This window comes from Bradyrhizobium sp. CCGB01, from assembly GCF_024199795.1.
GTDB lineage: Bacteria > Pseudomonadota > Alphaproteobacteria > Rhizobiales > Xanthobacteraceae > Bradyrhizobium.
This window is the reverse complement of the sequence record NZ_JANADK010000001.1, coordinates 3,706,448-3,820,728: the sequence shown is the minus strand read 5'-3', so window position 1 is coordinate 3,820,728 and position 114,281 is coordinate 3,706,448. Positions and strand designations below refer to the sequence as shown.

The following is a 114,281-nucleotide window of genomic DNA, read 5'->3' as shown; positions in this document are numbered from 1 at the left end:
GATGTTCTGCTCGAAGCGATAGGCATCGCGCGGCGGCATCAGCTCGACCATGTTCGCCGCGTTCTTGGCGTACTCCATCGCGATCGGACTCTTGGAGGCGATCTCGCGCGCGATCTTCATCGCTTCGGGGATCAGGTTTTCCTTGGTAGTGCAAGCCTCGATGATGCCGAGACGGTAGAGCTCGGCGGCCGGCACGCGATAACCGGTGAAGAACATCCGGCGCATCAGCGAGCGACCGAACAGCGTGTTCAGCATGGCAGCGCCGCCGGCGAGGCCGACATTGATCTCGGGCATGCCGAATACCGCGTCCTCGCAGGCGTAGAAAATGTCGCAGGAAGCCATCAGGCCGACACCCGCGCCGAGCGCGACGCCGTTGATTGCCGCAATCACCGGCTTCGAACATTCGCGGATGCAGTTGCCGGTCTCGCGCGTGATCCGGTTATGGCTGTGGAACGCGCCGATCTTGGTCGGGTCCGGCCGGTCCTTCAGATCCGCACCGCTGCAAAACACCTTTCCCGCTCCGGTCAGGATCGCGACCCTGACGTCGGAGCGCTCGGAAATCTCGTCGAACACGCTGACGATGCGGTCGCGCATGGCGCGATCGAGCGCATTTACCGGAGGACGGTTCAGCGTCACCAGCGCGATGTTGTCGGACACTTCGAGGGTGACGATATCTCCTGACATGGGCTTCCTCCTGGGCTTCTGTTGGTCTTGCTTGTGGTCGCATTGTTGCGCCTGACCGATCGGTCAGCTTTTCGTGCTGATAACACCAACCACGATGACTTGCAATATCCTGTCGATGTCCTATTGACCGACCGATCGGTCAGTCGATAGATTCAAGACAAGCAAGAACGACCTTGAGGAGGACTCCCATGCCCAGGATCAGCCGACGCCAGGCGACCACCCTGATCGCCGGCGCTCTCGCTGCGCCGCTCAGTGCGCCCGCCATCGTGAGGGCGGCGCGCTCGTCGCAGATCTTCATCATCGTGCCCTATGCGCCCGGCGGCTCGATCGACAGCCTGATGCGCTCGATTGCGAAGGCGATGGCGGAAACGCTGGACCAGCCCGTCCTGGTCGACAACAAGCCGGGCGCCAACGGCATCGTCGGATCGCAATATGTGGCGCGCGCGCCGAAGGACGGATCGGTCCTGCTGGCGGGCGGCACCGGGCCGATTTCGCTGAACGTGCTGCTGCGCAAGAACCTGCCCTACAAGCTCGAGGACTTCGCCTCCGTCGCGATGCTCTGCAACGGGCCGCTGTCGCTGACCGTGAACGCGCGAACGCCGGCCGCCGACGTGAAGAGCTTCGTCGCTTACGCCAAGGGCCGCGACAAGCCGCTGTTCTACGCCACGCTCGGTCCGGGCAGCGTGACGCACCTGTTCGGGATCATGATGGGCAAGTCGATGGGATTTGCGGTCACCGAGGTCGCCTATCGCAACAATCCGGCCTCCATCATGGAGACGCTATCGGGCGAATGCGATCTCAATTTCGCGACGCCCGCCGCCGTCATCGAGCACGCACGCGGCGGTCAGCTTCGCGTTCTCGCAGTCTCCTCGGAGAAGCGCATGGCGAGCTTTCCCGAGATTCCGACACTGGCCGAATCCGGCTATCCCAACCTCACGGCCTCGTTCTGGACCGCCCTGCACGCGCCCGCCGGCACGCCGCGCGACATGATTGCGCGGCTGAACGCAGCAGCCAACGCGGCGATGCAGAAACCCGAGATCGCAAAGCAGCTCGACACCGACGGCCTGATGGTCGATACCGGCGCACCGGATCGACTCGACGCGCAACTCGCCAAGGACGCGGCGCTCTGGGGACCGGTGATCAAGGCGCAGAACATCGTCCTGGAGTGATGCTCGACGACCGCCCGCCGGTCAGCGCGACTTGCGCCGGCCGGCCCGGGGCGGCTCTGCCCCCGGAAGCTCGACCAGTTCGCCACTTCGCAGGCCGTTGAAAATCATATCGAAGAAGACGTCGGCGATCTGCTCGGGGGTCGCGGATTTGTTGGGATTGTACCAGCGATGCATCCAGTTGAGCGAGGAGAGGATCAACCGTCCGGTCATGGGAACGTCGACCTTGCGGATCTCGCCGGCATCGATCGCTTCCTGGATCAGGCCGCGCAAAAAATTCTCGAAACGGTCGCGGCGCGTCAGCCGCTCCTTGTGCCTGGTACGATCGGGGTCGTTCCAGAAGGCCGTCGTGGAGGCGATCCAGGCCCAGCGATAGCGCCGGAAATATTCCGCGGTGGCGACCATGAACGCGCGGATCTTCTGCGACGGCGGCCCGTCGGGAATGCGGTCGCGCACGAACAGATAGAGCTCGAGCGTAGAGCCGACCGCCACACGCGCGTAGATCTCGTCCTTGTTGGAGAAATGATGATAGAGCAGCGACTTGGAGATACCGCAGGCGAGCGCGATATCGCGCATGGAGGTTCCCTCGAAACCCTTGCTCGCGAACAGCCGGCCGGCCTCGGCGAGGATCTGAAGCACGCGGTCCGAGGCCTCGGCCTGGTTCGCAACGCCATCTCTCATCGTTGACAGTTCAGTCATGAACTCCGCAATCCATCCGTCAGCCCAGCGGCAATCCGAGGGTCTTTAGAATGAAACTAGGTTTTCACCGACCGATCGGTCAAGCCCGGCGATCCCGGTGCGAACACCGATGAGTGCGGTCCGGATCAGGCGCGTGGGCGCGACCCGGGACCAGCTTGGCGAGAGCCCGGTGTGGGACGAGCGCCGGCAGCGCCTCTACTGGATCGACGCGCTGGCCGGGTTGATCCACGCGCTCGATCCCCTCACCGGCTCTGTCGAACAGTTCAGCGTGCCCGCGCCGATCGGCTCGCTGGCCTTGCGGGGCGACGGCGGTGCGGTGCTCGCCCTGCGCAACGGATTTGCAGCTTACGATTTCGACACGCGTACGCTGACGGAGGGCCCATCGATCGGGCTCGACCACCCGAAAGTGCGGCTGAACGACGGCAAGGCCGATTCCCGCGGACGTTTCCTGGCCGGCACGATGCACGGCGACCGCGCCGCAGACGAGGCGCCGCTCGGCGGGCTCTATCGGCTGGACGCAGCCGGCGCGCTGGAACTGCTGGAGACCGACCTCGCCGTCAGCAACGGACCGTGCTTCAGCCCGGACGGGCGAACATTCTATATCGCCGACAGCGCGAGACGAATCATCTGGGCCTATGACTACAGCCCGGAGGGCCCGCTCGCGAACAAGCGCGTCTTCGTCAACACGGAACCGCAAGGCTCCGGTTGCGACGGTGCGACGATCGATTCGGACGGCTACCTCTGGTCCGTTCTCGTGCGCATCGGCAAGATCGCCCGGTTCGCCCCTGACGGGACGATCGTGCGGACGATCGACATGCCGGTCCGTCATCCGACCAGCGTGAGCTTCGGCGGGCCCGGTCTCGATGTCCTTTACATCACGTCGATCTCGCGCAGTCACGCGCTCGGCGATGATCACCCCGATGCCGGCGGCCTGTTCGGCGTCGAAGGCCTCGGCGTTCGCGGACTGCCGGCGTGCAGGTTTGGCCCGGGCTGACCAGCCTCCTCGCTTAGTTCGCCGATTTCTTGATCTGCTTGGGCACGTTCTCTGCCATGTAGTCCACGAAGACCCTGATCTTCTCCGGCAGATAACTGCTCTGAAGAAAGGCCGCGTAGATCCCTTCGTCGAAGGTGGAATTCGTCACGCGGAATCCGGGCAGCAGGCGGACGAGGCGCCTGCTCTTCAATTCCTCCGCCACCGTGTAGTCATCGAGCAGCGCGATGCCGTGCCCGGCGACGGCAAGGTCGCACAGCACAACACCGTTGTTGCTGCTGAGGGACGCCGGCACCACGATCTCGCGCAGCCTGTTCCTGCGCATGAACTTCCAGACCACGTCGTCCGGTCCCATCCAATAGGTCAGGCAGTTGTGGCGGGTGATATCCTCGGGCTCGCGCAGCTTCGGCATCCGGCCGACATAGTCCGGCGACGCAACGAGGATTCGTTCGCTCCGCAGCAGCCTTCGCTGCATCAGGCCGGGATCCTTCGGCGCCTGGATCTGGAAATCGACGTCGAACTCGTCCTCGCGGAGCTGGGCGTGCCGCTCGGACAGGCGCAGCTCCACCTTCAGCTCCGGATAGAGCTTCTGAAAGCCCGGCATCAGGGGCGAGAGCACCTTGATGCCGAACAGCGTGCGGGAATGCACGCGCAGCGTTCCGCGCGGCGCGGTCTGGAGCGCCAGCGCGGCGGCTTCGGCATCCTCGATGCCGTGCAGCACCTGCTCGGTCCGCTGGAAGAAGATCTTGCCGGCGTCGGTCAAGCCGAGATGGCGCGTGCTGCGGTTCAAAAGCTGCACGCCGAGCTGCGCTTCGAGCTCGCCGACATAGCGCGACACCGACGCCGGCGAGAGCCCGACGCGGCGCCCGGCCGCCGAAAAACTGCCCTCGCGGACGGCGCTGACGAACAATTCCATGGCCTGGAGGCGATTCATCGATCTTTTCAGATTTTGCAAAGGACATGCTCAGATTACGCCAATTGTTCGAAAAAGCTCAAGGCCCTAGCTTGCTGATAACGCGTCGCAAGAGCGACCGGCGGATCGCAAGAGCGACCGCGATGCAGTGGAGGACGCAACCGATGGAATTCGGCGTATTCATTCTGGCGCAGCAGCGCGGCTATCATCAAACCTCGCAGCAGGTCATCAACAACGCCGTCGAGCAGACGGTCGCTGCCGAGCACGCCGGCTTCGATACGGCCTGGTACGCCGAGCACCATTTCAACAATTACAGCCTGTGCCCTTCGCCGCTGATGATGGTGGCGCATTGCGCCGGCCTGACCAGGCGGATCCGCCTCGGCACCGCCGTCTGCGTGCTGCCGCTGTACAATCCGGCGCGACTGCTCGGCGAGATCGGCTTCGCCGACACGGTCTCGAACGGCCGCCTCGATCTCGGCATCGGCTCGGGTTACCAGAAGTTCGAATTCGACCGTTTCGGCGTCGACCTCGACCATTCGCATGCATTGTTCGCCGAATTCTACGACGTGCTCCAGGCCGGCATGCGCGAGCGCATCTTCTCCTATTCCGGCGAGCACCTGAAAATGCCGCCGACCGCCATCGCCGTGCGCACCGTGCAGACGCCGACACCACCGATCTGGGTCACGTCGGGCCACGGCGAGACGCTTGGCCGCGCCATTCGCGACAACCACAATTTGTTCGTTACTGCGTTGCTGAACGGGCTCGACGCCATCAAGGCCCTCCGTGAACGCCTCGAGGGAATCGCAGCCAAGGAAGGCCGCTCCATCGATGACACCCGTTTCGGCTTCCTGCGCTGCGCCTATGCCAGCGACAACGACAGCGAGATCCAGTCGTATCTTGACAGTGCCCGCTTCCAGCGCCGGCTCTCCGAAAGCCTGAAGTTCCGGCGCGCGCAGAGCGACGACGGCTATCTGATCAAGGAAGAAGCCGGCCCGAACGACATGAGCCTGGAGACGATGCGAAACAACCTGCCCGTCGGCAGCGTCAACCAGGTGATCGACCGCATGCTGGAAGAGATCAGCATTCTCAAGCCGACCCACATCGCGCTTCAGACCCAGCTCGGCGATTTCGATCAACGCACGATGCTGCGGCAAATCGAGCTGTGGGGCAGCAAGATCATTCCTGCGATCCGGAAGGAGCTGAAATCCGGACGCGGCAAGGTCGCGGGCGAAGCGGTTTCGGCGTAAGCGCAACCGGCGGGGAGCGAGGTCAGGAGGTACGTCATGGGATGCCAGATGTCTCAAATGACCTGTATCCGGTCGGTCGAAGCCGAGGAGTTTCGGCTGGCCATGCGCAACCTCGCGAGCGGTGTCGCGATCGTGACGACGGGATCGGAGACCACACGGCGCGGGCTGACGGTCAGCTCCGTCACCTCGCTGTGCATGGAGCCGCCCTGTCTGCTCGTCGGTGTCAATTCAAGCTCCGAAACGCATGCCGCGATCCTCGCCAATGGCCGCTTCGGGGTCAGCCTGCTCGGCCGGGGTCAGGAGGATCTAGCCCTGCGTTTCGCCGGCGGTGCGAAGGGCATCGACCGGTTCGCGACGGCCCCATGGGAGCAAGGCGTGCTCGACGTGCCCTTGCTCGAACCGGCGATCGGCGGATTGGAGTGCGTGCTGCACCATCACCAGATGGTCGGCACGCACGGTCTCTTCATCGGCAGGATCGTGGCCACCCGCGGCGGCAACGGCGATCCCTTGGTCAATTTCCAGGGGGCGCTGCGCGCGCTGCCGCAAGCATAGTCGCCCCTTGGTGCCAATCCTGGCATCAACACCAGGCCGGCCGAAAGTGCAGGAAGGAGCGCCATTGTGATCATCGAATGCCTGGACGGCGGTGTCGTCCGACTGACCGAACCGAACGACTTCCGCAGGTTCAAGCTGGTGCTGCACGCCGGTGTCCACACGGGTACCCAGAGCTGGAACGGCATCACGCTTCTCGATGATCGTGATGGGCTCGTCTCGATCGATCTGGTCCCGACCCTGGCGGGCCGCCCCGATGATGCAAGCTGGGATCGGCAATATGCGGAGATGGTGGCCAAGGCCCGCAAGCATGGCTGGATCGATTCCGAGCGGCAGGCGATCCGCGCTCACGTTGAACGAATACCTTAGCCGTCACCGTCGGCACTCGTGCAGGTTCTCGAACTGACCAGCGATCGCCTCGGTTCGCATCCCCTGGTCCGCCTCTCTTCAAACGCCGGCATCACACCAGGGAACGTCCGCCCGCGCTTGCCGACAACGGATTTCTCTTGATCTCCCGGCTCACGCGTCGCGCACACGCCGCTATCTAATCAATTGAAAAACCTGAACGATTACAGCCCCGCCCTGTTCACGGTCGTCTCGCCCAATTGATTGCGGTTTCGTTGTGGGCGTTGCTCAGCGAGGAACCTGCGCCTTGTCGCATGTCCGTGAACCACCGGCAGCGGCGCCGAGCGATTGCGGCCCCCGCGCCAGCAGCAATCGCTCTGTAATCGCAGCAATCGCTCTGGGGTAACGAGGTGCCAGGTCCGCTAGATCGTTGCGGTGTCGATCCAGGAGCCCCCAACGTCCCGATTTCCGTCCGCAACCCTCGCGGCGATCGTCGACGCCCTGAGAGCGGTGGCCGGTGATCCGCCAAAGACCCGCGCCAGCTTTGCCAGGGGCAGTTGCGTCCGCGGCACCTATGTCCCGTCGGATCGGGCGGAGGAAATTACGAGATCCCGGAGCTTCACGAGACCATCGCGCGTGCTGGCGCGCTTCTCGGTCGGTGGCAGCAATCCCAATGTCGCGGATGGCGACAAGCTCGTGCTGCGCGGCTTGAGCTTCAGGCTCGGGGACAGCCGCCACCGCTCGGACGTTCTCGCGCAAAGTGCTCCCGTGCATTTTGCGAAGACGCTCGACCAGATGCTGGCTTTCCTCAAGGCGCGCATTCCGAGACCAGACGGCGGTCAGGACATGGAGAGGGTCAAGGCATTCTCCGCCGCCAACCCCGAAACGCTGCATCAGGCCAGTTACATCGCCGCGCACCCCCTGCCCCGGAGTTTTGCCGGCACGACCTACTGGGCCGTGCATTCATTTCCCGCCACGAATTCGACGGGCGAAACACGGTTCATCAAGTTCAAGATCGCCCCCGTCGGCGCAGAGGTCACGCCGACGGAAAGCGAAGCCGCGGCGAAGTCCGCCGGCTTCCTGCACGACGATCTCGAACATCGGGTCACCAGCGGCGACGTCCGCTTCAGCGTGATGGCGCTGCTTGATCGTCCCGGCGATCCCACCATGGACGTGACCATCCGATGGCCCGACGAGGATAATCGCGAACAAGTTCGGCTGGGAACGATCGTGATCACCGGCCTCGAGCCAGACGAAACATGCGACGCCGGTATCTTCGATCCGGCAAATCTCGCCGAAGGCATGGCCCATCCGCCCGACGAGATCTTCGCCGCGCGCAGCGCCGCCTATGCCATCTCGCTGGCGAAGCGTCGTTGACCAGAATATGCGGCCGGCATTGCCGGAATCACGTCTCGTTCTCACCGAGGCCCAACAATTCACGTCGCCATGCCGCCGGGCTCACGCCGACTGCCGCCGAGAACACCCGCGTAAAGTGGCTTTGATTGGCAAACCCGGCCGACAGTGCGATCTCGGCCAGTGACAGATCGGGCACGGTCATCAATTGCTGGGCCGCCTTGACGCGCTGCCGCAGCAGCCATTGGTGCGGCGGCAGGCCGGTGGAGGTGCGAAATGCACGCGAAAAATAACTGACCGACAGACCGAACTCGGCCGCGACCTGCTGCAGCGAAAGCGTCCCGCCGAGGTCGGAGTCGAGCCTTTCGCAGGCGCGCTTCACCTGCCATGGGGCGAGACCGCCCCTGGGCACTCTGACGCCCCACCTCAGCCCGCCATAGGTCTGCGCGATGTGCGTGGTAAATGCGAGCATCATGTGATCGATGAAGAGATGGTTGGTCTCAGCCGGCCGACGCAGCGCTGGCAGGAGCGCCCCACCGATATGACGGACGACTGCGTCGTCATGGCCGCCGCCGAGCTGGGACGGGAGCTCACCCACGCGCGGTGCGCCGGCCTGCTCAGCGATGCCGTCGAGCGCCGAGCGCGGAAGATAGAAATTAAGGAAATGTAACGGCTGGTTGATGATGAATCGCGGATTTTTCTTCATGTCGTACAGGTGTGTTGCGCCCGCACGAATATCGGTCTTGGCGGCAGGCTTGCCGCGCTCCCAGCGCTCGGCGTTGGGGTAATCGTAAAGTTTCAGGCCGACAACATAGGCATCCTGAAGATCCATCTCGCCCGAAGTATCATCCAGGACCTCAGTAACCGCGATCTCGGCATTGCGAAGCGAACGCGTGATCAACGAGGACGGTTGATGCTCCAGATGCAAGTATTGGGTCACAGCCTGACCGTAGAACCCCGTCGACTTCATGTGCACCGTCCCCTTGAGTGGAGTTGGCCGGAAGAGTGTTATCATCAACGAAGGCCGCGACCATCGTAAGATTCACGAAGCACCCTCCCGCGAGCAGCGCGTATCGTCAAATGTCCTCTTCGGAGAAGCCTAGCGATTCACGGCGCCATGCCGCCGGGCTCATGCCGACCAAGGCCGAAAACACCCTCGTCAAATGGCTTTGATTGGCGAACCCGGCCGAGATCGCGATTTCAGACAGCGGCAAGTCGCGCACTGCCATCAACTGCTTGGCCGTCTTCACGCGCTGCCGCAGCAGCCATTGGTGCGGCGGCAGGCCGGTCGAGATGCGAAATGCGCGTGAAAAATAGCTGACCGAGAGATCAAACTCAGCCGCGATCTGTTGCAATGAAAGCGTCCTGCCGAGATTCGCGTCGAGCCTTTCACAGGCTCGCTTCACCTGCCACGGGGCGAGACCGCCGCGCGCCGGTCCGGCACTGCTCTGTAGCCCACCATAGGCCCCTGCGATATGCGCGGTGAACGCGAGCATCATGTGATCGATGAAAAGCTGGTTGGCTTCGGACGGACAGCTCAGTGCTTCCAACAGAGATGCTCCAACATGACGCATGATCTTGTCGTCATGGCCGTAACCGAACTGACAGGCGAGGTCGCCAACACGTTGGGTACGTGATTCCCTGGCGATACCGGCAAGCGCCGAACGCGGAAGATAAAACTGGAGGGAATGGAACGGCTTGTCGATGATAAAGCCCGGATCGCTCCTGAGGTCGTATAGATACGTCGTGCCGGCTCTGACATCCGCCTTCATGACGCACTTGCCGTGATCCCAGAGTTCGCAGTCCGGGTAGTTGTGAAGCTTCAGGCTGACGATATAAGCCTCATCGGCCACCGAGCCGGAACGGCCTGGCACGGGGTTGTCATCCTGGGTCTCGGTGACCGACAGTTCGATGCCGCGCAGTGAACGCGTGACCAGCGAGGGCGGTGCATCTCTCAGGTGCAACTGCCGCCCTATCCGCTGTCCGAAGGTGCCGGCATGCGCCATATCGATCGGCTCTATTCGTGGAGCTGAAGAGGGGCAAACTATCGGCCCATTAGGTCGGCCTCATTATTGGAGATCGGCAAGCGACGGTCCAGACCAGCTCACGGAATTGGCATCTGCGCCAATCGAACGCGATCGATCGTCGACCAAGCGATTTTCGAAGCCGTTTCAATGTGATCCGGCCCTTTCTGGCCTCGCCACCACCGGGCTCGGGCCCGCTTCCATCGTGCGTTTGCGAAATCCCAACAGGCGTTTTGTCCGACGCGTGTTCAGGCGGACGCGGCATCAAAACCCGCGTGCATGAGGATTCTCGCAAGTGCTTGCGCGCCTGGGCCCGCGAGCCCCTGCCCCAAGTCAGATGCCGCCTTCCGATTCGCCGTGCGGCGCGCCTCATCACATGCGGGTGCGGGCCTTGGAGCAGAATCGGACAAAGCACACCTGTTTTGGGAAAGACGGCGGTACGACGCAACCTTAAGAACCGTAAAACCCCGGGTCACAGACCGGGGGCAGAACTCGCGACGTCGATTGCGCATGAAATCAACAGCCGCTTGCGGCCATCGTGACCAACGGCGAGACCACATCCGCCGCACGATACCGAGCTCTGTTTGCCATCATCGTCACGAACACGGTGGAGGTCACCGCTCCGTCCACTGGCCAACGAATCGCCGGCGGGAATTGAACGCAAGACCTCCCCAACACGAGCACAATTCATGAGCACGCCGACGGCCGACACCCTGGACGCTCTGCCGGTCGAACCCGGGACGCGCGAGAACGACGTGCCGCCCGCCGACCGGCGCGCTGCCGACGAGGAGATGACGCGCGTCCTCCACACCGCGCCACTTCACATGGCATTGGACGCCTCCGGCGCCGGGATCGCCCACTGGCAACATGAGCCGCTGCACGACGTCGTCGAGCCAATGAGCCACCATGTCATCATGGCCTACAACGGTACGGTGCAGCGCATGGAGCGGCGGTCGGGAAGCTCGGTCGTCAAGGGAACGTTCCGTCCCGGGGTCGTGATCATTATTCCGGAGGGCTCGAGCTCACGGTGGGACATTCCGAAGCCTGTTGACGTCGTCCAGCTCTATCTTCCTCACGCCACGTTGCGGCGCGTTGCCGACGAGGCCGGGACCCGCAACCCGGCCGATCTCCTGGAGCGAACTGCGCATCCCGATCCCATCACGTCCCGATTGCTCCTGAGCGCGGCCGGCGTGCTGGAGGGCAATCGGGCCCTCGACGCGCTGTTCAGGCATCAGCTGACGGATCTCCTGGCCACGCGCCTCCTGGCCGCGCATACCAGCTCGCCAACGGCGTTCCAACTGACAACGGGCGGGCTTTCACCGAAAGTCCTGCTTCGCGCCATCGAACGCTTGCGTTCAGACAGCGATGCGGACGTCTCCCTCGATGCCCTCGCCTCGGATGCGGGCCTGTCGCGCTTCCACTTCTGCCGCGCCTTCAAGGAGAGCACCGGGCTTTCGCCCCTCGCCTGGTTGCGGCAACACCGGCTCGAGCAGGCGATGAACATGCTGCGCGACACCGACGCGTCGGTCGTGTCGGTGGCGATGGAGCTTGGCTATGCCTCCCAGACGGCCTTCGCTGCGGCGTTCAAGCGATCGACCGGGGACACGCCGAGCGATTGGCGGCGGCGCGTGCGCTAGCGGGGATCTCCCCAGAATCAACGAAATGCCTTTTCGACCACGAGAACAGCCCGATGGACGATCCAATCCAGCACGAGCCTTTGGCGGCCTTGCTCGTCGATCCCAACGCGCGACATCGCGATACGGGGGTCACCGAGCGGCGCCGTGCCGACGTGGAGATGGCGCGCGTCCTCAAGACCGCACCGCTCCAAATGGCTTCGGACCCTTCCAGCGGCGTCATCGCGCACTGGAAGCACGGCGCGCTGCATGACGTTGTCGAACCCATGACAGACCACGTCATCATGACCTACCCCACAGGCGTTCAGCGCCTGGAGCGCCGCTCCGGGAAATCGGTCGCGATCGGAACGGCCCGCGCCGGGGTCGTGACGATCATTCCGGCCGGCTCAAGCGCAAGATGGGATATCCCCGGCTTCGTGGACGTCATCCAACTCTACCTTCCGCATACGGCGCTCGAACGTGTCGTGCGCGAAGCCAACGCGCCCGCCCTCGGCGATCTCCTGGAACGAACGGGTCATCCCGACCCTGTCGTGTCCGGGCTGCTGATGAGTGCAGCGGATGTGCTGGAAGGCAATGCCGCGCTGGATCTCCTGTTCAGGCAGCAACTGACGGATGTCCTGGCCACACGTATCCTGGCCGAGCACACCGGCGTGCCATCGACGTTCGAGCCGATCATGGGTGGCCTGTCCGCCCATGTTCTGCGACGCGCGATCGAACGCCTGCGCTCGGACAGCGATGCTGACGTGTCGCTCACGGCGCTCGCATCGGATGCCGGGCTCTCGCGCTTCCACTTCTGCCGCGCCTTTAAGGAGAGTACCGGGCTTTCGCCCCATGCCTGGCTGCGCCAGCAGCGGCTCGATCAGGCCATGAATATGCTGCGCGATACCGATGCGCCGATCGTGTCGGTGGCCGCACAGCTTGGCTACGCCTCACAAAATGCGTTCGCCGCGGCGTTCAAGAAACTGACCGGCGAAACGCCGAGCGATTGGCGACGGCGCATGCGGTAGCAGCAATCGCTCTGCAGGTACCGCAATCGCGCTGGCGCAGTTGCAGTTCTGATCCGGTAGATCATCAAGGTCCCCAGCGCTCCCAACAGACGGAGACGAACGATGACCTCGAAGACCTTCGCCAGCCGCTTTGTAATTCCACCGCGACGGAGACTCGTCGCAACGACGATCGTGTATGGGCTTTCGCTGGCAGTTCGCTTCACCTCTGCAACCGGCGAGCAGGTGGAAATTCCACCGCAGTCCCTGCAAAGGACGAACCTGGCGATGTCGATCATGGCCCATGATGGCACCCAGCTTCCCTACGCCGACTGGGGCCGCCCGACCGTCGCCGAGCCGATTTTCTTTCGCAACGGCTGGCCGCTGCGGGCGTCATCGATGTCGAGCTGCCCCACCCCTTAAGCTCTGACGTTTCGGTTGTTGGCGATCCCGGTCTTCATGAGGCCGCAAGCAGGGCATCTCGGATATGACGTAATGTCGTCCTGAATGGGTGCCCGTGATTACACGAGGCGCCCTCAATGGCGTTGGCTCACTTAGTCGTACTGAGCCGTGTGTGAGCTGCCTCGCTTCACCGCACTTTCCGCAACCGCCGTTCCTGCCGCGGACGTGACTCCGCCTGCTTTCGGGAATGTCAGCGTCTCGGTCCGCTCATCACGCACCATCGTCACCTCGCGGTGATTTACAGAGCCGAGTCTCCAGCCTTGATAATCTTCGTCGAGCTTCAGGCGCACCGTAGCCTTGCTTGTCTCGTCGACAAAAATTCCAACACTCTGATCGCTGCCGACAACGGTCCCGACCAACACGAGCCGCAGCTCTACCGGCGGCGGGCTCGGCGGCATTGACGAGGCTTTCAACGCTGGCACCGAAAGCACTGGTGGCGGCGACGGCCGCCGCGAGGCCGAGAAGATCGGCCTTTCGTTCGTGTCCGACAGTGCCGCAAGCGGGACTGCCCAGAGCGGATTGCCGCGCATCGCCTCGCGCTTGACGGGAGAGCGCGATGGCGCCCGATCCGCCGGAGCCAACGTCGCGGGAGACTCCGAAAATGGACGGCTGGACCCCGATTCGGTGAAGCCTGGGACATCAATGTCCGAGAAATCCGCGGGAAGCGCCGAGGCGGAAACGCCGAGCAGAAGCGCTATCACGAGCGTAGACCGCGCCAATATCTGCCGCGTCCCCTTGTGCTGCCCTCTCATGTCCCTCGTCATCGGTTGGTTCACAGCAACGCAGGACTCGCGGTCGGGAAAAGCCGGCAGCCTGCATTCGCGGCAGGCGGGGCTCGGCGAGCACAGCGCCAAGGGGAGCAAGGCTTATCGGCCCGCCGTGTGACATCTGTGCGAAGCGACGGCCACCCCTTTGATGTTTCCACGGCCTATTGCGATCCGGCACTCAGCAGCCCCTCGACGGCCCGTCGGGCGCGAGTATGATATTGTTGCTGGATCGTCATACTCGCCCGTTATAGGGTGGTTTTGCTGAAACTGGTTGTCGAGTGGAGACGTGGTGGTGCGTGGGGTCGTGTTGCGGGTAATTTCCGCCGTCGCATCATCCACCCTGTGCGCACTTCCAGCAGCGGCTCACGAGCGCGGCACGGGCGCGCCCGGCGAGCTTCCGCCGATCGCCGTTGCGGCGCCGGACGATCAGCATCCCAAACGGCACGCCCGCAAACGACCGCCGAAAAGCGGGAATTCGCGCAACCAGACCGCCGCTCGCACGGACAGTCCGACCGGGGGCAGTGGTGCGACCGGTGCCGCGGCCACCGCGTCGCCCGCGTTGCAGCCGACCGCCGCCAGCGCAGTCCGCATCAGCGGCGCGGAAGTGAACGCGGTCCCGTTCTCGCGGCCCGGTGAGGCGCTGGAAGTGGTGCCGGGCCTGATCGTGACGCAGCACTCCGGCGAGGGCAAAGCCAATCAGTATTTCCTGCGCGGCTTCAATCTCGATCACGGCACTGATCTTGCGATCAAGGTCGACGGGATGCCCGTCAACATGCCGACCCATGGGCATGGGCAAGGCTACGCCGACATCAATTTCCTGATCCCCGAGCTGATCCAGTTTGTCGACGTCCGCAAGGGGCCGTATTTCGCCGACCAAGGCGACTTCGCGTCCGCTGGCGCCCTGGCGATCAGCTACGTCAACAAGCTGCCGAACAACATCGCGGAGATGACCTTTGGCAGCTTCGGCTATCGCCGCGCGTTGGCCGCGGGATCGAACCCGGTTGGCGGTGGCACGCTGCTGGCGGCGGTCGAGGCGGTCAAATATGATGGGCCATGGGACGTGCCGGACGATGTCCGCAAGCTCAACGGCGTCCTGCGCTACAGCCAGGGAACCGCGACCGACGGCCTGACGCTGACGGCGATGGCTTATTCCAACGGCTGGAACTCGACTGACCAGGTCCCGCAGCGTGCGATCGACCAGGGCTTGATCACCCGCCTCGGCTCGCTCGATCCGAGCGATGGCGGCACCTCCAGCCGTTTCAGCCTGTCGGGCAACTGGGCGCAATCGAGCGACTACGGACAGACCAATGTCAGCGCCTATGTGGTGCGTTCCGACCTCCGACTGTTCAACAATTTCACCTACTTTCTCGACAACCCTGTCAATGGCGACCAATTCAGCCAGCTCGACGGTCGTACTCTCGGCGGCGTCGACGCGCGGCATACGTTCGACTGGCGCTTTGCCGCTTTCGAAATGCAGACACGCGTCGGCATGCAGGGCCGCTATGACGACATCCATGTCGGCCTGTTCAAGACCGAGCAGCGGACATGGCTCTCGACCGTCCGCGATGACCGCGTGCAGGAGGGCAATATCGGCCTCTGGACCGATACGACCACGCACTGGAACGACTGGCTGCATACCACTGTCGGGATACGCGAGGATTTTTTCGCCGGACACGTCTTCAGCGATACGCCGGAGAATTCGGGCAACGCGCAGGCATCGATGGCGAGCCCGAAGGCCGGTATCGTGCTCGGCCCCTGGTTCAAGACCGAGTTCTACGGCAATGCCGGCTACGGCCTGCACAGTAACGATATACGCGGCGCGACGATCACGGTCGATCCCAATGACAAGGTAACCCCGCTTGACCGCGTGCCGCTGCTTGTGCGCTCTCGCGGCGCCGAGCTCGGCATCCGCACCAGGCCGATCGAGGGGCTCACCAGCTCGCTGGCAATATTCGTGCTCGACTTCGACTCGGAGCTGTTGTTCGTCGGGGACGCGGGCACGACGGAGCCGAGCCGGCCCAGCCGCCGTGTCGGCGTGGAGTGGACGAACCAGTACAAGCCGCTGCCGTGGATGACGGTCGATCTCGACGTCGCCCAGACCCACGCGCGCTTCACCGATTTCGACCCTGCCGGGGCCCGCATTCCCGGCGCGCCGGCGTGGGTTGCCAGCAGCGCGATCACGCTGGGCGGCGACACCGGCTGGTTCGGCGCGCTGAAGGCGCGCTATTTCGGTCCGCGTCCTCTCATTGAAGACGACAGCGTCCGCTCGCGGTCGTCGCTGATCTTCAACGCGCGCGCCGGGTACAAGTTCGACAATGGCCTGCGGGTGCAGCTCGACGTGCTCAACCTCTTCAACGCCCAGACCAACCAGATCGAATATTATTATCTGTCGCGACTGCCGGGAGAGCCCATCGAGGGCGTTGCCGATCGCCACGTCCATCCGGCCGAGCCCCTCGCGGTGCGGCTGACCGTGGCGGCGAGATTCTGATCGCAGCGGGCTTGCGGCCTCAATGGGCCACGCCGACCAGCCTGGACGCGAAGGCCGCCCGCGACCGTCACAAATACTGAAAAAATCTGACATAGAGCGGATGTTCTGATCGGCCGAGAACGCCGGCTCGACCTATGCAACATGCGATCGCCAGGATCTCGGCTTGCCCCGCACAGCCGGTCGCGTTCGAAACAGGAGTGAGGGGAATGCAATCTGAGCCGGACAGCATCGCGATCGCTTCGGCAGACCGGTTCGCGGGCGCAGCTCAGAACGAGGCCGCGCCGGCGCGCGCCCGTCAGGCTGCAAGCCGCGCCTGGGCCCTCCTCCCGATCGTGACCGCGTCGGGCTTTGCGGGGCTGGGCTACGAGATCGTGTGGACGCGCCAGTTGAGCCTTGCCCTGGGCACCGAGATGATGGCGGTGCTCGGAGTCATTGCCGGATTCTTCGGCGGTCTGGCACTGGGCGCGTTCGTGCTCGATCGGCCGATCCGCCGCTCGAGATCGCCATGGCGCGTCTATGCGATGCTTGAAGCGGTGATTGCGGTTTGGGGCCTGATCAGTGTCTGGCTGCTGCCTTCAGCCGGTCGCGCCCTGTCCCCCCTGCTCGGCACCGAACCGTCTGCTGCCCTGCTCTGGGCCGGCAGCCTGGCGCTGCCGACCCTCGTGCTGCTGCCCGCAACGATGGCCATGGGCGGGACCCTGGCCGCCCTGGAACGGATGATGCGGGACGCGCGCGGCGAGGCACGCGTCACGGCAGGCGTGTACGGAGCGAATACGGCTGGAGCTCTGGCCGGCACGCTCGCTTCCACATTTCTCCTGATCCCGGCGCTCGGATTTTCGGGAACGCTGCTCTGCCTCGTTGGCGTCAACGCGTTCTGCGCCCTCGGCGCACTCGTGCTCGGATCGGCGGCGGGCAAGGCCGCTGCCGAGGAACGGCGGCCGGAACGAATTCGTGACCTGCGGCTCACGATCACCTTGTTTGCCACGGGACTGCTGGGAATCTCCTTCGAGGTCCTTGTGGTCCGGCTCGCCGCACAGGTGATGGAGGACACCGTCTACACGTTCGCTGGACTGTTGGCCGCCTACCTGCTCGGCACCGCGGCGGGGAGCCTGCTGTGGCAGCGGACCGGGCGAGATGCGAATGATGGAAATCTCCGCGGCCTGCTCGCCGCGACGGCCCTCGCCTGCATCGCAACCGCGGTGCTCGCTCCCTATGCGGGCCGCCTGGTCGAGACCGCAGCCAATGCGGATTTATTCGGCGAGCTGGCGGTGGCGATTGTACTGTTCCTGTTGCCCGCGACCGCAATGGGCGCATTGTTCGGCCTGCTGGCGCAACGGGTGAGCGATCAGCGCGGCTCCGTCGGATCTGCGGTCGGCATCAACAGTCTTGGCGCCTGCATCGCGCCGTTGGTGGCGGCGCAATTCCTGATCCCCGCCCTTGGCGCATGGACGGCACTGCTTGCCGTTGCGCTGGGTTATCTGCTGCTGCTGCCGCCCGGCCGATCGGCGCTGCTGTGGTCTGCTGCCCCGGCAATCTCTGCGCTCGTGCTGTGGCTCAATCCTGCGCCATCGTTGACGCGCGTGCCGTCGGGCGGAGCGCTGCTTGCGGTCCGTGAAGGGCCGATGGCGACGGCGAGCGTCGTCGATGACGCCTCAGGTACGCGCTACCTCGAGGTCAACGGCCACTTCCGCATGGGTGGAACGAGCTCGACGCGATCCGATTACCGCCAGGCGATGTTGCCACTGCTGCTCCACGAGGCCCCGCGCCACGCCCTGTTCCTGGGCATCGGCACCGGCGCCACCATGGTCGGCGGGGCGCAGATGCCAGGCGTCAGCGTGCTCGGTGTCGAACTCTCCCGCGAAGTGGTGGAGCTGCTGCCCTGGTTCGTCAATCCGACGCCGACGTCAGTGCCGCGGGTGACCGTGGCGGATGCCCGCCGCTACGTCGCTGCGGATACGAGCCAGCATGACGTGATCATCGCCGACCTGTTTCATCCCGCACTCGACGGCAGCGGTGCGCTTTACACCGTGGAGCATTTCGGGGCCGTGAAGCGCAGGTTGGCGCCCGGCGGCATCTTTTGCCAATGGCTGCCGCTGTACCAGCTCGATCTGCCGTCCCTGCGCGCGATCGTCCGCGGCTTCCTCGACGTCTATCCCGACGGCTCGGCCTGGCTCAATCACTACAGTGTCCGTACACCGATGCTGGCGCTCGTTGGCACCAGGGATCGCGGCCATCTCGATGTCAATGCGCTCGCTGCGCGGCTTCGTGATCCCGCGACCGCATCCGTCGTTCGCCCGCTGGGGTTTGAGGCCCCGATCGATCTCCTCGGCCAATATCTGGCAGGCCCGCAAGCTCTCTCCACGTTCGCAGGCGATGGCCCGCGCAATACGGACGACTATCCGTTCGTGACCTTCGACGCCCGGCGAAATATCCGCGCGCTCACGGCGGCGCCCTGGTCATTGCTGCTTGCCGTCACGAAAGACATTCGACCGGATCCGAATGAGCTCCTCGCTCGCGCAGCCGAGCGCGAGGCGCTGGGCGCGCGCCTCAACGCCTATTGGGCCGCACGCAACCGCTTTCTCGAAGCTGGCGCGTCCTTGCCGGGCGAACCGCGCGGAGCCGCGTTGATCGAAGCAGCATCGCCGGGCCTGATCGACGCGCTTCGCCTCAGCGCCGAGTTCGATCCGGCCTATGGGCCGCTGATGGGGATGGCAGGATCCCTGCTCGGCTCGGACCGCGCGGCCGCCGCACGCCTGCTGCGCAAGATCAACGAGGCGGCGCCGTCGCGCCGCGAGGCAAGGGACCTGCTGCTTCGTGAATTCGGCCTGAGAAACGAGTGATCGACCGCCTTAGGGCGCGAAGTTGACGCGATAGCCCCAGCAGTCGAGATGATCGGGAATGGCGTTGAAGGCGATCGTAATTCTCTGCTCGCCCTGGTTCCTCGGCACCTCGTGGTAGAGGTAGCTGGGAAAAAGCACGAGATCGCCGGGTTCGGCCTCCGGCAGGACGTACTTGCCGGCATTGAAGGGTCCGATGGCGGCGCTTCGCGTGTGATGCCGGAAGGAGAAGTCGGATCCGCCGGGCGGCCGCACGAAGACCGTCTTGCAGGCCGGATGCGAGGGCGTCAGATAAATGATGCCCGAGACGAAACTATTGGCGTGCGAATGAAGTGTCTGGTTGCCGCCGGTCTCGAGCATGTTGGTCCACATCTCCTTCACGGTCCAGCGCAGCTCCTCGCCGAACAGAAGGACGCCGAAATCAACCAGCTTCGGAACCGTAAGCTCGGCGATCTGGCGAAACAGCTCGTTATCGCGAGGGTCGGCAACCTCGGTGTGGAACAGCTGACCCGAGCGCAGATTGCCTTCGACGCGGGTGTCCCGGATCGCGGCCACGGCAGCTTCGTTCAGCGAAGGCGGAAGCAGCCCCGGCGAGCGCAGCAGGGGAATCGGGAAAAGCGGCTCGATCTGATCCATGTCGCAACGTTGACCTGTTCTTGAAACGCGGGCCGACAATGCCCGGGCAAGGATGACGCTGCGATGACAGCGTGGAGGATCTCCAAAATTCTCAGGCTCTGCTACTCGTCTGCCCCGAGAACTTTCAACCTCTCCCCCGGCCGCAGCTCGTGCCGCCGTTCGCGGACCTCGTCAGACGCTCGCGCGGCCATGTCGACGCATTCGTCGAACTCGCCGTTGCCGGCTTCGACCAGGGCCTGAAGCAAATGCCGTTCGGCAAAGTAACGCGAGAGATGGTCGGCCGGCAACGTGGTCGCCAATGCGCGCGCCTCCGCAACCGCAGCGTTGCAGTCTTCCCGGGTCGGCTCGTCCGAGACCGGGACAGCGGCCGCGGGGGCGGCCACACCGCAGCCGATACCAGCGAGCAGGCTTAGTGCGCAGAAGGTGATACGGAACAGATGCATGTCAGTCGTGTGCCGGGCATGAGCCCGCTTCAAAACGAGTACGGCGGGACGCACTGATCGGTGCGTCCCGCCGGATGGCCTCACATCACGTCAGTGGTGGTCGTGATGATGATCGTCGTGATCGTGGTCGTTGTCGGCCCGCTGTCCGAGCTTGCGCGCCAGCTCGGCATTGGTCTCGACCAGAAGTTTCGGCGAACCTTCCGGCCGGATGAAGATCGGGTTGGCGTAGAACCAGACGTTCGAATAGGCCTGAACGTCGTGGGTCACCTTCTTGGCGCCATTCACCGTCTCCAGATGCGCCGGGCACGCCGGATCGACGCAGCTGACCTGCGCGTTGTTGGCGTCGAGCAGCGGATTGCCGGCGGTGTCGGAGACGTTCGGGGTGCCGTTCGGGATGTTGGTTCCGCGCGCACGGATGTAGAACGGCTTGGTGCCGGCGACAAACGTCGTCGTGAACTTCAGCCGCACGCCGTCGCGGTCTCCGCGATGTTCGCGCTTCATCTGCTCCGCGGAGATCTGCCGGGCGATGGTCGCCGACGAATTGTACACGATCGCCGCGCCGGCCGTGCCCGCGGCGTTCGCCACCGCATAGTTGGGCGCATCAGGCGCAACGACGCCCGTGATCTGACCGGTGATCAGATCGACGTGGTCGAGCGTCGGCTTGTTGAGCGGCTGCTTGATTCCCACCGGCACCAGCAGCGGGTTATCGAAGCTGTAGGGGCTGTTGTTCTCCTTCGGGACGGTCATTTCCATCTCGACCGTGATCTTCTCGCCGGGCCGCACAACCAGCGTCTCGCCCATGGTCTTCCAGTCGTCGCCGCGCGTCTTGGCGCGGAACACCATGTCCGGACCGATGAGGTCCGCGTTGACCGAGTACGAATTGCCCGAACGCATGCCGTCGATGACGTGCTGCGACGAGAACCGTCCCGCATTCGGAACGTACAGCTTGGTGTACTCGCCGGGAATGAAATCGGCCGTGGTGAAGGAGTCGCGCGCGCCGCCCGCACCGCGGCTGTGCCAGTCGGAGCTCACATACATGAAGAAGTTACGGCCTTCGCCGAGCAGGCCGTCCCAGAGGCCGCCGACCTTCGCGGTGTAGATGCCGCTCATGCCGTAGGTGCCGCCGCCGACCGCGGTCGGGGTGTACGAGCCGGAGCCGCCGCTGGCGCCGCCTTCAGCGAAGTGACCGGGCGATTCGATGCCGAAGGCAACCGTCGGGCCCGCATTGTTGAAGTCGCGGAAGTGCTCGATGTTGTAACCCTTGTTCGCGGTCGCGCTGAACGGCCCCTGGCGCTCGGTGTGAGTCGGGATGATGTAGGATTGCAGCGGATAGTTCGCCTGCAACCACTTGACGCCGGTGAGCGCCTTCTGGTGGCCCGCAGTGCCCGTATTGTTGACGTTGTCCTTGCCCGGCCAGAGCTGATTGCCGCTGGCGTCGATCACCGGACCGATCGCATCGGTGTCGGCGCGATCGAAACGGTATTCGAATTCAGCCATCTTGTCCGCGTTGCCCGGCCCCTTCCGCGGGTGCGTCGGGTGCTGGCCGGTGATGACGGCGACGTCGACGTGCTCATGGCCGGGCGCGATCCACTCGAGACCTTCGATCAGCACCTTGTCGTACTTCGCCGTACGATCGACGATGGTCGGATACTCGATCTCGCGGATCGACTGCCAGCGCCACATCTGCGCACCGGTACCGGTGCCGTTCGGGGTGCCCTTCAGGCTGCTGATGGTGATTCCGTCGATGGTCTGGCCGAGCGTCTGGCTCCAGGTCGTCGTGCTCTGCCCCGGAAGGTTGGCGCTGGTGTCGCTGAAGCGGCAGTCGCGATTGCCGGAACCGCCGTGGTTGCCGAGCGTGAACCAGTCCAGATCGAAATTGTTGCCGCCCGCGGACGCGGTGCCGCGCCCGACCGCACGGTCGATGGTGTAGCCGGCGGCCACAGAACCATCCGTGCAGGTGTTGTGATTGTGCATGTCACCGGCGACATAAGGATTGCCGCGGCGCTCGCCGCGCCCCCACTCCTCGGCCGTCGCGCTCTGAGTCAGCGCCAACGATGCCGACGCTGCGGTCAACAAGATGGTCTTGGTGGTCGGAAACATCTATCGCCCCTGTCTTGCTTCTAGGTCTTAGCTTCGCAAATTCATGAACCGTGACGGGCAACGAGCTGCCGCCCCATCGCGCCGAACACATTCTCTACGGTGCGATAGAGACCAGAGTTCCGATACAACTTCATGAAGGTTTTATGTGATGATCGGCGTGGCCCGATCGGTCGGCGTCTCGCCCGCCTGATTTTTGCGCGGCACGAATGTTTGCAGATGACAGAAGAACGGCGCTGTCGCATAAGGCGCGTACCCACGCGTGCCGCGAGAGTTTGTGACACTTAGATGTCGATGCAAGCCACACCAACCGAAGTGCAGTCCTTTCCAACATCGCGCACGGCATCCTCGGATCACGGCTCCGACGCCGCGATGCAGCCGTCGCGATCGATCAGCTTTGCAGCCATGCGCATGGCACGCGAACCGTTGCTGCATTTCGCGCTGCTTGGAGCGATCATCTTCGGCATCGACGCCGTCATGCATCCGCCCGCCAAGGACGAAAAGGTCATCACCGTCACCAAGGCGATGCGTCAGTCTTTCATCGACAATTTCGACGAGGACAAGGAGCGCGCCCCTTCCAGCGACCAGCTCCAGAAGATGATCGACAGCTGGGTCGCGAGCGAAATCCTCTACCGCGAAGGCAAGACACTCGCCGTGGACCGCGGCGACGAGACGATCCGCGATCGGATCGCCTACAAGATGCAATTGCTGATCTTCGACCAGATACGCGTCCCGCGTCCTACGGACGAGCAGCTACAGGCATGGTTCGCGGAAAATCACGCCCGCTTCGACGAGCCGGAGCGCGTGTCGTTCTACATCACTCCGCCGACGGATCAGACCACGGCACAGCGCCAGCTCGAGGACATCGTCCAGCAGCGCGAAGCCGAGGAGTTGCAGAATCTCACGCGCGCCATCCTCGCCCGGCCGGTCGCGAGTCTCGCCGCCTCCTTCGGCGATGATTTCCGTGATGGCCTGCTGAGCATGCCGGAGGGGGAATGGAAGCTGCTGCAATCCAAGGACGGCTGGCATGTCGCCCGGCTGGATTCCCGGCGCCCGGGGACTCTCGCCAGTCTTGGCAAGGTCCGTGATGAGGCGGCCCGTATCTGGCATACGGAAGAAACCCGCAAGCTCGCCTGGGAAGCGGTCAAGCGGCTCAAGGCGTCCTATCAAGTGCGGTACGAGCCGTGAGCACGATCCGATATCTGCGATTGGCACTGCTGACACTGACTCTGGCTTTAGCCGCGCTCATCCGTCCCTCGGCGCTCAGTGCGCATGAAGCGGCGATGGGCGTGCTGGAATTCCGCGAGGTCCGGCCCGGCGCATTCGTCGGCCGCTGGAGCATAGAACCCTCGATCGGCGCATCCCGGGTCGATCTGCGGGTGCCGCCCCACTGCTTTCTTCGCCTGCCCGAGATGAATTGCGGCCAGAAGGGTCTGGTTGGTTCGATCACCATCTCCAATCTCGGCTCCAACATGTCGGTCGTCCTGATCAAGGTCATCCCGATCGAGGGCGAGCCGCGCAGCTATACGATCTCGACGGCCAATCCAGTCGTCTCCGTCCTCGGCACCGGCGCCCCGACGCTCGAGGCGTGGATCGAGTTGGCCACGACCTACGTGAACTACGGTATCGATCACATTCTGCTCGGCGCCGATCACCTGCTGTTCGTGCTGGGCCTGATCTGGATCGTCGGCGGCGGCTGGCGTTTGGTGAAGACGATCACGGCCTTCACGATCGGACACAGCGCCTCGCTTGCCGCGGCAGCCTTCGGCCTGATCGGCGTGCCGGAACGCCCGCTCAACGCCTGCATCGCATTGAGCATCGCATTCGTCGGCGTCGAAATCGTCAAGCAGCAGCGCGGCGAGACCGGGCTCACCGCCCGCTATCCCTGGATCGTCGCATTCACCTTCGGCCTGGTTCACGGCATCGGCTTCGCAGGCGCGCTGGCCGGACTTGGGCTCGAACGCCGCCTCCTTCCCGCAGCGTTGCTGTTCTTCAACATCGGCGTGGAGATCGGACAGCTGGCCTTCGTGCTGCTCGTGCTCGCGTTGATCTGGGCGCACCGACGGCTCGACGCCGTCATGCCGCGCTGGGGCGAGGCCCTTCCAGCCTACCTCATCGGGTCGGTGTCGATGTTCTGGTTCTTCGGCCGACTTGCACGCGTGTTCGCGGCGATCTGAGCGAGAGTCCCAAGCAATGTCTTTACATGTCCCCCGAGCCCTCACGGCCGCGATCGTCTCGTTCGCACTGACGCAGCCGGCTCTCGCGCACGAGCAGGCTGGCGTGGCGGGCGGCCTCGTCAGCGGCCTGCTGCATCCGGTCACGGGCATCGACCATCTGATCGCAATGGTGGCCGTCGGGATCTGGGGCGCGCAGCTCGGCGCGCCGGCAATCTGGATCCTGCCGATCACGTTCCCGCTCGTCATGGCGATCGGCGGGGTGCTGGGCGTGCTGCATGTCCCGCTTCCGATGCCGGAGGCGATGATTGCCGTTTCGGCCGTGATCCTGGGGGTGGCCGTCGCCGCCCGACTGCGACTGCCGTTTGCCGCTGCCGCGCTCGTCGTCGCGGTCTTCGCGATCTTTCACGGTCACGCGCACGGAGCCGAGCTTCCACGCGCGGCGAATGCGCTGGCCTACGGCATCGGCTTTGTCACCGCCACCGGCCTCTTGCATCTGTGCGGCATCATCATCGGCACGTTGACGCGCTGGCCCGCCGGCGAGCGTGTCATTCAGGGACTCGGGGCCGGCATCGCGGGAATTGGCTGCTACTTCCTCGCGCAGGGACTCGGAGCCCTCGCATGAAACTGAATTCCGCACGGGTATTGATGACCGCAGCGATGCTGCTCACCGGCGCGAGTGCGGCCGAGGCGCATATCGTCGCGGCCCGCCTCGGCGACTTCTACATGGGTGCATCACACCCCCTCACCGATGTTCCGGATGTCGTTCTCTGGACTGCGACCGGCATTTTGGCCGGTGCGCTTGGAGCTCCCAAGGGGCGCTGGCTCATCCCCGTGTTTCCGCTTGGACTGCTGGTCGGATTGCCCCTTGGACACGTATTCGGTGCGGCCTCCACACAGCTGGCAGACGCGACAATGATGCTCGTGATAGGCATGCTGCTTGCGGCAGCTGTGCAAGTTCCCACATTCCTGCTGTGCGCAATTGCCTTCGCAGTCGCCGTAGTACGGGGCGCCGCGAACGGCGCGGACCTCGGGCCTGAAACGGACCGGCTGCTGTTTGCGGCAGGTTTGGCTTGTGCGGGATACGGAGTCATCACTCTGACCATGGCGCTCACAGCCTTGTTCGAGCGAGCGCGTTCGGACGGCGCAGCATCTTGGCGAGCCATCGCGCTTCGTGCACTCGGAGGCTGGATCGCGGCTATCGGCCTGATGATGGCGAGCCTTGTTCTCGCTTCGTGAGAGGGCCACGCAGAATCCTGCCATTGACGCCGCGGACATGTTGCGCATCGTGGTCGCGGATAAGCAGAGACCCAGAGTGTGCCTGCTGAAACCCATCTCGGCGGCATCTTGCAACACGATCAGGGCACGGTTCTCGACGCCTGCCTGCTCCACCCCCCCATTGATCTCGCTCTTGTCGGTATGCCGACGACGAGCAGTTATCCTGGGTGGCAACCACGCTAGCGGCCGCCGGCTGCCGATCACATTGTCAACGCAGCCTCTCCCCGCTAATCATGGCGGAATTGACACAGGCGTGTGAAGCGGACGGCAGTGCGCCGCAATGGGAGAACGGCTACCCCAACAGGCGAAATCGATCAGAACAACATGGAGCGGTCATCAAGATGCAACGATCAGACTTCTGGTTCTTCCACCCTTTTCGCGTGCGTTACTCCGAGGTCGATGGTCAGAAGGTGGTGTTCAACGCTCACTACCTGACGTATTTCGACACGGCGATCACCGAGTACTTTCGTGCCCTCGGCCACGACCTGTTTGCCGACACACAGGCGACCGGCATCGATTTCCACGCTGTGCGCGCGGTTGTCGAATTCAAGGCCCCCGTACTGTTCGACCAGGAGATCGACGTTGGCGTGCGGGTGGCAAAACTCGGCCGCTCCAGCGTAACCTTCGAGCTGGGCATTTTCGGCAAGGCAACGGATGAGCTCTACACGAGCGGCGAGATCGTTTGGGTCAACACCGATCAGAGAACCCACCAGTCGGTGCCGGTGAGTGCCTCCTTCAGGGATATGCTTGTCCGCCGGGAGGCACATCTCGCCTAGGCGTGACGAAACTGTCGATTCGTCGATCGTTGGAACATGCGCTCCTGCCGAGTAAAACGGCAAGGCTCACGCCCTTGTGCGGTGCTCGCGGAACGCCGCTGCCAATTCTCCCAGCGCAGCGCGTGATCGCCGATCGGTCAAGGATGAATGAAGCACGACCTCGGACGATGGCAGCCTGGGAAGTCCGAGCTTTTCTCCGATGTCGATCGTGCCAACCGGCGCGATCCGATATGACAGCGGCGCGATGGCAAGCCCCGCCACGACGGCGGCATGGACGGCCGAGGAGCCGCCGCCCAAGAACACCTCGGTCCATTTGATGCCTGCCGCATCCAGCGCCTGCGTGGCGATGTTGCGGACGCCGCAGGTCGGAGCCAGCGCGGCGAGACGCAAGGGCTCTCCCTGCCTGTGCTCGAACCCTTGCGCCGCAAACCAGCCGAACCGCTCATGCGCCAGTGTCTCGCCATCGCGGCGATCGTCCTCGCGTTGGACGATGGCCGCGTCGAGCCGCCCCTGATCGAACAGATCGATGAGGTTGCGCGAATTGTCGAGCTGAACCTCGATGGTCAAATTCGGATCGTGAGCATGAAGCCGTGACAGCAGGGCTGGGACTTCCGGCCCTGCAACATGCGCGGCAATCCCGAGGCCGAAATGGCGCGGAGGTGCGTTCAGTCCCGCAATCGCGCGTTCGTGAGCCGCGATGAGCTCCCGCGCACCTTGCAGAAAGGCGGCCCCCTGCGCCGACAGCCGCACCGAACGCGGCGTGCGTTCGAGCAATCGATGGCCGACGCGATCCTCGAGCCGCTTCAGCTTGACGCTGATCGCACCTTGGGTGGTGCCGAGAGCCTCGGCGGCGCGCGTAAAACTGTGGAGGTCAGCCACCATCACAAAAGCCCTGACGGCATCGACATCGAGCGAGAGCATTCCATCATCCAGCTTTGTTGTCTCTGAAATCTATATTGATCGGATTTTGTTGTGGTCAAGGGCCCCCTATGTTCGCCCTGCCTGACGCGGACCTGGCGCACGGGAAACCAATCCCGGAGCGAACGATGTCGCGCGCGCCGGCAATCGGCATCACGTTTGGAGGTCACGACCTTGACGGCTTCACCATCACGACGAAACACGATCGCCCTGGCCGCAGCGTGCCTCGCGTCCCTCATGTTCGGCCTGGAGATCTCCAGCGTGCCGACAATCCTGCCGACCCTGGAGACGGTGCTGCACGCAGATTTCCAGCAGCTGCAATGGATCATGAATGCCTACACCATCGCGGTCACGACGGTGCTGATGGCCACGGGCACGCTGGCCGATCGCTATGGCCGAAAGCGGGTGTTCGTGGTCAGCATCGCCGTGTTCGGCCTTGCCTCCCTGATCTGCGGTCTGGCGCAGGACGCCCTCGTCCTCATCGCGAGCCGCTTCCTTCAGGGGATGAGCGGTGGCGCCATGCTGATCTGCCAGGTCGCCGTTCTCTCCCATCAGTTCCAGGAGGGACCGGAGCGCGCACGGGCGTTCGCGGCCTGGGGGATCATCTTCGGGATTGGGCTTGGCTTCGGTCCGATCATCGGCGCGGCCATCGTCGCGGTCTCCGGCTGGCAATGGGTCTTCCTGATCCACGCATTCATCGCGATCGTCACGATCGCGCTTACCGTGACAGGCGTACAGGAATCGCGCGATCCGGAGGCAAAGCATCTCGACATCGGCGGCATCTTGACCCTCTCGACGTCGGTCTTCTGCGTTGCCTTCTATATCACGGAAGGCCCCAGCTTCGGCTTCACCGGCACGACCGGCCTTGCGATCATCGGGACAGCCGTCCTGAGCTTCATGGCCTTCGTGGTGGTGGAGCTGCGCAGTGCCCGCCCGATGTTCGACTTCTCCGTGTTTCGGATACGCGCCTTTTCGGGCGCGCTGCTCGGATCGGCCGGCATGAACTTCAGTTTCTGGTCCTTCATGATCTACCTGCCTATCTTCTTCCGCAACGCGCTTGGTTACGACAATGTCGCAGCAGGTCTCGCACTTCTCACTTACACGCTTCCGACGCTTGTGATTCCGCCACTCGGCGAACGGATATTGCTGAGGTTCGGGGGCGGCATCGCCATTCCGCTTGGCCTGTTCGTCATTGGCTTCGGCTTCATGCTGATGTGGACCGGCAGTGGCGTCGAACGTGTCACCTGGCTGACGCTGGCGCCCGGATGCTTGCTGGCGGGCGTCGGCCTTGCCCTGACCAACACGCCGGTCACCAACGTCACGACGAGTGCCGTGTCGAGCACGCGAGCCGGCATGGCATCGGGCATCGACATGAGCGCGCGCATGATCTCTCTGGCGATCAACATCGCACTGATGGGTTTCATCCTGATCGCCGGCATTTCCTCCCGGTTGAGCAGCGCATTTCCCGGTGCGCTCGACGCCAGCCGCCTGCAATATCTCGCGGACCGGATCGCCGGCGGTACCGGCCACGTAGCTGATATCCCGGAGCTAAGCATCCTGCCGGGGGCAGACGCCGCCGTGCAGGATGCGCTGATCCACGGCTTCAGGCTGGTGATGCTCTATGGGGGGCTTTCCGTCTGGATCATGGCGCTGGCGAGCTTTGTGATCGCAAGAGGAAGCCATGCGCGGCAGCGCCAATCTCGAAGCGGGAATGAGCCCTGCTGTGTTCCGCGCTCCTCCACATGATCGCAACGCAACCCGGAAGACAATGCGAGGTGCAGGGCCTCGTAATGATGATCGAAACGTGCAATATGGCCACCATTCTCGAAGCAACATCGGTTTCATCATGATCAAGCGCGTCCTGCCCTACGAAGGTCTGCTCCACGAAGTGGTCGAGCATAATGGCGTGCTTTACATCGGTGGAATCGTCCCTGAGGACACGAGCCTCGATATGGCGGGCCAGGCAAACGACGTCCTCGGGCAGTTGGCGCAATTGCTGAAGACCCTCGGCTCCGATCTGGCCAACGTCTTGCAGGTGACCATCTACATGACCGACCTGAAGGAGAAGGCAGAATTCAATGCGGCCTGGAAGGCGCACTTTCCAGAAGCTCATCTTCCGGCGCGCGCCGCAATCGGCGCGGCCGATCTCGGTCCGGGCGTCAAGCTCGAGATGACCGTCATTGCGGCTCGCCCCTAACGACACGAGCCTGGCTGAAAGCAGCCGTCACGAACACGCATGCAAATGCCGGCATCAGCAGCAACGTACTGATCTGCCAGAGCCTATCGCGCGACAACCGTCACGATGGTTCGGCAGAAATTGAAGATGAATCGGCCATAGAGAGCGCCCGATCCCGGATCTGAAGACGCCTGGCGATAGGAATTGCCGAGAACACGGGCGACCTCCAGCAAGCCCGTGAATTCATGGTACGTCATCACCAGGTGAATGCCAGCCAGCGGCAGCACCAGGACCTGAATGCCAACGCTGCTCATGACGGTCTCACTTCGGCGCGAGGCAACGGCAGGAATTGCGCGAGATAAGCGCTCCTCCATTGATATGGGGTATCGCCGACGAAACGCTTGAAGACCGTCGTGAAGTGCGCCTGTGTCTGGAATCCGACGGTCAAGGCGACGTCGACGAGGGAGACGTCAGCGCGCCTCAGCAGTTCCTGAGCGCGTTCGATCCGCCGGTTCAGCAGATATTCGTGAGGCCGCATGCCGACGGCCACCCGGAACTGCGCGGCGAAGTGCATGCGGCTGAGGCCGGCGACCGCAGCCAGATGCTGCAGGGTGACCTTGCCAGCCAGATTCTCATCGACATATTGCAGTACGCGCTTGAGGCGCCATTTTTGCAACGATCGCACAGACCGGCATCGCTCGCCGTCGGCCTCGTTGCGCCCGGCGGCCGTCTGGCGGCTGGCCCTGCGGGTCAGGATGGCAAGGCGCAAGGCGTCCGCTAGGATGGCGGAGTGAGGATGGTGGGCAACTTCGGTTGCCGCGAGTGCATCGGAGAGGCGTCGCATCACCGGGTCCGAGAACTCGCCTGCACCGGCCTCTCGATCGGTCTCGACGGAGACGCGCGCCAGGCGTTTCGCCGAAACCCTGAAGCTGGACCCGTCGCCGGCGGATCTCCGCACGTTCGGCGCAGGCGTCTCGATGGCCAGAGCAACATCGAGGTGAACGAGGGAAAGCGTCATCGCCTTTTCGCCGGCGCGTTCCGGACGTTCCGCAGGCCCGGCCTGCCGGCCATCGATGGCCGAGACGCCGATCGAGCCGACGACATGATTCTTTGCGCTGAGCGGGTGTGAGATCTGTAGCGACATCGTCGAACTCCTTGTCCCGTTTTCGACCCGGCGAAACCCGTTGGCTCGTCCGAATGTCGTGGGAGCAGAGTAGTTCAGCGATCCCCGCGCTCCATTCTACGCGCGGGTGCATCGATAAGTTCTCGGGGTGAGCGCGTCATACCTAGGTATGACCGCGGCGTCGCAGGCCCGCGCGGGCTTCCCTTTCGCCGCGATGGAGCAGCGGGCCTCGCCCTGCGGTAAGTTGACGCGCTCGCCGGCGATCGGAAGGGCGCGTCCCCGTTTTGGCGGGGAATGCGCATGGTCGGCACCCGCGCAGGATTGAACCGCGGGAACGTCTTTCTAGAGAGCACGAATATCATGTTGCCGCATGTTGTGGGCACGATGAAATCGCGGCATCAACGTGACCAGAGATGACCAGAGCGACAACCAGCGACGATGACCAGTCTTGATCGGGCCACGGGTTCATCCATGAGCCGCGCCGGGCTGCGGTTCTGGTCTGCCGTCCTCGCCGTCGCGGTTTTCCTGGTGGATGTGCTGACGCCGCTCGAGGGCGCGGTCGCGGTTCTCTACGTCGTTGCGATCCTGCTTGCGGCGAGGACGAACCGGCGTGACGACGTCGTCGTCGCCGCTGCCGGCTGCAGCGTCCTGACCATAACCGCCTACCTGCTGTCGCACGATCTGGAGGCGGTCGCCTCGCCTGCTTTTCGTGCGCTGGTCAGCCTAGCCGCCATCGGGATCACGACCTTGCTGGCGCTCCAGAATCACGCGGCGACGAAACGCCTCGCGGCGCAGGCGCGCCTGCTCAATCTCTCGCATGACATGATCTTCGTCAGGGATCGCAGCGGCGTGATCACGTTCTGGAACAGGGCCGCTGAACAAGCCTACGGCTGGTCGGCTGACGAGGCGGTCGGGCAGCTCGCCGACGCGCTTCTGAGAACCAAATATTGCGACCGGCGAGAGGTCATCGAGGCCGGCCTGCTCGACATCGGCCGATGGGAAGGCAGAGTGGAGCAGCGGACCAAGGCCGGCGGCGCACTCACCGTCGACGCCCGATGGGCGCTCCAGCACGACCATCTCGGCAAACCCGTTGGAGTCCTCGAAACGCATACCGACGTCACGGATCGTGTAGCGGCGCACAATGCGCTGGTACAGAGCGAGCAGCGGTACCGCCGGATGTTCGACGCAAGTCGAATTGGCGTCGTCGAAGAGGATTGGAGCGCAGTTCGGACCGCGCTGAATTCGCTGGAGACCGGAGGCGTCGCCTTGCGGGACTATCTTGCTCGAAATCCCGAATTCGTGCGGCATGCCCGCCGGCTCGCCAGAATCACCGACGTCAATCCGGCCCTCCAGAAAATGGCGGGAACAAGCGGTTCTGCGGCATTCATCGCGAACGTGGACAGGCTTCTGGGCGAGAACGACCGCAGTTTCCTCGGCGCGCTGGCCGCATTCGCGGAAGGAGAGCGGTTCCACGAGGGGGAAACCGACCTCGTAAGCTTCGACGGACGCAAGGTTCCCGTCCTGTTTACGATCACCTTTCCGGCCGAGCCCCATGGGGATCGCAACGTGCTCGCCTTCGTGATCGACATCACCGAGCGCAAGCAGGCGCAGGATGCACTGCTCGCGGCGCAGGCGGAGCTGGCGCATGCCGCTCGCGTCGCAACGCTCGGCGAGCTCAGCGCCTCCATTGCCCACGAGGTGAATCAGCCTCTGGCAGCGATCGTCACCAGCGGCGAGGCTGGCTTGCGGTGGCTGCGCCGCGACGTACCCGATCTCAAGGAGGTTGCGACGACGATCGGTCACGTCGTTGCTCAGGGCCGCCGCGCCAGCGAGATCGTGACCCGCATCCGGACCTTCCTGAAGAAGGCCTCGCCCCAGCAGGATATGCTGCAAATCGGCGAGATCATCGACGAGGCGACCTTCCTGATCGCGCGCGAGCTCGCCAAGGACGACGTCGCGCTCATCGTCGAGACGGAGCATGGCCTGCCGCCGGTTCGCGGCGATCGGATCCAACTTCAGCAGGTGCTGGTCAATCTTCTGATCAATGCCGGCCAGGCCATGTCAGGCCGGCCCGGCTCCCACACCGTCACGCTGCGCGCCGGAACCGCCGACGGTGAAAATCTTGCCATCACGGTCCAGGACACCGGACCGGGCATTCGGCCCGATGACCTACCGCACCTGTTTGATCCGTTCTTCACCACCAAGGGTAGCGGCATGGGCATGGGACTTGCGATCTGCCGGACCACGGTGGAAGCTCACGGCGGCCGATTGTCGGTAGAGAGCCCTCCGGGCTCGGGCGCGACATTCCACCTCACACTCCCATTCAGCCAAGAACACGCCTTGCCATGACACGCCCAAACCAAGTGCAACCGCCGGCCCAATCCTCCAGTCCAGTCGTCATCATCGTTGACGACGACGCGAGCATCCGTGCCTCGCTCGACAGCCTGTTCCGATCCGTCGGCCTCGAGACGTGCCTGTTCGGCTCGCCGGCCGAGCTGCTTGGCGGCACGATGCCCGACGGCCCAGCCTGCATCGTGCTGGACGTCCGGCTCCCGGGCGTGAGTGGCCTCGATCTCCAGGGGCAACTGGCCCGCCAGGGCATCGGTTATCCAATCATCTTCATGACCGGTCATGGGGACATTCCCATGTCGGTGCGCGCCATGAAGGCCGGTGCCGTGGATTTCCTGTCCAAGCCGTTTCGCGATCAGGACATGCTGGACGCCGTGACGGCAGCGCTCGAGCGCGATGCGCAGCGCCGCGCGGAAGCCGCGACGAAGGAAGATATCCGCATCCAGTACGAGAGCCTGACGGCCCGCGAGCGCGAGGTGATGGGCCATGTTACCGCCGGCTTGATGAACAAGCAGGTGGCAGGCCTGATCGGCCTCAGCGAGATCACCGTGAAGATTCACCGCGGCAACGTCATGCGCAAGATGGAGGCAAGGTCGCTGGCCGACCTCGTTCGCAAGGCCGAAGCGCTCGGGATATTCCAGACCCGAAAGACTACTGACCAAACCTGAGTATAATTTCGGCGGGACTGCCGCACGGTGCATAAGGCGCCATCGGCCGCCCAATGGGAGATATCCTCCCGGCGGAACACAGCGGTCAGGAAATGCGCCAATGGCCAAAACCCCGGTGATTGCGATCGTGGACGACGACGAAGGCGTTCGCACGTCGCTGGCCAGCTTGGTGCGTTCGCTCGGCTATGAAGCCCACGCCTACGCGTCCGGTGTCGACTTTCTGCGGGAACCGGCGGGAGAAGATCCGGCCTGCATGATCGCCGACGTTCAGATGCCGGTCGTTACCGGCGATGAATTGCAGGCGCGCCTGGTTGCCTCCGGGCGCCGTTTCCCGATCATTTTCATGACCGCGTTCCCCAGCGAACCCGTACGCCAGCGCGTCATGGCGGCTGGCGCGCATTGCTATCTCGGCAAGCCATCCAGCGGCGACGAGATCATCCGCTGCCTCGAAGAGGCTCTGGCGGGCCACGCGCCGCAATAGTCGGGCCCCCTGCTCGGGCTTGGCGCGCCTTTCCGGCGTGCGTTCCCGAAAGCGCGTTGGTGGACAGAAAATACCGGCGGGCACGACAAAGCTCATGCTCCGCTTCGATTTCGCGATGCTGGCAGACCGTACGTTTTGCGCAACACGGATGGAGCACGATGCCAAGGGACGCCACCAGCGCTGCCGGCGACATCCGCCCGCGGGTGTTTGCCGGCTTTCCGGTGAGTTCCTGGGCGTTCGCGCTGCGCGTCCTGTTGGCAATGCTCCTCGCACTCTATGTCAGCTTCTGGCTTGAGCTTGAATCCCCTTCGTCGGCAGCAATCACCGTGGCAATCCTGGCGCTGCCCACGCGCGCGCAGGGCATGGAAAAGGCAGGCTACCGGCTGCTCGCGACCGCCATCGGCGTGATGGCATCTATCGCCATCGCCGGCATCTTTTCCCAAACCGGCGCTCTCCTGCCCGCCGTGTTGGGGATCTGGGTCGGGCTTTGCGTTTTCGTCGTCGGGATGCTGGACGGCAATCGCGCTTATGCGGCGGCCCTCAGCTGCATCACAGTTGCCCTGATTGCCATTCAGCAGATCGACAGCCCGTTGCAAGTGTTTCCGACCGGCGTCGCCCGGGGCGCCGCCATCGCCATCGGTGTCCTCGCGGTAGCTCTGGTCAACGAAGTACTCGCCGCGCCGGACTATCATCCGGTTCTGGCGAGCCGCCTCGAAACACTGCATCGCCGGGTCGCGGAATTTGCGCAGGACGCCGTCCGCGGTGGAGCTTCGTCCGCGACCGCTGCAGCGGACATGCTGCGCGATATCGCGGCCCTGCATCCAGAGATCGCGAGCCTCGCCACGGAGTCGATCAGCGGCCCGGCCAGAACCGCAGCCGCACGTTCCGCGATGGTAGGGCTCGTGAACGAGCTGACGCTCGCCCGTACGCTCGTAGCGCTGCCGATCGCCTCCGTCACCTCTTGGGACGATCGAGACCCCGGCGCTGCCGGCCTGACGACGATCTGCCGGACCTTCCTGCGAGACGAGATCATCCGCGGGAATGCAGACGTGCGCGACAGTCTCGAAGCACTGCGGACCGGAACATACCCACCCCGGCAATGGCGCGCGCCGCTGTACCGCTCGCCTCGCATTGCAGCGGAAAGCGGCGTCAGGGCCGCGATCCACTTCATCCTCATTGCAATCATCTTCGTGATGGCGGGATGGCCGACCACCGAGCTCTGCCTCTCGCTTGTCGCGGTCATCATCGGCCTGAGCGCAACGGCTCCTAATCCGCGCGCCTTCACGACACTGGCAGTCTTTGCCATGCCGATCGCATGCCTGCTCGCCGGCATCCTGAAATACCTCGTCTTCAACGGCGTATCCGAGTTTCAACTGCTGGCGATTGGCCTCGCGCCCGTCGTGATCGGCTTGGCGCTCCTGATCACGCTGCCGAGCGGCGTCCTGCCGCCGCTCAGCCGGCTCTCTCTCGTGTTCATGCTTGTCGTTCTCGCGCCGAGCAATCCGCAGAGCTACGCGCCCGAGACATTCCTCGTGACGTGCCTGTTCGCCCAACTTTCTTCGGTTCTGGTGCTTGCGGCGCAGCTCCTGCTGCCGTCATTGTCTGGAGACCGGAGGATCCGGCTGCTACTGGACGAAGCCCATCGCGAGCTGGGCCGCCTCGAATCCGGGCAAGTCCGGCAACTCGCGCCGGAGGAAGCCGCGTTTCGCGATGCCGCCCGGATCGAACAGATCCTGGCGACGAACGGTGCTACGGCGGCTTCCCCGGTCGTCGCGGAGGCGATGCGCTGCTTCGACGAGGCTGTGGTGCTGCGGCGGTGCCACTTCGAACTGGGCCGCCTGGCGGAGAGCTCACTCCGTGGCGCGGCACACGCCGCGCGAGCCGCCCTCACCCTGCGGGATGGACACGCGATCCTGGTTGCGGCTGAAGCGCTCCGCCAGATAGCGAGTCAAAGCAACCTGTCAGTCGAGCCGGTGCTCGCCGCGCTCGTTCCGGCAGGCATCGCCTTCGAACGGTGGCAGACCTCCGCCGGTTCCAGTCATGGAAAACATCCATGACGAATACCTATCGTGAACTCGTCGTGGGCGGCGTGCTGATCGCCCCGATCGTGTCCTATGCGGCAACGGCGCTTCTCGCATTCCTGCTGCTTCGCCCGGTGCTGCGTCTCGGAGGATTTACAAGATTCTTCAGCAACCCGTCGCTGGCCGAGCTCTGCCTCTACGTGTCGATATTCGGCCTGCTCACGCTCTTCTGCTAAGGAGAAAGTCATGGACGCGGCCCTGCCCCGGGATGCTGCCGTTCCGCTCCGCCCCGAATCCCCGGCCGAAGCACGGGCGGGCACAGCTGACGACGTCGAGCTTTCCAGCCTGACGGAGGCCATGGTGCGCGCTACCAGCGATCGCGCCGCGAACGACGGCGAAGCTTGCCGGCAGGCGTTGCCATCGACGCGGTCACCGAAGGCCACCGAGCGATTCATGGCTGGCGTCGGCAAGCATCTTGCCACTCTTGCCATCGCTTTGGTCGCCATCCTGATATCGGCTGCAACCTGGCAGCACTATGTCACCGCGCCCTGGACGCGAAACGGCAGCGTGCGCGTGCAGGTCGCGAATGTCGCGCCGCAGATTGCGGGCAAGATCGTGGAGCTGAGGGTGACCGACAACCAGTTCGTCCACAAGGGCGACGTGCTCTACGTCGTCGATCCCTTCGACTTCGAGGTAGCCGTCCGCGTCGGCAAGGCCCTCGTCGACCAGCGGGCGGCAGACCTGGAGGTGAAGCAGGCCGAGTTCGACCGGCGCCGGCATCTGTCCGATTTGGCGACGACGCCAGAGGAACAGCAGATCTTCGCCGGCAATGCCATGCAGGCGAAGGCCGCCTACGCAGCGGCCGCTCACCAGCTTGCACAAGCGAAATTGAACCTGGAGCGCACCAATGTGCTCAGCCCTGTCGACGGCTATGTCACCAATCTCCTGCTACGCGTCGGCGACTATGCGCTTACCGGCGTCACCAACGTCTCCATCATCGATTCCAACAGCTTCTGGATCGACGGCTATTTCGAGGAAACCAAGATGGCGCATGTGTGCGTCGGCGATCGCGTCGAGGCACAGCTCATCGGCTACTCCCAGCCAATTCTGGGACATGTGAAAACCGTGACCCGGGGGGTCAGCGTGTCAAACGCCACTGCGGGCACGCAAGGTTTGCCCAACGTGGACCCGATCTACACCTGGGTGCGGCTTGCACAGCGCATACCGGTTCGCGTCGCCATCGACACGGTGCCGCCGGACGTGCCGCTGGTGTCCGGGATGACAGCCACGGTGACGATCCGGCAGCCCGATGCGGTCGATCGCCAGACCTGGTCCCAGCGGCTCCGCAAGACTTTCGTAGATCCCATGTACGATTTGTTTGGCGCAGGACCTCCGCCCCGCCCACACTGCCTCCAATCCCCATCTCAGCAGCCTCCCGAGGTGACGGCGCTTCCCTACGCGCGGGTGCCGGCAATTCCGTCAGCGGACAAGATCGCGCCTGGCCTCACACCCGGTATCGATGCCTCGCCACGCCTTCCCTGAATCCGGTCGGGTCGCCCGACCAGACGAGAGGCGCCGCATCGCGCGGCCCATCAACGCAGTGTCGCGCCGCGACACCGGAACTCACAGCCCAGACCGTTGATTCGTCTCGCTCAATTGAGAGCATCGCGACCTACGGTCGCACCTGCAGATTTCGCAAAATCTAACACGATTTCAGCAACTCTAACGGGCCTTGTGGCGGCATCAGACATATCGTTCGAGGGTGAACCAATGGCATTCAGCAGCCACCGCGGCAGCGGAATCCAAGAGACGGGAACGAACGATGCTCACAGATATGCAAGCGGTCGGCGCCCGGTTGACGCATCAACCCGGCCCCCGCGAACCGGATTTCTCTCAGGGGCCACGTGCATTCCCCCACGAACGAAAATGGCGCCAGCCCGAGCAGCGCGCGGGCGTTGCGCGCGAGGACATCACGATCTCGCGTTTTACCTGTGCGCAGACGGCCGTCAGGCGCGAGGAAGCAACGACGCCTCCCGACCGATACTTCTTCTCTGTCGCCTTGAAGAGCACACGTCTTAAGCTGAGCAGAGGCAGTCAAACCATTTTCGACGGTACGATGCCGGCAGGCACGCTCTATGTCGGCGCGCCGTCGAAGCCGCTCCGCGCACAGTTCCATGCGCCGTGCGATTTCCTGCACTTCCACATCTCGACTAGTTGCCTTCCATCACCGCAACCGGGAACAGATCCGCTCGCGCCCGAATACCTAAACGATCTCGTTCTGTTGCGCGACCCGTTCGCCGGGCAACTCGCAAAGGCGCTGACGGAACAGATCCATTCGGCCGATCGGGAATTTGCGCGCTGCATCGCCCAAGCGTTGGCGTTGCACGTCGCTCGGCGCGAGCCCCCGCGCACGAAAGTCAACGCCTTGCCGAAATGGCGGCTCCGACGCGTCGAAGAGTATGTCAGGGCACGCTTCGACCACGCCATCAGCCTGTCCGATCTTGCCCGCGTTGCGGGATTGTCCCGGATGCACTTCGCAGCACAGTTTCGCGCCGCGACGGGGTACCGGCCGCGCGAGTATCTCCTGCAACAGCGCATCGAGCACGCAAAATCCCTGTTGTCGGATACCGAGACGCCCCTGGCCGAGGCGGCGCTTGCCGTCGGTTTCTGCACGCAGGCGCATTTCTCCACCGTGTTCAAACGTGTTACGGGCGACACGCCGGCACGTTGGCGATGCACCAGCCGGAACGCATTGGCGTCCTCCAGGCTCGCTGACTGCGATCCGGTTCCGGCACCTGAGCCAGTGTCTCAGATCCTGCCGGCGGACTTTCGGTGAATCATGCGAAATGAGAAACTGCGTGGGTCCGTGAAATACTTTGCACGCCGGACCGGCGATGTTGGGAGTGTTAGTGACTGAGACCCCCAAGTCACGGCTCGAGCCTCTTCCTCCCAGGCATGCGAGCATTGGGGCCGTCCTCCCCACAAAGGACGGCCCCTTTTTTACGCCGCTCGCCGATCCGGAGCATCGTCCGTTCGAGTCCGGAAGGAAGCTGTTGCCGTTTCAGTCGCGAAGTTGCCGCGCAAGCCAGGCACGCACGCCCTGAAGAGTCCTGAAATCATCCAACGACCGCACCGGTAGGTCGGGTGCGACGTTCGCAACCATCCCGCTCAGTGCGTGTCCAGGTCCGAACTCGAGAAATACCGTGGCGCCGGCCTCGAGACAGCCTTGCAGGCAATTTCCCCACTGCACGGTTTGCGAGATCTGCGCGGCGAGCTTGTCGTGGCCCGCCTCGGCGGAGACGACCGAACCGCCATCGATGCCGCTCAGGATGCGCGCGCTGCCCGCCGGGGGGAACGCCACCAGCGCCGACCGCAAGATTTCGCGAAACACGACCGATGCTTCGGCGAGCCGTCCGGTGTGGGAGGCAACCTCAACCGGCAGATCGACGATCCCGGTGGCGTGCAACGCCCTCGCATCTTCGGCAACCCTGTTCAGCACCTCCCGGCCACCGCCGATGACAAAGGCGTCGCCCGGATTGACGATGGCGATCGCCGCGCCGTGGCGATCGCAAAGGCGGGTAATATCGTCATGTGAAAGACCGCGAACAAAGATCAGCCCATCGCCTGCACAGCTGGCCGCATCCATCGCTTCCGCGCGACGCACCGCGAGGTCGAGTGTGAGGACCGGTTCGAACAAGCCTCCCACGCCCCAGGCCGCCACCTCACCGACACTGTAGCCTGCAATGACGGCGCCGTGTGGAATGATGCCCCTCAGTGCGGCGGCGGCGGCCAGTGCCTGCAAGGTGCATAGGATCTGGCCGGAACGGTTGTGATGCAGAGCCTCTCCAGATTCGCTGCGCACGAAATCGCGCGGATCCCTGCCGCCCAGCAATGTTGCCGCGTGAGCAAACAGGTGCGTCGCCTCCGGTGCATTGCCCGTCAGGGCGAACATGTTCCGAAGCTGCCCGCCTTGTCCTGAGCACAAGATCGCAAGTGTCATGGTGGCCGCCTAATGCGGAAAGAGCGTGGCGATCGCGACCGCCATGGTCGCGACGCTGAATGCCGTGCTCGAAATGACGATCGATCCGACCGCCGCGGAGTCCAGCCGGTAATTGACCGCAAACAGGATGCCGAAAAAGCCAGAAGGCACCGTGGCTAGCAGAATGGCCGTCCTCGCGGTGTCGGAAGCGATTGGAAAGACGTGAGTGACTGCAACGGCCGCGAGCGGCCGAACCATGTCCGCGGTTACCGTCGCGGCCGCGATCGTCCAATTGAGGCGGAACGATTGTGCCGACAGGATGGCCCCGGTGAGGAACAGTGCGACGCCGGCGGCCGAACTTCCGATCAGCGCGAGGCACGCATGAGCAAGTGCGTCGAGGCTCATGTCCGACAACGAAAACAGGATACCGAGCACGGGCGCGAGCACCACCGGCTTGGCGATCGCGCGCCCGACTGCCGTCAGCATCTGCCGCGCCGCCAGTTCCTCGCCACGAGCCCTGGCGGCATCCATTTCCGCCATGATCAGCGTCACCGGACTGATGAGGACCGAACCGGTTGCCAATGCGACGGCGACGGGAACGGTACCCCCCTGTCCCACGACGGACGTCAGGATTGGAAGACCGACGCCGGCGAGATTCGGAAAGCCGACCGTGAGGGCCTGTATCGACGCATCAGGCCGTGATGCCTTAAACAAGCGGCGCGCGGCAAGATACCAGGCGGCATAGACCAACAACATCGTTGTGCCGAGCACCAGGAAGAGCGGAACCTGCTCGATCATCTCCCTGCGCGACGCCGAGGCTGTCGCCGCGAACAGGGACGCCGGCACGGCAAAATCCATCACGAGCGCGTTGAGCGCATCGACATGGAGATTGTCGACGACATGAAACTTGCCGGCGGCATATCCCAGCAGCAAAACGAAGAACACAGGCACCAGCGCCACCAGAATTGCATCGGGCATCATGGTCCCGGCGCGTCATGGGCGTCGACGAAGAGCGACATCGCAAGCAGGTCAGCGGAGCCACCGGGGCTGAGACGACGGGCGACGAAGCTCTCGTGGATCGATCGCGCGCTGAAGCGCCAGCCGGGCGCACGCACGCCGCCGGCGCCGATGAAACGGCGCGCCGCGCGGCGCGCAAAGCGAAGCCCGTCGAGCCCGCCACGATGCAGCAGATTCGTGTCTTCCACGGACGCTATCAGGGCAAAGCACGCTTCGACCCGAGCCGCTTCCGCATCCCCAGGCGTGCCAGGCGTCGTCCGCCGCAAGGCAGGCAAGCCGATCCGGTAGACGCTGGGAAACCCGTTCGCCGCCTCGAGACGGGCTCCGCCCGCGTGAAAGCGGCGGCGAGCAGCGCTGCCATGGCTGTGCAGCAGCACCGGGCCGTGGAGTATGCTGGCACCCCAGAGGCGTGCTACGACATCGCCGAGCAGAAGTGCCGGATCGACCAGCCCGCCGGCCCTCGCACCGGCCGCCGCACACAACAGGCCGAGACCGAAGATCGCGCCGCGATGCGTATTGACGCCTGAAGTCGCCTCCAGCATCGCACGTTCGGCCTCCAGGCCGATGATCCGCAGCACGCCCATGCCGCAACCGAGCGCGCCCGCATCGGCAAGACTCTGAAGGTAGGGCCTGATAGCCACGGCGCTGCGACGAAACGTGTCGGCGTCCATATCGTCGTGACTACCATTGTCGACATGGCTCACGAGCCCTGGCTTGGGCCAGGTTTCCAGCTCCATGGTGAGGCAATCTGCAGCGAAGCCGCCGACGGTCCGTATCTCGGGCGCCATCTGCCGATGGCGTGGAACGAGCGGTTCGATGCCTCGCGCGGCCGCCGTGATCATGATCCCGTCGCTCCCGAAATGAATCGATCCCTGTCGAGCAGGCCTACGGACCCGATGGTCTTGACCAGGAGCTGGCTCGCGCCGGCATGGAATTCGCGCCAGTTCACCGCTGCACCATCCGCACGCATCAATTCGCCATCGAGCCGCATCGGCGCATCGATCTCGATCGCAGCCACATCGGCAGCGAGACGATCCAGATCTGCGTCGCGGTGGAATGCCAGCAGGACATCGAGGTCGGAACGGGCAGTCACGTATTCGAGCCCGGTCAGCGACTGCCATGCGAGGCTACCGAACACGCGCACGTCCACCGAATGCAGAAGCGCGAGCCCGTTGAGCCGATCGAGCGTGGGCCACCAGTTGCGCGGCGCAGATGCGCGCGCCTGCCGCAGCGAGGGCGGCCTCGCGACCGATGCGATGTGGTCGATGTCAGCGAGAAGAGAGAGCCGCTTCTTGCCGGCAGAAGGTGGCAGCGGCAGGCCCAGCGCGAGGCCAGTTGCCTCGCAAGGCAGAGGGCGTCGCCTGATCGTCGGCCATCCCATCTCGGGCCAGCGCAAAACCAACGGGTCGACGGCGAGATCGCCGCGCATTTCGAGCATCGCGCGCCAGCCATGCGGGCTGACAAAAACGAGATCGTGGCGACCGGCCGGCGGTTCACCGGGCTTGCAGGGCGAGGTCACGAACGCGCTCCGCGATATCGGCGGCCTTCGGCCGGCCCCCACGCTCCTTGCCGAGCGCATCTCTACGATCCCGTGCAGCCGGCATATCGGCGAGCAGCGCCTCCAACTGGTCTGCGAGTGAGGTGGCATCACTCCATGTCATGTGAACGGCACCCATCTGCTCGAGATTGGAGAGCCCCGGAGCGAAAACCGGCGTCGACTTGGATTTCTCCTCAAGCGCCTTCATCGAGAGCTTGGTGACCTTCGCCATCGACGGCAGATCCATCACCTCAGGGGAAGCGCCGGGCAATCCGACCAGCACGCGCGTTGCAAGGCCCGTCGCAAGCAGGGCCCCCGCAGCCGAGTGGCCGTAGAGAAGACCGATGGTCGGGCGGCCATGCATGTCCGCGTGGATCAGCACCTTCGCCAGATGCGCGAGGAATTCGTTGAGCCCGAGCAGCTCGTCACGCTTGCTCATGCGCTGGCTGTCGCTGTCGACGAGCACCAGGATCGGTCCGCTCCTCCGGTCGATCGATTCCAGGACGTGCGCGGAAAGCCTGATCGCCTCGTCGACGCCGAGCGCGGTACGATCCGCAACACCAGTCACAAGCATCCTGCCGCCGGACCGTAGCGTCGCCGCGCCGGCAATGACGCCATCGTCGTTCGTGACCTCATGGCCGTCGGGAAACAGCGAGGCGAGAATGTCATCGAGCGTCACGGCTGCTCCTCCCAATCCTTCGAGCGAGCGCAATGAACTGGTCCGCCGGCAATTCCGGCACCGTTTCCGCATGCGCAACACCTTCGGCCGTCCAGATATCGACGGCGTCTTCGCAAGCGCCGAAGCGGCGTAGCCTGTCGGCCAGACGCCCCTGCTCCGCCCTGAGCTGGTCGAGGCCGAAGGCGCCGATCAACCCGATCAGCTCGAGCGCCGCCTCGCGAAAATCCTGCACCGTGTCGTCTGCGAAGACGTCGGCTGCCCCGAGCAGCCGTCGGTGCTTGCCGCCCATGGTGCGCCAGACCAGGGCACGGTCACGGGAGTCGAATTCCTCGACCCCGCGATTGGTCTCGATCACTTCGGGACCCGAAACCGCAATGCGTCCCGCCTCCGACACCGCGAGCGCGGAGCAACAGCCTGCGATCAGACCGCCGCCGCCATAGCAGCCGGAGCGCCCGCCGATCAGGCCAATGACCTTCACGCCGGCGCTGCGTGCCTCCATCACCGCGCGCATGATCTCGGCGATGGCAAGCTCGCCGGCATTGGCCTCCTGCAGCCGGACGCCTCCAGTGTCGAACAGGATCAGAACGGGGATCGAGCCGATCTCGCGCGCTGCACGAAGCAGCCCCGTCAGCTTGGCGCCGTGCACCTCGCCGAATGCGCCGCCCATAAAACGTCCCTCCTGCGCGGCGACGAATACCGGCGTGCCGTCGAGGCGGCCGGAGCCGACGACGATGCCGTCATCGAACTGCTCGGGAAGGCCGAATATCTCCAGATGCGGACTGACCTCGCGCTGTTCCGGCCCGATGAACTCGACCAGGCTGCCGGCATCGAGCAGCAGATCGAGCCTCGTCCGCGCCGATGCCTCGTTGAAGCTGGTGCCGCGGCCCCGTTCGGCCGGGGCGATGTGCGGGAGCGGCGCGGTCATCGGTCGTCCTCCGCGATCAATCGCACCGCCTGCGCCAGCCGAAGCGAGACCGTGTCGGGGCGCGCGCCCCCGTCATTGATGGAGAATTTCAGTCCGCCGGGCGAATAGCGCTCGACGAAATCGCCGATCACGGCGCCCCAGATTTCGCCGAAGCCAAGTGCCGCGGTTTTGATCTCGACAGCGCATTCCACGTCCGGCAGGACGCGCTCCACCAACACTTCCAGATTGCCCGAGGCGACCACACCGACAATAGCGCTCCGCCTGGTGCCGCCCGCCCGCCCGCGAACCGGGTGCTGAAAGCTGAGATCTTCCATGGCCTGTCCTCACCAGTTCCTGAATTTCGACGGCGGCGCGTAGAGCCCGCCCGACCAGCGCACGAGATCCTTGATCGAGCGCGCCGCCAGCATGCTGCGATCCGCATCCAGCGGATTGATGCTGAGATCTTCCGGCCGGCGGATCACGCCGCGCTCGCGCAGGTGCGCGACCATGTTGCGATCTCGCTTGCGGCCGACATCGGTGTAGCCCGCAACACCGCGGATCGCCTGCTCGCGCTCCTGCAAGGTGCGGCAGAGCAAGAGATTAGCCACGCCTTCCTCGGTGACGATGTGGGTGACGTCGTCGCCATAGATCATGATGGGCGCGAGATCGAGGTTCAGCTTCTCCGCAAGCTCGAGCGCATCGAGCTTCTCGACAAACAGCGGCACGTTCTTGTCGCCGAAGGTCTGGCCAATCTGAACGACCAGCTTGCGGCCACGGCGTAGCGGCGCCGGACCGTCGGGATCGGCCTCCGCTCCGGCCTTCAGCCAGGGTTCGCTCGGGTGACGCCGCCCGCGCGCATCCGCCCCCATGTTCGGCGCACCTCCGAACCCGGCAATGCGCGAGGTGGTGACGGTCGAGGAATGTCCCTGCAGATCGATCTGCAGCGTGGAGCCGATGAACATGTCGCAGGCGTAGAGCCCGGCAGTCTGGCAAAAGGCGCGGTTCGACCGCAGCGAGCCGTCAGGGCCGGTGAAATAGACGTCGGACCGGGCGCGGATGTACTCGTCCATGCCGACCTCCGAGCCGAAAGAGTGAATCTGCCGGACCCACCCGGACTCGATCGCGGGAATGAGCGCGGGATGCGGGTTCAACGCGAAGTGGGTTGCGATCCTGCCCTTCAGTCCCAGCCTTTCGCCGAACGTCGGCAGCAGGAGCTCGATCGCGGCCGTGCTGAAGCCGATACCGTGATTGATACGCTGCACGCCATAAGGTGCGTAGATGCCCTTGATCGCGAGCATCGCGGTCAGGATCTGCCCCTCGGTGATCGCAGCCGGATCGCGCGTGAACAGCGGCTCGACGAAGAACGGCTTGTCGGACTTGACGATGAAATGGACCCGGTCCGCGGGAATATCGACGCGAGGAACCGTCTCGACGATGTCGTTGACCTGGGCGATCACAATGCCGTCCTTGAACGCGGTGGCCTCCACCACGGTCGGCGTGTCCTCGGTGTTCGGGCCGGTGTAGAGGTTGCCGTCGCGGTCGGCGCTGACCGCGGCGATTAGCGCGACGTGCGGGGTGAGATCGATGAAGTAGCGGGCGAACAGTTCTAGATAGGTGTGAACCGCTCCCAGCTCGATCTTGCCGCCGAACAGCATGCGCGCAATGCGCGCCGATTGTGGTCCGGAATAGGCATAGTCCAGCCGCTTTGCGACCCCGCGGTCGAACAGGTCGAGATGTTCGGGAAGGACAACACCCGACTGCACCATGTGCAGATCGTTGACCCTGGCGAGATCCACCGCCAGCAGCGCACGGCTCAACAAATCCGCCTGCTTCTGGTTATCGCCTTCGAGGCAAACCCTGTCGCCCGGCCGGATCACGGCTTCCAGCAGGCGCGTGGCGTCCCGTGTCTCCACGACCTTGCCGTTTGCAAGTCCGGCACCGGCCGCAATGCGCGCCTCTCGCGCAGTGCGGTTGTTCTGCCAGCTGGTCATGACCTTCGCTCCTCGGCGCTCCTCACCGTCACGGTCTGCCCGCGACTGGTGCTGGTCGTCTCGATCAGGTTCATGGCAATCTCCGGGTGAGGCAGTCAGGACGGCGGGAGTGCTGTCTCTCCCGCCGTCCTTCTTTCTGCCGGCCGTGCGTCAGGACCGGCAAAACTCGTCAGCGGGTGGCCGGTTGATCGATGCTGCGTGCGGCACGGGTGATGACCGCCGCCACTTCCTTCGGATGCGACTCAAAGACCGAGTGGCTCGCACCCGGGATCACGGTGGTCTGGCTCTTGGCGCGCTCGTAGTACCAGCGCTCGAGATCCGGATTGATGATCTGGTCGCTGCCGGCGACGATGCCCCAGCTCGGCTTGGTCTTCCAGGCTGCCGCCGTCAGCGGCGTGCTGAATACCTGCGTCGCGGCCAGAACCTGGGAACGCGCGACGAACTCGGCCCGCTCACGCGGCAGATCGGGCGCGAACAGCTTGGGGAATTGCACGGGATCGAGATAGGTGAACTTATCCGGCGTGACCTTGATGACGCCCTCGGTCTTTCCAAGCACGCTTGGCGTCTTCTTGCCCAGCGCCGATTCGTCCTCGCCGACGTCGGGCGCATGCGCGGCAACGTAGACCAGACCGACCACATTGGGATGGACGCCCGCTTCGGTGATGATCGAACCGCCGTAGCTGTGGCCGACGAGAAGCGTCGGGCCATCCTGGAGATCGAGAATCCGTTTCGCCGCCGTCACGTCATCGGCAAACGAGGTCTCGGGCTCCTGCACCATGCTGACGCGGAAGCCCTCCTTGGTCAGGATCTCGTAGACCGGCTTCCAGCCGGACGCATCGACCCAGGCTCCGTGCACCAGGACGATGTTCTTTAGGGGCTCAGCGCTCGCCGGGGCGACGGTCGCTAACAGGGAGAGAGCGGCGAAGGCGAGGCCAGCGTTGACGTGTTTCATGTCGGGATCACTCCGGGTTGGAATGACGCGACGGTAATGTCGACCCTTGCCTGCGTATTTCCGCAAACAACGGCCCTTGCGACTTCGCACGTCGGGACGAGGCGACGGAACGGCGCCTAGCTAAGGCGCAAGTTTCGACGCAGCGCATGTGTCGGGCCTACAGACCTCTCATCACTGTGAACGGCCGGCGTTCGTACGCGAAAGACGAACGCTCCGCTTTGTCATTCAAGAGGTCGTCTCTGATGCTTGAACCTCCATGCAAGGGATCGGACATATGACATCCACGGCAAATTTCCAGATCGCGCTTCTCATCCTGTTGTACGCAGTTTCGCCCGCGCGTGCAGGCACCTGTGCGCATGACATCGCGCAAACTCAGGCCCAGCTGGATCTGGCCATAGAAAGAAACGCGGGCGCCCGCGGCTGGCAGCCGGAGAGCCTCAGCGCGCTGCGCAGTCATCAACCGACGCCCCGCTCGCTTGCAGAAGCCGAAGGCGGCCTCGGCGTCGTTTTCACGGATGCGCTAGATTCGCTTGATCGCGCGCGCGCCGCCGATCACATCGGCGACACAGGCACATGCAGTCGGGAACTCGCCCACGCACGGGCCATTCTGAGATAGCGATGCGTCTCCATAGAGACAGATTTGATCGCAAAGCGTCGAATGCTGTTGTGGCCGTGCTGCCGGGGAGCAGGACGTGCGTTCTGGAAATACCCGCCGTCCTGCACCTTCCTAGTGTTCGACGGCATTCAACCGGAGCGATCTTCCATGCGAGAACAGCACCTGTCGAACAACTTTCGCTGCGGAAGATCCGGATCGCGCCGGGTCACTCTGATGCTTCCAGCCATGCTGCTCGCGACCACCATTCTTTGGCTCGTCCCGGCAGCGGTCATTGCTCAAACGACGGTGCCGGGAATGCCGCCTCCCACCGGCATGCTTGCGACGTCACCGCTTAACCCGCAATCCACGCGGCCTGTGGGCATTCCGCTGGGCTCGACCGAGATCGCAACGCCCGGCATCTCGCCGCTCAATCCGTCGCAGGCCATGCCGGGGTGCGCCGGATCCAGCACCTCCGCATCACCGGGCGCATTGTTCGACGGCGGCGGACTTTCCAGTGGCTCATCCGCCACCTGCAACGGCAGCATCGCTGCGGCATCTCCCCTGCCCTCGGCATCGACAGTCGGACGCGTCGGTATCCCGCTCGGTGCCACCGAGCTCGGCGGCGCCGGAATCAGTCCGTCAGTCCCGGTGCCCGGCCCTGCCGCAACGGACAGCACGACCTCGATCGGCGGCTCAAGCAATCCCTGACATCCAGGATGGTCACATGAAACGAAACCTCGCCATCGCGCTTGTCGCTCTCGCCGCGATCCTCGCCGGTAAAGGCTTCTGGTTCTTCGGCATGGACCGGAAGCCGGCCGTCGCCGCCGTGCCGGTTCTCGCGGCCGTACCCGTGGTCACCGCAGCGGTCACCGGCAAGGACGTTCCGATCTATCTGCGCGGCATCGGCACCGTGATCGCCTACAACACCGATGTCGTGCGCAGCCAGATTCAGGGACAGATCGTCAAGATCGCCTTCACCGAGGGACAGACCGTCAAGGCCGGCGATCTGCTCGCCCAGATCGACCCGCGACCCTACGAGGCCCAGATCGAGCAGTTGACAGCCAATCGCGACCGGGATCAGGCCCAGCTCGCCAATGCCGAGGCCAATCTTTCCCGCTACAATCAACTGGGCGACAAGGGCTATGCGACCCCGCAACTGATCGAGACGCAGACCGCGCAGGTGGCCCAACTCAAGGCCGCCGTGAAAGCGGACCAGGCGCAGATCGATGAGGCCAACGTCCAGCTTAGCTATACACGCCTGACATCGGCCATTCCCGGCATCACCGGCGTCCGCCAGATCGATGTCGGCAACGTGATTCATCCGACCGACCCGAACGGTCTCGTCGTCGTCACCCAGATCGAGCCGATTTCGCTGCTGTTCACCCTTCCGCAGACGGATCTGCCCGTGATCCAGGAACACGCTGCAAAAGGCCCATTGAAAGTCATCGCCTACAGCCAGGACAACAAGATGAAGCTCGGCGAAGGCGCGCTGCTGCTCGTCAACAACGAGATCGCAGGGACGACCGGCACCGTCCAGCTCAAGGCCGAATTCGCCAATCACGAGCACCGGCTGTGGCCGGGACAGCTGGTGAATGCCCGGCTGCTGCTGGAGATTCAGAAGGATGCGCTGACGGTCGCCGGCTCCGCGGTGCAGCAGGGTCCGAACGGCAGCTATGTCTATGTCGTCTCTCCCGACCAGACCGCCTCCTTGCGTCCCGTTCACGTCGCGCAGATCAGCGATGGGCAGGCCCTGATCGACCAGGGACTGAAGTCGGGTGATACCGTCGTCGTCGACGGTCAGTATCGGCTGACGGAAGGCAGCCGTGTTCGGGAGCTGCACGGGAAGGCCGCGCGCGAGGCCGACCTGCAAAGCGCCGTGCAGGACGCGATTCCATGAATCTTTCCGCGCCGTTCATCCTGCGTCCGATTGCAACCGCTCTGCTGATGGCGGGCCTGCTGCTGTGCGGGCTTGCGGCCTATCCGCTGCTGCCGGTCGGCGCGCTGCCGAACGTCAACTACCCGACGATCCAGATCTCGGCGCAACTGCCCGGCGCCGATCCGGCGACCATCGCGTCATCGCTGGCGACGCCGCTCGAACAGCAGCTGAGCCAAATCCCCGGCGTCACACAGCTCACATCGTCGAGTGCGCTCGGCGTAGCCCAGCTCACGGTCCAATTCGAGCTGTCGCGTACGGTGGACAGCGCAGCGGTAGACGTCCTGGCCGCAATCAACGCCGCCAGCCCCTTTCTGCCCCCGAACATTCCTTACCCGCCGACGATCAGGAAGGTGAATCCCGCGGAGACGCCGATCATGCTGATCGCGCTGACGTCGGACTCGCTGCCGCTGACCACGGTCGACGCCTACGCTGAAAACATCCTGCTGCCCAAGATTTCGCAGGTTCCAGGCGTGGGCCTCGTCGGAATCGGCGGCCAGCAGAAGCCTGCGATCCGCGTCCGCGTCAATCCGCAGGCGCTTGCGGCCCGCGGCATCGGCCTCGAGGACGTCCGCAACGTGATCGCCGGAGCCAACGTCGATCTGCCGAAGGGCACGCTCAACAGCCCACGCGTGACCTATACGCTGAATACCAACGATCAATTGTTGAAGCCTGCCGCCTACGAAAACCTCATCATCGCCTACCGCAATGGCTCGCCGGTGCGGCTGCGCGACATCGGCACGGCGATCGAGGCGCCCGAAAACGACCTGCTGGCCGGCTGGTACGGCAAGGACCCCGCCATCATCCTGGCCGTCCAGCGCGTCCCCGGCGCCAACGTCATCGAGACGGTCGACCGCATCAAGAAGCTGCTGCCGCAACTGCAAGCCTCGGTTCCGCCGGTGATCAAGGTGACGATAGCCGCCGACCGCACCGCCACGATTCGCGCCGCGGTCTCCGACGTTCAATTCACGCTGTTGCTGACGGTCGCATTGGTGGTGATGGTGATATTCCTGTTTCTGAGGAATTTCTGGGCCACCATCATCCCGGCGATCACCGTTCCCTTGGCGTTGATCGGCACCTTCGCGGTCCTCTATGTGCTCGGCTACAGCCTCGACAACCTCTCCCTGATGGCACTGTCGATCGCGGTGGGTTTCGTGGTCGACGACGCCGTGGTGGTCATCGAGAACATCGTGCGCCATCTCGAGCAAGGCATGACTCCCATGGAGGCGGCGCTCAAGGGCTCCAGCGAGATCGGGTTCACCATCGTCTCCATCACCCTGTCGCTGATCGCGGTGTTCATTCCACTATTCCTGATGGGCGGTTACGTCGGAAAGCTATTCCAGGAATTCGCCGTCACGATCACCGCATCACTGCTGCTGTCACTGATCATCTCGCTCACTTTGACCCCGATGATGTGCGCACGTCTCCTGAAGGACGATTCGCGGAGGAAGCACGGGCGGCTCTATCTCCTGTTCGAGCGCGGCTTCGATTCGCTGCTTGCGCTGTACGCGCGCGGCCTGCGCGTCGTGCTGCGCCATCGCTTCGCGACCCTGCTCGTGATGCTCTCGACCATCGCGCTGACCGGCTATCTCTACGTGATCATCCCGAAAGGCTTCTTCCCACAACAGGACACCGGACAGATCGTCGGCATCACCGAGGCCGCCCAGGACATCTCCTTCCCCGCCATGTCCGAACGCCAGCAGGCGGTCGTCGACATCCTGTCAAAGGATCCGGCGATCCAATCGGTGGCCAGCTATATCGGTCCAGGCGGACCGACGGCGACCCTCAACCAGGGGCGCATCTTCATCGTCCTCAAGCCGAAGCCCGAGCGCAAGGCAAGCGCGGACCAGGTGATCGCGCGGCTGGGGCCCCGGCTCGCCCACATCCAGGGCATCACACTTTACATGCAGGCGGCCCAGGACATCACGATCGGCGCGCGCCTGTCGAAGACGCAATATCAGTTCACGCTGACGGATGCCGATTCCAACGAGCTCACCCACTGGTCGGCGATCTTCCTGGAGAAGCTCCGCGCGCTCGACCTCATCGCCGACGTCGCGAGCGACCAGGCCAATGCCGGCCCGAGGCTGGAGGTGACCGTCAATCGCGAAGTCGCCTCGAGCTTCGGCATCCTGCCCACGACCATCGATAACACCCTGGACGACGCCTTCGGCCAGCGCATCGTCTCCACCATGTTCACCTCGCTCAACCAGTACCACGTGGTCATGGAGGTCGATCCGGCCTTCCAGTATGGGCCCGACGCGCTCAAGGATATCTACCTGAGCTCGGCGGCCGGCCAGCAGGTCCCCTTGAGCACGCTGGTTCACAGCGTCATCAAGCCCGCGCCCATTCTGATCAATCACCAGAGCCTGTTTCCCTCGGTGACAATCTCGTTCAATCTCCGACCGGGGGTCGCGCTTGGCGACGCGGTGACGGCGATCCAGAAGATCGAGAAGGACACCGGCAAGCCCGCCTCGCTGTCGACCTCGTTCCAGGGCAACGCGCAAGCCTTCCAGTCTTCCCTGTCGGGCACGCCGTTGCTGATCGGGGCGGCGCTGATCGTGATCTACATCATCCTCGGCGTCCTCTATGAGAGCCTGATCCATCCGATCACGATCCTGTCAACGCTGCCTTCCGCCGGCATCGGCGCGCTGCTGCTGCTGCTGGCGGTCCACATGGATCTCAGCGTCATCGCCATCATCGGCATCATCCTGCTGATCGGCATCGTCAAGAAGAATGGCATCATGCTGGTCGACTTCGCACTCGAGGTGGAGCGCCAGCACGGACTGAGCCCGGAGGAAGCGATCTACCAGGCCTGCACGCTCCGCTTCCGTCCGATCCTGATGACGACCATGGCCGCACTGCTCGGCGGTGTGCCGCTGATGGTCGGCTCCGGCACCGGCGCAGAACTGCGCCAGCCGCTCGGCTACACCATCGTCGGCGGGCTGATGCTCTCGCAGATCCTGACGCTCTACACCACGCCCGTGGTCTATCTCTATCTCGATCGGCTCAGCAATTGGCTCACCAGGCACAAGCCGCAGACGAACGAGACGTCCACCCCCTCCACGAGCGAAGCGGGATTGGGCCATGAGTCCGCTTGATCGGGTGACCGCCGGCATGACGGCCGAAAAGCTGGTGGCCGTCACGACGGAGATGACGGTTGGCTACGTGGGGGCGCAGAGATCTCGCCCGCGCAACAACTTCCAGGGTGAAGCGGCATCCATCCGCCCGGGTTCACATTTGTGACAGCGTGCGTTTTGGCAAACGGCGAGTAGAAAGGCAAAAGACCGCTTTTTCGCGGTGCGGTACACACGAACCTCTCGTGTAACCCTCCGAGCATCTTGGCTCGGGAATTGGTCTTTTGCTCAGCGAGTATCCCTTGGGTTTATTCAAACTTTCGGCGTGGAACGGACTCGCTCGCCGTGTCTGGAGATCGGCGACAGTCCGCCGTACTGGGGTAATCTGCCGAGCGTGGCGGCCCGGCCGCCCGCGGTATGCGTCATGACGGTCGAATGTCCACGACCGACCGCAGCGGCCGAACACCTGGATAACTCTCGCGCGGCACGATCCGAACGACGGTGGCCCCGTTTGCCGCATATCGGGATGGAGCACCGCAAGCATCCCTTGCTCACCCAAGCCGCTCTTTCAGTGTTGGGAAGCGTCGGGTTGAGCCTCTTGTCGTTCGGCTGCTTCCTGCTCGGGCTCAACTTCACCACGAGTGCTTTCGCCCTCCTGATCGTCATCGTCCTGTTGTCACGGCTGGGCACCTTCTTGACGTCGGCGATCTGTTCCGTAGTCGCAGTTGGCTGGCTGGTCTTCCTGTTCGTCGATCCCGTCAATTCATTTGCTGCGAGCAACCTTCAGGACATCGTCGCCCTGGCCGCCTTTCTCGTCACGTCGCTTGTGATCGCAAATCTGGTCGGTCAGCTACGCCGCGAAGACGTGTTGCGGCGAAATCAAGCGGCCTACCTCGCCGAGGCTCAGAAGCTCAGTCACACCGGCAGCTTCGGCTGGAACGTCACCAGCGGGGAACTGTTTTGGTCGGATGAAACGTTCAGGATATTCGATCTCGAATCGACATCATCGCCGTCGCTCGACATCGTCCTGAAGCGTACGCATCCCGACGATCTCAATGCCGTACGCGAGGCGCTCGATCGTGCCGCGAACGACAGGAAAGACTTTTCCCAGGAACATCGGCTGGTCCTGAGCGATGGCTCGATCAGGCACATTCGCGTGGTCGCCCGCGGATCGTCAGAAGATCGGGGACAATTTCAGTTCATCGGCGCGGTCATGGATATCACCGCCCAGAAGAAGGCCCACACCGAGCTGGAGCGGAGCGAGCAGCGCTACCGCCACCTGTTCAGCCGCATGCCGATCGCACTCCGTCAGATCGACGCCAGCAGACTGGTGGCACTATTCCGACAACTGCGAGCCGAGGGCATCAGGGATCTCGGCAGCTATTTTGACAGCCATCCCGATTTTCTCCGGACCTGCATGGACGCACTCTCGTTTCAGGAAGCCAACGAACGAGCCATCCAGATGTTCGGAGGAGGCGTCGACGGCTATGTCGGGCGTTCCATGTCTGACACCTGGAAGGAACGCCCGGATACGTTTCGGCGGGCCATGGAGTCCCGCTTTCGCGGTGAAACGAATTTCGAGGAAGAAACCAAGATGGTAACGTGGGACGGCCGCATCGTCGACGTTCTCTTCACAACGGCCCGCGTCGGTCCAATCAATGATCTCGAAATAAGCCTGGTTGCCACGATCGATATCTCGCAACGCGTCCGTACTCAGGAGAGGCTGCGGCAGGTGCAAGCCGAGTTCGCGCATGCGGCGCGCGTCTCGATGCTCGGCGAGCTCACCGCTTCCATCGCGCACGAAGTCAACCAGCCTTTGGCGGCCATCGCGACCAACGCCGCTGCCGGGCTGCGCTGGCTGAACAGGCCCATGCCCGACATGGCCGAGGTCCGCAGCGCAATCGAAAACATGGCCGCGGATACGAGGCGGGCCGCGAACATCGTGGCGCGCGTTCACGGGATGGCTTCGCGCAAGGCGCCGGAGCGTGCTCCTTTATCCCTTGACGATGTCATTCGCGAGGCGCTTCTCTTCCTGCGCCACGAGATGGAATCCCGCGGTGTAACGATCCTGCACCAGCCCGATGCAGAAGCTGGGCTCGTGCTCGGCGACCGCACCCAGCTCCAGCAGGTGATCGTCAATTTGGCCATCAACGCCGTGCAAGCGATGACGCAGGCGGGACGCGGTGATCGCAGGATCGTCATCGGCACCGCCGCGCAGAACGGGGCCTTGTGCTGCTCCGTCGAGGACAACGGTCCCGGCATCGCCGCCGAACATGCCGGCCGGCTGTTCGAAACCTTTTTCACGACCAAGGAGTCCGGCATGGGCATGGGACTGCCGATCTGCCGGTCCATCGTCGAATCGCATGGCGGCCGGATCGACGCCGAAGGCCTTGGCGTCGATCGCGGTGCTCGGTTCTGGTTCACGCTGCCGATCTCGACGCCGGCGTCATCACCGCCGTTCGGTCGGGACGCCGAGGCCTGACCCGACCTCTCTATTGCGGCGGGGCGGTCGAGCGCACCAGGCGGATCGGGATGCCCTTGAATGAGGGCGTGAAGCTGAGGGGATCGCGGGCGTAGAGCGGCACCAGCGGATTGGTCTCCGGATAGTACGCAGCACAGCAGCCTGTCGGAAACGAATAGGCCACGACACGAAAGTCGCGCACGATCCGCTCGGCGCCGTCGGTCGACTCCGTGATCAGGTCGACGCGATCCCCATCCGCGAGCCCGCGCTTCTTCAGTTCGTATTCGTTGAGGAACACCACGTCTCGCTGACCGAACACACCGCGGTAGCGGTCGGACATCGAATAGAGCGTGGTGTTGTACTGGTCGTGGCTTCGTATCGTGCTGAGCCACAGGAAATCCGGATCGCTCTGCGGCGGGTCCTCGCCGCACCCCTCAAACACCAGGAAATTGGCCTTGCCAGACGACGTTGCCCAGATGCGCTCCCGCGCGGTCGAGGTCAGATGGAAGCCACCGGGAATGCGGATACGGGCATTGTAGCTCTGGAAGATGGGAAAGACGGCCTCGATCGCATCCCGGATGCGATCGTAGTCGCCCACAAAGCTGTCCCAATCAACCATCGTGCGCTCGCCGAGCGTTGCCTTGGCGAGGCCTGCGATGATCGCTACTTCGCTGAGAAGATGCTCCGACGCCGGCTTGTTGCGGCCACCAGAGGCGTGCACCATCGACATTGAATCCTCGACCGTAACCGACTGCGGCCCCGATTCCTGAATGTCGATCTCGGTTCGCCCGAGGCAGGGCAGGATCAGGGCGGCGCGGCCATGGATCAGATGGCTGCGGTTGAGCTTGGTGGAGACGTGAACGGTCAGATCGAGCTCGCGCAGCGCGGCCTGCGTCGCCTGCCAGTCGGGTATGGCCGCGGCAAAATTGCCGCCCATCGCGAAAAACACCCTCACCTCGCCGCGGATCATTGCCTCCAATGCCGTTACGACGTTATGTCCCGGCGTGGTCGGTGGCTTGAAGCCGAAGTGGAGTTCGAGGCGTTCAAGGAAATCCGCCTTGGGGATCTCCGTGATGCCCACCGTGCGGTCGCCCTGCACGTTGGAATGACCGCGAACCGGACAAACGCCGGCGCCGTCGCGTCCTACATTGCCGCGCAAAAGCGCAAGGTTGGCGATCTGCTGCACGTTATGCGCGCCGCGCTGGTGCTGGGTAATGCCCATGCCATAGACAAGGATCGCGCGTTCAGCCTTCATATAGGCGCCCGCGGCATATTCCATGTCCTCACGCGTCAGGCCGGACTGGCGTTCGATATCGGGCCATTGCGTGCGCTTGAGATCGTCGATCAGCGCTTCGATGCCGACGGTGTGCCCGCGAATGAAATCCCAGTCCAGAACCTCCGGCTCTTCGGCGGCGCGGGCAGCCTCGTCGGCTTCCACCAGAATCTTCATGATCCCCTTGAGGACGGCGACGTCACCACCGACGCGTACCTGGAACAGTTTCGAGCTGATCGTCGTCGACGACAGCGTGATCATTTCGACGGGGCTCTGCGGCGCCTGGAAGCGTTCCAGCGCCCGCTCGCGGAACGGATTGAACGAGATGATCGAGGCCCCGCGGCGAGCCGCATTGCGCAGGCTGGTCATCATCCGCGGGCTGTTGGTGCCCGGATTCTGGCCGAAAATGAAGATGCAGTCGGCCTTGTCGAAGTCCTCGAGCAGCACGGTGCCCTTGCCGACGCCAAGCGATTGCGGCAGGCCAACGCTGGTCGCCTCATGGCACATGTTCGAACAGTCAGGAAAGTTGTTGGTGCCGTATTCGCGCACGAACAGCTGGTAGAGGAAGGCGGCTTCGTTCGAGGTCCGCCCGGACGTATAGAACTCTGCCATGTTTGGATCCGGCAGGGCCTTCAGCTCGCGGCCGATCATGTCGAACGCCTCGCTCCACCCCACCGGCAGGTAGCGGTCGGATGCGGCATCATAGGCTACCGGACGAGTGAGACGCCCGACCATTTCGAGATCGTAGTCGCTCCAGCCTGCGAGCTCCGTGACGGTGTGCTCGGCGAAGAACTCGGGTGTGCAGCGCTTGGACGTCGCTTCCCAGGCGACGGCCTTGCCGCCGTTCTCGCAGAATTCGAATGAAGATGTGTGCTTCGGATCGGGCCAGGCACAGCCGGGGCAATCAAAGCCTTCCGGCTGATTCATGCGGCTCAGCGTTGCCGCGCCCTTCACCGGAATCCGCTGCACCAGCAGGGCCTCGCTGAGTGCCTTGAGCGCCCCCCATCCGCCGGCGGGTTCACGGTAGGGATGAACCGATTTCCTGGTCATTTCAATATCTCACGATATGGCGATCCTCCGGCCAGTTAAGGACCGCCGCAAGGAGACGTCTTTTCAAAAAAGGGGTCGAATTTCTCATTTGCAGGAGTCCGGGTGCAGAAGTCCGGCCCGGCGCTGCCGCCGGATTCAGGCAGTGCATTCCGGAAAAAGGACGTCCTTCCCGGAAGCTGATGGGCCCGCGAGAAATTAGGGTGGACGGCCGGAGCCTCGTTGCGACGGAGGCTTGCAATGTCTTTTTCAGGAGTGACCAACATGTTTTCACGACGTGATTTGCTGGCTGTGTCGGCGGCAGGCGCCGCTATGGTCGGCTCCAGCGTACAAGCTGCCACCTTCGGCAATCCGGACGAGCCGCCGCAAGGCGCGGTGAATGCCAAGAGCCCCGGAAGCCTGAGCGATCCAGGCCCGCAAAACCCCGCGCTCGCCAAGCAGTTTCCCTCGGCAACAACGCCGCCGGCGACCGATGTCGGCGGCTTGCCGATGAATTGGGCCTCCTTCAACAATGCGCCGAGGCGCATCCAGGACGGCGGCTGGGCCCGCCAGGTCACGGTCGCGGATTTCGCCATCTCGAAGGAGATTTCCGGCGTCAACATGCGGCTGTCCGCCGGCGGTATCCGCGAGCTGCATTGGCATCAAGCGGCCGAATGGGCGATCATGACCTATGGCAGCTGCCGCATCACGGTGCTCGACGTCGAGGGCCGCCCCTATGTGGGCGACCTCAAGGCGGGCGACCTCTGGTATTTTCCGCCGGGCGCGCCGCATTCGCTGCAAGGACTGGGGCCGGATGGCGCCGAATTCGTGCTCTGCTTCGACGATGGCCATGCCAACGAGTTCAACACGCTGCTCGTGACGGACTGGTTTGCACATACGCCGCCGGAGGTGCTGGCCAGGAACTTCGGCGTGCCGGCCGAAACTTTCGCCAAGATTCCCCTGCACAATCTCTGGATCTTCCAGGGCACGGTGCCCGGCGATCTCGCGGCGGATCGAGCGGCAATCGCCAAAAATGCCGAGGCCGCGCCCTACCCGTTCATTTACTCGCTGGGCAACTCGGCCCCCCTCAAGGAGAGCTCTGCGGGAAGCATCCGCATCGCCGACAGCACCAACTTCAAGGTGGCGACCACCGTCGCGGCAGCGCTGGTGACGATGCCTCCGGGCGCAGTGCGGGAGATGCACTGGCATCCGAACGCCGATGAGTGGCAGTACTACATCAAGGGCAAGGCGCGGATGACGGTGTTCGATACGGGTCCGAACGCCCGGACGACGGATTTTTCAGCCGGCGACATCGGCTATGTCCCGCGCAACCTGGGACATTACGTCGAGAATGTCGGCGATACCGAGGTCCAGTTTGTCGGTGTATTCCGTGCCCCGCGATATGAGGAAGTATCGCTCTCCAACTGGCTGGCGCATACGCCGCCCAAACTGGTCGCGCAGCACTTCAACATTGACGAGAAGGTGGTCGCCCAGTGGCCGGACACCGGTCCAGGCATCATGCCGAAGAAGTCCTGAACGAGAAAGGCGCCGCAATCGGCGCCTTTCTTTTTGTCGACCCATGATCCCGCATAAATCAATAGCGAGCGGATTCCGACTCGAACTTGCCCCGGAAGACGCGGAAGCCAATCGCGACATAGAGCAGCATGAGCGGGAAGATGAAGAGACCCTCTCCCCAGAACATGAAGGCCAGACTGGCATGGGGCGCAGCGGCTTCGTCGATGGTGATGGCGAAGGGAACCATGTAGGGCCAGAACGACAATGCCAGCGTGCCGAACGCCGATATGAAGATCAGCGAGACCATGTGGAACGGCCAGTAGTCGTCGTGTCGTAAAATGCTAGAGGCGAGCATACAGGCGGCCGCGGCGCCGATCGCCGGAAACACGAACAAATAGGGCCGCTCGATCCAGCGATGCAGGATCGGCAGGTGCTGGATCAGCGCGTGGCTGAAGACAAGGATCAGGAACAGCAGAACCCCGGTCGCCAGCACCGGGATCTGGCTCCGCGCCAGGTCGCGAACCGCGCCGCCGCGTTTCCTCACCAGCCAGCACGAACCGAGCAGAGCATAGCCGAGGCACAGTCCGGCACCGCACAAGGCCGAGAACGTACTCAACCAGCCGAGCACGCCGCCGGCATATTGACCGTCCACGATGGGCAGCCCCTCGACCAGCGCCCCCACCATCACACCCTGCATGAAGCTCGCAACGAGTGAACCGACACCGAAGCTGATATCCCAGATCCAGCGTGAGCTCTGCGACTTGGTTCGGAATTCGAATGCGACGCCGCGCAGGATCAGACCCAGCAACATGAAGATCACCGGAATGTAGAACGCCGAGAGCACCGTTGCATAGACCACCGGGAATGCCCCCCACAGGATCACGCCCGTCACGACAAGCCAGGTCTCGTTACCATCCCAGAACGGCGCGATCGCGCCCAGCATCGCCTGCCGACGGGGCTCGCTATTCGGCAACAGGAACAGGATTCCGACGCCGAGGTCGAAGCCGTCGAGCAGAAGGTAGATCAGAATACTAATCGCCAGCAGGGCCACCCAGAATGTCACCATGGTCATTCTCCAGCCTGAACATAGTTGCGGGCCGCGAGCGGCTTCCGATCGGCGAGCGACATTGGCCGGTTGGGCATGGCGGGAGCGTGCAGCGGCTTGCCGCCCAGGCCCGCCGGACCTGCTCGCAGCAGTCGATAGATGTAGAATATCCCGAAGGAAAAGATGAAGGCATAGACCGCGACGAACAGAACCAGAGAGATCGTCGCCGCAGACGCGGTCAGGAACGGCGTCACGGCATCGGCGGTCCGCAGCACCCCATAAACTGTCCAGGGCTGACGTCCGACTTCCGCGGTGTACCAGCCGGTGAGGATCGCGATCCAGGGCAGCGGAAAGCTGAGGAAGATTCCCCAAAGCAACAGGCGGTTCCGCTCGAGGCGATGCCTGAGTCCAAGCCAGGTCCCGAGCCAGGCCAGCCCCAGCATCAAAAGACCGCAGCCAACCATGATACGAAAGGCGAAGAACGGGATCGTCACCGGCGGCCGATCCTGCGGTGCAAAACTGGTCAAGCCGACCTCCTTCGAAGTCAGGCTCATGCTACCGATGATGCTCCCGAGCACCGGAATCGAGATGGCGTATCTGTTCGTCTCGGCACTCGAATCCGGGATCGCGATCAGCACCTCAGAGGCCGGTTGTTCGTCGTGCCAGCGCGCCTCGATCGCCGCAAACTTGGCCGGCTGATAATCGTGGACGTAGTCGCCGACCAGATGTCCGATGAAGAGCTGGACCGGCAGCAGCACCGCTGCGAGTGCAAGGCCCATGCGCAGCATCACGTGCGCTTCGGCGCGGTAGGTTTGCCGCAGCAGATACCACGCCCCGGTTGCGGCCACGCAAAACGCGCCGGTCAGATAGGAGGCGAGCAGCATGTGCGGAAACCTCACCCAGACCACGCGGTTGAAGATGATCTGCATCCAATCGTCGGGCACGAACTGGCCGTTCTGCATGACGTAGCCGGTCGGCACCTGCATCCAGCTGTTGTTCACCATGATCCAGAATGCCGAAAGCGTCGTCCCGAGCGCGACCATTGCAGTCGAGAACAGGTAGAACCGAGGCGGTACGCGCGTCCTGCCGAAGACGAGAATGCCGAAGAAACTGGCCTCCAGCATGAAGGCGGTGAATGTCTCGTAGGACAAAAGCGGGCCCTGGATCGGACCCGACATCTTCGAGAGCACGCTCCAGTTCGTTCCGAACTGGAACGCCATCACCACCCCCGATACGACGCCCATGCCGAAGGCGACGCCGAAGATTTTGAGCCAAAATTCGAACAGAGTCCGGTAGACGGGCTTGCCGCTATGCTGGTGCATCGCTTCGAGCACGGTAAGCCAGGCGGCAAGCCCGATCGTGAACGCCGGGAAGATGATGTGAAACGAGATGGTGAAGGCGAACTGCAGCCGCGAGAGAAGGAGCGCCGTCGGGTCCATCGGACAGTCCCCTTCTCAGGCTCGCTTCGCGGCCAACTCCGCGCGCGCCGCAGGACGTGGTATATCGATAACTTTGAGCACCGCGGCTGTCGTCGAGCGAATCTGCCGGCAGAACTCCGCGTCGTCGATCAACGACACCCCATAGGACGGGATGATCTGCTTCAGCTTCGGCAGCCAGGCACTTGCCGTGAGCTCGCCGACGAAGCATTTTTCCAGAACGCTGATGGCGATGAAGGCCGCAGTGGACGCGCCCGGCGAGGCGCCGAGCAAAGCCACCAGCGAATGATCGTCCGCCCCGACGAGCTCGGTTCCGAACTCGAGCAATCCGCCCCGCTTGACATCGGGCTTGATGATCTGGACGCGCTGGCCCGCAACCTGCAACCTCCAGTCCTTCGGATCGGCTTTGGGGAAATATTCATCGAGAGCGGCGAGGCGATGGCTCTCGGACTGCAGCACCTGCCCGACCAGATATTCGGTGAGATCGAAATTGTCACGTGCCACGGAAAGCAACGGCTCGACGTTCGCGGGGCGGATAGACTCGAATAGATCCAGCAGCGAGCCGTGCTTGAGAAACTTGCTCGAAAACCCCGCATAAGGGCCGAACAGCAACGAGCGCTGACCGCCAATCACGCGTGTATCGAGATGCGGCACGGACATGGGCGGCGAGCCGACCGCGGCCTTACCGTAGACCTTGGCATGGTGACGCTCGTTGATCTCCGGATCGTCGCAGCGCAGCCAGATCCCGCTCACGGGAAAACCGCCGTAACCGCGCCCCTCCGGGATACCGGACTTCTCAAGCAACGGCAGCGCGCCACCGCCGGCGCCGATGAAGACGAATTTGGCTCGAACGGACCGCGTTTCGCCGCTCATGGTGTCGCGCACCCGGATCCGCCAATGGCCGCCCTGCTCGCGGACGAGGCCGGTGACGCAGCTCTTGTAGTGGACGGCGCAGCCCGGCTGGCTGACGAGATGACTGACCAGCAGATGGGTCAACGCTCCATAGTCGACGTCGGTGCCAGTGACGATGCGCGTTGCGGCCACCGGTTCGTCGCTACTCCGGCCGTCCATGACCAGCGGCGCCCATTCGGCAATCTGCTTTGGATCCTCGGTATGTTCCATGCCCTCATAACAATGATGGGCCGACATCGCCTTGAACCTCTTCCTGAGGAAGGCGACATTCTGCGCGCCGTGCACGAAGCTCATATGCGGCACCGGATGGATGAAGGCTCGCGGGTCCGCAATCGCCCCCTTCCCAACCAGGTAAGACCAGAACTGCCGGGAGAGGTCGAATTCGACGTTGACTTGAAGTGCCTTGGAGATGTCGATACTGCCGTCGGACCGTTCCGGCGTATAGTTCATCTCGCAGTTTGCCGCGTGTCCGGTGCCCGCATTGTTCCAGGAGTCCGAGCTTTCGAGCGCACAATCGTCAAGAACCTCGAACATCTCAATTGCCAGAGAAGGCTCGAGCTCCTTGAGAAGGACGCCAAGCGTCGAGCTCATGATGCCTGCGCCGATGAGGACGACGTCGATTTCGCGGTCGGAAGTCGTTTGCATGGTGCTTCTCTTCGTTGGATGTTGCTGTTCTGGATTTCCTGATCAGACTCGAGCCGATTGCCTCGCTTTGGCCCGGAACGGCACTCGGGCTTCCGGTCGCAGGACCACGTAGGCACGACGCCAGGACGAGTCGTCCGTCAGCTTCCAGCTATGCCCCGAGCCCGCGGTGTCCTCGGCAAGCAGCACGTTGCCGGGATGAATGAGGAAGTGATGGCCGTCGCGCGTCTGGAAATCCAACGTTCCGCTCAAGGTGAGCACGAGTTGGCGGACCGGCGCGGTGTGCCAGGAGAACGCCCCGCCCGATTCAGTTTCCTGAAACGAGACGCTGGCGACATCGATCTTGTCGGTAAGAAAGTCGCCGCGTTGGCCGGACTCGAGTTCGATGACGCCTTCCTCGAAATGCGAGCTGTTATCGTCCCCAGTCCATAGGCGTACACAACGGATCATCGCGTCTCTCCTTGCGCTGTTGTTGGATTGCCGCCCCGCCCCTCTTCAGCCGGCCTTCGCGCCAATTGCGAGTGGCACCTTGATCTCGGCGACATAGGGCTTGACCATCTTCACGGGATCCACGATGCGGTCGAACTCCGGCTCGGTCACGAAACCGAGCTTGAGCGCCGCCGCCTTCAGCGTGAGATCGTTGTCCATCGCGTAGTGCGCGATCCGTGACGCCTTGTCGTAGCCGATCACGGGCGCCAGCGCTGTGACGAGCATCAGCGACCGCTCGACATACTCCTTGATCTTCTTGTGGTTCGGCTCGGTGCCCTCGACGAGGAAGGTGCGGAAATTGGTGCAACCGTCAGTGAGGATGGTGACGGACTGCGCGATGTTGTGGATGATCAGCGGCTTGTAGACGTTCATTTCCAGGTAGCCTCCGGCGCCGCCAAATCCGACGGCGACGTCGTTCGCCATCACCTGCACGGCAATCATGGTCAGCGCTTCGGCCTGTGTCGGGTTGACCTTGCCCGGCATGATCGACGAACCGGGCTCGTTCTCGGGGATCAGCAATTCGGCGAAGCCCGCGCGCGGACCGCAGGACATCAGACGGATATCGTTCGCGATCTTGTAGAGCGACCCCGCGAGCGTGCGGAGCGTACCTGACAGCTGCACCAGCGCGTCATGTGCACCCTGGACGGCAAACTTGTTCGGTGCGCTGACGAAGGGCAGCCCTGTCAGCCGCGCGATTTCGGCGGCGACAGCCTCGGCGAAGCCCGGCGCTGAATTGATGCCGGTGCCGACGGCCGTGCCGCCCAGAGCAAGACGAAAGACGCCCTTGAGCGCATCATCGATGCGCGCCAGATCGTCGGCGAGCATGCCGGCATAGCCAGACCATTCCTGCCCGAGCGTCAGGGGCGTCGCATCCTGCATGTGGGTTCGGCCGATCTTGACGACGTCACCCCATTGGCTCGATTTCGCCGCGATCGCGTCGTGCAGCGCTTCGACCGCCGGAACGAGGCGCCGGGTCACGTTCATCGCGGCCGCGATGTACATGGCCGAAGGGAAGCTGTCGTTCGACGATTGCGACATATTGACGTGATCGTTCGGGTGAACCGGCTTCTTGCTCCCGAGAGGCGTGCCCGCAAGCTGGCAACATCGGTTCGAGATCACCTCGTTCACGTTCATGTTGAACTGCGTTCCACTGCCCGTCATCCAGACATGAAGCGGAAACATCTCCTGATGCTGGCCGGAGAGAATCTCATCGCAGACATGCACGATCAGCTTGTGGAGCCTGCCGTCGAGACGGCCGCCGGCGCAATTGGCGTTCGCAGCCGCCTTCTTCAGGATCGCGTAAGACTGGATCATTTCACGCGGCATCAGGTCCTTGCCGATGCTGAAATGCTCGAGCGACCGCTGCGTCTGCGCACCCCAGAGTTTGTCCGCAGCAACGTCGACTTCACCCAGGCTATCTGTCTCTTTGCGAAACTCGTTCATCCTTGCCTCTCGTGGCAGTTGAAGTCGGAAGGCCATCTCGGTGCTGTTGAAAAGTGTACGCACCGCATGGCGCGCACGCTTCCCTGAATGAACGTCCTTTTGCCGAATGGCATGCCGCGCGCGCCGGACCATCCATGAGGGAATATATGAGACTCGAATCCAGCTCAGCTTCGCCGCGGCGGCCGACAGAGCCAAAGAACACACGCCGACGATGCAATCGGCAGGATAAGGCTCAAGGCGTGCAGCCATTTGGTCACGCAGGTCCCGATGGCCGCTCCCGACAGGAACATCAGGCAGAGCAAAAACATGACCGCGGTGCCACGCGCCGCATCGCGATCGGACGCAACGGATTGATCGATGGCCCGGAGCATGTTCCCCGTGACGGTGACGGAGAGATATTTCCAGCGCTCGACCTGCCTGAAGCTGGCTGACTGCAGCGCCGCGCCAAAAGAGATCCCGGGGATCGCGACCATGTCCGGGACCCGATGAATCAACAACATCACTGCGAACAAGCAGACGATCTCTCCGGTGAGGCAGAGCAACGGCGCCTTGACGCGGATTGCCACCAATGCGCCGAGGAGAAAGGCGACAAGCGGAAGGAGGTGGCGGGCCGCCTGCTGCCATTGCCCGGATATGGCGTCGATGCCGAGGAAGACGACATTGCCGGTTTGCGAGCTTGCAAACACGCCGCCTAGCGAGAGCCAGGTGAAGGCGTCCAGGAAGCCACCCGACATGCTCAGAAGCGACGCCACGAGAAGTGATCGCTCCGGAACATGGACGCCGACGCGCGTCTCGACGACCGGCTCCGGAGCTGCGGCTTGCTTCGTCATCTTCGTTGACCCGCGGGTTCAGCAGCCCGTACGCGGCGCGGCCCCATCAGGCAGCACAACGCGGCGCGGATGCGTGAATAGGCCGTATCCGTCATCACGGGCGATCGCGAGCAGCGTGATCCCCGCCTCATCCGCGGTCTTGATGGCGAGTGCGGTGGGGGCTGACACGGCCACGATGACCGGCGCACCGAGCATCGCCGCTTTCTGCACCATCTCGACCGACACGCGGCTCGTCAGCAGCACGGCGCCATCGCACGCCGGTCTCCCCTCGCGCACCATCGCTCCGGCGAGCTTGTCGAGCGCATTGTGCCGGCCAACGTCCTCTCTGACCGGACCGATGCCGGTGCGAGGATGCCAGAAAGCCGCCGCGTGGACGGAGCGCGTCTGCTGATTCAGGATTTGGTGCGGAGAAAGAGCCTGCATGGCGCCCAGCAAGTCGCGCGCGTGAAAGGCGATGCCCCGGCCCGTTACCCGCGCCGGCGCACGGCGAGCCTGTTCGAGGCTCTCGATGCCGCAGAGCCCGCATCCAACGGGGCCGCTGATGGTTCGGCGCCGTGCAGCCAGGGACGCCGCGCGGTCGCCATCGAGCCACATCCGAACCTCGGCGCCAAGATCGTTCGGGATCAGCTCGATGCTCTTGATCTCGCTCGCGCGTTCGACGATGGCCTCGGTAAGGCTGAAGCCGATACCGAAATCCTCCAGATCTCCCGGCGTTCCCATCATCACCGCATGGGTCGAGCCGTTATAGGTGAGCGCGATGGCGGTCTCCTCGGCAACCAGCCGCGAAGTGGACTTCGTCTGACCGCCGCGCCAGGCAATCTCCCAGTGCCGCGTGAATGTCGAGCCTTCCATGGCTCATACCGTCGCCGGTTCGGCACGATAGCGGGAGGCACGGTTCCTGAGCGCGATCCCGAATGCGATGAATCCCCATCCCTGGAAAATCAGGTCGACGATCAGCATGACACCGAGCAGCCACAAACCGATGGCGGGCCAAGCCACAACCAGCATGAGACCGACGCAGAACGTCAGGATTCCTGCGGCGACGATCCAACGCCAACCCGCGGCTGGCCGCATGCGAAAGCCGGCCCAGATCCTGATCATCCCGGCTACGACCAGGAAGGCACACACTGCGAGAGACAGCGCGAACGAGGCCAGGATCGGATCGTAGAGTATGATGGCCCCGGCGGCGGCATAAACAATCCCCGCCAGCAACCAAAGCAGGAATCCCCGCAGGCCGTGTACTGAAAACGCTTGCACGATCTGGAAAATGCCGGCGGCCGCCATGGTGGCACCAATGACCAATACAGAAGCGAGGCTCGCCGCCATCAGATTGGCAGATGCAACACCACCGAGGATCAGTTCGCCCACCCCCAGCGCAACGAACCAGGCCCATTTTCCTGTGATCGCGTGAATGGCCGTTCCAAGCGAGGCCTCGGAGTTCGACATGTCCGTCATGGCTTGATCCTGTTCGCACGACCTGTCCGCAGGCCGTGAACGGGAACAGAGTATCGAGATCGACCTCGTTCCATCTTTCGAGGACGCAACAGGATTATTTCATCCGCACGATGCGCATCGTTGCGCGAGACTCACGACTAGCGCGGGATGTTCACGACGGTTCTGAACCCGTCGGGACCGGCACGGACGTCGACCGCCCCGTTCAGACGCGCTGCAAGCACCTCGACGATAGAATCGTCTTCTTCCCGGTACCGGCTGTCGTCAGACGAGCCGTTGTCCATGATGCAGCACGCGATCGACGTCGCCGTGAGCCACACTTCGAGACGAATAGCGCCCGCTCCTCCATGGGACACGCGGCGCACCGCCCTGGTGATCAGTTCGAAGACCATCATGCCCAACAGCCAGCAGCGCTCGGAGTTCATCTTCAGCGGACGCAGCAGCAGCGAGAGCGCAATACCCTTGTCTTCGAGGCTCGAGCGGCTGATCGACCGGCACAATTGCAAGAGATAGGCCGCCAGATCGACGGTCGTGGTGAACTGCGGCATTTGCAGCGCGTGGTGAAGTTGTGCATGACCTTCCAGCCGATCCTGCACGGAAGCGAGGGTCGTCCTCACCTCCGTGCCGTCGCAACGATCGACCGCCTGCGACACCAGGTCGATCGCCAAGGCAAGCTCGTCGTCGATCCGATGCGCTAGCTCGCGCAGCACTAGGCGCTCCGCCTTGACACCGCCGTCCGGCACCAATTCCGAGAGGCTGCTCATCCTTCACTCGCTTCCCGGCCGAACGGCGCGCTTTGCAATTACGAAGTCGGGCCGCTTCGGCCGGTTTCGTAGAGGAACCAGATCCGCCGTTCCGTCTCGTCGATCCAGTTTTCGAGGAGGCTTGCGGTCGCGACATCACCGTATTCGTCACAGAGCTCGTGGACCCGGCGCATTTCTCGCGTCAGCTGCTGGTTGTCGCTGCGCAGTTCAGCGAGCATGTCCTGCGGGTCGACATAGTCCGCATCGTTGTCGAGAATGCGCTGCTCGCGCGCGATGTGGCCGATCGAGCGGAGCGTCGTGCCGCCGATCTTGCGTGCGCGCTCGGCAATGTCGTCGGTCATGGCGAAAATCTGGTCGGCTTGCTCGTCGAGCATAAGGTGGTAGTCGCGAAAGTGGCGACCCGAAACGTGCCAGTGAAAGTTCTTGGTTTTCAGGTAGAGCGCAAAGACGTCGGCGAGCAGCGCTCTCAGCGCGGCTGGAACGTCCCGGTTTGCATTGGCTCCGAGATCCGTCGGACTTTGGAGGTCTGCTTTGGTCATGATCGGCATCCTTGTTGGAGGTTCGAACAATCTAGCCGCGCGGTGCGCGACAATTCTTTCCGACGCGGAAGATCCTTTTGGGATCGCACGCCTGCGAGGGCGCCTGCCGCCGCAGCGGGTTCATTCCGCGCGTGTCGTCCTGTCCCGCAGCGGCAAAAGAGACATCGCCCCGAATACGCCATCGCGACGGATCAATGCGTGGAACAACCCGGCCGCCAGATGCAACAGAACGAGGGCAAAGAACGCGAGGCCCAGATAGACATGGGCATTCCAGAGCAGCGTGTGCACGAAGTCGCTCTGCGGCAGCAGCGCGGGAATTCGGATCCCGCCATACAGGACGACCGGATAGGCCGCAGCCCAGAGCATACCGAGACCGAGCAACGGCATGACGATCATGAGGACATAGAGGAGCTGATGCGACAGTGCTGCCCCCAACTTCATGGTTCTCGAAAGATCGGGAGGCAAAGGCGGCGCACCGTAGTACAGTCGCAACGCCAGCCTGATCAGAACGAGGACCAGCAGCGTGAGGCCGAGCGTCTTGTGGATCAGGATGAGCGGCAGATATTTCGGCGCGACGGTGGAGACCATGCCCACGCCAATGAACAGCATGGCGAGGATGCAAGCCGCCATCAGCCAGTGAAGAAAGCGCTGGATCAGAGCAAAACGATGAGGAGCGCTGGTCATGGCCTGGTCCCGGTTCGCGGATAGTCTCCGGCTTCGGCCGCGCGCAGATCGTAGGATTTGCGGTAGACCGATGAGCGTGCCGCCGGGAACGGATCATCCGACACCCGGATTCCCTGCGGCAGGACGGTCGGATCGAAATTGATGTCGCGGCAGGGTCCATCGCGCTCCGGCTCGATCCGCTGCACGATCAACGTTCCGACCTGCACCTTGCGACGGCTATCCGGCCAGGCCTTGCTCGGATCCGCGGTCGGGTCACCCGGATCGGCCACGGTCGTAACCATGGTCCATCGTAGCGGACCGGCGGTCCGAACCCGTTCAGTGATCTCCTGCTCAAGGTAATCCGGACCGCGTGTTTGGAGGTCAGCCTGCGAGAGTGGAGTGATTTGCGCCGAGGGTAGCAGTGACCATCGCACCGCGTGGTCGCCACCTCCCGCGTCCGTGAAGATGAAGCTGTTGAGGCTGTTGTAGGGCTCCTCCGCATAACTGCCGGTCCAGGGCGCCGTCTTGGCCCAGGCCGCGAAGGGACCGAATTCCGGGTTGGTCTGAATGAACGCCTTCATCGCCTCTGGATCCTTCTTGCCAGATGCGATCAGCAGGTCGTGAAACGCCTGCGGCGTGGAGACCGCAAAGAACGGCGGATTGATCATCGCCGACCGCCACTCTTCGCCGTCTGCCGTCGTGATCAGCAATCCCAGGCCGCGTACGCGCACGGTCGCATCGACCGCATTCGGATCAGCCGTACCGAGATTGAACCGACCCAGGGCCGGATATTGACCCTGCACAAACACCTTGGCCCGCGAGAGCTCCGCGCCGTTTCCATTCGCCTCGAATGTCCCGGTGAAGCAGATTCCCTTGGCATGATTGCGCCGGTGCCCGAGTGGTGCGCCGCTCGGAGGCGTCAGCGCCGCGATCATCCGTTCCGGCGTCAGACGTCCCGGCGAGAGCCACCCCGCAGTGTAAGCGAACGCAGCTGCGCCGCCGCCGAGGACGGCTGCGATCAGGACCAGGGATCCAAGACCCGAATGCGGTGGCTTTTCTTGATTCATTCGGTCTCCTTTGCGATGCGCGGACCGCCCGGCGACCGGATGCGTGCGGGATTCTGACCGAGCGAGGGAGCTTCCTTGTAGCCGGCGTTCATGTCCTGATCTTCTCGAACCTACCGCCAATTTCGGGAAGGCACGCCGCCTGAGCAGACTTGCTCGGCCTTCGCCGGGATCCCAATCCGGATTCGGGCCTTCTCGAAATTTTCGTGCGATTCAACATCGATCGTGATGCTCGAAGATGCCCCCGGAGGCATCCGCTGAGGCATTGCCCGTCAAGTTCACGAAGTCGAGAACTCCGTCATCATCGCTCTCGCGAGCCTGAGATCGGCGGTCTCGAAACCTTCGGTGAATTGGCCGTACACGGAAGCCAGGATTCGGTGTGCATCGGCGGCACGGCTCTGACTCGCCATCAACCTCGCCAGGCTGATGGCCGCCCTTAATTCCCAGAACAGCGCACCTTGGCCGCGCGCCACCTCGAACGCCTTGTCGAAGCACTGTTCGGCGGCGAGAGCCGAGTGATATTCGCCGGGATGCCGGTGTAACTCACCCTTGATGCGCCAGAGCTCGGCAGCGTACCACCGCTCATCCCTCGCCTCGCAGCGCGCAAGCGCCTCGTCCGCGGTCGCAAGCCCTAGCGATACTTCACCGACCTCTCCGAGACATGCCGCCAGTTCGCCGAGAGGAAGCAGGAAGCGCGGCAGGAAACGGGCCTCGCCCGCCAGCTCAAGCGCCTTGCGCAGCAACGTCAGTCCGGCGGCGACATCACCACTTCGCGCGATCACCATCCCCCTGAAGGCGCGCGCCCACACGTTCCACAGGCGGATCGGATGACGTTCGGTGTGCTCGATCAGCATCGTGCAATAGCGTTCCGCCGCGTCGAGATCACCTGCCAGGAAAGCAATCGGACAGGCGCCCTGGCCGAGTATGCTGCAGAAGGTCAGCGCGTGGCCACTCGCACGCCCCTCCTCGACATTGCGCTCGACGACGCTCAATGCCTGATCCGCCAACCCGAGAAGCCACAGGATGCGCGCCTGGAAATAGCGCGCAGAGGCTCGCAGGTCGAACCGGAAACGGATCACCTGCGGCTTCGCCGTCAGATCGGAAAGGCGAGACAAGGTCCGCCCAATGTGATGATGCGCCAACCGCTGATCACCGAGGTAGTGCAGCGTGGTGGCAAGCAGCCGCTCGCCCATCATCCGGTCGACGGAATTGTGAGAAACGGCCACGATCTCCGCAAAGCGGTGCGCGAACTCCAATGCCTTGCGGAACTCGCCATTGTTGAATTGATCGATGCAGAGCCCCCAAAGCGCACGCAGCAGATAGTCGTCGTCGCCGAGCTGCTCGGCAAGCTGCAGGGTCGCAGCCCAGGCCGGACCGGCCTCCCGTGCCCTGCCAACGCCGTACATCAGCGACCAACCAAGCGCGGCCGACAATTGCATGCGGAGCCGCAATGAGCCGGTGGCACTGTCGTCGAGGCTTGCCAATGCGAGTTCGGTCCGCTCGCGGCATTCGGCGAGAAGCGACAATTGTACCCAGAGCGGGACTGCCCCTGCGGTCAGCGCCGTTCCGATCTGCGCATCGCCGCCGGGCGAGAAAGCCCAATCGAGGCTGGACCGCACGTTGTCGATGTGCTGGCCATAGAAGCCAAGCCACTCCGCCTGCGGCTTCACTTCGCTGTCAGCTTCCGCATTCGCAAAGAACCCGCAATAGTATCTGGCCTGGCGGCGCGCTACGCCGGGAAATTCGCCGCTGGCGTGAAGTTTCTCCAGCGCATAGGCGCGCGTGGTATCCAACAAGCGATAATAGGGGCGTTCGCCGCGGATATCCGCAAGGACGAGCGACTTCGCAACCAGATTGGCAAGTTCCGCGGTCACATCGCTCATCCCTTCGCCCGCAACCGCGATCACGGCATCGAGCAGAAACTCTCCGGCAAATATGCCGAGCCGCCGCAGGAGCCGCGCCTCGGCGTCCGGCAGCAGATCGTAGCTCCAGTCGAGCGTCGCACGCAGCGTTTGCTGCCTGGGCAACGCAGTACGCCGGCCGGTCGTCAGAAATTTGAACCTGTCGTCGAGAAGTGCCGCGATCTTCGGCGGACTGAGCATCACAGCACGTGCCGCCGCGAATTCGATCGCGAGAGGAATGCCGTCCAGCCGGCGGCAGATGGCGGCGACGGCATCGAGATTCTGTTCGTCGAACGCGAAGCTGGAGCCCAGCGCTTTCGCCCGGGTCGTGAACAATTCCACCGCCGTGTAGGCCGATGCGGCGTCGGACTCGCGCCGGGCTTCGGGCGGCACACCCAGGGCCGGAACGCGATAGACATGTTCACCTTCAATGCGCAGCGCTTCGCGACTTGTCGCCAGGACGGTCGTTCCGGAACAGCGGCTGACGATCGTCTCGGCCAGTTCGGCCACGGTATCAACGACGTGCTCGCAATTGTCGAGAATGAGCAACAACGGCCTGGCTCCAATCGCGCGCGCGATGGAATCCGGAGCGATCTCCTCCCCTTCGAGCTTGATGCCGAGCATGCCGGCGACGGCCGAGCACACGAGCTTGGGATCGGGCAGCGAGGCCAGTTCGACCAGCAACCGATCGGCCGCAAAGCCGGCTGGCGGCATCCTGGCGGCTTGAAGTGCAAGTGCCGTCTTGCCGATCCCGCCAGGCCCGACGAGGCTCACGACGCGATAGGCCGATAAAAGCTCCCACAAACGCGCGAGCGCGGTGGTGCGGCCGATGAGAACGAATGACGCATTGGGAATGTTGGCCGACGGCAACAGCTCGGGTGCGGCAGATTGTAGCGGGGCGTCCATCTGCCGGGTCCGCCATGAACCCAGCAGGCGATAGCCTCGGCCGACCGTGGTCGCCAGCATGTCGCGATCCGAACCGAGGGCCTTCCGGATCGCCGCGATATGGACCCGAAGTGCACTTTCCTCGACAAAGACGCCGCGCCAGACCCGCTGCGTCAGGTCGTTCCTGGTGACCAGCTCGCCTTCGGCCTGAGCCAATTCCGCAAGAATTTCAAAGGCACGACCGCCCAGAGGAACGCACTCTCCCATCGAGCGCAGTTCACGTCTGGCAAGATCGATCTCCCATTTGTCGCAGGCGTAGACGGGACGCTGGCTTGGCCCGGCCATCATCGGCATAGCCTCGAGCGGTTGCTTGATCTTGCGCCCAGCGTATCATCAACGCTTGCGGAAGACGCAGCTTGTCCGGCGGCCAAGGCCGCCAGACACCCGAAGCAAGTCTCGCAATGCTGGCGTGTCAGCAGCCGCGGCAGATGGATCCTTCCAGCATCTTCTCGAGCCGGGCGTCCTCCTTGTCGATGGCCGCATCCGTGCCGAGTGACGGTCCTTTCATTGCGTGACCGCCACCCTCTGACGACGGAAGCGCGGTGCCGAGCGAGTTCGTTCCCGGCGCAGCAGCACTCGTACCGAGCGCGCCACCACTTTCCATCGACATGTGGGATCCCATTCCCGCGCGGGCAAATGCGGCGCCCGCGAGCGCAAGGCAGGCGACGATGCAGAGAAGCGGGAGAAGTCTCATGGTTCACACTCCACATGTTTCTATGACCTGCACCTAGAACTGGATGCCGCGAGCAATTCGACCATGCACGTTCGCGCGAGCGACTATGACAACCGTGACAGAATTCCGCTTCGAAGACGTCTCGTCGATAACCCGCGCACCCCACCCGATATTCCCTGCACACCCTCTCGCAAGAGTGATGCACAAAGAGCAGGGTTTTCCGGCCGGACTGCCTATATGGCCCGGTATCGAGAACAATTTCGGAAACGCCCCTCAGCCGAGCAGCGATCATCGCCAAGCGACTCTCCGCACATCGCAAGCATGGAGATTCGCTATGACTGCAATCAAAACCCTGATCGCCGCGGCACTGCTGTCAACGGCAACGATATCATCCGCCTCTGCGGCCTGGTCCTTTGCCGATCAGGAGCCCGCCGCATTTGCATCAATGTATCCCGATCGCGACGTGCTAAACGGCGGCGCATTGACGCCGGCAGGACGAATGGGCCTCGAGCAGCCCGGCGGCGCCGCTCCGGTCTTCGGATCAGGCCACATCTACAATCGGCACTGGCATCGGTGACCGGCAACCAAGCGCGCAGGTCAGACGATCAGAAAGCTCGCTGAGCTGGACTGGCACCCCGTCCGCATTTCACCCGACTAGCAAGCAATCGCTCTGGTGATGAAGCGTGGGCTACGACTTCGTGCAAAGGCGAAAACGTTCGTTCGATTGATACTGCTCATCCGGCAAGGACATACACATGTCTAGCGAGCGAGCCGAGGCGTTCCCGGCGTCGCTTTGTCAAGGAGACGTGCAATGACTACACTTAAGCTCTTGTCGGCCGGACTGATGGTCGCGGCCATGATTGCCTCCCCCGCGATGGCTCGCGAAGGCAGCAACAACGCGCGCCGGACCAATGCCGACGCCTATGCATCGGTTCAGCGCGTGCCGGTCACGTCCAAGCGCAGCTGCGTTCGCGCTCCCGACGTCGGCGCGTTCGCGAGCGACCCCTGGCGTCGGCCTCCGTGCGAGCCCACGTCGGGCTATTGAGCACGCCAGCCGGGACGAGCTCCATTGCCGGAAGGCAATCGCTAACGCTGACTTGAAGAGGTTCATCTCAGCGTTTTCGGGGCACCTCACGGACGTGACGGAAGGAAGAATGGCGGCTCCATGAAGCTCCGTTCTTCCGACCGGTCATATCTGAGGAGGATTGGCTGCGCCAGAAGCATGGCCCGGCATCTGCAGCATATCCAATGAGAATGATTCCTTCTCGCTCGAAACGAGGGCATCAAAGATCGTATCCGGCAGCGGCGGCATCTCGCCATCGAGTCGGGGTGTCACCCGTGAACCGTCTGAATGTCGTCGTGAAGTGGGCCTGGCTCTGAAAACCCACAGTGAGCGCGATCTCGACGATCGGCATCCCGGAATCCCGCAGCAGGTCTTTCGAGCGCTGTATTCGGTGCCGCAAAATATACTCGTGCGGCTTGCAACCCGTCGCCGCTCGGAACTGGGCGGCGAAATGCATGCGGCTCAGGCCGGCGGCTGCGGCAAGATCCGCGAGCACGATCTTTCTGCAGAAGTGAGTCTCGATATAGTCGAGCACCCGCTTGAGCCGCCACTTCTGCAGTCCCCGGACCGGCCTTTCAGATGCACGTTGGTCGACACGGGCTCGCTCGCCGAACTTCAGCCGCCGCGTATCGGACCGCAAAGCAAAGGCCCTGGCAATGACCGCAAATCGCAGGGCATCAACACAAACAGCGCTATGAGTGTCCATCAAACATTCCATCGCGACGAGAGCTTCAGACAGACGCTGAAGAACCGGATCCCCGTCGTTGCAAGGAGGCGCAATAGCCATGGATTTCGCTGTCGTCATCGACGCGCGTCGCCACGGGATTTCGACGCGCAGCCAGCCGGCATCGTGCTCCGGATCACACGGCGAGATCCTGGCGCTGCGCCGTGGCTGTCCCTCGAACGCAATGACCAGACCGAGCCGCTCGAAAGCAATCGTCGTTGCGTCAAGGGCGGACAGATCGTCCCTGCGCAAACGGTTGGTATGAGCGATGACCTTCGGAGGCGGCACGACTGACGCCATTGCAATGGCCGGCCGAAAATCTGCTTGGTCCGCGGTGACGAATGCCTGGGTATCGCCATGCTTCAGTTGTCGCGACGATAGTGGCTGAGACATGATCCTACCCTGACTAAGATAATCCAAACCGCGAGGCGCCATTGGAGCGATGCGCCTCGATTGCCGAGTAAGGTAGCAAGGCACGGTCCGACCGCGAGTTAAGAGACGCAAAATCAGGAAATTTCAGACTTCCGCCGCCAGGCCGATAGGTTTTCCAGATCGACCTATCGCAAATTACGAATCCTGCGGCTCCGTCCGCGGATGCGCGGCTCGGCGGACTCCGTTGTGCGGTTGGCGAAGCGCAGGACCATACATTTTACGGATCGCTCCGTCACGCGCGTCGATTGCCGCACCATCAGACGTACAGGCGTGGAGATAAGCGCCGAAGTCCCTCAAACCCTCCTCGGCGATTTCCCACACAGGCTCCGATGGATCAGCCGGGCCCGAGCAGATCAGCGCGGCCGGCCAGCTGCCGAAGCACCCCCGAGGGATCGGAATCGCGATGCTGCAAAGCCCTTCGGCATATTCCGAGAGAGTTCGGACGAAGCGATTAACACGGGTGTCATAAATATCGCGCTTCAGGGAGGCCGCCGTCGTCCGCGTATTGGATGCCAGGCTGACGAGCCGGCCGCGGCATAGCTCCTCCACGTCCGCATCGGCGAGCTGCGACAGGATGGCCTTGCCGCCCGCCGTCGCGTGAAGCGGCACTTTTTCTCCCAGCATCGATCGCGACATCAACGGCATCGATCCCTGCTTGCTTGCAATAATGACCATCGAAGCACATTGCAACGCGCCGACCTCCACAGTCAGCTGCGTCCCGGCGCTCAGTTCCTCCATCTTTTCGATGACGATACTGCGGAGCCGATTGCTCGCCATGTAGACGGCGGCAAGCTGCACCACGAACATCCCGACGGAAAAACGATCTTCGCTGCTCCGTTCGAGCAGACCGATCTCGGTCAGGGAAACAAGGAAGCGATGCGTCGTGCCATCGTCCCAACCCAGATGTCGCGCGATATCCTGCAGCCCCCAATGTGAGCAGGTGTTGCTTCGATCGAGGGCGTCGGGAATGAAGAGCTCGAGCAGACTGCCCAGCTTCTGAACCGTCGCGACGCGAAATCCCTTGCCTTGTGTCGCTGTCGGGACGTGCTGCACGCTCCTTCCCGCCCGCTCTCCCATTTTAGCGCTCCCAGTCGTCCTCACGAATTCGTGTAGCAAGCGACGAGCTTTTCAGACGACTGCATCGAGCCATGGCGAACAACCGGCTACTGAGAAGGTCTTCTTGACACCCCAACGGCCTCCCCTGTAGGACACCAAGGCATATTCACGCTTTCAAAATCTTGCCGGGGGCGGTGATCTTTCGGGGGTCTCGTCACTCTCCCTAGATCGCGGCAGTGAAGCTGATCCACGGACCCCCCTATGTCGCCTTCGCCCGCTGCACGAACCTTCTCCTTCGGTAACTGGCTTATCGACTGCCAGCGGAGAGAGCTGAGGTGCGACAACGTCACGGTGCCGATCGGGAGCCGCGCATTCGAAATTCTCGAGAAACTGGCGAGTTGCGCCGGTCTCCTGGTGACCAAGGATGATTTGATCGGAAGTGTCTGGTCGGGCCTGGCCGTCGAGGACAACACGCTACAGGTCCACATCTCCGCCGTCCGGAAGGCGCTGGGCAAAGATCGCGATCTCCTCAAGACGATCTCGGGCCGTGGATATACCCTCGCCGGGACCTGGCGCAGCGGTCATTTGGATCAGTCCCCAGCGACATCGGTATCCGCCCCGGCTGTCGCATCCTTTTCGAATAACCTGCCGAACACTCGCGCTCCTCTCATCGGGCGCGAGGATTGCCTGAGCGAATTGGCCGAATTGATGTCCGCATATCGGGCCGTGACTGTCGTCGGTCCGGGAGGCATCGGAAAAACAAAGCTGGCCATCGAACTCGCGCGCCGGGTCGCATCCGCATTCGAAGGTTCGGTGGCGCTGGTCGAACTCGCGACCCTCCAGGATCCGGCACTTGCAACATCGACCACCGCCCGTGCGCTCAAGCTGGCCTTGAGTGACAAGGACGTTTCGGCTGCGAGCATCGCCCAAGCTATCGGGTCACGACGCCTGCTTCTCGTCTTGGACAATTGCGAGCACGTCATAGACGTCGCTGCACAAATCGCGAGCTCTGCACTTCGCTATTGTCCAAATGTCACTATTCTTTCGACCAGCCGGGAAGGCCTCCGCATCGATGGCGAATACGTTGCGGCCATCCCGCCGCTGTCTGTTCCAGACTCTGACTTGCGTGATCCCGGCCTGCTGTTGCAGGCAAGTGCCGTGCAGCTCTTCGTCGCTCGCACACGGGCGCTACGCGCGAGCTTTGCTCCAGGCGCGGACGATCTGCTGAAAGTGGCCGCCATCTGTCGCCGGCTCGACGGAATTCCGCTCGCGTTGGAATTTGCCGCGGCTCAGGCCGCGAATCTTGGCCTGGACACCGTCTTGCTTCGCCTGGACAAGCGACTGGAGTTGATGAGCGGCGGCCGCAGGGACCAGCTGCCGCGGCACCAGACCCTGCGAGCGACACTGGACTGGAGCTACGATCTGTTGTCGCCGGAAGAGCAAGGCCTGCTGCGCTGGCTCGCAGTGTTCCCGGCCGGCTTCACACTCGATGCGGCCATTGCAATGATGGACGACGCGTTGTCCCGGTCGGACGTCATCGAAACATTATTCAATCTGGTCGGGAAATCGCTGGTCTCACTCGACCCCTCCGTTGAAGGGCGGTGGCGCCTGCTGGAGACCACCCGCGCTTATGCCCTGGAGAAGCTGGCGGAAGCGGGGCTCGTCGAGCAAGCCGGCAGACGGCATGCGAACTTTCTCAGGCGGCTCATCACGCCGCTCGACGAGGCCTCTCCCGCCTCCGACGATCTCGCTCGCCTTGCCCAGGAGATCGGAAACGTGCATGCGGCGCTCGACTGGGCCTTCGCGCCCGACGGCGATGCCGCGCTCGGCGTAGAGCTTACGGCCGGCTTTGTGCCGGTATGGATGCAATTGCTGTCCTTCATGGAATGCTCGACCCGGATCGAGCACGCTCTCGCCCATCTCGGCGGAGAGCTGACCTGCAACCCGAGGCTCAAGGCGCAGCTTTATGTCGCGCTGGGGTTCGCGCTTCTCAATACGACTGGCTCGGCGGATCGCATGAAAGCGGCGCTGAACATCGGCCTTGTGCTCGCAGAAGAGCTATCGGATCTCGAGCTTCAGCTGAAGGCCGTTTGGACGCTGTGGAGCTATAATCTCAACTCGGGTCAATACGACGCAGCCCAGGATGTCGGAGAGCGATACCTCGAGATCGCCCTGCGTACAGGCAATCCCGCCAACGAGACGGTGGGCCGCCGCCTGATAGGCGCCGCCACCCATTTTTACGGAGCGCAGGGGGAGGCTCAACGCGAACTGACCCTGTCCCTGGACCATTCGGCTCACGGGCTAAAGGACGGCGCGAACCAGATGTGGTTCCTGCTCAACCAGAGCGTTCTGGCGAAAGCCATGCTGGCTCGCGTCCTGCTGCTCCAGGGAAAGATCGCCCAGAGCAGATCCCTGGCCACGGAATGCCTCCAGGAGGCGCAACGCGAGAAAGACAAGCTCGCGGTCGCTTACGCGCTGCGGAACGCCGTATGCCCCATTGCGCTGATGACGCACGATCTCGACGCTGCCGATCAGGCGATATCGTCTCTCCTCGAACTCGTCACGCGCGAGGGAATAGCTTTCTGGACGAGCTGGACATCGTGCCTGAAGGGGCAGTTGCTCGTCCTGCAAGGCAGACATCACGATGGAATAGAGCTGCTGCGCGGTGGATTGAAAGCGCGGGCCGAGAACGGCTGGCTGATGCGCAATCCCGAATTTCTCGGATCGCTCGCCGAAGGGCTGCTCGCGGCCGGCGAGACGGCGCAGGCCCTGGCCGCCGTGGAAGATGCCTTAGCTATCTCCCGGCAGGGCCAGCAGTTGTGGTGCCTTGCTGATCTGCTGCGGATCAAGGGCGAGGTTCTGCTTGCCGATGGCACGCCGGATCGGTCCCGCTCGGAACTGCTGTTCTCCGAGGGCCTATCCGTTGCCAGGGAGCAGCAATGCCGCTTCTACGAGCTGAAGGTCGCGGCAGCCTGGGCAAGGATCATGGCGGGATCGGACCGACAGCAGACCGCGCTCGAGCTCGTCGGTCCGGTCAGCGCCCTGTTCGATCGGGAGGTCGATCTTCCCGCGCTCGCCTTTGCTCGTGGTCTCGCTAAAACTCCGGGCATCTCGATTTCGACATGCGTCGACGACCGGCCCACATCCAGTACCTGCCACTAGGTTGCACTATCTTTCGACCGGGACGACACGTCCTGCAGCGCTGGAACAGCCTCACATTCATTCCTCCGGACCGCACTTGATGAGCATCTCTCGACGACAGGTTCTAGGCGGCGTCGGCGCTTCGGTGTTTTCGCCCGGCATCATCCGTGCTCAGGGCACGAGACCGATCAGGATCGGCGAGATCAACTCCTATAGCAGCGCGCCCGCGTTTACCCTGCCCTACCGACGCGGCTGGCAGTTGGCGGTCGAACAGCTGAATGCAAGTGGAGGCGTCCTCGGGCGAGAGCTACAGGTCATCAGCCGGGACGATGAAGGCAAGCCGAGCGTCGCGCTGCGCGCCGCCGAAGAACTCGTGCGACGGAATGGCGTCGATCTTCTGGCAGGCGCCTATCTGTCGCATGTCGGGCTGGCGATCAGCGACTTCGCCCGGCAAAACCGGATCCTCTTTGTGGCCAGCGAACCGCTCACCGACGCCCTCGTTTGGGAGCAAGGACATCGGTACTGTTACCGGCTCCGTCCCTCGACATACATGCTGGCCGCCATGCTGGTGGAGGAGGCTGCGCAACTGAAGGCGACACGATGGGCGACGATTGCCCCGAACTACGAATATGGGCAGTCGGCCGTAAGATGGTTCAGGCAGCTTCTGAGCGACCGTCGTCCTGACGTCGAGTTCATCAACAGCCAGTGGCCGCCGCTGGGTGCCATTGATGCCGGCGTGGTTGTCAACGCCCTCACCCAACAGAAGCCCGAGGCGATTCTCAACGTCACCTTCGGACCCGATCTCGCCAGGTTTGTCCGGCAAGGCAATGATAGAGGCCTGTTCGAAGGGCGACACGTCGTGTCGTTCACGACCGGCGAGCCCGAATACCTTCTTCCCCTCGGGCAAGACGCACCGGAAGGATGGATCGTGACCGGCTATCCGGCGACCGAAGTCCTGGATCACGCCAACAACGCCTTTGCGTCGGCCTATTCCGCGCGATATGGCGAGGCCCCCACGATGGGCTCCGTGGTCGGTCACGCCTTGATCAGCTCCATCGCGGCTCCGATCGAGAAGCTCGGAAGCTTTGATACCGAGGCGATGGCCGACGGCTTTGGTAATGTCGGCTTCGAAACGCCGTTCGGACCGGCCATTTGGCGTTCCATCGACCATCAGAGCACCATGGGGACCTTTGTCGGCCGCACCACGGTCCGGGGCAACAAGGGCGTGATGGTGGACTGGAAATATCGGGACGGCGGAACGATGCTGCCGCCTGACACCGAGGTTCTGAAGCTGCGCCCGGCAACGTGAAGCGCAGGTACAGGCCCCGGCTGCGCCAACCCGCGCTTCAGGAAACTTCACGAAAGCACCAAGGAAATACGACGTCGTTCGGATCATAATGCAGCTCTGCCATAAGGGGAGCCGCAGATGATCGCTGAGCCCGGTCCGCACAATCAAACGGCGGGAAAGATATCGGGCTCGCCAAGCCCGGTGCAGCCGGTCCATTGCGTCTCCGTGCGAAACGGTCTTGCCGAATGGCAATTGCGGCGCGTCAGAGAGGCGATTGAATCGTCCAGCACGCCCTGGTCGCTCGAGGCCATGGCGTCATTGATTGGCCTCAGCTCAAGCTGCTTCTGCAAGCGCTTTCGCACCACCATGGGCCTTCCGCCCCATCGCTGGCAAATGCTGCAACGGATCGAGCGCGCCAGGCGGCTCCTGCGCGATCCGAACCGCACGCTGACCGAAATTGCCTATGCTTGTGGTTACGCCAGCTCTGCGCATTTCTCGACCAGCTTCGGACGCACCACGGGCAAAACGCCGAGCGAATACCGGCGCCTGTGCAGAGCAGCTGCCGGGGCGCTCGCATCCGATCTGGCAAGCGCGCCGGCCACGCTTGTTCCCGAGGCGCCGGCAGCCGGAATATCGCCCCCGGACCCGCACGCGGTGCGATGAGGCGAATGTCTTGTAGCAGCACCGCCTCAGCATCCCGGCGGCAAGATCGGCGACACTCCCGGCGTTGGGGCAGCGCCTGACGCGTTGGCGGGCAACACCGTCGCAGGCGCGGCGAGATTCATCGAAACCCCTTCCATGCAGCTTGTGCTGTTCGGGCTCGGCATGACGGCGGCATTTGGATCGATGCCAGTGCCGCCCGCGGCGCTGGTGTCCGGCAGGATCGTGCCAGGCGCGAGGCTGGCCGGCACTTGCGGGATCGAGAGCGGCAGGGACGCAGCGCTTGCTGCGAGCCCTCCCGGCGTCGAGCTGCATGCGGCCGTCGTCCCCGTTCCCACCGGTTCCGACGTGGGAATTGTTCCGGTGGAGCTGCCGGTTTGCCCTATGACCGGCGATATCAGAGCGCCAATGCCTGACGTCGACTGGCCCGTGCTCGATACGATCGGAGTCGCCGGCACCGGCGTCTCAGACGTCAATGGCACGGCGCAGACGACGACCGTACCCGGCGTGGTCGGATCCGAGGCAAGTGGAACGGGCGCCAGCGTCGTGTCGGGAGTGCCAGGCTCAGTTGTAGCGGAAAACGGGCCTGGACTATTGAGCGGCGAGGTGACGATCGCACCCGGTACGGTGGGAAGGCCCATGGCCGTGGTGCCCATTGTTGCGACCTGCGCCTCAATCGGAGAGCAGCCCAACGTTACGGCGATCATCGTTGCAACCACGATCCGGACCATCTCTGTGCTCCTAGCTCGCCTCGACCTTGCGTATGGTGACCTTGCTGCCCTCCGCCAGGTTCACCGCTGGATTGAGTATGACCTGATCGCCGGGTTGCACGCCCTCGCGCACCTCCACCGAGGTGCCGAAGTCCCGTGCGATCGAGACGTGCTGCAAATGAACGATGTCGTTTCGCACCACCGCGACGTGAAGACCGTTCTGATCGAAGACGAGCGCATCGGACGGGACCATCATCGACGGCGTCTTGCGCGGGATCGACAGCTCGACCGTGCAGTAGATCCCAGGACTGAGCGCACCGTCCGGATTGGGCACGTCGATCTCGGTCAGCAGAGTTCGGCTTCCTGGCTGCAATGCGCTTGCGATCCGCGTGACTTTCCCCGGAAACGACCGCCCTGGAATCTCGGGGACGTGAATATCCGCGTCGACGCCCGGTCCGACTCCGAAAGCCTCGTCTTGCGGCACGAAGACCTGAGTTCGGATCACATTGGAATGCATCAGCGTGAACATGAAGGTCGACCCGGCCTGCACCAGGCTGCCATTGTCCACATTGCGCTGTGTGATCACGCCGTCGAACGGCGCCACCACGCGCTGGTAGGCCTTCTCCTGCTCGAGGACGCGGATCTGCGCCTGCTGCGCGGTGATGTTCGACTGGGCGACACCCACGGCCCCCTGCTGCGCACGCAAGGTCAGACGATCGTTGTCACCCTGCTGCGCCGTCAGCCAGCCTTGCTTGACCAGATTGCTGTCCCGCGAATTGGTGACGTCGGCAAGCTCCCGGCTCGCTTGCGCCTGCTGCAAGGCCGCCTGGTTTTGTGCAAGCGTCGCCTGGGCCTGAGCGATCTGCTGGTCAAGCTCCGGAGCTGTGATATCCGCCAGAAGATCGCCCTTCTTCACCCGATCGCCGATATCGACGTAGCGCTTCTCGATATAGCCGCTGGTCCGCGCGAAGATATTGGCCGCCTCGAACGCGGTCGTCGTCGCCGGCAAGGTGACCTTCATCAGCGCACCGCTGGGCCGAACCACCGCCACCCGGACGTCCGGAACAGCCGTCCTCGCTTGCTCCGCGACTGCGGCGACGTCACGCGCCGCCTGATAGTGCCGCCAGCCGCCAACGCCGAGACCGCCCGCAAGCAGCAGAAGCATCCCTCCTCCGAGCAGCGCGGCGCCATAACGGCGTCCGGATGGAGCGCCTTTGCCCGGGAGCTCGACGATCCGGCAGCTCTCCGCATCGGGCCGGTCCCCCCCTTCATCGTCACTGGTCCGCACGCGAGCGTCGCTCATTCCGGTTGCTCCTCGAATACGCCGTGGTGAGGCTTGCCATCGTTACCTTTGCGCAGCATCGCAAAGAGGTACGGCACGATCAGCAGTGTCGTCGGGGTCGCGAACAGCAGTCCGCCGATAACCGCGCGCGCGAGCGCGGCGTTCTGCTCCTCGCCCGGCCCCCCAAGCGCCATCGGGATCATGCCCACGATCATCGCGGCAGCGGTCATCAGGACGGGACGGATTCTGGTGCGCCCCGCGCTCAGCGCCGCCTGGAACGCGGAGTGTCCCTTCAATTGCTCATCTCGCGCGAACGTCACGAGCAGAATGGAGTTCGCCGAGGCGACCCCGACCGCCATGATCGCGCCCATCAGCGAGGGCACATTCAGCGTCGTTCCGGTGATGAACAACATTGTCACGATGCCACAGAACGTCGCCGGCAGCGCCAGGATCACGACAAAGGGATCGCCGAAATTCTGGTAGTTCACGACCATGAGCAGGTAGACCAGGATGGCGGCGAACAGCAGCCCGATCCCCAGATCGCGGAACGACTGGTTCATGCTCTGGATCTGTCCCAGGACCTGGATCGAATTGCCCGGCTGGAGTTGCTTCTGAAGCGTCGACGTCACCTTGTTGATGTCGGCCGCCACGCCGCCAAGATCGCGGCCCTGGACGCTTGCATAGACGTCAAACACCGGCTGGACATTGGCCTGGTTCGAATTGGTGGGAACGCTCCCTCGCTTGAACGTCGCAACGTTGCTGAGGAGCCCCGGCACCGTCTGCCCGCTCGCGGCAACGGACGTCGACACCGGCGTGTTTCCCAATGCGTTCAGCGAATTTGCCCTGTACTCGGGCGTCTGCACCGCCAGGTAATACGGGATGCCCGACGTCGGGTCGGTCCAGAAATTCGGCGAGACCTGCGCCGACGAGCTGAGGCTGACATTGATATTGGTCGCCACCGTGCTCGCATTCAGGCCGAGCTGCGCGGCCCGGGTGCGGTCGATGTCGGCATAGAACGCCGGAGCATCGACTTCCTGCTGCAGATGGGCATCGACGACGCCGGGGATCGCCGCGAGAGACTTCTGGAGCTCCTTGGCCACGGCCAGATTGTTGTTGCCGTAGCCGACCGTGCGCACATCGATCTGCGCCGGAAGACCGAAGTTCAGGATCTGCGTCACGATATCGGCCGCCTGGAAGTAGAACGTGTCCTCGGGGAATGCCGATGGCAGCACCTGCCGCAGTTTCCTGACGTAGCCCGCGGTCGGCTTGTGCCCGTCCTTGAGCGACACGAGAATGGTGCCGTCGTTCACGCCTATCGTCGAACCGTCGGTGAACGCGAGATTATAGGGACGCGCCGGAAGCCCGATATTGTCGACGATCAGCGCCCGGTCCCGCTCCGGAATGACATCTCGGATCTTGTCTTCGACCGCCTGGAAGATTGCCTCCGTGCGCTCTATGCGCGTGCCCGCGGGGGCGCGAACATGAAGCTGGATCTGGCCACCGTCGATCAACGGATAAAAGTCCCTGCCGACATAGACGAACATGGTGGCCCCGAGAGCGAGCACCAGCACCGCGACGACCGGCACGACGGCGCGACGCCGAAGCAACGTCAACAAGAGATCGGAATAGCCGTTGCGCAGGCGTTCGAACCCGCGCTCGAACGCGGCCGAGGCACGTCCGAAGATGCCCGACGGGGCCCCGCCCTCGCCATGACGCCGCTCGCCTTTCAGCAGCAGGCCGATGGTGATCGGCGTCAGCGTTCGCGACAACGCATATGACGCCAGCATCGCGAACACCACCGCCAGACCTAACGGGGTGAAGAGGTACTTGGCCGGCCCTTCGAGAAACACGACCGAGGTGAACACGCAACTGATCGCGAGCGTCGAAACGAGCGTCGGCACCGCGATTTCAGCCGCTCCATGCAGCGTCGCATCCGGCAGCGGCATGCCTTGCTCGGTCCAGAGCCGGTGCGTGTTCTCGATCGTCACCGTCGAGTCATCGACCAGGATGCCGACCGCGAGTGCGAGCCCGCCGAGCGTCATCGTGTTCAGGGTCTCGCCGAGACAATACAACGCGACCAGCGACGAAAGCATCGCTAGCGGGATCGAGATCAAGACGACCAGCGTCGATCGCCACGATCCCAGAAAGAGCAGGACCATCAGGGCCGTGAGGCCGGCCGCGATCGCACCTTCGCGCAGCACGCCATTGACAGAATGAGTCACAAAGACCGACTGGTCGAACAGCTCGTTGATCTTCAGCCCCGCAGGAGCCGACGCCCGAATCGACTTCAAGGCCTTCTTCACACCGTTGACGACGGCGAGCGTCGAGGCATTTCCATTCTTGATCACACTGAGCAGGACGGACCGATGGCCGTCCTCGCGCACGATGTTCTGCTGGACCTGGGCGCCGTCCCGGACCTGGGCCACATCCTTCAGGAAGATCGTGGCTCCGTTCGCGAACTTGACCGGGATCATGTTGAGATCCTTGATCGAAGCCGGCGTGGCGTTGGTTCGAACGGTGTACTGGGTATCGCCGATCTTCGCCGTGCCGGTGGGCAACGTCAGATTCTGGGTGTTAACCGCATTGACGATGTCGAGGGGCGTCAATCCGCGCGACAGAAGCTTGTTCGGGTCGATGTCGACCATGATCTGGCGGTACTTGCCGCCGGCAGGCGTAGGCAGCGTGACGCCCGGAACGGGCGCCAATTGCTGCCGGACTCGATAGATGCCGAAATCGTATAGCTGCTGCTCGTTCAGGCTATTGGACTCGAGGCTGAGCTGCAGCACCGGCACGCTCGACGCGTTGAACTGCACGATGATCGGCGGCTGAATTCCCGGCGGCATCAGCGCGCGGATGGCGTTGGTCGCCGAGACGATCTGCGAGATTGCGAGGTCGAGATTGACGTCCGGCTGGAAGTAGATTTTCTGAACCGACAGACCGTTGAGGGTTTGCGCCTCGATATTCTTGATGCCGCTGACGTTGGCGCTGATCGAATACTGGCTGTAGGTGCTGACGCGCTGCTCCATCTCCGGCGTCGAAAGACCGGTGTAGCTCCACACCACCGTGACGACGGGGATGCGAATCTCCGGAAAAATGTCCGTCGGCATCGACCAGATCGCGATGCCGCCGAGAAACATGATCAGCGCCGCAAGCACATAGAACGTGTGCGGAAACCGCAGCGCGAAGCGAACAATTCCCATGGTGGTTTCTGCCTGAAACAAATTGCGCGGGATCGTTGAACAGATGAGGACGGGTGGGCATCCGTTCAAATGAAAACGAATTCAGAAGCTCCGCGACATGACAGACATCATTGGTGCCGGCATCACTGCTTCGCAATCGCTCATTGTGTGGTGAGCTCCCGCGGCCGTGAGCCCGAGACGCAGGCGGCGCGCTTGCGTACCGCATCCTCCGCGGCGAGAATTGCGGCTCGCCTGACCTTGGCAAAGGCACGGATCTCGATCTGCCGAACCCGTTCGCTGGAGACCGAAAGCTCGCAGGCGAGTTGGTCCAGCGTAACCGGGCGTTCCGCCAGCCGCCTCGCCTCCAGGACATGGCGCTCGCGCGCCGTGAGCACGCCCAGCGCAACGCGCAAAGCATTGGTACGGCGCTCCGTCTGCTCATGATCGGCTAGCACCGTCTCGGCGTCGATCGCCTGATCGACCAGCAATGTTTCCCACTCGGTTCCTTGTTCGTCGCCGCCTACGCGCGCGTTCAGCGACATGTCACCGTTCAGACGGGAATCCATCTCGATCACGTCACGCGCTGTGACGTCGAGCCTTTCCGCGATCATCTGGGCGACATCGGGCGTGAGCCCTGCCATCGTACCGCGCGCGGCTTTCCTCATCTCGCCGCGAAGCCTGAAGAACAACTTCTTCTGCGCTGCGGTCGTGCCGATCCTGACCAGGGACCAGGAGCGCAGAATGTATTCGTGAACGGACGCTTTGATCCACCACACCGCATAGGTGGAGAACCTCGCACCGCGGCCGGGCTCGAAGCGTGACGCGGCAATCACGAGGCCGAGATTTGCCTCCGCAATCACATCGGCCAAGGGAAGACCGTATCCCTTGTAGCCGCGCGCCACCTTGGCTGCGAGCCGGAGATGACTGGTAACGAGTGCGTTGACGGCACTGCGGTCCCGCGTCTCCTGCCAGCTGCGTGCAAGCTGCTGCTCCTGAACAGGCTCAAGCAGTTCATAGCGTTTGATGGCTTCGGAATACGCGCTGAGGAATGAGGCCGACGGAACTCCGGCCGCTACAGCCACGGCATTATTCCTCGCAACTTCGTGGCGGATCTGCATCTGTCACTCCCACATACGAAACCGGCGAACGGACTCTAGGAGGCCCCCGAAGGAGGCGGCCACTGAATTGAACGTAACAAACCTGAATTCGCCTTCAGACATCCGGCATCTCCTGGCATCGAGAGCATCGCGCATCATCGGCGTCGTCACATCAGGTCAGCTGTTGCGGGGAACAAGGCTCGGGACCCGCATGGGGCGGCTTTGCTCGCCCTCCCGGTCCACGCGAGGATCTCGATCCGCCCGCCGGGAGCCGGACCGATGATCAACCGAAAGCCGTGCAGCTTGACGATGGCAGCCACGAGGCTCAGTCCCAGCCCTACCCCCGGCGTGTTGCGCATCTTGTCGGAACGATAAAATCGCCGTAGCACCGCTTCGCGCTCCTGCTCGCTGATACCGGGTCCGGTGTCACTCACGCGCACAAGCGCGGTCTCGTCTTCTGACACGAGTTCGAGGCCCACCCGTCCGCCCGACGGCGTGAACTTGACCGCATTATCCACGAGATTGGCGATTGCTTCGAACAACAGGTCCCGATCGCCCCACACCCGCACATGGCGATCGATGACGACGCCGAGCGCGATACCCTTGTCTTCGGCGATGGGCTCATAGACGTCGCACACTTGGCGCAGAATCTCGTCGAGCGCGACGTCGCCAAAGCCGGCGGTGCGACGGTTGTTCTCGATCTCTGTCAGACGCAGCAAGGCGGTGACGATAGCGAGCGACTGATCGATTCCGGCCACCGCCTTGTCGGTGACCTCCTGGAGCTGCTCCAGCGTCGCCGCATGCGTTCGTCCGCGCTCCAACGCCAGGCGCGCACGCGTGAGCGGAGTTCTGAGATCATGGGCGATATCGTTGCCAACGCCGGCAAGCGCGTTGATCATGGTTTCCATCTCGGCGAGCATGCCGTTGACAATCCTGGCCAGTCGCGCGAACGGATCGTCGGCATTGTCCTCCGGAAGCCGCTCGCGCAGCTCCCCGGCCACGATCCGCTGCACCCGCTGGTTCACCTCCTCGACGCGCCTCTGGGCGCGGACACTCAGCCACGCACCGGCCAGTAGACAGAGGCAGAAAGCCGGCAGCAGGCCGAGCGCGAGCGCCTGTCCCACGACACTCGAGATCTCACGCGTCTCATCGACATTCCTGCCCATCACCAAGACATCGCCGCCATCAAGACGCCTGCCCAACGCCCTGACGACCGGATCGTGGGCCGCCAGCTTATCCATCAGGTCGAGCCGCACACCCTCCACCGCACCGTCCAGACCGAGCGCGGGCGGCACACGGTCGATATTTCCGGCAAGCCGGGTGCCGGCGCCATTGAAGAGCCCCGCGTATTGCACGCCTCTGGAGTCCTGGGCGAGATGATCGGAGATCGCGCTGACGCGGCGATCCGGCGGTAGATCGGCGATGAAATTGATCTGGGTGGTGATCATGCGGTCGGACCGCGCGATCAGATAGTCGTCAAGCTTCCAATAGACGAACGCGAACAGCCCGACCACGAACAGCGCAAATGCAGCCGCCACCGCCAGCGCCCAGAGAAACGTGTTCGAACGAATGAACTGAATCCAGTGCATCGATCCGTCACTCGATACCCGTGCAATCCGTGCTCCACGATCCATTGCGTCCTGCGTCTCTATTGGTGTGAACGCAGAATGAAGCCGGAACCGCGAACGTTGTGGATCAGTTGTGGATCGCCGGGACCATCGACCTTGTGACGAAGCCGGCCCATATGCACATCGATCAGATTCGTCGTTGCCGGAACGAATTTGTAGTTCCAGACCTCTTCGAGCAGCATCGCGCGCGTGAGCAACTGATCGCTCCGGCGCATCATGTATTCGAGCAGGCGGAACTCTCGTGGCAACAGATCGATCTCTCGCTCGCCACGTCTCGCCGTGCGCTCAATCAGGTCGACCTCCAGCGGCCCGACATGCAGCGTGGTCTCCCGGCTGTCCATCGGACGGCGCAGCAATGCCTCTATGCGCGCGACGAGTTCGATAATTGCGAACGGTTTGGTCAGATAGTCGTCTCCCCCCATCCGCAATCCGCGTACCCGATCGTCCACCGCGCCGAGCGCACTCAGAACCAGCACCGGCGTCACGACCCGATCCTTGCGCAACGCCTCGATAACGGTCAGTCCGTCCATTCCGGGCAACATGCGATCGACGATCATGGCATCGGGACACGCCGCGCGCGCCTGATCGAGACCGTCGACGCCGTCAGGGGCCCATTGAACCTCGAAGCCGCGATCGGCGAGTTCGGCGACGATCACCTCGGCGGTTTCGGCATCATCCTCGATCAGAAGGATCCGCGTCATCATTCTGGTCCCACGTTCTACGAGGCGTTTCGGCCTTCGGCGGATAGACGCGGGTTCAGCGGTCCGGGGCGTCATGTTCAATGTCCGCCCGCTCTGAACGCGCGGCGCTGCGCCCGCCTGCCATCGGCCACTCGCTGTTGAACGAGATAGGCCTGCGGAGAATGAGGTGCCACTAAATAGCGTTTCAGGAAGCGCGCCGCGCCCGTCGCCAACAAGGCTAGCGCCATGCCGATACGTCTCGCTGTCGTCGTGATCATCTGCCGCCTCCATTCTGAACCCCGCCATCTCGAAGATATGCCCGCGACGGGATCGCTGTTACTCACAACGCAACGGATGTTGCGCATTCGCACGATCGTGCTTGCGACGATGAATCGGCTCACAGGCGGTTGAAATGGGGTGAGCAATTCGTGCGTTTTGACGAAGCCGGATCGACCACATCTTTGATCGCAAGCCGGCTTGGCCGGCCTGATGTCATCAAAGGAGAAGCCGAAATGACCACTCTCAAACTCTTGTCGACGGGATTGATTGCAGCCGCCGTGTTGGGGGGACCTGTCATGGCTCGCGAACACCACGGCGTCGCACGACAGCCGGCAATGGAGGCCGATACGGTCGCATCGAGCGCGCCCTTTTATCAACAGGGAGGCCGCGTCTGCGTTCCCGCGCCTCGCGTCGGCGCTTTCGCGACGGCACCGTGGACTGGCGACAACGTACCTTGCGAGCCCGGCACAGGCAGCTTCTGATCGCGGCGTCCTTTTTGTCGAGCCGAGCGCACCGGTTGGCGGCTTCGTATCGAACGATGGCGGCGGGCTGAGATGTTCGGCCCGCCTTCTTCTATGGACCGCGGTCGCTCGCAGCTCGATTTCCGTCCCGAACCGCGCGTCTGTTTCCTGAAGCCGAATTTAGTGGGCTTGGCCGCGCGCCGTTCCTATCTTTCTGTCATCACAAACCTTGCCATCAGGCCCTTTGGCGACGGCAGGACGCGGAAGCGGACTGAGTTGATGGCCAGGAGATCGACACGAAAGGAATCCCTATGAAACGAGCAATCATGATTTTGGCGACAGCCGCGCTCGCCTCGACCCTCGCTATCGGCGCGGCCGAGGCGCACGGCGGTGGCGGCGGCCACGGTGGGTTTGGCGGTGGTGGCTTTGGCGGCGGACATATGGGCTTCGGCGGCATGGCGCATAATGGAGGCTTTGGCGGCGAACACCTCGGCTTCGGTGGTCATACCGCCGCGGGCGGCATTGGTCTGCGCCAGCATGCTTTTCACCGCTTTGATCGCTATCGGCCCGGATACGGATTCTACGGAGCCTATCCAGATTGCTACGATTGGTACGAGTTGCACCCCGACCGGCCATTGCCGCTAAGCTGCAGCTAATCTGCACGCAGAGCGTACTGCCGCCGCTCCGGACCGCCCGCACGTGACTCCGCCGCCTACTTCGCCTTGATAGGCGACAAGTGGCGCACCGCGGAGTTGCGGCGCCTGCCTGCTCACGACTTGGCCGTGCCTGGCTCGGCCATTTTGTGCTGCTGTCGCCAATGTCTCGTTGAGCGCCCTGGCCACATCATGCGCGCCACGCGACGCAAGGCGCAAGCTCTGGCAAGACAAAGGGAATGACGCCTTCAACAGACTCTAGGAGGGGCGGAAGCCGGGAGGCATCGTTCGCCAGACTTTATCTTTGAGGCAATAAGCGCGGGCGCCCTCGGGAATATCTTCCGCGGCCCCGCCCTCATATTGCTCGTAAAGGAGCGCCGGGAACAGCTTCCCCTTGATGACCTTAATCATATCACCACGCCGAATGTCTGTACCCGCCGTTCCCGTCAAAACAGACATGATCCCTCGCGAAGCGAACGTAGGATGTCAAACACACTCGTCGACCGGACGGGCTTATCTGAGGCTATCTTGAAGCGGAACAGGCTTCCAATACCCGAAAGGGCTACTCCCTGATCGGGCTGCATTTGCGGCCTGAGACGGAAACGTCTTCGAGGATCCGGAACACTTATTTGAGAGACAGCCCCGATCCTGGATCGCTTGAAGGCAGCAGCGGCCCCGCCAACGCGCTTACAATATAGCGAGGCCGCCTGCCCTACGGACTTCGGTGCTCAGCCTGAGCCCGAAGGCCACCAGATTCTACGCCAAGCGGCTGAGAACGAGGATTGGGCGAAAGAGGCACCCAGTTCGGAGCATGCCAGTCTGTCGGGCCGACATCCCCAATTCGGACAGCACCTCCTCCGAAGCGAAAGCCCAGCGGCGGTGGCGCCACCGGACCGACTATTCGACGGTCACGGACTTGGCGAGATTACGCGGCTGGTCTACGTCGGTCCCCAGAATCGCGGCACTGTGATAGGCTAGGAGCTGTAGCGGCACTGCAAGGACCAGCGGCGCCACGATCTCGGGCATATCCGGCAAGCCCAGCACCGAGCAACCACTGGATGCAGCGATTGAAGCCCCCCTCTGGTCAGTCACGAGGATAATGCGGCCCCCACGGGCGATCACCTCCTGCATGTTCGACATAGTCTTTTCGAACATCGCATCATACGGCGCTACCACGATGACCGGCAGGCCCTTGTCGATCAGCGCGATCGGTCCATGTTTGAGCTCGCCGGCAGCATAGCCCTCTGCGTGAATATAGGTGACCTCCTTGAGCTTGAGTGCTCCCTCCAGTGCCAGCGGATAATTGGTGCCCCGCCCGATGAAAAGAGCGTCGCGGGCCCTGGAGATCTCGCGCGCGAGCTCGTAAACTTTCGGCTCCAGTTCGAGCGCGCGGGCCAAATAGTTTGGAATTTCGGCAACGGCTCGGACGAGTGAGTGCTCTTCTTCGGCGGAGAGCACGCCGCGGCTGCGGCCGGCCGCGATCGCAATGCAGATCAAGGTCGCCAGCTGGCAGGTGAACGCCTTTGTGGATGCCACCCCGATTTCCGGGCCGGCCAACGTGGGCAATACGATGTGGCTGGCACGGGCCATCGTCGAGGTTGGCACGTTGACGACGGAGAGAACTCGTTGGCCGCTGGACTTGGCAAATTCCAACGAAGCGAGCGTGTCGGCCGTTTCACCAGACTGGGACACGAAGATCGCCAGATTCCCTGCGCCAAACGGAACGTCGCGATAGCGGAACTCCGATGCAATATCGATTTCGACCGGGAGCTTGGCGTAGCGCTCAAACCAGTATCTCGCAATCAGTCCGGCATAGAAGGCGGTGCCGCAAGCTACAATCGAGATGCGATCGACTGTCCGGAAGTCGACATCCACGCCTCGCGGCAGCCTGACTGTCCCGTTGCGCCCGATGTATTGCGCAAGCGTCTGCCCGACCACCTTCGGCTGTTCGTGAATCTCCTTAGCCATGAAGTGGCGATGCTCGCCCTTGTGAACAGCTACAGCCGCACCAGTGATCCTGGCCGACGCACGGCGCAGACGCTCGCCGTTCACGTCGAGAAATTCGATTTTCTCCCGCGTAACGACGGCGAGATCGCCGTCCTCAAGGTAAGCGACAATATCCGTCAGAGGTGCGAGCGCTATCGCGTCCGAACCCAGGAACATTTCGCCGCGCCCGTAGCCGACGGCGAGCGGCGAGCCCTTTCGGGCACCGATCAGGAGATCGTCGTGCCCTTCGAACAGGAAGGCGAGCGCGAACGTTCCGTTCAAGCGCGGGAGCACCTGGCGCACCGCTGCGACCGGCGCGTATCCGTTCTTCAGCTCGCGGCTAACGAGATGCGCAACCACTTCGGAGTCGGTTTCGGTCGTAATGTGCGCACCCGCCGTTTTGAGCTCATTACGCAATTCCCGATGGTTTTCGATAATTCCATTGTGCACAATCGCCACACCGTCAACCATGTGAGGATGCGCATTCGTCTCATCGGGACGGCCGTGCGTCGCCCAGCGCGTGTGACCAATTCCAATCCGCCCTGAAAGCGGCTCCAAATCGAGCCGCCTCTTGAGATTTGCGAGCTTTCCGACCGCACGGCGCCGTGTCAACGAGCCGTCCTCGAGAGTCGCAATACCCGCGGAATCGTATCCGCGATATTCAAGCCGCTTCAGCGCGTCTAAAAGAAGGGCAGAGGCTGGGCCCTGGCCGACGACACCAACAATTCCGCACATGGTCTGTCTCCGAGCAACTATCAACGCCCCCACGAAGCGCAACGGCAATCGTGGGCAACCTCCTCAATGCGACGGCAGCGGCCGCCGGCGCGCTTGTCGAATATGGTCGACAACGCCGGCAGGACAGTATCGTGGGACGCGAATTCTAGCACACACAGCCACCAATTGTGTGATGATGACGGAGTAGACCTCATGCTCATATTCAAGCCCTGCACTTGAACCCTACACCTGCACAAGCATGACCAATCGAGCCGGTAGATGACGCCCCATCAACACCTCTCGACGCGCCGACCATTCGAGGCACCAAGCAATCGCTCGGCCTGCCGCGGCTCGTTCGAGAGCTCGGCGGCTATGCGATTCAGCTGGTGAAGCGCTGGGAGTTGCGTTAACCGGTGCAGATTGAACGCGAGATGCTCCTTGCGAAACATCGAGAACAACGTGACTCCCGCCGAGTTCGTTGCCAGCGCATAATCCACGACAAACGCGGCAGCGATCTCGGTGAGGTCGCCCCGGTATCCCATCTCGTAGAGGCCGCTCAGTACTTCTTTCTCCGATCCCAGCCTTGCGGCAAGCGGATCGAGGCTCGAAAATGAGCCATACGTGACAAACGTCCTGCGCCGCGCAGACCCCTTTGATCTCTGAAGATTCGGCTCGAGCGGATTGTTGGCGATCTGAATCAGCTGGTACGGCAACGATTCATGGAGGTCATCAACTCCCACTTCGTTATTGCCCGCGATCGAAATTGCGCGGGCCTTACCGTCCTGGACCACGCGCTCGACCGCCCGAATAACGTCTTCGCGAACGACCTCTTCGCGGGTGGGACGGTGGAGAGCAAGCACATCTACGTAGTCAGTACGAAGACGTCTCAAACTGTCCTCTATGCTCGTCGTGATCAGCTCGGCCGATAATGGGACTTTGAAGGGCTTTGGCTTCATTGCAGAGAGGCGCGGGCGAATTCCAGGAAACACCGCAAGAGAGGCCCGCGCAATCGGCTTCAGGAATCGCATGGCGGCGGAGGTCTCACGTGGGCGCATCCCGACCTTTGTGCAGATATAGACACTGCCGCGCTTCTTGGACGCGAATTGGCCCAAAATCGATTCGGCCATCCCATCTCCATAAGAAGGCGCCACGTCGTACCAGGTTATTCCGGCGTCGTATGCACGCTCGAGCCCCTCGATCCCCCTGCGAGCTCCAACGCGTCCCCCGAGCGACGCGCAGCCGAATCCGATGCCCGATACACTCGCGCCAAGAGCATCGACACAGACCATCTTCATCGCGCACACCCTTGACCGCGCCGTTTGCGCTTGAGCCACCTATGTCGATAGTTCGACAGCCTGCTGTTCCAAGTCTACGGCCAGGTTCGACACGCCCGCCGCCGCACAACTCTGCAGGTTTGCTCGGCTTCATCTTCATGCAAATGGATGATGATAGGGTTCGTTTGGACACTATACGTTGCGCCCCCGGAATTTGAGGCAGTCGCGTGTATGCGCGGGGTAACCCGTTCGAGTGGCTGTTTGCAGCTCGACAGCGCCATCGTCGGGTGCGCTCATTTGCGCAATAGAGAAGCGACGGGGTTGAGAGTTAACTTGCGCGATCGATGGCTGCTTCTCCCCGTTCCACACTCTACCTGACCTGGACAGCGAATGTCATCGCGCTCAGAACAAGTTGCCGACGACGTTTTGCTGACCGGAGCGGCCGGCTTTATCGGCTTTCATGTTGCAGGTCGACTGCTCGATGAGGGGCGCCGGGTCGTCGGATTGGACAACATCAACAGCTACTACGATCCCGCCCTGAAGCGTGCTCGCCTCGATATCCTGCGCCGCGATCCGCGCTTCTCCTTCGTGCAGATCGATCTTGGAGATCGATCGGCCATGGCCGAGTTGTTCGCAAAGCACCGTTTTGCGAGAGTCATCCATCTTGCCGCCCAGGCCGGCGTTCGGTATTCGATCGATCAGCCGCACGCCTATGCCGACGCCAATCTGGCGGGATTCCTGAACGTCCTGGAAGGCTGCAGGCACAATGCCTGTGGTCATTTGATCTACGCATCATCATCGTCCGTCTATGGCGCCAATACCGAATTGCCATTTTCGACCCGGCATAAAGCCGACCACCCCGTCAGCTTCTATGCCGCGACGAAGAAGGCCAATGAGCTGATGGCCCAGTCCTACAGTCACCTGTACCGACTCCCGATCACCGGCTTACGGTTCTTTACGATCTACGGCCCATGGGGCCGGCCCGACATGGCGATCTTCCTGTTCGCCGATGCGATCGTCAAAGGCAGGCCGATCAAGCTTTTCAACCATGGCAGGATGCGACGCGACTTCACCTACGTCGACGACGTCACTCGCGTCATCTCCCGCCTGATCGAGCGTGTTCCGGAGGACAACGCCGACGCCGCGGGCGCACCGGCCAAGCTCTATAACGTAGGCAATAATCGCCCAGAAGCGCTGATGCACGTCGTCGACTTGATCGAGAAGGAGCTCGGGCGAACCACGGCGAAGGAGATGCTGCCGATGCAGCCTGGAGATGTTCCAGAAACGTTTGCCGACGTTGGCGATCTCATGCGCGATACCGGCTTTTCGCCCTCCACATCGATCGAAACCGGCATAAGCAATTTCGTCCGCTGGTATCGCGCCTATTATGAAATTTGACCGTTGGGAGATGATCTCAAACGCTGCACCGCACGCAGCTTCCTCACCCCAACGAATCGGAGTGTCGGGCTGCGCCTTCCGCGCGGCGGTCTGCGATTGACGACAAGGCGGGGCTTGCGAAAAGAGCGCGGCCCCGGCGGGGGGCTTGGGATTCGCAGGCCGGGGCCGCTACGCTGCGCCGAAGTGGGCTCCGTCGACGCAGCATGATCGTAGTCCTCGATAAGCAACTGTTCATTCTGAATTCGTGATCATGCAGATCAACGTCGAGGTACCCATCAATGATGATGAGCCCTCCTAGAATAGCGGCTTGCTATGCGCCCCTCTGCGGTGCGAGTCTCGATCGTGATGCGGGGACTCGCTGCAGTCATCGGAATGTTCGCGTTGTCCGGAGACGCCAATGCCGCGGTATTTCTTTCATATCCACGATGGCCATTCAGTGCTCGATGATGTCGGGTTGGATCTCCCTGACATTTTCGCCGCACGGACGGCGGCGGTTGAACTGAGCGGCGAGATCCTCAAGCAAGACGTGATGGATCCATTCACGCCCCACATTTCCTGGCAAGTAGAAGTCAGCGACAGCCCCGAACTTGGCGGCCGGTCCCTATTCATTCTTCAATTCTCCCTGGCAGGATAAGTGAAGGTAAGCGCCCGTTGCCGGCATCTGTGAACCTGATGCGGTAAATGGTTGCTCAGCTGCGATTCGTAAACATCTCGCACTGCAACCAGCGCGAGAAAATGTTTTAGCGTTCTCCGGCTACCGGATCGGGTCCAGCACGGCTTGATTTGTCCGGGGTTGAATTGGCGCGATCATCCTGCGAGATGGCAAGGGCAGCAAGCGCTGTGCGATTGCCGACTTCCAGCTTCTGGAAAATGTGGTGGAGATGCACCTTGATGGTGCCGTCTGCGACATTGAGCCGACGGCCAATTTCCTTGTTGGAAAGACCACGGGAGACGAGGCGCATGATCTGGCGCTCGCGCTCGGTGAGCACCGCGAGCGCACTTTCCGGATTCGCACTCTGCTCGCCAGGCGGGGCATGATCCGTAAGCGCTGAAGGGACAACGGTTCGACCGTTGTTAATCTCCCGCAAGCATTTCACCAGGGCTTGCCCCGTCATCTCCTTCAGAAGGACACTGTGCCCCGCAGGGCCGCCCGGAAGACCAAGATCGCAATCCTCGCTGGTCGCGAACAACACCAGGTGCGTCGACCGACCTTCCGAACGGCTGAGGGAGTTGTTCATCAGCACCGGCAGCTCCGGCATCGCTGCATCCACGATTGCAATGTCGGGCGCGAGAGCCACTATTGCCTCGATGCAGCTCGCAGCGTCGCCACAGGATGCAACGATCTCAAAATCGGGTTCTGAACCGAGTAGATTTGCGAGGCCGTGCAGAACTACCGGATGTCGGTCCGCAATCACTACAGTCGCGCGACGCATCGAGCCTCCTTACCTGCGTCCCCCGATTCCTGTGATTGAAGCTAGAGGCCCCCGCCCTGGCCGCTTCAACGTTGATTGACAATCACACGTTTACCAATGCCCAAAAGTGTCATTTGGCGACGCGAGACCTATGAGGCAAATAACCGCATGGATCCCACAGGTAGTAATATACGACAAATTTTACCGGATCGAGAGGCCGTATGAATCCGGTGATCAAGACCCGTAACGCCAGCGAGCAACCTGAGCCACTTCGACGGGATCGGGATGGAGTCCAGCGCGCGCGAACGGCTCATCATCCCACCACGCACATTATATTACGACCAACATTCGCCGGTTGAATAGGCTTTTTCACTCGCTTTCAGGTCATGCTCCGGCACGGGCAGAGGGGCCTCATCCGCCAACCTCCGGGCCGGGTGGCCTATAACGAAAGGTATATAGGCAAAGTCGAAAATTCGAATCTAACCTTTAGAAAACGTTTACGAAACGACGCCCCATTTCGGCATAGCGAAAATGCGGGGCAGCATGAAACCTTGTTCTTTTTCCTACCTATAGCTGTTTATTCCAGTTGTGTCTTGCGTTGGTTGTGGAGGGTATTATGAGGAGGCGGCAATCAAGTAAGGTCGTTTTGATAGGGCGAAACATTCTAATACGAGAGGGAATTTCACGAATACTGCATGCTGCAGACTTCCATATCGCGATATCAGCCTCGAGCACCGACGAGCTACCCAGCACGCTCCAGGCACAGCTACTGTTTGTAATTGTCAACAATACTGACGAATTCGATTTAGCCATCAAGCATATCGGATTTGTGCGGGAGCACTATCCAGACGCGCGCGTCGCGATCGTGTCGGACCATTACCGGCCGCATGAACTGATCTCGGCCTATAAGGCCGGAGCCAACGGCTATTTCGTCGACGTCAATTCTTGCGATGCGTTCATCAAATCCATAGAGCTCGTGACGATGGGCGAGACGGTGTTTCCACCTGCATTTCTGTCATACGTGCTCGATGGCGGCCCCGATCGCGAGACTCAGCTGCAGCCAACGAGCGAGGAGCGATCGAGCCTCATCGTTGCGGATGACGAACGGATCGCACCCCATCTGTCGCCGCGCGAGCGAGCGATTCTCTCCTTCCTGATCGAAGGCAATTCCAACAAGTGCATCGCACGAAAGATCGATATTGCCGAGGCCACGGTTAAAGTTCACGTGAAAGCTATTCTGCGCAAGATACGGGTCCAGAACAGGACACAGGCCGCGATTTGGGGAATGAGCAACGGATCACTGGTACGGCCCTCCAATGGGCACGCGCTAGCGCTGTCAATCGATCACGAGATCGCTCCCAGCCTGGCGCCACGCGTGCGCGGACGTAACGAAGCCGACGTCCCCGAGTTGGACTAGCCAGCTGGTCGGTTCTGACGCGCATCGCACCGTCGCGAAGCGCTGGTGGCGCGTGCATTCGCCGCGCAGCGAATCAATCCCGCTGGAACGATCTGCCGAAGGATCGGAGCTTGCGGGCGTTTCGCGTGTCGTCTCCTGCATTCGGATGATGCGCGTTGGGATCCGACAGGCAAAAAGCATCGTCGTGACAAGATCCCTGGCCGCCGCAAGAGCCTGGTGACGGGTGGGACTCGGGCCTCATGTTGGCCGATTGCCCACTTGCTTGATCCAAGCCCTTGCTTGCTATGGAGCACGATACGATGTCTCCGTCCCTCTGTACTCGAATTGGCTTGGCCGGTGTTGCGGTGGTCGTGCTTACGTTGGCAGGCATCGCCGCGGCACAGACGCTCGCCAAAACCAAGCTCACTACAGCCAGCAGCCTGAACTTGCCCGACTATCTCGTTCCGGTCATCGACCCGGACACCGGCGCCACTATCGTCCGGATAACGACCCCGGGGCCCCTGGGCGCTGGCATGGCTTGCCAACGAGCTTATTGTACCCACCGATATTCGAGTGCCCAGGCGTGGAACGCGGACCAGACTCTGCTCTTGATCGCCAACGGTTGTAACGGGCTCTGCTTTCTCGACGGACAGACATACGTTCCATTGTTCCGTCGGCAACGCGAGGATGAGTGCGAATGGCACCCGCGCGATCCCGAGCGAATGATCTGCGTGATCGGGCGCAAGATCTCGCTCTGGACGCCGCGAACCAATGCCGAAGAGATCATGTTGATGGCCGAAGGCTATCGGGGGCTTCAGTTCGGACCAGGAAAGGGTAATCCCTCTCAGGACGGCCGGCGCGTCGCCGTGCGCGGCACACGTGCAGACGGCATGGTCGTCGCATTCGCGTTCGATCTCGTGAGCCGACAGAAGTTTCCGGATATCGAAGTCGGGAAACTGCCCGGACGAGACGGCGTTTGTGAGATATCGTCCCTCGGCAACTACATCAGATGCAGCCGATGGGTCGACGGAAAGGATGAGGCATTCATCTTTACGGTCGCAGGCGATCTGGTACAGAGCTGGACCGAACATCATCGGCCGAGCCACGGCGACATGGCCGTGGACGCGGATGGACGCGAGGTATACGTCGGAATCAGCAAGTCCGATCCCGACATATACCAGGTAATCAAGCGCCGGCTGGATGACGGTATGGTTACCGCCCTTGCTCCGCGTGGAGAGGCCTCACATGCGTCCACGCGCGCGATCCACTGGCCCGGCTGGGTGATTCTCAGCTATGGCGGCGATCCGTCCGAGATCGCCCAGCTGCCAAAGTTTGCGCCCTTCGCCCGGGAAGTCATTGCTCTGCGAATTGACGGCAGTGGCGAATTTCGACGCATTGCGTACACACGCAACGTACCGCACAATTACTGGAGCGAGACTCACGGTTCGCCGTCGCCCGACGGGTCGCAAGTGATTTGGTCAAGCAATTGGGGGGTACCGGGCGGCCCCGTGTTCGACTTTGTAACACGGCTCAATGGCCCTGGTCAGACCAGCGCTCTGTCCCGATAAATGATCAGCGGCGGCCGGTCAGGCGTGACCCAGGCGAATCGATGAGCCGGCTGCCGATGCACGCGTTCGCGCCCGGATGGCTATGTTGGCGGCCTTGATAACCGAGGGGCGCAGGATCTGGAGCGCGTCCCGGATCGTTGCCCCCCAGGACTGGTGGCGAAATCTTCCACGCAATCTTGCAACCCGCAATGCACGTACGACCGCTTCGGGATCTGGAAGCCCTTGCTTGTCCTCGACAAGGCTCCAGGTCAGATATTTGAGATCAAGGGTCTCCTGATCGATCTGAGGGAACGATTTGGAAGCCGTAATGCTCTCGTGATCCGTCATGTCATAAAAGATCAAGCCGTCGTCGATCGCCACCATGTCGCCATGACAGGCGAGGTCGATGAAGAAAAGCTGGTCGACCCCCCACTTGATCGACTTGTAGTTTCGCATCAGACAACCCGCCTGGATGACCTCGCTGTTGATCAGCAGGGTCGACGGAACGATCCCGAGCACTCGGGTCTTACCGACCAGGTAGAGATCAGTCAGGCATTGCTGGCTCGAATACACCGTGACCTGCCCTCCCCGACGGTATTTTATGCCGTCGTCCTGGACGAGATGAGACGTAGAGGTCATGAACGCTGCGGTGGGATACGTCCTCGCCATTTCCGCAAAAGTGTCGAGCGATCCTGGCACGAGCCAGTCGTCGTCATGCAACACTTTGATCCAATGGCCGCGACATGCGAGCATCGCGTTGTTCGTATTCTCAACCTGGCCCTGTCCTCGGTGGTTCTCGACAACCCGAATACGCGAGTCGCTCCGAGCATATTCGGACAGCATGCTCCAGGTGACGCCTTCTGGACCTTCGTCGTCGCTGATCACCATTTCCCAGTCGGAGTAGTTCTGCTGCAGCACGCTTTCAATCGTACGGCGCATCAGATCCGGTCGACGGAACGTTGGCGTGGCCACGGAAATCAGGGGGCGGACATCTGGATCTCGGATGCTATCCGACCCTTCGAGCTGCAACCGGTTCATCGCTTTTCCCTCAGGCTCAGTTCATTGGAGCCGCCGGCTCAGACGAACCCGCGATCGGCTCCGCAAAACTCCGACCTCATCGCGTCTCACCGCCTCCTTCTTGACGGGCAGTGAACGTCAATACCGACCGAATGACGCACGACCAAAGGTAGGTAGCGGGATTGGGGCCGGTCATCCTTCATTCGCATGACGATGATCATCCCGCGGCGCAACGTTTCGAAGCTGTCAGCTCGGTCGGCAAAAATCACGGTGGAACCAGCAGATTCAGAATCAACCGATCGATACCATCATGCAAATGAAGGATGGCTGGGCGTTCCGGTCATCCTAAGCTCCGCCGGGCAGCTAACCGCTAGACATGGTGAAGAGCCCTTGCGCAAATTGCATCAACTGCTCACTCGAATTCGAGAAGAGCCCGACAAGACTCGGTTCCTGCTATCGCGCGCACTGTGGGCGAGCGGATTGTGCCGGTTCATCACCTTCAGCTTTCCCGCTGGATACAAAATGCGCTTCTATCCCAGCTCCGTGTCCGCTGGGCTATGGCGCAGGCGGAATTTTCGCGCCGAAGACGCCGACTTCGTCGGAGCATACCTGCAACCCGGAGAAACCTTCGTTGATGTCGGCGCGAATGTAGGACAGCTGAGCCTTGCGGCTGCCATGCGGGTTGCCCGATCCGGACGGGTCATTGCCATCGAAGCACATCCGCGCATCTGCAAATACCTGCTCGGAAACATTCGCCTAAACGGATTAACTATCGAGGTCCACAACACTGCGATCGGCAGCACGGATGGCGAACTCGTCTTCACGGACTTTCGGAGTGATGACATGAACTTCGCATGCGCTACGCCTCCGGCCGGCAGCGCCTCGTTCCGAGTTCCGGTGCGACCGCTCGATTCGATCGTCGGAAACCGGCCGGTGGATCTTCTGAAGGTTGATGTCGAAGGGTTCGAAGTCGATCTTCTGAAAGGCGCCGCCCGGACCGTTTCCAATTGCCGATGTCTCTACATAGAAGACTCTGAGCTCAACCTTCGAAGGGCCGGCACTTCGCGTGCGGAGCTGTATGATCGTCTGATCAATCACGGGTTTGCGCTCTACCATCTCAGGGCGGGACGACTCGAGCCGGCGTCCCCTGACATACCGGGACCGGACGACGACAACCTGATCGCTGTCAGACCACCCGCCTTGTCGGACCTGCTCGCGCGGACCGGCCTTCGACTTGCACAGCTCACATCCCCATCGCCTGCAGATAGGCGTCTCCCGTCCGCGCGGCTTGCGTGAGGATCTATCATCCGCCCACAAGCCAAGCGCATCGCAGCCGCTTTTTTACTGGCCGGCCCCGATCGCGGGTCGGACTCCGAATGTGTTCTATTCCGCAAGCACGAGCAAATCATGCAAGCTCTCTTTCGATTCCGGCGGGACCGTCATGCGAACGAATGATGGCGCGCGCCCCGCTCCATCCTACGATCGAACCAAAGTACATTGCTCGGCCGCTACGAAATTGCCTTTTCTGAAATGAATTCTGGACTGAGGAAGCTTCTCATGGCCGCGAAAACGGCTACCGGTCCGACGCGGACAGGGGCCCTTGTTCGTGCAGCGGCGGGCGTCTCCGCCCTAGCACTCACCGGCCAGCTCATGCTCGTCGCGGCCATTCCCATCCTCACCCGGCTCTATTCGCCGGAGGATTTTGGAATCTTCACGATCTATCTCTCAATCGTAAACATCCTCGGCGCGATAGCTGGGCTTCGCTTCAGCACCTCTCTGTACGTGGTTGAGGACAGAGCTCACGCGCTGGTCGCGCTCAAGCTCACACTCCTGGCGGTCTGCGCTACGACCTCTGTTGCGCTTGCCGCGGGATACCTGCTGTCGGGCGTGGTGCCAGGACGACTGCAACATCTTACCTACCTCGTACCGATCGGGATGGCCGCGGTCGGCGTTGCCGACGCGATGAACTGCTGGTGCTTGCGCTTCAATCACATGCGTGACTTCGGCATGGGTCGCCTAATCCTGCCGGCCACGATGGCACTGCTCCAGGTGGGCTTCGGCATCGCGCGCCTCGGGGACGATGCAATGGTCCGGGCCCACATCCTGAGCCAGGCCGTGCTGATCGCATTTCTCTGCGTTCGGCTCCTGAAATGGGAGGACATCCGCCGCATCATGCAGGCCTCATGGGGAGCGGTCGCTGCGACGGCGCGACGGGAGTACAAGTTTCCGCTGTTCGAGCTGCCCTCGGCCCTTGCGGGATTTGCGATCATCAATCTCCCCGCGATCTTCATAGGATCGCTATTCGGCACCGCATTCGCCGGGCATTTTGGCGTCGCTGCCCGACTCGTGACCGGTCCGGTCACCCTGATCGCCCTGCCGCTCAGCAATGTCTTCGTCGCCGAGGCCAGCAAAGACTTCGACCGTCAGCATCTGCTCGGCACCGCATGGGGCCTGTTGGTCGTTGCGGCCGGTCTGATCGCTCTGCCGGTACTTGGCCTTGGATTTATCTCCCCCTATGTTGTCGTTCCGCTGCTCGGCCCCTCCTGGATGCCTACGGGTCAGATCATGGCCGCCCTGGCGCTCATGTGCGCCGCACAGGCCTTGTCGACGCCCATTCAAGAAGTTCCGACGCTTTTTCGTCGCCAAGAACTGCGGCTCCTGGTTGACCTGGTGCGGGCCCTGTTCGTATTTGCTCCGCTCCTCATCGGTGCTCACCTCGGCCACGACCCCTTGCAGGTCATCTACATCATGGCTGCCGGAGGAGCGACCGGCTACGCCTTGGGAATTTTCGTGGCGCTGTCACTCTTGAACGGCCCTGGCGGCGCGCGGACGTCGGGCGCACCCGTCAATGGGCCTGTGTGACCCGGAAGGCCGAAAGAGTGCGCCCCGAACTTCGCGTCCGCATGAGGAGGCGGGATATGGACGACAGATGGACTCGGGCGAGAACAAGCAATTTCTCAAGCGCGACCATATGCTTCATGCAAATGAATGATGAGAGGATTTTCCACGCATTCATACTCCAGTTTCGAAGCTCGGTCGGTCGGTTGCATTCAAATGAAACTACGACCATTGATTGATAAAGGCGAGGATCTGGCTTCTCCGCCGTCTTACATTGTGGCGGCGGCACCGCCCATGCTTTTCCTATTGCCCGGCTCACTTGGTTATGGAGCCAGCCTCGCCGCTCTCACCGCCTCGATACGCGAAATTGCTCATGTCGTTCCGATCCGTTACCCGGATCTCGGCAAGATATTGCAGGGTCAAGACAGCGTTTGCGATATGGCTGCCGCTGCAGTGGAGCAAATCAATCGCATCCAGCCGCGGGGCCATGTTCGACTTCTCGGTCATTCCCTCGGTGGCGCGGTCGCTTTCGAGGTCGCGACGCGACTGTTTGCCTCCGGCCGGTCGGTGAAGTTTTTCGGAATTCTCGACACCAGCCTCATGGGCGAGCGCAGCTCTGCATGGGAGACATTGAGCCGCACCATCCGTCGAATCCGCAACAACCGGGTAACCGCGTCGCGGATGGTCTGCCGCGCCCTCGCCAAGGCAACCGTTGCGATCGGCCATGAAGCTAACCTGGCTCGGATGATCGATCGCCGCACGAAGGGGCAGTTCGACCTCACGTCTTTCAGGCTCAAGCAGGAATTGCAGGAAGTCTTGCGCGCGAAGGCCTACTTCCGGTGGTTGGCGGAGCCGAAATCGATGTTGCCGATCTCCGCCGTCCTATTCCGATGCAAGCGAAACAAGATGCCCCAAACTCTCGGATGGGACCGTGCGTTTGCCCAGGTCGACGTCGTCCCAAGCGCGGGCACTCACACCGATCTGGTCATGCCCCCTTACCTCGCAATGAACTTGCATCTCGTTCAGAAGGCGCTGTCGCAGACATACTCACCAACCGAATTTCCCGAGAAAGAGGCGGATTGTTCACGTGACCTTGCAAGTAGCTCACAGCCCAACCGAACGAGCGTTCAGTAAAGACGCTCTAGTCCTGGACGCGCCAGAGGAAGTCGCGCGCATTGTCGCGTTCCTGCGCGACCGAGTTCTTGGCGCGCTTGGCCGACGCGGAGCCATTGTCGGGCTTTCCGGCGGCATCGACAGCTCGGTGGTGGCGGCGCTGTGTGCACGCGCCTTTGGAAATACCAAAGTTCTCGGGCTGCTCATGCCCGAGCGCGACTCGTCTGCCGATTCAATGAGGCTTGGCATGGCCGTCGCCGCGCAGCTGCGCCTTACGACGGTTGTCGAACACATAGCGCCTGCTCTCGAAGCGTTGGGCGCATACCGCCGACAGCGAGAGGCGATTCAGACGGTCGTCCCCCAATACGACGACGACTGGAAGTGCAAGCTGGTACTTGGCTCGATTTTGGAGCGCAATGGCATCAACATCACTCGTCTGACCGTACAGGACCCGAATGGCGAAACCTCCACCGTACGTCTTCCACCCGAGGTCTACCTGCAGATAGTCGCCGCGACCAACTACAAGCAACGTGTCCGCAAAATGACCGAATACTATCACGCGGACCGCCTAAAGTACGCCGTGATAGGTACGCCGAACCGGCTGGAGCATGATCAAGGCTTCTTCGTGAAGCAGGGCGATGGTGATGCGGACGTCATGCCGATCGCACATCTCTACAAGAGCCAGGTCTACCAGCTCGCCGAATATCTCGGCGTGGACGAGGAGATCAGGCAGCGGCCGCCGACGTCCGACACGTTCTCCCTGCCGCAGAGCCAGGAGGAGTTCTATTTCGCCGCTCCCTATCGACTGACTGATGTCTGCATGTACGCAGTCGACCACGGCATTTCCGCCGACGACGTGGCCGAGGCCGTCGGTTTAGCCGCAACGCAGGTACAGAAGGTTTTCAAAGACATCACTTCCAAGCGTAGAGCGACGCGCTATCTTCACACCCGGCCCCTGCTCGTTGATGCGGTGATCGAGGATTAAGCGACATGTGCGGCATCGCTGGCATCGTGGCGCTGAATGCAAACGCTCCGAGTCCTTCGCGGAAAGCGCTCTTGCGGATGGCCGGGGCGCTTGCACATCGCGGGCCCGACGAGCGAGGCCTCTATAGGGACCAGCGCGCGGGCCTGGCGCACACCCGGCTCTCGATCATCGACATAGCAAGCGGACAACAACCTCTCTCCGATCCTGGCGGATCCGCCTGGGTCGTGTTCAATGGCGAGATCTTCAACTATGTCGAGCTGCGCGAGCAGCTGATCTCGCTCGGCCATCGCTTCCGTACCCGCAGCGACACGGAGGTCGTCATTCAGGCCTATCGGGCCTGGGGCGAGGCAGCATTCGAACGGATGAACGGGCAATGGGCCCTTGCCATCTGGGACCCCTCCGCTGGCCGCCTGGTCCTGTCCCGTGACCGCACCGGAATCTGCCCGCTCTATATCTGCGACCATCAAGGCCAACTTTACTTTGCCAGTGAGATCAAGGCCATCTTCGCAGCAAATCCGGCAATCCCTCGGGCGTTGGATCCGGAAGGCATCGACCAGACCTTTACCTTCTGGAGTACTGTGCCGCCGCAAACCGTGTTTCGGGGGATCAAGGAAGTTGAACCCGGACACGTTCGCAGCTACGTGCGCGGCGCGGTTCGCGACCGCGCATTCTGGACTCCGTGCTACCCCATCCGGTCCGACGAGCAACGCATTTCGTCCGTCGGCCGCATTGACGATGTGGTTGATACCGTTCGCAGCGCACTGGAAGCGGCGACCGCGTTACGAATGGTGCGGTCCGACGTCCCTGTGGGAAGCTATCTCTCCGGTGGTCTCGACAGTTCGCTTGTTGCAGCACTGGGAAGACGGTTTGCAGGCCGGCGCTTCCAGACGTTTTCCCTGCGCTTCACCGACCCTGAGTATGACGAGACCTCCTATCAGCGCCTGATGGCACGCACGATCGCGAGCGAACACCACGAGCTCATGGTCTCGCGGCAGGATATCGCCGATGTATTTCCCAAGGTCATCTATCACACCGAGCGTCCAATTCTGAGGACTGCCCCCGCACCGCTGTTCCTCCTCTCAAAACTCGTGCGCGAGCGCGGCATCAAGGTCGTCCTGACCGGCGAAGGAGCGGACGAAATGTTCGCCGGCTACGACGTGTTTCGCGAGGGCAAGATCCGCCGTTTCTGGGGCCGCCAGCCGGCCTCCACGCGGCGGGCCGCCCTCCTGAGCCGGCTCTATCCCTACATCTCACGATCGCCGGTCCACACGCAGGCCATGGCGCTAAAGTTCTTCGGACACGGCATTTCCGACACTGATATGCCCGGCTTTGCTCATTCTCCGCGTTGGCGCAGCACAAGCGCGATCAAGCGCCTGTTCTCCGAAGATATGCGTGCTGCGTCTTCGCGAACGGACACGGTGACCGAATTGCTCGATCGTCTACCGCCCGATTTTTCCCGCTGGACGGCGCTTGCACAAGATCAGTACCTCGAAACAAAAACGCTTCTGGCCGGATACCTGCTCTCCTCCCAGGGAGACAGGATGCTGATGGCCCACTCGGTCGAGGGACGCTTCCCGTTCCTTGACGACGATGTCGTCGAGCTCGCGAACTCCCTTCCCGACGCCTGCAAACTTCGCATCCTCGACGAGAAGCACATCCTAAAGCGCGTAACGCAGTCGCAGGTTCCACCCGAGATCGTCACGCGCAAGAAGCAGCCGTACCGGACCGCCAATGCGCTCTGCTTCGTCGACAGGGATGCCCCCCCTTATGTCGACGAAGCGCTCTCGGGCGCGAGCGTCCGCGCCGCGAACATCTTCGATCCCGCGGCGGTCGAGCGGCTGCGCACCAAGTGCCGAGCTCATGCGCAAGCCGGCGATGGCGACCTGTCCAATTTCGACAACATGGCGCTCGTCGGCGTGTTGTCCACTCAGCTCCTGTTCCAGCAGTTCGTCGCAGACCGCCCGGAGGGACCGCACCGCGTCGAGCTGTCTGTGGACGTCGACCACCAGGACGTATCGGGAGCTTATGCATGATGAACGATCCTGTGCCGCTCCTGCACGACTACCTGATCTCCTCCGCCCGTCGAAACGGCGCGAAGGTCGCGCTCGTATGCGACGGTCAGCGGGTCACCTACGACCAGCTCGAGGCGTGGTCGAATGCGATCGCGCACCACTTGGTCGAGGCCGGCGTCCTGCGCGGCGACCGTGTCATGATCTTTGCCGACAACACCGTCGAGGCAGCTGTCAGCTTCTGGGCCGCACTCAAGGCCAATGCGATCGTATGCCCCATCAACCCTCTCACGAAATCCGACAAGCTCAGCTACCTCCTTAATGACTGCCAGCCGGCTGCGCTCATTACGCAAACCCGCTCTTACGCGACGTTCAGCGAACCCGCGCGACATTGCCCGTCCTTGCGCCGCGTGATCGTGTCCGGCACCATCGACGACGCCGCTTTGGACGCACTGCCACATGCCTCGCGATGGGACACGGCGACAGCGCCCCCCCATAACGCAGCACCGGCGCGCCGCTGCATCGACATCGATCTCGCGGCTATTGTCTACACCTCGGGCTCGACCGGCGAACCCAAAGGGGTGATGCTGACGCACCGGAACATGATGACGGCGTGCACGTCGGTTGCATCATATCTGGAGGTGCGTGACGATGATGTCATCCTCAACGCCCTGCCACTCGCCTTTGACTACGGCCTCTACCAGATGATCATGGCCGTGCGCGCCGGAGCGCGCCTTGTTCTCGAACGCTCGTTTGCCTTCCCCGCCGAAGTGCTTCGACACGTTGCGGAAGAGAGAGTTACAGGTTTTCCCGGCGTTCCCACGATGTTCTCGACCCTCCTCCAGCTTGAGTCACTGGCGAGTTATGATCTTTCCAGCATTCGCTACTTGACGAGCACCGGCGCCGCGCTTCCGGTCCGGCACCTGCTCCAGCTGAAAAACAGTTTCCCGGGCGCACGCATCTATTCGATGTACGGCCTCACCGAATGCAAGCGCTGTACCTATCTTCCGCCGGAGGATCTCGATCGGAAGCCGTCGAGTGTGGGAATTGCCATCCCAAATACTGAAATGTGGATCGTCGACGAGCGCGATCAGTGCGTCGGTGCCGGTATTGCCGGCCAGCTCGTGATCCGCGGCGCGACAGTCATGAAGGGCTATTGGAGAAAACCCGAAGCGACTGCGAAGAAACTCAAGCCCGGACCGCTCCCCGGCGAGCAGGTGCTGTACACCGGCGACTACTGCCAGATGGACGCCGACGGATATCTGTATTTCGTCAGCCGGAGCGACGAAGTCATCAAATCACGTGGCGAGAAGGTCGCGCCCAAGGAGGTGGAGAGCGCCTTGCTGGACATCCCGAGCATAAGGGAAGCGGCGGTCATTGGCGTTCCCGACGAATTGCTCGGTCACGCGATCAAGGCATTCGTGGTGGTCGACCAGGGACGTCCTCTCAGCGAGAAGCAGATTCAGCGGGAGTGCCAGAAGCGCCTCGAGAGTTTCATGGTCCCCAAGCATATCGTCATCGTGCCGGCATTGCCGCGCACGGCGACGGGCAAGATCAACAAGAGAGAGCTCATCACCGGATAGTTCATGGACAAGACCGATCGACCACCGCTTTCATATGGAGCCCGAAGCCAATGACGCCCGTCCTGGAACTGGATCGCTGCAAGGAGCAAATCCGCGCCTTTCTAACCTCGAATTTCTACATTAGCGACGTCACGGCGCTGAACGACGATGCTTCCCTGCTCGATCAGGGGATCATCGATTCGACCGGAGTGCTCGAGGTGGTCGGGTTTCTCGAGACGACCTTCGCCATCGCGGTCGATGACAGCGAAATCCTGCCGGAGAACCTCGATTCCGTTCAAGGCATGGCACATTACATCGCGCGCAAGATGAGCTCTGCTGCCTATTCCTGACCACCTCCGGACCCGGCAATCACAGGAGCCGGGCTCTTCCGTCGATGACGGCCTGACGCCCGGGCCTCACTCGGCCGTCCGGCGGAGTTCTTTTCCCTTCTGTGACCGGCCCTGCCCGCACTGCTCCTGTCCAACCAGGCTTACCCAGCGTCTCCCGAAAGGAGTACGCCTCATCTGCACGACTCCATGAAGAGCCCGCGCGACATTCTTCCGCGGCCCGGTCGCAGCGCTCTCATGCAAACGCACGAAGACGCGGCCACGATCCGCTCCTAATTTTTCCCGCGTCGATTTTTTTGAGCATTTTTTGAGTACAGGGAGGTTCATATGAAAGCGGTAGTCCAATGCGGCGGCAAAGGAACTCGGCTTCGCCCACATACGTCCATTCTGCCAAAACCACTCATGCCAATCGGCGCCCGTCCCGTCCTCGAACTCGTTCTCAAATGGCTGCGGCGGAACGGGATCGGAGAGGTCTACGTCACCACCGGCTATCTGGGCCATCTGATCCGCAGCGTCTGCGGCGACGGCAACCAGTGGAATATGAAGATCACCTACACGCAGGAGCTCGAACCCCTCGGGACAATCGGTCCGTTGTCGTTGTTGCGAGAACAGCTGGACGAGCCGTTCCTGGTCCTTAACGGCGACGTTCTGACGGACTTGAACCTGAGCCAGCTCATCCACAACCACCGAAAATCCGACGCCAACATCACCATCGCCACTTCCGTTCGGAGCACGAAGATGGACTTCGGGGTGATTGATGAAACGGATGGACGCGTGACTGGCTTTCGCGAGAAGCCGGAGCTGACGAACCTCGTCAGCATGGGAATCTACTGCATGAATCCCGTCGTCCTCGAGCGCATCCCGTCGGGTGTTCCGTTCGGATTCGACAACCTGATGTTCCAGATGCTCGAGGAGGAGGCCCGCGTCAACGTCTTCAAGCACACCGGCATGTGGCTCGACATTGGTCGGGTCGACGACTTCCTCAAAGCCCAGGACGTTGCTTGGGACGAGCAGTCGCCCGCATTCGCAACCGCGGCTGCGTGACGCAGCGTCGCCCTTCGCTCAGGAATGAACGGGAAGAGGAACACATGCTGTTGGTATCAGAACCGACCATCGGAGTTGACGAAAAGGAAGCGCTCGTTGCCGCGATCGATAGCGGCTGGATCACCATGGGCGATCGGGTGCGGGAGTTCGAGCAGACATTCGCAAGCATGCATGGTGCCGAGGATTCGATCGCGGTCGGCTCGTGCACGGCCGCACTTCACCTCATTCTGCATGCGCTCGGGGTCGGCCCCGGCGATGAAGTCCTCGTGCCATCTCTCACGTTCGTTGCCACCGCCAATGCCGTGCTCTACGTCGGAGCACGACCCGTATTCGTCGACATCGAAGCCGGGGCGGTTCCCCTGATGTCCGTGGCTGACGCGCAGCGCAAGTGCACTTCGCGGACGAAAGCGGTGATCCTCATGCATTTTGGGGGTTACCTCGCTGATCGGGAGGAGTGGCAGGCCTTCGCCCGCAGCAAGAGTCTACTCCTGATCGAGGACGCCGCGCATGCGCCCGGCGTCAAGGGGGTCGGCACGTTTGGCGATGCAGCCGCGTTTTCCTTTTACGGCAACAAAAACATGACGACCGCCGAAGGCGGCGCGATCATAACGCGTCACCGGATTCTGCACGATATGATCAAGCGGGCCAGGTCGCATGGCATGACCACCAACACGCGGCAACGTCTCGTCAGCCGCAGCCCCGAATATGACGTGACGCTTCTCGGATTCAACTACCGCATGGACGAGTTGCGCGCCGCGGTCGGCCTGGTGCAGCTACGAAAGCTACCGGGTTGGAACGACACCAGGCGGCATCTGTCGCTGCACTATCGGCGGCGCCTCGCCGAGCGTTGCCCGTCGGTGCTGGTACCTTTCAGCGCGTCGTGGATATCGGCCCACCATTTGATGCCGGTCGTCCTCCCTTCGGCAAGCGCTCGGCAGCCCCTGATCGAGCAGCTCAGCAAGCGCGGCGTTCAGACGACCATTCACTATCCTCCGGTGCATCGGCTGACGTTCTACCAGGATCTGTATCCGAGCGTCAGCCTGCCCAATACTGAGGATTTCTGTGGACGTGAGCTCACCTTGCCGCTCCACCCCCACATGACCCCCGCCGATGTCGACCACGTGACAGACAGTCTCGCAGAAAGCCTGCGGGCAAGCCATCCTGCGGAGGTCGTACAGGCATGAGTGAAACGGTCAACACGGGATTCGCACGGGCGGCGGCTCCAGCCTTGCGATTGCGGCGCCTTGTCGATGTCCTCTGTGCGGGCACGGCCTTAATCGTCTCCCTGCC

At 62.7% G+C, this 114,281-nt stretch carries 102 protein-coding genes and 1 pseudogene (2 of these 103 running past the window's edge); 51 read left to right on the top strand and 52 right to left on the bottom strand.

Features of this window, described 5'->3' with window-relative positions:
• On the bottom strand, window positions 1–684 hold the 5' portion of the coding sequence (locus NLM25_RS17300) for an enoyl-CoA hydratase/isomerase family protein (RefSeq protein WP_254137773.1). 87 nt of this gene lie to the left of the window's left edge; only the first 684 of its 771 coding nucleotides appear in the window; it begins with the start codon at window positions 682–684; its stop codon lies beyond the left edge, outside the window.
• 188 nt (window positions 685–872) lie between these two features.
• Here NLM25_RS17300 and NLM25_RS17295 point away from each other — a divergent pair, with 188 nt between their 5' ends.
• Window positions 873–1,853: a tripartite tricarboxylate transporter substrate binding protein gene (locus NLM25_RS17295; RefSeq protein WP_254137772.1), complete on the top strand. Its 981-nt coding sequence runs from the start codon at window positions 873–875 to the stop codon at window positions 1,851–1,853.
• A 21-nt stretch (window positions 1,854–1,874) separates the two neighbouring features.
• Here the strand turns inward: NLM25_RS17295 and NLM25_RS17290 are convergent, their stop codons facing one another.
• Window positions 1,875–2,549 (bottom strand): TetR/AcrR family transcriptional regulator, encoded by a 675-nt coding sequence (locus tag NLM25_RS17290; protein WP_254118112.1) that lies wholly within the window; start codon window positions 2,547–2,549, stop codon window positions 1,875–1,877.
• Window positions 2,550–2,682: 133 nt separating this feature from the next.
• Here NLM25_RS17290 and NLM25_RS17285 point away from each other — a divergent pair, with 133 nt between their 5' ends.
• Complete coding sequence (locus tag NLM25_RS17285; protein ID WP_254137771.1) at window positions 2,683–3,543, top strand: SMP-30/gluconolactonase/LRE family protein; 861 nt, start codon at window positions 2,683–2,685, stop codon at window positions 3,541–3,543.
• A gap of 13 nt (window positions 3,544–3,556) precedes the next feature.
• On the opposite strand, the gene NLM25_RS17280 is transcribed toward NLM25_RS17285, so the two are convergent.
• Window positions 3,557–4,474, bottom strand: coding sequence for a LysR family transcriptional regulator (locus NLM25_RS17280; RefSeq protein ID WP_254137770.1), 918 nt, complete (start codon window positions 4,472–4,474; stop codon window positions 3,557–3,559).
• 143 nt (window positions 4,475–4,617) lie between these two features.
• Here NLM25_RS17280 and NLM25_RS17275 point away from each other — a divergent pair, with 143 nt between their 5' ends.
• The 4 genes from NLM25_RS17275 (at window position 4,618) to NLM25_RS17260 (ending at window position 7,971) form a co-directional block, all read left to right on the top strand.
• Window positions 4,618–5,700 carry an LLM class flavin-dependent oxidoreductase gene (locus NLM25_RS17275; protein WP_254137769.1) on the top strand — a complete coding sequence of 361 codons (1,083 nt, stop codon included), beginning with the start codon at window positions 4,618–4,620 and terminating at the stop codon, window positions 5,698–5,700.
• Window positions 5,701–5,748: 48 nt separating this feature from the next.
• On the top strand, window positions 5,749–6,252 hold the full coding sequence (locus tag NLM25_RS17270; RefSeq protein ID WP_254137768.1) for a flavin reductase family protein: 504 nt from the start codon (window positions 5,749–5,751) through the stop codon (window positions 6,250–6,252).
• 66 nt (window positions 6,253–6,318) lie between these two features.
• Complete coding sequence (locus tag NLM25_RS17265) at window positions 6,319–6,618, top strand: hypothetical protein (protein WP_254137767.1); 300 nt, start codon at window positions 6,319–6,321, stop codon at window positions 6,616–6,618.
• A gap of 417 nt (window positions 6,619–7,035) precedes the next feature.
• Window positions 7,036–7,971, top strand: coding sequence for a catalase family peroxidase (locus tag NLM25_RS17260; protein ID WP_254141203.1), 936 nt, complete (start codon window positions 7,036–7,038; stop codon window positions 7,969–7,971).
• A gap of 28 nt (window positions 7,972–7,999) precedes the next feature.
• Here the strand turns inward: NLM25_RS17260 and NLM25_RS17255 are convergent, their stop codons facing one another.
• Both NLM25_RS17255 and NLM25_RS17250 read right to left on the bottom strand, forming a co-directional pair.
• Window positions 8,000–8,917, bottom strand: coding sequence for an AraC family transcriptional regulator (locus NLM25_RS17255; RefSeq protein WP_254137766.1), 918 nt, complete (start codon window positions 8,915–8,917; stop codon window positions 8,000–8,002).
• Window positions 8,918–9,023: 106 nt separating this feature from the next.
• Window positions 9,024–9,953 carry a helix-turn-helix domain-containing protein gene (locus NLM25_RS17250; protein ID WP_254137765.1) on the bottom strand — a complete coding sequence of 310 codons (930 nt, stop codon included), beginning with the start codon at window positions 9,951–9,953 and terminating at the stop codon, window positions 9,024–9,026.
• A 707-nt stretch (window positions 9,954–10,660) separates the two neighbouring features.
• On the opposite strand from NLM25_RS17250, the gene NLM25_RS17245 reads away from it, so the two are divergent.
• From NLM25_RS17245 to NLM25_RS17235, 3 genes are all read left to right on the top strand, one after another.
• On the top strand, window positions 10,661–11,608 hold the full coding sequence (locus NLM25_RS17245; protein WP_254137764.1) for an AraC family transcriptional regulator: 948 nt from the start codon (window positions 10,661–10,663) through the stop codon (window positions 11,606–11,608).
• A gap of 53 nt (window positions 11,609–11,661) precedes the next feature.
• Complete coding sequence (locus NLM25_RS17240; RefSeq protein WP_254137763.1) at window positions 11,662–12,612, top strand: AraC family transcriptional regulator; 951 nt, start codon at window positions 11,662–11,664, stop codon at window positions 12,610–12,612.
• 102 nt (window positions 12,613–12,714) lie between these two features.
• The gene (locus NLM25_RS17235) at window positions 12,715–13,011 is read left to right on the top strand and encodes a hypothetical protein (RefSeq protein ID WP_254137762.1); all 297 of its coding nucleotides are present in this window, start codon (window positions 12,715–12,717) and stop codon (window positions 13,009–13,011) included.
• A 131-nt stretch (window positions 13,012–13,142) separates the two neighbouring features.
• On the opposite strand, the gene NLM25_RS17230 is transcribed toward NLM25_RS17235, so the two are convergent.
• A complete protein-coding gene (locus tag NLM25_RS17230; RefSeq protein WP_254137761.1) occupies window positions 13,143–13,814 on the bottom strand; it encodes a general secretion pathway protein GspN in 672 nt (223 codons plus the stop codon).
• A gap of 295 nt (window positions 13,815–14,109) precedes the next feature.
• Between NLM25_RS17230 and NLM25_RS17225 the strand changes: the two genes are divergently transcribed.
• Together NLM25_RS17225 and NLM25_RS17220 are read left to right on the top strand one after the other, a co-directional pair.
• A complete protein-coding gene (locus NLM25_RS17225) occupies window positions 14,110–16,305 on the top strand; it encodes a TonB-dependent receptor (RefSeq protein WP_375167830.1) in 2,196 nt (731 codons plus the stop codon).
• A 206-nt stretch (window positions 16,306–16,511) separates the two neighbouring features.
• Window positions 16,512–19,145: a spermidine synthase gene (locus NLM25_RS17220; RefSeq protein ID WP_254137759.1), complete on the top strand. Its 2,634-nt coding sequence runs from the start codon at window positions 16,512–16,514 to the stop codon at window positions 19,143–19,145.
• Window positions 19,146–19,154: 9 nt separating this feature from the next.
• On the opposite strand, the gene NLM25_RS17215 is transcribed toward NLM25_RS17220, so the two are convergent.
• From NLM25_RS17215 to NLM25_RS17205, 3 genes are all read right to left on the bottom strand, one after another.
• A complete protein-coding gene (locus NLM25_RS17215; RefSeq protein ID WP_254137758.1) occupies window positions 19,155–19,778 on the bottom strand; it encodes a putative 2OG-Fe(II) oxygenase in 624 nt (207 codons plus the stop codon).
• Between the two features lie 101 nt (window positions 19,779–19,879).
• Entirely contained in the window at window positions 19,880–20,221 is a 342-nt protein-coding gene (locus NLM25_RS17210) for a hypothetical protein (protein WP_254137757.1), read from the bottom strand.
• A gap of 90 nt (window positions 20,222–20,311) precedes the next feature.
• On the bottom strand, window positions 20,312–22,321 hold the full coding sequence (locus tag NLM25_RS17205; protein WP_254137756.1) for a hypothetical protein: 2,010 nt from the start codon (window positions 22,319–22,321) through the stop codon (window positions 20,312–20,314).
• Window positions 22,322–22,606: 285 nt separating this feature from the next.
• Between NLM25_RS17205 and NLM25_RS17200 the strand changes: the two genes are divergently transcribed.
• The 5 genes from NLM25_RS17200 (at window position 22,607) to NLM25_RS17180 (ending at window position 26,546) form a co-directional block, all read left to right on the top strand.
• On the top strand, window positions 22,607–23,506 hold the full coding sequence (locus NLM25_RS17200; RefSeq protein WP_254137755.1) for a peptidyl-prolyl cis-trans isomerase: 900 nt from the start codon (window positions 22,607–22,609) through the stop codon (window positions 23,504–23,506).
• On the top strand, window positions 23,503–24,495 hold the full coding sequence (locus NLM25_RS17195; RefSeq protein WP_254137754.1) for a HupE/UreJ family protein: 993 nt from the start codon (window positions 23,503–23,505) through the stop codon (window positions 24,493–24,495). The genes NLM25_RS17200 and NLM25_RS17195 overlap by 4 nt, the downstream gene beginning before the upstream one ends.
• A 16-nt stretch (window positions 24,496–24,511) precedes the next feature.
• Window positions 24,512–25,117, top strand: coding sequence for a HupE/UreJ family protein (locus tag NLM25_RS17190; protein WP_254137753.1), 606 nt, complete (start codon window positions 24,512–24,514; stop codon window positions 25,115–25,117).
• On the top strand, window positions 25,114–25,731 hold the full coding sequence (locus tag NLM25_RS17185; protein WP_254137752.1) for a HupE/UreJ family protein: 618 nt from the start codon (window positions 25,114–25,116) through the stop codon (window positions 25,729–25,731). Before NLM25_RS17190 ends, NLM25_RS17185 begins: the two co-directional genes overlap by 4 nt.
• Before the next feature lie 272 nt (window positions 25,732–26,003).
• Window positions 26,004–26,546 carry a thioesterase family protein gene (locus NLM25_RS17180; RefSeq protein ID WP_254137751.1) on the top strand — a complete coding sequence of 181 codons (543 nt, stop codon included), beginning with the start codon at window positions 26,004–26,006 and terminating at the stop codon, window positions 26,544–26,546.
• A gap of 66 nt (window positions 26,547–26,612) precedes the next feature.
• Here NLM25_RS17180 and NLM25_RS17175 read toward each other — a convergent pair whose 3' ends face one another.
• The gene (locus NLM25_RS17175) at window positions 26,613–27,467 is read right to left on the bottom strand and encodes a LysR family transcriptional regulator (RefSeq protein ID WP_254137750.1); all 855 of its coding nucleotides are present in this window, start codon (window positions 27,465–27,467) and stop codon (window positions 26,613–26,615) included.
• Between the two features lie 234 nt (window positions 27,468–27,701).
• Here NLM25_RS17175 and NLM25_RS17170 point away from each other — a divergent pair, with 234 nt between their 5' ends.
• The gene (locus tag NLM25_RS17170) at window positions 27,702–29,210 is read left to right on the top strand and encodes an MFS transporter (RefSeq protein WP_254141202.1); all 1,509 of its coding nucleotides are present in this window, start codon (window positions 27,702–27,704) and stop codon (window positions 29,208–29,210) included.
• A 100-nt stretch (window positions 29,211–29,310) separates the two neighbouring features.
• The gene (locus tag NLM25_RS17165) at window positions 29,311–29,661 is read left to right on the top strand and encodes a RidA family protein (protein WP_254141201.1); all 351 of its coding nucleotides are present in this window, start codon (window positions 29,311–29,313) and stop codon (window positions 29,659–29,661) included.
• An 83-nt stretch (window positions 29,662–29,744) separates the two neighbouring features.
• On the opposite strand, the gene NLM25_RS17160 is transcribed toward NLM25_RS17165, so the two are convergent.
• Window positions 29,745–29,954, bottom strand: a complete 210-nt coding sequence (locus tag NLM25_RS17160; RefSeq protein WP_254118090.1) for a hypothetical protein — start codon at window positions 29,952–29,954, stop codon at window positions 29,745–29,747.
• Window positions 29,951–30,784, bottom strand: coding sequence for a helix-turn-helix domain-containing protein (locus tag NLM25_RS17155; protein ID WP_254137749.1), 834 nt, complete (start codon window positions 30,782–30,784; stop codon window positions 29,951–29,953). The genes NLM25_RS17160 and NLM25_RS17155 overlap by 4 nt, the downstream gene beginning before the upstream one ends.
• A 450-nt stretch (window positions 30,785–31,234) precedes the next feature.
• On the opposite strand from NLM25_RS17155, the gene NLM25_RS17150 reads away from it, so the two are divergent.
• From NLM25_RS17150 to NLM25_RS17120, 7 genes are all read left to right on the top strand, one after another.
• Window positions 31,235–33,112 (top strand): PAS domain-containing sensor histidine kinase, encoded by a 1,878-nt coding sequence (locus NLM25_RS17150; protein WP_254137748.1) that lies wholly within the window; start codon window positions 31,235–31,237, stop codon window positions 33,110–33,112.
• Window positions 33,109–33,780 carry a response regulator transcription factor gene (locus NLM25_RS17145; protein ID WP_254118086.1) on the top strand — a complete coding sequence of 224 codons (672 nt, stop codon included), beginning with the start codon at window positions 33,109–33,111 and terminating at the stop codon, window positions 33,778–33,780. Before NLM25_RS17150 ends, NLM25_RS17145 begins: the two co-directional genes overlap by 4 nt.
• Before the next feature lie 100 nt (window positions 33,781–33,880).
• Entirely contained in the window at window positions 33,881–34,261 is a 381-nt protein-coding gene (locus NLM25_RS17140; protein WP_254118085.1) for a response regulator transcription factor, read from the top strand.
• Between the two features lie 158 nt (window positions 34,262–34,419).
• On the top strand, window positions 34,420–36,318 hold the full coding sequence (locus NLM25_RS17135) for an FUSC family protein (protein ID WP_254137747.1): 1,899 nt from the start codon (window positions 34,420–34,422) through the stop codon (window positions 36,316–36,318).
• Window positions 36,315–36,518, top strand: a complete 204-nt coding sequence (locus tag NLM25_RS17130; RefSeq protein WP_254137746.1) for a DUF1656 domain-containing protein — start codon at window positions 36,315–36,317, stop codon at window positions 36,516–36,518. Before NLM25_RS17135 ends, NLM25_RS17130 begins: the two co-directional genes overlap by 4 nt.
• Window positions 36,519–36,528: 10 nt before the next feature.
• Window positions 36,529–37,824, top strand: coding sequence for an HlyD family secretion protein (locus NLM25_RS17125; RefSeq protein WP_254137745.1), 1,296 nt, complete (start codon window positions 36,529–36,531; stop codon window positions 37,822–37,824).
• 280 nt (window positions 37,825–38,104) lie between these two features.
• Window positions 38,105–39,118 carry a helix-turn-helix domain-containing protein gene (locus NLM25_RS17120; RefSeq protein WP_254137744.1) on the top strand — a complete coding sequence of 338 codons (1,014 nt, stop codon included), beginning with the start codon at window positions 38,105–38,107 and terminating at the stop codon, window positions 39,116–39,118.
• 225 nt (window positions 39,119–39,343) lie between these two features.
• On the opposite strand, the gene NLM25_RS17115 is transcribed toward NLM25_RS17120, so the two are convergent.
• The 9 genes from NLM25_RS17115 to NLM25_RS17075 form a co-directional block, all read right to left on the bottom strand.
• A complete protein-coding gene (locus NLM25_RS17115; protein WP_254137743.1) occupies window positions 39,344–40,282 on the bottom strand; it encodes an acyltransferase domain-containing protein in 939 nt (312 codons plus the stop codon).
• Window positions 40,283–40,291: 9 nt separating this feature from the next.
• Window positions 40,292–41,242 (bottom strand): AEC family transporter, encoded by a 951-nt coding sequence (locus NLM25_RS17110; protein ID WP_254137742.1) that lies wholly within the window; start codon window positions 41,240–41,242, stop codon window positions 40,292–40,294.
• On the bottom strand, window positions 41,239–42,120 hold the full coding sequence (mdcB, locus tag NLM25_RS17105; RefSeq protein WP_254137741.1) for a triphosphoribosyl-dephospho-CoA synthase MdcB: 882 nt from the start codon (window positions 42,118–42,120) through the stop codon (window positions 41,239–41,241). The genes NLM25_RS17110 and mdcB overlap by 4 nt, the downstream gene beginning before the upstream one ends.
• Window positions 42,117–42,797: a malonate decarboxylase holo-[acyl-carrier-protein] synthase gene (gene mdcG, locus NLM25_RS17100; protein ID WP_254137740.1), complete on the bottom strand. Its 681-nt coding sequence runs from the start codon at window positions 42,795–42,797 to the stop codon at window positions 42,117–42,119. Before mdcG ends, mdcB begins: the two co-directional genes overlap by 4 nt.
• Window positions 42,772–43,494 carry a biotin-independent malonate decarboxylase subunit gamma gene (mdcE, locus tag NLM25_RS17095; protein WP_254137739.1) on the bottom strand — a complete coding sequence of 241 codons (723 nt, stop codon included), beginning with the start codon at window positions 43,492–43,494 and terminating at the stop codon, window positions 42,772–42,774. The genes mdcG and mdcE overlap by 26 nt, the downstream gene beginning before the upstream one ends.
• Window positions 43,481–44,419, bottom strand: coding sequence for a biotin-independent malonate decarboxylase subunit beta (locus NLM25_RS17090; RefSeq protein WP_254137738.1), 939 nt, complete (start codon window positions 44,417–44,419; stop codon window positions 43,481–43,483). Before NLM25_RS17090 ends, mdcE begins: the two co-directional genes overlap by 14 nt.
• Complete coding sequence (gene mdcC / locus NLM25_RS17085; protein WP_254118075.1) at window positions 44,416–44,733, bottom strand: malonate decarboxylase acyl carrier protein; 318 nt, start codon at window positions 44,731–44,733, stop codon at window positions 44,416–44,418. Before mdcC ends, NLM25_RS17090 begins: the two co-directional genes overlap by 4 nt.
• A gap of 9 nt (window positions 44,734–44,742) precedes the next feature.
• The gene (gene mdcA / locus NLM25_RS17080) at window positions 44,743–46,389 is read right to left on the bottom strand and encodes a malonate decarboxylase subunit alpha (RefSeq protein WP_254137737.1); all 1,647 of its coding nucleotides are present in this window, start codon (window positions 46,387–46,389) and stop codon (window positions 44,743–44,745) included.
• 169 nt (window positions 46,390–46,558) lie between these two features.
• A complete protein-coding gene (locus NLM25_RS17075) occupies window positions 46,559–47,341 on the bottom strand; it encodes an alpha/beta hydrolase (RefSeq protein ID WP_254118073.1) in 783 nt (260 codons plus the stop codon).
• Window positions 47,342–47,615: 274 nt separating this feature from the next.
• On the opposite strand from NLM25_RS17075, the gene NLM25_RS17070 reads away from it, so the two are divergent.
• Window positions 47,616–47,957 carry a hypothetical protein gene (locus NLM25_RS17070; RefSeq protein WP_254137736.1) on the top strand — a complete coding sequence of 114 codons (342 nt, stop codon included), beginning with the start codon at window positions 47,616–47,618 and terminating at the stop codon, window positions 47,955–47,957.
• Window positions 47,958–48,232: 275 nt separating this feature from the next.
• Here NLM25_RS17070 and NLM25_RS17065 read toward each other — a convergent pair whose 3' ends face one another.
• Window positions 48,233–48,637, bottom strand: a complete 405-nt coding sequence (locus NLM25_RS17065; RefSeq protein ID WP_254137735.1) for a hypothetical protein — start codon at window positions 48,635–48,637, stop codon at window positions 48,233–48,235.
• 23 nt (window positions 48,638–48,660) lie between these two features.
• On the opposite strand from NLM25_RS17065, the gene NLM25_RS17060 reads away from it, so the two are divergent.
• The 4 genes from NLM25_RS17060 (at window position 48,661) to NLM25_RS17045 (ending at window position 55,425) form a co-directional block, all read left to right on the top strand.
• Entirely contained in the window at window positions 48,661–49,833 is a 1,173-nt protein-coding gene (locus NLM25_RS17060; RefSeq protein ID WP_254137734.1) for an efflux RND transporter periplasmic adaptor subunit, read from the top strand.
• Window positions 49,830–52,967 (top strand): efflux RND transporter permease subunit, encoded by a 3,138-nt coding sequence (locus tag NLM25_RS17055; protein WP_254137733.1) that lies wholly within the window; start codon window positions 49,830–49,832, stop codon window positions 52,965–52,967. The genes NLM25_RS17060 and NLM25_RS17055 overlap by 4 nt, the downstream gene beginning before the upstream one ends.
• Window positions 52,954–53,112 carry a hypothetical protein gene (locus NLM25_RS17050; RefSeq protein ID WP_254137732.1) on the top strand — a complete coding sequence of 53 codons (159 nt, stop codon included), beginning with the start codon at window positions 52,954–52,956 and terminating at the stop codon, window positions 53,110–53,112. Before NLM25_RS17055 ends, NLM25_RS17050 begins: the two co-directional genes overlap by 14 nt.
• 357 nt (window positions 53,113–53,469) lie before the next feature.
• Complete coding sequence (locus NLM25_RS17045) at window positions 53,470–55,425, top strand: ATP-binding protein (RefSeq protein ID WP_254137731.1); 1,956 nt, start codon at window positions 53,470–53,472, stop codon at window positions 55,423–55,425.
• Window positions 55,426–55,435: 10 nt separating this feature from the next.
• Here NLM25_RS17045 and NLM25_RS17040 read toward each other — a convergent pair whose 3' ends face one another.
• Window positions 55,436–57,727 carry an FdhF/YdeP family oxidoreductase gene (locus NLM25_RS17040; protein ID WP_254137730.1) on the bottom strand — a complete coding sequence of 764 codons (2,292 nt, stop codon included), beginning with the start codon at window positions 57,725–57,727 and terminating at the stop codon, window positions 55,436–55,438.
• A gap of 261 nt (window positions 57,728–57,988) precedes the next feature.
• On the opposite strand from NLM25_RS17040, the gene NLM25_RS17035 reads away from it, so the two are divergent.
• Window positions 57,989–59,239, top strand: coding sequence for an oxalate decarboxylase family bicupin (locus NLM25_RS17035; RefSeq protein WP_254118065.1), 1,251 nt, complete (start codon window positions 57,989–57,991; stop codon window positions 59,237–59,239).
• 58 nt (window positions 59,240–59,297) lie between these two features.
• On the opposite strand, the gene cydB is transcribed toward NLM25_RS17035, so the two are convergent.
• The 14 genes from cydB to NLM25_RS16965 form a co-directional block, all read right to left on the bottom strand.
• Window positions 59,298–60,284 carry a cytochrome d ubiquinol oxidase subunit II gene (gene cydB, locus NLM25_RS17030; protein ID WP_254118064.1) on the bottom strand — a complete coding sequence of 329 codons (987 nt, stop codon included), beginning with the start codon at window positions 60,282–60,284 and terminating at the stop codon, window positions 59,298–59,300.
• A 2-nt stretch (window positions 60,285–60,286) separates the two neighbouring features.
• Window positions 60,287–61,702, bottom strand: a complete 1,416-nt coding sequence (locus NLM25_RS17025; protein WP_254137729.1) for a cytochrome ubiquinol oxidase subunit I — start codon at window positions 61,700–61,702, stop codon at window positions 60,287–60,289.
• Window positions 61,703–61,717: 15 nt separating this feature from the next.
• Window positions 61,718–63,256 (bottom strand): malate dehydrogenase (quinone), encoded by a 1,539-nt coding sequence (mqo, locus tag NLM25_RS17020; RefSeq protein WP_254137728.1) that lies wholly within the window; start codon window positions 63,254–63,256, stop codon window positions 61,718–61,720.
• 42 nt (window positions 63,257–63,298) lie between these two features.
• Entirely contained in the window at window positions 63,299–63,703 is a 405-nt protein-coding gene (locus NLM25_RS17015; RefSeq protein ID WP_254118061.1) for a hypothetical protein, read from the bottom strand.
• A 45-nt stretch (window positions 63,704–63,748) separates the two neighbouring features.
• On the bottom strand, window positions 63,749–65,185 hold the full coding sequence (fumC, locus tag NLM25_RS17010; RefSeq protein ID WP_254137727.1) for a class II fumarate hydratase: 1,437 nt from the start codon (window positions 65,183–65,185) through the stop codon (window positions 63,749–63,751).
• Between the two features lie 164 nt (window positions 65,186–65,349).
• Window positions 65,350–65,937, bottom strand: coding sequence for a YoaK family protein (locus NLM25_RS17005; RefSeq protein WP_254137726.1), 588 nt, complete (start codon window positions 65,935–65,937; stop codon window positions 65,350–65,352).
• A 96-nt stretch (window positions 65,938–66,033) separates the two neighbouring features.
• Window positions 66,034–66,867: a formate dehydrogenase accessory sulfurtransferase FdhD gene (gene fdhD, locus NLM25_RS17000; RefSeq protein ID WP_254137725.1), complete on the bottom strand. Its 834-nt coding sequence runs from the start codon at window positions 66,865–66,867 to the stop codon at window positions 66,034–66,036.
• Between the two features lie 3 nt (window positions 66,868–66,870).
• Window positions 66,871–67,470 carry an HdeD family acid-resistance protein gene (locus NLM25_RS16995; protein ID WP_254137724.1) on the bottom strand — a complete coding sequence of 200 codons (600 nt, stop codon included), beginning with the start codon at window positions 67,468–67,470 and terminating at the stop codon, window positions 66,871–66,873.
• 137 nt (window positions 67,471–67,607) lie between these two features.
• Window positions 67,608–68,231, bottom strand: a complete 624-nt coding sequence (locus tag NLM25_RS16990; protein WP_254137723.1) for a histidine kinase dimerization/phosphoacceptor domain -containing protein — start codon at window positions 68,229–68,231, stop codon at window positions 67,608–67,610.
• A 38-nt stretch (window positions 68,232–68,269) separates the two neighbouring features.
• Entirely contained in the window at window positions 68,270–68,770 is a 501-nt protein-coding gene (locus tag NLM25_RS16985; protein ID WP_254141200.1) for a Dps family protein, read from the bottom strand.
• Between the two features lie 120 nt (window positions 68,771–68,890).
• On the bottom strand, window positions 68,891–69,454 hold the full coding sequence (locus NLM25_RS16980) for a cytochrome b (protein WP_254137722.1): 564 nt from the start codon (window positions 69,452–69,454) through the stop codon (window positions 68,891–68,893).
• Window positions 69,451–70,500: a catalase family peroxidase gene (locus NLM25_RS16975; RefSeq protein ID WP_254137721.1), complete on the bottom strand. Its 1,050-nt coding sequence runs from the start codon at window positions 70,498–70,500 to the stop codon at window positions 69,451–69,453. Before NLM25_RS16975 ends, NLM25_RS16980 begins: the two co-directional genes overlap by 4 nt.
• A 275-nt stretch (window positions 70,501–70,775) precedes the next feature.
• Window positions 70,776–73,637: a winged helix-turn-helix domain-containing protein gene (locus NLM25_RS16970; RefSeq protein ID WP_254137720.1), complete on the bottom strand. Its 2,862-nt coding sequence runs from the start codon at window positions 73,635–73,637 to the stop codon at window positions 70,776–70,778.
• Window positions 73,638–73,755: 118 nt separating this feature from the next.
• On the bottom strand, window positions 73,756–74,037 hold the full coding sequence (locus NLM25_RS16965; RefSeq protein ID WP_254118052.1) for a hypothetical protein: 282 nt from the start codon (window positions 74,035–74,037) through the stop codon (window positions 73,756–73,758).
• Window positions 74,038–74,350: 313 nt separating this feature from the next.
• Between NLM25_RS16965 and NLM25_RS16960 the strand changes: the two genes are divergently transcribed.
• On the top strand, window positions 74,351–74,593 hold the full coding sequence (locus NLM25_RS16960; RefSeq protein WP_254137719.1) for a hypothetical protein: 243 nt from the start codon (window positions 74,351–74,353) through the stop codon (window positions 74,591–74,593).
• A gap of 234 nt (window positions 74,594–74,827) precedes the next feature.
• Window positions 74,828–75,061: a hypothetical protein gene (locus NLM25_RS16955; protein ID WP_254118050.1), complete on the top strand. Its 234-nt coding sequence runs from the start codon at window positions 74,828–74,830 to the stop codon at window positions 75,059–75,061.
• A gap of 238 nt (window positions 75,062–75,299) precedes the next feature.
• Here the strand turns inward: NLM25_RS16955 and NLM25_RS16950 are convergent, their stop codons facing one another.
• Window positions 75,300–76,196, bottom strand: coding sequence for a helix-turn-helix transcriptional regulator (locus NLM25_RS16950; protein ID WP_254137718.1), 897 nt, complete (start codon window positions 76,194–76,196; stop codon window positions 75,300–75,302).
• Window positions 76,197–76,370: 174 nt separating this feature from the next.
• Window positions 76,371–77,312, bottom strand: coding sequence for an IclR family transcriptional regulator (locus NLM25_RS16945; protein WP_254137717.1), 942 nt, complete (start codon window positions 77,310–77,312; stop codon window positions 76,371–76,373).
• A 240-nt stretch (window positions 77,313–77,552) separates the two neighbouring features.
• Here NLM25_RS16945 and NLM25_RS44445 point away from each other — a divergent pair.
• The 3 genes and pseudogenes from NLM25_RS44445 to NLM25_RS16930 all read left to right on the top strand — a co-directional run.
• Window positions 77,553–77,792 (top strand): annotated as a pseudogene (locus NLM25_RS44445) (transcriptional regulator); the annotation flags it as partial.
• Between the two features lie 2,740 nt (window positions 77,793–80,532).
• A complete protein-coding gene (locus NLM25_RS16935) occupies window positions 80,533–81,741 on the top strand; it encodes an ABC transporter substrate-binding protein (protein ID WP_254137715.1) in 1,209 nt (402 codons plus the stop codon).
• A 117-nt stretch (window positions 81,742–81,858) separates the two neighbouring features.
• A complete protein-coding gene (locus tag NLM25_RS16930; protein WP_254137714.1) occupies window positions 81,859–82,383 on the top strand; it encodes a helix-turn-helix transcriptional regulator in 525 nt (174 codons plus the stop codon).
• 26 nt (window positions 82,384–82,409) lie between these two features.
• Here NLM25_RS16930 and NLM25_RS16925 read toward each other — a convergent pair whose 3' ends face one another.
• The 7 genes from NLM25_RS16925 to NLM25_RS16895 form a co-directional block, all read right to left on the bottom strand.
• The gene (locus NLM25_RS16925; RefSeq protein WP_254137713.1) at window positions 82,410–83,111 is read right to left on the bottom strand and encodes a hypothetical protein; all 702 of its coding nucleotides are present in this window, start codon (window positions 83,109–83,111) and stop codon (window positions 82,410–82,412) included.
• A 10-nt stretch (window positions 83,112–83,121) separates the two neighbouring features.
• Window positions 83,122–84,393 carry an efflux RND transporter periplasmic adaptor subunit gene (locus NLM25_RS16920; protein ID WP_254137712.1) on the bottom strand — a complete coding sequence of 424 codons (1,272 nt, stop codon included), beginning with the start codon at window positions 84,391–84,393 and terminating at the stop codon, window positions 83,122–83,124.
• The gene (locus NLM25_RS16915; RefSeq protein ID WP_254137711.1) at window positions 84,390–87,572 is read right to left on the bottom strand and encodes an efflux RND transporter permease subunit; all 3,183 of its coding nucleotides are present in this window, start codon (window positions 87,570–87,572) and stop codon (window positions 84,390–84,392) included. The genes NLM25_RS16920 and NLM25_RS16915 overlap by 4 nt, the downstream gene beginning before the upstream one ends.
• 140 nt (window positions 87,573–87,712) lie before the next feature.
• Window positions 87,713–88,669, bottom strand: a complete 957-nt coding sequence (gene rpoH, locus NLM25_RS16910; protein WP_254137710.1) for an RNA polymerase sigma factor RpoH — start codon at window positions 88,667–88,669, stop codon at window positions 87,713–87,715.
• Window positions 88,670–88,815: 146 nt separating this feature from the next.
• Window positions 88,816–90,237, bottom strand: a complete 1,422-nt coding sequence (locus tag NLM25_RS16905; protein WP_254137709.1) for a HAMP domain-containing histidine kinase — start codon at window positions 90,235–90,237, stop codon at window positions 88,816–88,818.
• 59 nt (window positions 90,238–90,296) lie between these two features.
• The gene (locus NLM25_RS16900) at window positions 90,297–90,977 is read right to left on the bottom strand and encodes a response regulator transcription factor (RefSeq protein WP_254141199.1); all 681 of its coding nucleotides are present in this window, start codon (window positions 90,975–90,977) and stop codon (window positions 90,297–90,299) included.
• 77 nt (window positions 90,978–91,054) lie between these two features.
• A complete protein-coding gene (locus tag NLM25_RS16895) occupies window positions 91,055–91,234 on the bottom strand; it encodes a hypothetical protein (protein ID WP_254137708.1) in 180 nt (59 codons plus the stop codon).
• Between the two features lie 150 nt (window positions 91,235–91,384).
• Between NLM25_RS16895 and NLM25_RS16890 the strand changes: the two genes are divergently transcribed.
• Complete coding sequence (locus NLM25_RS16890) at window positions 91,385–91,717, top strand: hypothetical protein (protein ID WP_375167829.1); 333 nt, start codon at window positions 91,385–91,387, stop codon at window positions 91,715–91,717.
• Window positions 91,718–91,902: 185 nt separating this feature from the next.
• Here NLM25_RS16890 and NLM25_RS44440 read toward each other — a convergent pair whose 3' ends face one another.
• From NLM25_RS44440 to NLM25_RS16870, 4 genes are all read right to left on the bottom strand, one after another.
• Complete coding sequence (locus NLM25_RS44440; protein WP_375167828.1) at window positions 91,903–92,235, bottom strand: hypothetical protein; 333 nt, start codon at window positions 92,233–92,235, stop codon at window positions 91,903–91,905.
• A 372-nt stretch (window positions 92,236–92,607) separates the two neighbouring features.
• Window positions 92,608–92,808, bottom strand: a complete 201-nt coding sequence (locus NLM25_RS16880; protein ID WP_254137706.1) for a hypothetical protein — start codon at window positions 92,806–92,808, stop codon at window positions 92,608–92,610.
• Between the two features lie 438 nt (window positions 92,809–93,246).
• Window positions 93,247–95,070, bottom strand: a complete 1,824-nt coding sequence (gene glmS, locus NLM25_RS16875; RefSeq protein WP_254137705.1) for a glutamine--fructose-6-phosphate transaminase (isomerizing) — start codon at window positions 95,068–95,070, stop codon at window positions 93,247–93,249.
• A gap of 269 nt (window positions 95,071–95,339) precedes the next feature.
• A complete protein-coding gene (locus NLM25_RS16870) occupies window positions 95,340–96,338 on the bottom strand; it encodes an aldo/keto reductase (RefSeq protein ID WP_254141198.1) in 999 nt (332 codons plus the stop codon).
• 375 nt (window positions 96,339–96,713) lie between these two features.
• Here NLM25_RS16870 and NLM25_RS16865 point away from each other — a divergent pair, with 375 nt between their 5' ends.
• Both NLM25_RS16865 and NLM25_RS16860 read left to right on the top strand, forming a co-directional pair.
• Complete coding sequence (locus NLM25_RS16865) at window positions 96,714–97,721, top strand: NAD-dependent epimerase (RefSeq protein WP_254137704.1); 1,008 nt, start codon at window positions 96,714–96,716, stop codon at window positions 97,719–97,721.
• A 397-nt stretch (window positions 97,722–98,118) separates the two neighbouring features.
• The gene (locus tag NLM25_RS16860) at window positions 98,119–98,355 is read left to right on the top strand and encodes a DUF6894 family protein (RefSeq protein ID WP_254118033.1); all 237 of its coding nucleotides are present in this window, start codon (window positions 98,119–98,121) and stop codon (window positions 98,353–98,355) included.
• A 106-nt stretch (window positions 98,356–98,461) separates the two neighbouring features.
• Here NLM25_RS16860 and NLM25_RS16855 read toward each other — a convergent pair whose 3' ends face one another.
• Window positions 98,462–99,154: a response regulator transcription factor gene (locus NLM25_RS16855; RefSeq protein WP_254137703.1), complete on the bottom strand. Its 693-nt coding sequence runs from the start codon at window positions 99,152–99,154 to the stop codon at window positions 98,462–98,464.
• Between the two features lie 595 nt (window positions 99,155–99,749).
• On the opposite strand from NLM25_RS16855, the gene NLM25_RS16850 reads away from it, so the two are divergent.
• Together NLM25_RS16850 and NLM25_RS16845 are read left to right on the top strand one after the other, a co-directional pair.
• The gene (locus tag NLM25_RS16850; RefSeq protein ID WP_254118031.1) at window positions 99,750–100,550 is read left to right on the top strand and encodes a response regulator transcription factor; all 801 of its coding nucleotides are present in this window, start codon (window positions 99,750–99,752) and stop codon (window positions 100,548–100,550) included.
• A 299-nt stretch (window positions 100,551–100,849) separates the two neighbouring features.
• Window positions 100,850–102,097, top strand: coding sequence for a hypothetical protein (locus tag NLM25_RS16845; protein WP_254137702.1), 1,248 nt, complete (start codon window positions 100,850–100,852; stop codon window positions 102,095–102,097).
• A gap of 18 nt (window positions 102,098–102,115) precedes the next feature.
• Here the strand turns inward: NLM25_RS16845 and NLM25_RS16840 are convergent, their stop codons facing one another.
• Entirely contained in the window at window positions 102,116–103,114 is a 999-nt protein-coding gene (locus NLM25_RS16840; protein WP_254118029.1) for a glycosyltransferase, read from the bottom strand.
• 186 nt (window positions 103,115–103,300) lie between these two features.
• On the opposite strand from NLM25_RS16840, the gene NLM25_RS16835 reads away from it, so the two are divergent.
• The 10 genes from NLM25_RS16835 to NLM25_RS16790 form a co-directional block, all read left to right on the top strand.
• Window positions 103,301–104,389: an FkbM family methyltransferase gene (locus NLM25_RS16835; protein WP_254118028.1), complete on the top strand. Its 1,089-nt coding sequence runs from the start codon at window positions 103,301–103,303 to the stop codon at window positions 104,387–104,389.
• Between the two features lie 261 nt (window positions 104,390–104,650).
• Window positions 104,651–105,955 (top strand): lipopolysaccharide biosynthesis protein, encoded by a 1,305-nt coding sequence (locus NLM25_RS16830; RefSeq protein WP_254118027.1) that lies wholly within the window; start codon window positions 104,651–104,653, stop codon window positions 105,953–105,955.
• 192 nt (window positions 105,956–106,147) lie between these two features.
• Entirely contained in the window at window positions 106,148–107,065 is a 918-nt protein-coding gene (locus NLM25_RS16825; RefSeq protein WP_254137701.1) for a thioesterase domain-containing protein, read from the top strand.
• Window positions 107,019–108,029, top strand: coding sequence for an NAD(+) synthase (gene nadE / locus NLM25_RS16820; RefSeq protein ID WP_254118025.1), 1,011 nt, complete (start codon window positions 107,019–107,021; stop codon window positions 108,027–108,029). Before NLM25_RS16825 ends, nadE begins: the two co-directional genes overlap by 47 nt.
• A 5-nt stretch (window positions 108,030–108,034) precedes the next feature.
• Window positions 108,035–110,062, top strand: a complete 2,028-nt coding sequence (gene asnB, locus NLM25_RS16815) for an asparagine synthase (glutamine-hydrolyzing) (RefSeq protein ID WP_254137700.1) — start codon at window positions 108,035–108,037, stop codon at window positions 110,060–110,062.
• Window positions 110,059–111,621: a class I adenylate-forming enzyme family protein gene (locus NLM25_RS16810; RefSeq protein WP_254137699.1), complete on the top strand. Its 1,563-nt coding sequence runs from the start codon at window positions 110,059–110,061 to the stop codon at window positions 111,619–111,621. Before asnB ends, NLM25_RS16810 begins: the two co-directional genes overlap by 4 nt.
• A gap of 50 nt (window positions 111,622–111,671) precedes the next feature.
• Window positions 111,672–111,950: an acyl carrier protein gene (locus NLM25_RS16805; protein WP_254137698.1), complete on the top strand. Its 279-nt coding sequence runs from the start codon at window positions 111,672–111,674 to the stop codon at window positions 111,948–111,950.
• Between the two features lie 324 nt (window positions 111,951–112,274).
• Window positions 112,275–112,991: a sugar phosphate nucleotidyltransferase gene (locus NLM25_RS16800; RefSeq protein WP_254118021.1), complete on the top strand. Its 717-nt coding sequence runs from the start codon at window positions 112,275–112,277 to the stop codon at window positions 112,989–112,991.
• A 44-nt stretch (window positions 112,992–113,035) separates the two neighbouring features.
• Window positions 113,036–114,175 (top strand): DegT/DnrJ/EryC1/StrS aminotransferase family protein, encoded by a 1,140-nt coding sequence (locus NLM25_RS16795; RefSeq protein WP_254118020.1) that lies wholly within the window; start codon window positions 113,036–113,038, stop codon window positions 114,173–114,175.
• Window positions 114,172–114,281, top strand: the 5' end (the start) of a protein-coding gene (locus NLM25_RS16790; RefSeq protein WP_254137697.1) for a sugar transferase. It continues 628 nt past the right edge of the window; only the first 110 of its 738 coding nucleotides appear in the window; the start codon lies at window positions 114,172–114,174; the stop codon falls past the right edge of the window. Before NLM25_RS16795 ends, NLM25_RS16790 begins: the two co-directional genes overlap by 4 nt.

What these genes read in the sequence shown, in the direction of transcription:
- NLM25_RS17295 (WP_254137772.1), top strand. Translation starts at nt 873, where the DNA reads ATGCCCAGGATCAGCCGACGCCAGGCGACCACCCTGATCGCCGGCGCT.
- NLM25_RS17290 (WP_254118112.1), bottom strand. Translation starts at nt 2,549, where the DNA reads ATGACTGAACTGTCAACGATGAGAGATGGCGTTGCGAACCAGGCCGAG.
- NLM25_RS17280 (WP_254137770.1), bottom strand. Translation starts at nt 4,474, where the DNA reads ATGAATCGCCTCCAGGCCATGGAATTGTTCGTCAGCGCCGTCCGCGAG.
- NLM25_RS17275 (WP_254137769.1), top strand. Translation starts at nt 4,618, where the DNA reads ATGGAATTCGGCGTATTCATTCTGGCGCAGCAGCGCGGCTATCATCAA.
- NLM25_RS17270 (WP_254137768.1), top strand. Translation starts at nt 5,749, where the DNA reads ATGTCTCAAATGACCTGTATCCGGTCGGTCGAAGCCGAGGAGTTTCGG.
- NLM25_RS17255 (WP_254137766.1), bottom strand. Translation starts at nt 8,917, where the DNA reads ATGAAGTCGACGGGGTTCTACGGTCAGGCTGTGACCCAATACTTGCAT.
- NLM25_RS17250 (WP_254137765.1), bottom strand. Translation starts at nt 9,953, where the DNA reads ATGGCGCATGCCGGCACCTTCGGACAGCGGATAGGGCGGCAGTTGCAC.
- NLM25_RS17245 (WP_254137764.1), top strand. Translation starts at nt 10,661, where the DNA reads ATGAGCACGCCGACGGCCGACACCCTGGACGCTCTGCCGGTCGAACCC.
- NLM25_RS17240 (WP_254137763.1), top strand. Translation starts at nt 11,662, where the DNA reads ATGGACGATCCAATCCAGCACGAGCCTTTGGCGGCCTTGCTCGTCGAT.
- NLM25_RS17235 (WP_254137762.1), top strand. Translation starts at nt 12,715, where the DNA reads ATGACCTCGAAGACCTTCGCCAGCCGCTTTGTAATTCCACCGCGACGG.
- NLM25_RS17230 (WP_254137761.1), bottom strand. Translation starts at nt 13,814, where the DNA reads ATGACGAGGGACATGAGAGGGCAGCACAAGGGGACGCGGCAGATATTG.
- NLM25_RS17220 (WP_254137759.1), top strand. Translation starts at nt 16,512, where the DNA reads ATGCAATCTGAGCCGGACAGCATCGCGATCGCTTCGGCAGACCGGTTC.
- NLM25_RS17215 (WP_254137758.1), bottom strand. Translation starts at nt 19,778, where the DNA reads ATGGATCAGATCGAGCCGCTTTTCCCGATTCCCCTGCTGCGCTCGCCG.
- NLM25_RS17210 (WP_254137757.1), bottom strand. Translation starts at nt 20,221, where the DNA reads ATGCATCTGTTCCGTATCACCTTCTGCGCACTAAGCCTGCTCGCTGGT.
- NLM25_RS17205 (WP_254137756.1), bottom strand. Translation starts at nt 22,321, where the DNA reads ATGTTTCCGACCACCAAGACCATCTTGTTGACCGCAGCGTCGGCATCG.
- NLM25_RS17200 (WP_254137755.1), top strand. Translation starts at nt 22,607, where the DNA reads ATGTCGATGCAAGCCACACCAACCGAAGTGCAGTCCTTTCCAACATCG.
- NLM25_RS17190 (WP_254137753.1), top strand. Translation starts at nt 24,512, where the DNA reads ATGTCTTTACATGTCCCCCGAGCCCTCACGGCCGCGATCGTCTCGTTC.
- NLM25_RS17185 (WP_254137752.1), top strand. Translation starts at nt 25,114, where the DNA reads ATGAAACTGAATTCCGCACGGGTATTGATGACCGCAGCGATGCTGCTC.
- NLM25_RS17180 (WP_254137751.1), top strand. Translation starts at nt 26,004, where the DNA reads ATGGCGGAATTGACACAGGCGTGTGAAGCGGACGGCAGTGCGCCGCAA.
- NLM25_RS17175 (WP_254137750.1), bottom strand. Translation starts at nt 27,467, where the DNA reads ATGCTCTCGCTCGATGTCGATGCCGTCAGGGCTTTTGTGATGGTGGCT.
- NLM25_RS17170 (WP_254141202.1), top strand. Translation starts at nt 27,702, where the DNA reads ATGTTCGGCCTGGAGATCTCCAGCGTGCCGACAATCCTGCCGACCCTG.
- NLM25_RS17165 (WP_254141201.1), top strand. Translation starts at nt 29,311, where the DNA reads ATGATCAAGCGCGTCCTGCCCTACGAAGGTCTGCTCCACGAAGTGGTC.
- NLM25_RS17160 (WP_254118090.1), bottom strand. Translation starts at nt 29,954, where the DNA reads ATGAGCAGCGTTGGCATTCAGGTCCTGGTGCTGCCGCTGGCTGGCATT.
- NLM25_RS17155 (WP_254137749.1), bottom strand. Translation starts at nt 30,784, where the DNA reads ATGTCGCTACAGATCTCACACCCGCTCAGCGCAAAGAATCATGTCGTC.
- NLM25_RS17150 (WP_254137748.1), top strand. Translation starts at nt 31,235, where the DNA reads ATGAGCCGCGCCGGGCTGCGGTTCTGGTCTGCCGTCCTCGCCGTCGCG.
- NLM25_RS17145 (WP_254118086.1), top strand. Translation starts at nt 33,109, where the DNA reads ATGACACGCCCAAACCAAGTGCAACCGCCGGCCCAATCCTCCAGTCCA.
- NLM25_RS17140 (WP_254118085.1), top strand. Translation starts at nt 33,881, where the DNA reads ATGGCCAAAACCCCGGTGATTGCGATCGTGGACGACGACGAAGGCGTT.
- NLM25_RS17135 (WP_254137747.1), top strand. Translation starts at nt 34,420, where the DNA reads ATGCCAAGGGACGCCACCAGCGCTGCCGGCGACATCCGCCCGCGGGTG.
- NLM25_RS17130 (WP_254137746.1), top strand. Translation starts at nt 36,315, where the DNA reads ATGACGAATACCTATCGTGAACTCGTCGTGGGCGGCGTGCTGATCGCC.
- NLM25_RS17125 (WP_254137745.1), top strand. Translation starts at nt 36,529, where the DNA reads ATGGACGCGGCCCTGCCCCGGGATGCTGCCGTTCCGCTCCGCCCCGAA.
- NLM25_RS17120 (WP_254137744.1), top strand. Translation starts at nt 38,105, where the DNA reads ATGCTCACAGATATGCAAGCGGTCGGCGCCCGGTTGACGCATCAACCC.
- NLM25_RS17115 (WP_254137743.1), bottom strand. Translation starts at nt 40,282, where the DNA reads ATGACACTTGCGATCTTGTGCTCAGGACAAGGCGGGCAGCTTCGGAAC.
- NLM25_RS17110 (WP_254137742.1), bottom strand. Translation starts at nt 41,242, where the DNA reads ATGATGCCCGATGCAATTCTGGTGGCGCTGGTGCCTGTGTTCTTCGTT.
- mdcB (WP_254137741.1), bottom strand. Translation starts at nt 42,120, where the DNA reads ATGATCACGGCGGCCGCGCGAGGCATCGAACCGCTCGTTCCACGCCAT.
- NLM25_RS17090 (WP_254137738.1), bottom strand. Translation starts at nt 44,419, where the DNA reads ATGACCGCGCCGCTCCCGCACATCGCCCCGGCCGAACGGGGCCGCGGC.
- mdcC (WP_254118075.1), bottom strand. Translation starts at nt 44,733, where the DNA reads ATGGAAGATCTCAGCTTTCAGCACCCGGTTCGCGGGCGGGCGGGCGGC.
- mdcA (WP_254137737.1), bottom strand. Translation starts at nt 46,389, where the DNA reads ATGACCAGCTGGCAGAACAACCGCACTGCGCGAGAGGCGCGCATTGCG.
- NLM25_RS17075 (WP_254118073.1), bottom strand. Translation starts at nt 47,341, where the DNA reads ATGAAACACGTCAACGCTGGCCTCGCCTTCGCCGCTCTCTCCCTGTTA.
- NLM25_RS17070 (WP_254137736.1), top strand. Translation starts at nt 47,616, where the DNA reads ATGACATCCACGGCAAATTTCCAGATCGCGCTTCTCATCCTGTTGTAC.
- NLM25_RS17060 (WP_254137734.1), top strand. Translation starts at nt 48,661, where the DNA reads ATGAAACGAAACCTCGCCATCGCGCTTGTCGCTCTCGCCGCGATCCTC.
- NLM25_RS17055 (WP_254137733.1), top strand. Translation starts at nt 49,830, where the DNA reads ATGAATCTTTCCGCGCCGTTCATCCTGCGTCCGATTGCAACCGCTCTG.
- NLM25_RS17050 (WP_254137732.1), top strand. Translation starts at nt 52,954, where the DNA reads ATGAGTCCGCTTGATCGGGTGACCGCCGGCATGACGGCCGAAAAGCTG.
- NLM25_RS17045 (WP_254137731.1), top strand. Translation starts at nt 53,470, where the DNA reads ATGGAGCACCGCAAGCATCCCTTGCTCACCCAAGCCGCTCTTTCAGTG.
- NLM25_RS17040 (WP_254137730.1), bottom strand. Translation starts at nt 57,727, where the DNA reads ATGACCAGGAAATCGGTTCATCCCTACCGTGAACCCGCCGGCGGATGG.
- NLM25_RS17035 (WP_254118065.1), top strand. Translation starts at nt 57,989, where the DNA reads ATGTTTTCACGACGTGATTTGCTGGCTGTGTCGGCGGCAGGCGCCGCT.
- cydB (WP_254118064.1), bottom strand. Translation starts at nt 60,284, where the DNA reads ATGGTGACATTCTGGGTGGCCCTGCTGGCGATTAGTATTCTGATCTAC.
- NLM25_RS17025 (WP_254137729.1), bottom strand. Translation starts at nt 61,702, where the DNA reads ATGGACCCGACGGCGCTCCTTCTCTCGCGGCTGCAGTTCGCCTTCACC.
- mqo (WP_254137728.1), bottom strand. Translation starts at nt 63,256, where the DNA reads ATGCAAACGACTTCCGACCGCGAAATCGACGTCGTCCTCATCGGCGCA.
- NLM25_RS17015 (WP_254118061.1), bottom strand. Translation starts at nt 63,703, where the DNA reads ATGATCCGTTGTGTACGCCTATGGACTGGGGACGATAACAGCTCGCAT.
- fumC (WP_254137727.1), bottom strand. Translation starts at nt 65,185, where the DNA reads ATGAACGAGTTTCGCAAAGAGACAGATAGCCTGGGTGAAGTCGACGTT.
- fdhD (WP_254137725.1), bottom strand. Translation starts at nt 66,867, where the DNA reads ATGGAAGGCTCGACATTCACGCGGCACTGGGAGATTGCCTGGCGCGGC.
- NLM25_RS16995 (WP_254137724.1), bottom strand. Translation starts at nt 67,470, where the DNA reads ATGACGGACATGTCGAACTCCGAGGCCTCGCTTGGAACGGCCATTCAC.
- NLM25_RS16990 (WP_254137723.1), bottom strand. Translation starts at nt 68,231, where the DNA reads ATGAGCAGCCTCTCGGAATTGGTGCCGGACGGCGGTGTCAAGGCGGAG.
- NLM25_RS16985 (WP_254141200.1), bottom strand. Translation starts at nt 68,770, where the DNA reads ATGACCAAAGCAGACCTCCAAAGTCCGACGGATCTCGGAGCCAATGCA.
- NLM25_RS16980 (WP_254137722.1), bottom strand. Translation starts at nt 69,454, where the DNA reads ATGACCAGCGCTCCTCATCGTTTTGCTCTGATCCAGCGCTTTCTTCAC.
- NLM25_RS16975 (WP_254137721.1), bottom strand. Translation starts at nt 70,500, where the DNA reads ATGAATCAAGAAAAGCCACCGCATTCGGGTCTTGGATCCCTGGTCCTG.
- NLM25_RS16970 (WP_254137720.1), bottom strand. Translation starts at nt 73,637, where the DNA reads ATGCCGATGATGGCCGGGCCAAGCCAGCGTCCCGTCTACGCCTGCGAC.
- NLM25_RS16965 (WP_254118052.1), bottom strand. Translation starts at nt 74,037, where the DNA reads ATGAGACTTCTCCCGCTTCTCTGCATCGTCGCCTGCCTTGCGCTCGCG.
- NLM25_RS16960 (WP_254137719.1), top strand. Translation starts at nt 74,351, where the DNA reads ATGACTGCAATCAAAACCCTGATCGCCGCGGCACTGCTGTCAACGGCA.
- NLM25_RS16955 (WP_254118050.1), top strand. Translation starts at nt 74,828, where the DNA reads ATGACTACACTTAAGCTCTTGTCGGCCGGACTGATGGTCGCGGCCATG.
- NLM25_RS16950 (WP_254137718.1), bottom strand. Translation starts at nt 76,196, where the DNA reads ATGTCTCAGCCACTATCGTCGCGACAACTGAAGCATGGCGATACCCAG.
- NLM25_RS16945 (WP_254137717.1), bottom strand. Translation starts at nt 77,312, where the DNA reads ATGGGAGAGCGGGCGGGAAGGAGCGTGCAGCACGTCCCGACAGCGACA.
- NLM25_RS16935 (WP_254137715.1), top strand. Translation starts at nt 80,533, where the DNA reads ATGAGCATCTCTCGACGACAGGTTCTAGGCGGCGTCGGCGCTTCGGTG.
- NLM25_RS16930 (WP_254137714.1), top strand. Translation starts at nt 81,859, where the DNA reads ATGATCGCTGAGCCCGGTCCGCACAATCAAACGGCGGGAAAGATATCG.
- NLM25_RS16925 (WP_254137713.1), bottom strand. Translation starts at nt 83,111, where the DNA reads ATGGTCCGGATCGTGGTTGCAACGATGATCGCCGTAACGTTGGGCTGC.
- NLM25_RS16920 (WP_254137712.1), bottom strand. Translation starts at nt 84,393, where the DNA reads ATGAGCGACGCTCGCGTGCGGACCAGTGACGATGAAGGGGGGGACCGG.
- NLM25_RS16915 (WP_254137711.1), bottom strand. Translation starts at nt 87,572, where the DNA reads ATGGGAATTGTTCGCTTCGCGCTGCGGTTTCCGCACACGTTCTATGTG.
- rpoH (WP_254137710.1), bottom strand. Translation starts at nt 88,669, where the DNA reads ATGCAGATCCGCCACGAAGTTGCGAGGAATAATGCCGTGGCTGTAGCG.
- NLM25_RS16905 (WP_254137709.1), bottom strand. Translation starts at nt 90,237, where the DNA reads ATGCACTGGATTCAGTTCATTCGTTCGAACACGTTTCTCTGGGCGCTG.
- NLM25_RS16900 (WP_254141199.1), bottom strand. Translation starts at nt 90,977, where the DNA reads ATGACGCGGATCCTTCTGATCGAGGATGATGCCGAAACCGCCGAGGTG.
- NLM25_RS16895 (WP_254137708.1), bottom strand. Translation starts at nt 91,234, where the DNA reads ATGATCACGACGACAGCGAGACGTATCGGCATGGCGCTAGCCTTGTTG.
- NLM25_RS44440 (WP_375167828.1), bottom strand. Translation starts at nt 92,235, where the DNA reads ATGCTGGCGCAGACCAATGCCGCCCGCGGCGGTATGACCACCGAAGCC.
- NLM25_RS16880 (WP_254137706.1), bottom strand. Translation starts at nt 92,808, where the DNA reads ATGTCTGTTTTGACGGGAACGGCGGGTACAGACATTCGGCGTGGTGAT.
- glmS (WP_254137705.1), bottom strand. Translation starts at nt 95,070, where the DNA reads ATGTGCGGAATTGTTGGTGTCGTCGGCCAGGGCCCAGCCTCTGCCCTT.
- NLM25_RS16870 (WP_254141198.1), bottom strand. Translation starts at nt 96,338, where the DNA reads ATGGTCTGTGTCGATGCTCTTGGCGCGAGTGTATCGGGCATCGGATTC.
- NLM25_RS16865 (WP_254137704.1), top strand. Translation starts at nt 96,714, where the DNA reads ATGTCATCGCGCTCAGAACAAGTTGCCGACGACGTTTTGCTGACCGGA.
- NLM25_RS16860 (WP_254118033.1), top strand. Translation starts at nt 98,119, where the DNA reads ATGCCGCGGTATTTCTTTCATATCCACGATGGCCATTCAGTGCTCGAT.
- NLM25_RS16855 (WP_254137703.1), bottom strand. Translation starts at nt 99,154, where the DNA reads ATGCGTCGCGCGACTGTAGTGATTGCGGACCGACATCCGGTAGTTCTG.
- NLM25_RS16850 (WP_254118031.1), top strand. Translation starts at nt 99,750, where the DNA reads ATGAGGAGGCGGCAATCAAGTAAGGTCGTTTTGATAGGGCGAAACATT.
- NLM25_RS16845 (WP_254137702.1), top strand. Translation starts at nt 100,850, where the DNA reads ATGTCTCCGTCCCTCTGTACTCGAATTGGCTTGGCCGGTGTTGCGGTG.
- NLM25_RS16840 (WP_254118029.1), bottom strand. Translation starts at nt 103,114, where the DNA reads ATGAACCGGTTGCAGCTCGAAGGGTCGGATAGCATCCGAGATCCAGAT.
- NLM25_RS16835 (WP_254118028.1), top strand. Translation starts at nt 103,301, where the DNA reads ATGACGATGATCATCCCGCGGCGCAACGTTTCGAAGCTGTCAGCTCGG.
- NLM25_RS16830 (WP_254118027.1), top strand. Translation starts at nt 104,651, where the DNA reads ATGGCCGCGAAAACGGCTACCGGTCCGACGCGGACAGGGGCCCTTGTT.
- NLM25_RS16825 (WP_254137701.1), top strand. Translation starts at nt 106,148, where the DNA reads ATGAAACTACGACCATTGATTGATAAAGGCGAGGATCTGGCTTCTCCG.
- asnB (WP_254137700.1), top strand. Translation starts at nt 108,035, where the DNA reads ATGTGCGGCATCGCTGGCATCGTGGCGCTGAATGCAAACGCTCCGAGT.
- NLM25_RS16810 (WP_254137699.1), top strand. Translation starts at nt 110,059, where the DNA reads ATGATGAACGATCCTGTGCCGCTCCTGCACGACTACCTGATCTCCTCC.
- NLM25_RS16805 (WP_254137698.1), top strand. Translation starts at nt 111,672, where the DNA reads ATGACGCCCGTCCTGGAACTGGATCGCTGCAAGGAGCAAATCCGCGCC.
- NLM25_RS16800 (WP_254118021.1), top strand. Translation starts at nt 112,275, where the DNA reads ATGAAAGCGGTAGTCCAATGCGGCGGCAAAGGAACTCGGCTTCGCCCA.
- NLM25_RS16795 (WP_254118020.1), top strand. Translation starts at nt 113,036, where the DNA reads ATGCTGTTGGTATCAGAACCGACCATCGGAGTTGACGAAAAGGAAGCG.